Source organism: Pseudomonas moorei, from assembly GCF_008801475.1.
Taxonomy (GTDB): Bacteria; Pseudomonadota; Gammaproteobacteria; order Pseudomonadales; family Pseudomonadaceae; genus Aquipseudomonas; species Aquipseudomonas moorei.
In genome coordinates this window covers 173015-280699 of the sequence record NZ_VZPP01000001.1, presented here as the reverse complement: position 1 = coordinate 280699, position 107685 = coordinate 173015, and the positions used below count along the sequence as shown (strand labels likewise).

128 protein-coding genes, 2 tRNA genes, 4 pseudogenes and 1 riboswitch (1 of these 135 running past the window's edge) are annotated in these 107685 nt (G+C 59.3%); of the genes and pseudogenes, 52 read left to right on the top strand and 82 right to left on the bottom strand.

Annotation, left to right across the window (positions count from 1 at the left end):
• Positions 1 to 85: 85 nt before the first annotated feature.
• From modA to F7R06_RS01390, 8 genes are all read left to right on the top strand, one after another.
• The gene (gene modA / locus F7R06_RS01425) at positions 86 to 853 is read left to right on the top strand and encodes a molybdate ABC transporter substrate-binding protein (RefSeq protein WP_090322287.1); all 768 of its coding nucleotides are present in this window, start codon (positions 86 to 88) and stop codon (positions 851 to 853) included.
• Positions 854 to 1534 (top strand): molybdate ABC transporter permease subunit, encoded by a 681-nt coding sequence (gene modB, locus F7R06_RS01420; protein WP_090322290.1) that lies wholly within the window; start codon positions 854 to 856, stop codon positions 1532 to 1534.
• A 3-nt stretch (positions 1535 to 1537) separates the two neighbouring features.
• A complete protein-coding gene (gene modC, locus F7R06_RS01415; protein ID WP_090322292.1) occupies positions 1538 to 2617 on the top strand; it encodes a molybdenum ABC transporter ATP-binding protein in 1080 nt (359 codons plus the stop codon).
• Positions 2618 to 2693: 76 nt separating this feature from the next.
• Entirely contained in the window at positions 2694 to 3713 is a 1020-nt protein-coding gene (locus tag F7R06_RS01410; protein WP_425415203.1) for a DNA topoisomerase IB, read from the top strand.
• A 72-nt stretch (positions 3714 to 3785) separates the two neighbouring features.
• Positions 3786 to 4007 carry a hypothetical protein gene (locus F7R06_RS01405; RefSeq protein WP_090322297.1) on the top strand — a complete coding sequence of 74 codons (222 nt, stop codon included), beginning with the start codon at positions 3786 to 3788 and terminating at the stop codon, positions 4005 to 4007.
• Between the two features lie 131 nt (positions 4008 to 4138).
• Positions 4139 to 4369: a hypothetical protein gene (locus tag F7R06_RS01400; RefSeq protein ID WP_008055683.1), complete on the top strand. Its 231-nt coding sequence runs from the start codon at positions 4139 to 4141 to the stop codon at positions 4367 to 4369.
• 208 nt (positions 4370 to 4577) lie between these two features.
• Entirely contained in the window at positions 4578 to 4862 is a 285-nt protein-coding gene (locus F7R06_RS01395; protein ID WP_090322299.1) for a hypothetical protein, read from the top strand.
• Between the two features lie 233 nt (positions 4863 to 5095).
• The gene (locus F7R06_RS01390) at positions 5096 to 5302 is read left to right on the top strand and encodes a hypothetical protein (protein WP_090322301.1); all 207 of its coding nucleotides are present in this window, start codon (positions 5096 to 5098) and stop codon (positions 5300 to 5302) included.
• 139 nt (positions 5303 to 5441) lie between these two features.
• Here the strand turns inward: F7R06_RS01390 and F7R06_RS01385 are convergent, their stop codons facing one another.
• The 3 genes from F7R06_RS01385 to crcB form a co-directional block, all read right to left on the bottom strand.
• Positions 5442 to 5837 (bottom strand): styrene oxide isomerase, encoded by a 396-nt coding sequence (locus F7R06_RS01385; protein WP_245706697.1) that lies wholly within the window; start codon positions 5835 to 5837, stop codon positions 5442 to 5444.
• A 195-nt stretch (positions 5838 to 6032) separates the two neighbouring features.
• On the bottom strand, positions 6033 to 6380 hold the full coding sequence (locus F7R06_RS01380) for a DUF190 domain-containing protein (RefSeq protein WP_090322304.1): 348 nt from the start codon (positions 6378 to 6380) through the stop codon (positions 6033 to 6035).
• 10 nt (positions 6381 to 6390) lie between these two features.
• Positions 6391 to 6774, bottom strand: coding sequence for a fluoride efflux transporter CrcB (crcB, locus tag F7R06_RS01375; protein WP_090322306.1), 384 nt, complete (start codon positions 6772 to 6774; stop codon positions 6391 to 6393).
• 140 nt (positions 6775 to 6914) lie between these two features.
• Positions 6915 to 6975, bottom strand: a riboswitch (Fluoride riboswitch).
• 397 nt (positions 6976 to 7372) lie between these two features.
• Here crcB and F7R06_RS01370 point away from each other — a divergent pair.
• A complete protein-coding gene (locus F7R06_RS01370; RefSeq protein WP_139204792.1) occupies positions 7373 to 7663 on the top strand; it encodes a hypothetical protein in 291 nt (96 codons plus the stop codon).
• 88 nt (positions 7664 to 7751) lie between these two features.
• Here F7R06_RS01370 and F7R06_RS01365 read toward each other — a convergent pair whose 3' ends face one another.
• The 29 genes from F7R06_RS01365 to F7R06_RS01220 all read right to left on the bottom strand — a co-directional run bounded on the left by F7R06_RS01365 (position 7752) and on the right by F7R06_RS01220 (position 31935).
• Positions 7752 to 8249, bottom strand: a complete 498-nt coding sequence (locus F7R06_RS01365) for a lysis system i-spanin subunit Rz (protein ID WP_139204793.1) — start codon at positions 8247 to 8249, stop codon at positions 7752 to 7754.
• The gene (locus F7R06_RS01360; protein ID WP_090322311.1) at positions 8246 to 8797 is read right to left on the bottom strand and encodes a glycoside hydrolase family 19 protein; all 552 of its coding nucleotides are present in this window, start codon (positions 8795 to 8797) and stop codon (positions 8246 to 8248) included. The genes F7R06_RS01365 and F7R06_RS01360 overlap by 4 nt, the downstream gene beginning before the upstream one ends.
• A 59-nt stretch (positions 8798 to 8856) precedes the next feature.
• Entirely contained in the window at positions 8857 to 9303 is a 447-nt protein-coding gene (locus tag F7R06_RS01355) for a tail fiber assembly protein (protein WP_090322315.1), read from the bottom strand.
• Positions 9304 to 9313: 10 nt separating this feature from the next.
• Entirely contained in the window at positions 9314 to 10306 is a 993-nt protein-coding gene (locus F7R06_RS01350; protein ID WP_212613233.1) for a hypothetical protein, read from the bottom strand.
• Positions 10307 to 10309: 3 nt separating this feature from the next.
• Positions 10310 to 13519, bottom strand: a complete 3210-nt coding sequence (locus tag F7R06_RS01345) for a TipJ family phage tail tip protein (RefSeq protein WP_090322317.1) — start codon at positions 13517 to 13519, stop codon at positions 10310 to 10312.
• Positions 13516 to 14139, bottom strand: a complete 624-nt coding sequence (locus tag F7R06_RS01340) for a tail assembly protein (RefSeq protein WP_090322320.1) — start codon at positions 14137 to 14139, stop codon at positions 13516 to 13518. The genes F7R06_RS01345 and F7R06_RS01340 overlap by 4 nt, the downstream gene beginning before the upstream one ends.
• Before the next feature lie 54 nt (positions 14140 to 14193).
• Positions 14194 to 14529, bottom strand: coding sequence for a hypothetical protein (locus F7R06_RS01335; RefSeq protein WP_090322323.1), 336 nt, complete (start codon positions 14527 to 14529; stop codon positions 14194 to 14196).
• A gap of 74 nt (positions 14530 to 14603) precedes the next feature.
• Complete coding sequence (locus F7R06_RS01330; RefSeq protein ID WP_090322325.1) at positions 14604 to 15353, bottom strand: C40 family peptidase; 750 nt, start codon at positions 15351 to 15353, stop codon at positions 14604 to 14606.
• A gap of 2 nt (positions 15354 to 15355) precedes the next feature.
• Positions 15356 to 16579: a phage minor tail protein L gene (locus F7R06_RS30945; protein WP_245706698.1), complete on the bottom strand. Its 1224-nt coding sequence runs from the start codon at positions 16577 to 16579 to the stop codon at positions 15356 to 15358.
• On the bottom strand, positions 16576 to 16905 hold the full coding sequence (locus tag F7R06_RS01315; RefSeq protein WP_090322327.1) for a phage tail protein: 330 nt from the start codon (positions 16903 to 16905) through the stop codon (positions 16576 to 16578). The genes F7R06_RS30945 and F7R06_RS01315 overlap by 4 nt, the downstream gene beginning before the upstream one ends.
• Positions 16906 to 16914: 9 nt before the next feature.
• Positions 16915 to 19683 (bottom strand): phage tail tape measure protein, encoded by a 2769-nt coding sequence (locus F7R06_RS01310; RefSeq protein WP_090322330.1) that lies wholly within the window; start codon positions 19681 to 19683, stop codon positions 16915 to 16917.
• Positions 19684 to 19707: 24 nt separating this feature from the next.
• Positions 19708 to 19998, bottom strand: a complete 291-nt coding sequence (locus F7R06_RS01305; RefSeq protein WP_090322332.1) for a DUF1799 domain-containing protein — start codon at positions 19996 to 19998, stop codon at positions 19708 to 19710.
• A 17-nt stretch (positions 19999 to 20015) separates the two neighbouring features.
• On the bottom strand, positions 20016 to 20399 hold the full coding sequence (locus tag F7R06_RS01300) for a phage tail assembly chaperone (protein ID WP_090322336.1): 384 nt from the start codon (positions 20397 to 20399) through the stop codon (positions 20016 to 20018).
• A gap of 9 nt (positions 20400 to 20408) precedes the next feature.
• Positions 20409 to 21056, bottom strand: a complete 648-nt coding sequence (locus F7R06_RS01295) for a phage tail protein (RefSeq protein WP_090322338.1) — start codon at positions 21054 to 21056, stop codon at positions 20409 to 20411.
• Between the two features lie 70 nt (positions 21057 to 21126).
• On the bottom strand, positions 21127 to 21546 hold the full coding sequence (locus tag F7R06_RS01290; protein ID WP_090322341.1) for a phage tail terminator-like protein: 420 nt from the start codon (positions 21544 to 21546) through the stop codon (positions 21127 to 21129).
• Positions 21546 to 22118, bottom strand: a complete 573-nt coding sequence (locus tag F7R06_RS01285) for a hypothetical protein (protein WP_090322344.1) — start codon at positions 22116 to 22118, stop codon at positions 21546 to 21548. Before F7R06_RS01285 ends, F7R06_RS01290 begins: the two co-directional genes overlap by 1 nt.
• Positions 22115 to 22504, bottom strand: a complete 390-nt coding sequence (locus F7R06_RS01280) for a hypothetical protein (protein WP_090322346.1) — start codon at positions 22502 to 22504, stop codon at positions 22115 to 22117. Before F7R06_RS01280 ends, F7R06_RS01285 begins: the two co-directional genes overlap by 4 nt.
• A complete protein-coding gene (locus F7R06_RS01275; protein WP_090322349.1) occupies positions 22501 to 23004 on the bottom strand; it encodes a DnaT-like ssDNA-binding protein in 504 nt (167 codons plus the stop codon). Before F7R06_RS01275 ends, F7R06_RS01280 begins: the two co-directional genes overlap by 4 nt.
• Before the next feature lie 17 nt (positions 23005 to 23021).
• Positions 23022 to 24401, bottom strand: a complete 1380-nt coding sequence (locus tag F7R06_RS01270) for an SGNH/GDSL hydrolase family protein (protein ID WP_090322352.1) — start codon at positions 24399 to 24401, stop codon at positions 23022 to 23024.
• Positions 24401 to 24649 (bottom strand): spike base protein, RCAP_Rcc01079 family, encoded by a 249-nt coding sequence (locus F7R06_RS01265; protein ID WP_090322354.1) that lies wholly within the window; start codon positions 24647 to 24649, stop codon positions 24401 to 24403. Before F7R06_RS01265 ends, F7R06_RS01270 begins: the two co-directional genes overlap by 1 nt.
• Before the next feature lie 3 nt (positions 24650 to 24652).
• Positions 24653 to 24832, bottom strand: a complete 180-nt coding sequence (locus tag F7R06_RS01260) for a hypothetical protein (RefSeq protein WP_090322357.1) — start codon at positions 24830 to 24832, stop codon at positions 24653 to 24655.
• A gap of 46 nt (positions 24833 to 24878) precedes the next feature.
• Positions 24879 to 26051: a major capsid protein gene (locus tag F7R06_RS01255; protein ID WP_090322359.1), complete on the bottom strand. Its 1173-nt coding sequence runs from the start codon at positions 26049 to 26051 to the stop codon at positions 24879 to 24881.
• A 13-nt stretch (positions 26052 to 26064) separates the two neighbouring features.
• Positions 26065 to 26820, bottom strand: coding sequence for a hypothetical protein (locus F7R06_RS01250; RefSeq protein WP_090322362.1), 756 nt, complete (start codon positions 26818 to 26820; stop codon positions 26065 to 26067).
• 128 nt (positions 26821 to 26948) lie between these two features.
• Positions 26949 to 27176, bottom strand: a complete 228-nt coding sequence (locus F7R06_RS01245) for a hypothetical protein (protein WP_090322364.1) — start codon at positions 27174 to 27176, stop codon at positions 26949 to 26951.
• Positions 27173 to 27421 (bottom strand): hypothetical protein, encoded by a 249-nt coding sequence (locus tag F7R06_RS01240; RefSeq protein WP_090322366.1) that lies wholly within the window; start codon positions 27419 to 27421, stop codon positions 27173 to 27175. The genes F7R06_RS01245 and F7R06_RS01240 overlap by 4 nt, the downstream gene beginning before the upstream one ends.
• The gene (locus F7R06_RS01235) at positions 27418 to 28533 is read right to left on the bottom strand and encodes a structural protein (protein ID WP_090322369.1); all 1116 of its coding nucleotides are present in this window, start codon (positions 28531 to 28533) and stop codon (positions 27418 to 27420) included. Before F7R06_RS01235 ends, F7R06_RS01240 begins: the two co-directional genes overlap by 4 nt.
• Positions 28534 to 29928 (bottom strand): DUF4055 domain-containing protein, encoded by a 1395-nt coding sequence (locus F7R06_RS01230; RefSeq protein ID WP_090322371.1) that lies wholly within the window; start codon positions 29926 to 29928, stop codon positions 28534 to 28536. It abuts the gene before it with no gap.
• 2 nt (positions 29929 to 29930) lie between these two features.
• Positions 29931 to 31211: a terminase large subunit domain-containing protein gene (locus tag F7R06_RS01225; RefSeq protein WP_090322374.1), complete on the bottom strand. Its 1281-nt coding sequence runs from the start codon at positions 31209 to 31211 to the stop codon at positions 29931 to 29933.
• Positions 31186 to 31935, bottom strand: coding sequence for a terminase small subunit (locus F7R06_RS01220; protein ID WP_090322376.1), 750 nt, complete (start codon positions 31933 to 31935; stop codon positions 31186 to 31188). Before F7R06_RS01220 ends, F7R06_RS01225 begins: the two co-directional genes overlap by 26 nt.
• Positions 31936 to 32032: 97 nt before the next feature.
• On the opposite strand from F7R06_RS01220, the gene F7R06_RS01215 reads away from it, so the two are divergent.
• The gene (locus F7R06_RS01215; protein ID WP_090322378.1) at positions 32033 to 32251 is read left to right on the top strand and encodes a hypothetical protein; all 219 of its coding nucleotides are present in this window, start codon (positions 32033 to 32035) and stop codon (positions 32249 to 32251) included.
• Between the two features lie 31 nt (positions 32252 to 32282).
• Here the strand turns inward: F7R06_RS01215 and F7R06_RS01210 are convergent, their stop codons facing one another.
• The 17 genes from F7R06_RS01210 to F7R06_RS01120 all read right to left on the bottom strand — a co-directional run bounded on the left by F7R06_RS01210 (position 32283) and on the right by F7R06_RS01120 (position 41463).
• Positions 32283 to 32684, bottom strand: a complete 402-nt coding sequence (locus F7R06_RS01210) for a hypothetical protein (RefSeq protein WP_090322381.1) — start codon at positions 32682 to 32684, stop codon at positions 32283 to 32285.
• Positions 32681 to 32860, bottom strand: coding sequence for a hypothetical protein (locus tag F7R06_RS01205; protein WP_090322384.1), 180 nt, complete (start codon positions 32858 to 32860; stop codon positions 32681 to 32683). The genes F7R06_RS01210 and F7R06_RS01205 overlap by 4 nt, the downstream gene beginning before the upstream one ends.
• Before the next feature lie 114 nt (positions 32861 to 32974).
• Positions 32975 to 33226, bottom strand: coding sequence for a hypothetical protein (locus F7R06_RS01200; RefSeq protein WP_090322388.1), 252 nt, complete (start codon positions 33224 to 33226; stop codon positions 32975 to 32977).
• Positions 33223 to 33444: a DUF7940 domain-containing protein gene (locus tag F7R06_RS01195; RefSeq protein ID WP_090322390.1), complete on the bottom strand. Its 222-nt coding sequence runs from the start codon at positions 33442 to 33444 to the stop codon at positions 33223 to 33225. Before F7R06_RS01195 ends, F7R06_RS01200 begins: the two co-directional genes overlap by 4 nt.
• A complete protein-coding gene (locus F7R06_RS01190) occupies positions 33441 to 33719 on the bottom strand; it encodes a hypothetical protein (RefSeq protein WP_090322393.1) in 279 nt (92 codons plus the stop codon). Before F7R06_RS01190 ends, F7R06_RS01195 begins: the two co-directional genes overlap by 4 nt.
• Positions 33719 to 34033, bottom strand: coding sequence for a peptidase M48, Ste24p (locus F7R06_RS01185; RefSeq protein WP_090322396.1), 315 nt, complete (start codon positions 34031 to 34033; stop codon positions 33719 to 33721). The genes F7R06_RS01190 and F7R06_RS01185 overlap by 1 nt, the downstream gene beginning before the upstream one ends.
• Before the next feature lie 170 nt (positions 34034 to 34203).
• Positions 34204 to 34749 (bottom strand): hypothetical protein, encoded by a 546-nt coding sequence (locus F7R06_RS01180; RefSeq protein WP_090322397.1) that lies wholly within the window; start codon positions 34747 to 34749, stop codon positions 34204 to 34206.
• Positions 34750 to 34761: 12 nt separating this feature from the next.
• Complete coding sequence (locus F7R06_RS01175) at positions 34762 to 35955, bottom strand: hypothetical protein (protein ID WP_090322401.1); 1194 nt, start codon at positions 35953 to 35955, stop codon at positions 34762 to 34764.
• Positions 35952 to 36200, bottom strand: coding sequence for a DUF3310 domain-containing protein (locus F7R06_RS01170; protein ID WP_090322404.1), 249 nt, complete (start codon positions 36198 to 36200; stop codon positions 35952 to 35954). Before F7R06_RS01170 ends, F7R06_RS01175 begins: the two co-directional genes overlap by 4 nt.
• The gene (locus F7R06_RS01165; protein WP_090322407.1) at positions 36197 to 36394 is read right to left on the bottom strand and encodes a hypothetical protein; all 198 of its coding nucleotides are present in this window, start codon (positions 36392 to 36394) and stop codon (positions 36197 to 36199) included. Before F7R06_RS01165 ends, F7R06_RS01170 begins: the two co-directional genes overlap by 4 nt.
• A 97-nt stretch (positions 36395 to 36491) precedes the next feature.
• The gene (locus F7R06_RS01160; protein WP_090322410.1) at positions 36492 to 37163 is read right to left on the bottom strand and encodes a recombination protein NinG; all 672 of its coding nucleotides are present in this window, start codon (positions 37161 to 37163) and stop codon (positions 36492 to 36494) included.
• Entirely contained in the window at positions 37160 to 37630 is a 471-nt protein-coding gene (locus tag F7R06_RS01155) for a hypothetical protein (protein ID WP_090322413.1), read from the bottom strand. The genes F7R06_RS01160 and F7R06_RS01155 overlap by 4 nt, the downstream gene beginning before the upstream one ends.
• A 242-nt stretch (positions 37631 to 37872) precedes the next feature.
• On the bottom strand, positions 37873 to 38091 hold the full coding sequence (locus F7R06_RS01145; RefSeq protein WP_090322418.1) for a TraR/DksA C4-type zinc finger protein: 219 nt from the start codon (positions 38089 to 38091) through the stop codon (positions 37873 to 37875).
• Positions 38091 to 39491: a DnaB-like helicase C-terminal domain-containing protein gene (locus F7R06_RS01140; RefSeq protein WP_090322419.1), complete on the bottom strand. Its 1401-nt coding sequence runs from the start codon at positions 39489 to 39491 to the stop codon at positions 38091 to 38093. Before F7R06_RS01140 ends, F7R06_RS01145 begins: the two co-directional genes overlap by 1 nt.
• On the bottom strand, positions 39488 to 40312 hold the full coding sequence (locus F7R06_RS01135) for a replication protein (RefSeq protein WP_090322422.1): 825 nt from the start codon (positions 40310 to 40312) through the stop codon (positions 39488 to 39490). Before F7R06_RS01135 ends, F7R06_RS01140 begins: the two co-directional genes overlap by 4 nt.
• Positions 40313 to 40574: 262 nt before the next feature.
• Positions 40575 to 40997 (bottom strand): phage regulatory CII family protein, encoded by a 423-nt coding sequence (locus F7R06_RS01125; protein WP_090322428.1) that lies wholly within the window; start codon positions 40995 to 40997, stop codon positions 40575 to 40577.
• Positions 40998 to 41283: 286 nt separating this feature from the next.
• Positions 41284 to 41463, bottom strand: a complete 180-nt coding sequence (locus F7R06_RS01120) for a Cro/CI family transcriptional regulator (RefSeq protein ID WP_090322430.1) — start codon at positions 41461 to 41463, stop codon at positions 41284 to 41286.
• Positions 41464 to 41572: 109 nt separating this feature from the next.
• On the opposite strand from F7R06_RS01120, the gene F7R06_RS01115 reads away from it, so the two are divergent.
• From F7R06_RS01115 to F7R06_RS01040, 18 genes are all read left to right on the top strand, one after another.
• Complete coding sequence (locus F7R06_RS01115) at positions 41573 to 42223, top strand: LexA family protein (RefSeq protein ID WP_090322433.1); 651 nt, start codon at positions 41573 to 41575, stop codon at positions 42221 to 42223.
• A gap of 75 nt (positions 42224 to 42298) precedes the next feature.
• On the top strand, positions 42299 to 42574 hold the full coding sequence (locus F7R06_RS01110; RefSeq protein WP_090322435.1) for a hypothetical protein: 276 nt from the start codon (positions 42299 to 42301) through the stop codon (positions 42572 to 42574).
• The gene (locus tag F7R06_RS01105) at positions 42571 to 43065 is read left to right on the top strand and encodes a hypothetical protein (RefSeq protein WP_090322438.1); all 495 of its coding nucleotides are present in this window, start codon (positions 42571 to 42573) and stop codon (positions 43063 to 43065) included. The genes F7R06_RS01110 and F7R06_RS01105 overlap by 4 nt, the downstream gene beginning before the upstream one ends.
• A 273-nt stretch (positions 43066 to 43338) precedes the next feature.
• A complete protein-coding gene (locus F7R06_RS01100) occupies positions 43339 to 43854 on the top strand; it encodes a hypothetical protein (protein ID WP_151149640.1) in 516 nt (171 codons plus the stop codon).
• A gap of 164 nt (positions 43855 to 44018) precedes the next feature.
• Positions 44019 to 44270 (top strand): DUF1654 domain-containing protein, encoded by a 252-nt coding sequence (locus F7R06_RS01095; RefSeq protein WP_090322443.1) that lies wholly within the window; start codon positions 44019 to 44021, stop codon positions 44268 to 44270.
• 725 nt (positions 44271 to 44995) lie between these two features.
• On the top strand, positions 44996 to 45172 hold the full coding sequence (locus tag F7R06_RS30690; RefSeq protein ID WP_159437805.1) for a hypothetical protein: 177 nt from the start codon (positions 44996 to 44998) through the stop codon (positions 45170 to 45172).
• A gap of 107 nt (positions 45173 to 45279) precedes the next feature.
• On the top strand, positions 45280 to 46104 hold the full coding sequence (locus F7R06_RS01090; protein WP_090322446.1) for a hypothetical protein: 825 nt from the start codon (positions 45280 to 45282) through the stop codon (positions 46102 to 46104).
• Between the two features lie 490 nt (positions 46105 to 46594).
• Entirely contained in the window at positions 46595 to 46816 is a 222-nt protein-coding gene (locus F7R06_RS01085) for a DUF551 domain-containing protein (RefSeq protein ID WP_090322448.1), read from the top strand.
• 22 nt (positions 46817 to 46838) lie between these two features.
• Entirely contained in the window at positions 46839 to 47237 is a 399-nt protein-coding gene (locus F7R06_RS01080) for a hypothetical protein (protein ID WP_090322451.1), read from the top strand.
• Complete coding sequence (locus F7R06_RS01075; protein WP_090322453.1) at positions 47234 to 47449, top strand: hypothetical protein; 216 nt, start codon at positions 47234 to 47236, stop codon at positions 47447 to 47449. The genes F7R06_RS01080 and F7R06_RS01075 overlap by 4 nt, the downstream gene beginning before the upstream one ends.
• Positions 47446 to 47637 carry a hypothetical protein gene (locus tag F7R06_RS01070; protein WP_090322456.1) on the top strand — a complete coding sequence of 64 codons (192 nt, stop codon included), beginning with the start codon at positions 47446 to 47448 and terminating at the stop codon, positions 47635 to 47637. Before F7R06_RS01075 ends, F7R06_RS01070 begins: the two co-directional genes overlap by 4 nt.
• 136 nt (positions 47638 to 47773) lie before the next feature.
• The gene (locus tag F7R06_RS31200) at positions 47774 to 47896 is read left to right on the top strand and encodes a hypothetical protein (protein ID WP_281198268.1); all 123 of its coding nucleotides are present in this window, start codon (positions 47774 to 47776) and stop codon (positions 47894 to 47896) included.
• Positions 47897 to 48123: 227 nt separating this feature from the next.
• On the top strand, positions 48124 to 48879 hold the full coding sequence (locus F7R06_RS01065; protein WP_090322460.1) for a recombinase RecT: 756 nt from the start codon (positions 48124 to 48126) through the stop codon (positions 48877 to 48879).
• Positions 48876 to 50528, top strand: coding sequence for a YqaJ viral recombinase family protein (locus tag F7R06_RS01060; RefSeq protein WP_090322463.1), 1653 nt, complete (start codon positions 48876 to 48878; stop codon positions 50526 to 50528). Before F7R06_RS01065 ends, F7R06_RS01060 begins: the two co-directional genes overlap by 4 nt.
• Positions 50525 to 51217, top strand: a complete 693-nt coding sequence (locus F7R06_RS01055; protein ID WP_090322465.1) for a hypothetical protein — start codon at positions 50525 to 50527, stop codon at positions 51215 to 51217. The genes F7R06_RS01060 and F7R06_RS01055 overlap by 4 nt, the downstream gene beginning before the upstream one ends.
• On the top strand, positions 51214 to 51678 hold the full coding sequence (locus F7R06_RS01050) for a hypothetical protein (RefSeq protein ID WP_090322468.1): 465 nt from the start codon (positions 51214 to 51216) through the stop codon (positions 51676 to 51678). Before F7R06_RS01055 ends, F7R06_RS01050 begins: the two co-directional genes overlap by 4 nt.
• Positions 51679 to 51759: 81 nt before the next feature.
• Positions 51760 to 52011 (top strand): hypothetical protein, encoded by a 252-nt coding sequence (locus tag F7R06_RS01045; RefSeq protein WP_090322471.1) that lies wholly within the window; start codon positions 51760 to 51762, stop codon positions 52009 to 52011.
• A gap of 81 nt (positions 52012 to 52092) precedes the next feature.
• Entirely contained in the window at positions 52093 to 52947 is an 855-nt protein-coding gene (locus F7R06_RS01040) for a DNA adenine methylase (RefSeq protein ID WP_090322473.1), read from the top strand.
• Between the two features lie 40 nt (positions 52948 to 52987).
• Here F7R06_RS01040 and F7R06_RS30685 read toward each other — a convergent pair whose 3' ends face one another.
• Positions 52988 to 53131: a hypothetical protein gene (locus F7R06_RS30685; protein WP_159437806.1), complete on the bottom strand. Its 144-nt coding sequence runs from the start codon at positions 53129 to 53131 to the stop codon at positions 52988 to 52990.
• On the opposite strand from F7R06_RS30685, the gene F7R06_RS30680 reads away from it, so the two are divergent.
• The 9 genes from F7R06_RS30680 (at position 53124) to F7R06_RS31195 (ending at position 56935) form a co-directional block, all read left to right on the top strand.
• Positions 53124 to 53546 carry a helix-turn-helix domain-containing protein gene (locus F7R06_RS30680; protein ID WP_159437808.1) on the top strand — a complete coding sequence of 141 codons (423 nt, stop codon included), beginning with the start codon at positions 53124 to 53126 and terminating at the stop codon, positions 53544 to 53546. The two genes, F7R06_RS30685 and F7R06_RS30680, sit on opposite strands and share 8 nt — an antisense overlap.
• A 91-nt stretch (positions 53547 to 53637) precedes the next feature.
• On the top strand, positions 53638 to 54102 hold the full coding sequence (locus tag F7R06_RS01030) for a hypothetical protein (protein WP_090322475.1): 465 nt from the start codon (positions 53638 to 53640) through the stop codon (positions 54100 to 54102).
• Positions 54099 to 54296 carry a hypothetical protein gene (locus F7R06_RS01025; protein WP_090322478.1) on the top strand — a complete coding sequence of 66 codons (198 nt, stop codon included), beginning with the start codon at positions 54099 to 54101 and terminating at the stop codon, positions 54294 to 54296. Before F7R06_RS01030 ends, F7R06_RS01025 begins: the two co-directional genes overlap by 4 nt.
• Positions 54297 to 54300: 4 nt before the next feature.
• A complete protein-coding gene (locus tag F7R06_RS01020; RefSeq protein WP_090322481.1) occupies positions 54301 to 54654 on the top strand; it encodes a hypothetical protein in 354 nt (117 codons plus the stop codon).
• Between the two features lie 325 nt (positions 54655 to 54979).
• On the top strand, positions 54980 to 55171 hold the full coding sequence (locus F7R06_RS01010) for a hypothetical protein (protein ID WP_090322483.1): 192 nt from the start codon (positions 54980 to 54982) through the stop codon (positions 55169 to 55171).
• Complete coding sequence (locus F7R06_RS01005) at positions 55161 to 55370, top strand: hypothetical protein (protein WP_090322486.1); 210 nt, start codon at positions 55161 to 55163, stop codon at positions 55368 to 55370. The genes F7R06_RS01010 and F7R06_RS01005 overlap by 11 nt, the downstream gene beginning before the upstream one ends.
• Positions 55367 to 56113, top strand: coding sequence for a hypothetical protein (locus F7R06_RS01000; protein ID WP_090322490.1), 747 nt, complete (start codon positions 55367 to 55369; stop codon positions 56111 to 56113). Before F7R06_RS01005 ends, F7R06_RS01000 begins: the two co-directional genes overlap by 4 nt.
• A 10-nt stretch (positions 56114 to 56123) precedes the next feature.
• Complete coding sequence (locus F7R06_RS00995; protein WP_090322492.1) at positions 56124 to 56708, top strand: hypothetical protein; 585 nt, start codon at positions 56124 to 56126, stop codon at positions 56706 to 56708.
• Entirely contained in the window at positions 56705 to 56935 is a 231-nt protein-coding gene (locus tag F7R06_RS31195) for a helix-turn-helix transcriptional regulator (protein WP_090322495.1), read from the top strand. Before F7R06_RS00995 ends, F7R06_RS31195 begins: the two co-directional genes overlap by 4 nt.
• On the opposite strand, the gene F7R06_RS00985 is transcribed toward F7R06_RS31195, so the two are convergent.
• Together F7R06_RS00985 and F7R06_RS00980 are read right to left on the bottom strand one after the other, a co-directional pair.
• Complete coding sequence (locus F7R06_RS00985) at positions 56905 to 58134, bottom strand: tyrosine-type recombinase/integrase (protein ID WP_090322500.1); 1230 nt, start codon at positions 58132 to 58134, stop codon at positions 56905 to 56907. The genes F7R06_RS31195 and F7R06_RS00985 overlap by 31 nt on opposite strands.
• 163 nt (positions 58135 to 58297) lie before the next feature.
• Positions 58298 to 58384: transfer RNA gene (locus tag F7R06_RS00980), tRNA-Leu, on the bottom strand.
• Positions 58385 to 59001: 617 nt separating this feature from the next.
• Between F7R06_RS00980 and F7R06_RS00975 the strand changes: the two genes are divergently transcribed.
• Positions 59002 to 59544 carry an Hsp20/alpha crystallin family protein gene (locus F7R06_RS00975; protein WP_090322503.1) on the top strand — a complete coding sequence of 181 codons (543 nt, stop codon included), beginning with the start codon at positions 59002 to 59004 and terminating at the stop codon, positions 59542 to 59544.
• A gap of 103 nt (positions 59545 to 59647) precedes the next feature.
• Here the strand turns inward: F7R06_RS00975 and F7R06_RS00970 are convergent, their stop codons facing one another.
• The 7 genes from F7R06_RS00970 to F7R06_RS00940 form a co-directional block, all read right to left on the bottom strand.
• Positions 59648 to 60790, bottom strand: coding sequence for an ABC transporter permease (locus F7R06_RS00970; protein WP_090322506.1), 1143 nt, complete (start codon positions 60788 to 60790; stop codon positions 59648 to 59650).
• Positions 60787 to 62274 carry an efflux transporter outer membrane subunit gene (locus F7R06_RS00965; protein ID WP_281198269.1) on the bottom strand — a complete coding sequence of 496 codons (1488 nt, stop codon included), beginning with the start codon at positions 62272 to 62274 and terminating at the stop codon, positions 60787 to 60789. The genes F7R06_RS00970 and F7R06_RS00965 overlap by 4 nt, the downstream gene beginning before the upstream one ends.
• Entirely contained in the window at positions 62274 to 63161 is an 888-nt protein-coding gene (locus F7R06_RS00960; protein ID WP_090322512.1) for an efflux RND transporter periplasmic adaptor subunit, read from the bottom strand. The genes F7R06_RS00965 and F7R06_RS00960 overlap by 1 nt, the downstream gene beginning before the upstream one ends.
• Positions 63158 to 63877: an ABC transporter ATP-binding protein gene (locus F7R06_RS00955; RefSeq protein WP_090322515.1), complete on the bottom strand. Its 720-nt coding sequence runs from the start codon at positions 63875 to 63877 to the stop codon at positions 63158 to 63160. The genes F7R06_RS00960 and F7R06_RS00955 overlap by 4 nt, the downstream gene beginning before the upstream one ends.
• A gap of 25 nt (positions 63878 to 63902) precedes the next feature.
• On the bottom strand, positions 63903 to 65276 hold the full coding sequence (locus F7R06_RS00950) for an MBL fold metallo-hydrolase RNA specificity domain-containing protein (RefSeq protein ID WP_090322516.1): 1374 nt from the start codon (positions 65274 to 65276) through the stop codon (positions 63903 to 63905).
• Positions 65277 to 65373: 97 nt separating this feature from the next.
• Positions 65374 to 66294: a universal stress protein gene (locus F7R06_RS00945; protein WP_090322519.1), complete on the bottom strand. Its 921-nt coding sequence runs from the start codon at positions 66292 to 66294 to the stop codon at positions 65374 to 65376.
• Between the two features lie 66 nt (positions 66295 to 66360).
• Entirely contained in the window at positions 66361 to 66615 is a 255-nt protein-coding gene (locus F7R06_RS00940) for an Lpp/OprI family alanine-zipper lipoprotein (protein ID WP_090322521.1), read from the bottom strand.
• Positions 66616 to 66852: 237 nt separating this feature from the next.
• On the opposite strand from F7R06_RS00940, the gene F7R06_RS00935 reads away from it, so the two are divergent.
• Together F7R06_RS00935 and ftsH are read left to right on the top strand one after the other, a co-directional pair.
• On the top strand, positions 66853 to 67500 hold the full coding sequence (locus F7R06_RS00935) for a BON domain-containing protein (protein WP_090322524.1): 648 nt from the start codon (positions 66853 to 66855) through the stop codon (positions 67498 to 67500).
• 64 nt (positions 67501 to 67564) lie between these two features.
• On the top strand, positions 67565 to 69406 hold the full coding sequence (gene ftsH, locus F7R06_RS00930) for an ATP-dependent zinc metalloprotease FtsH (protein ID WP_090322527.1): 1842 nt from the start codon (positions 67565 to 67567) through the stop codon (positions 69404 to 69406).
• Positions 69407 to 69429: 23 nt separating this feature from the next.
• Here ftsH and F7R06_RS00925 read toward each other — a convergent pair whose 3' ends face one another.
• Positions 69430 to 70314 (bottom strand): universal stress protein, encoded by an 885-nt coding sequence (locus F7R06_RS00925; RefSeq protein ID WP_090322529.1) that lies wholly within the window; start codon positions 70312 to 70314, stop codon positions 69430 to 69432.
• Between the two features lie 9 nt (positions 70315 to 70323).
• Entirely contained in the window at positions 70324 to 72720 is a 2397-nt protein-coding gene (locus tag F7R06_RS00920) for a phosphoketolase family protein (protein WP_090322532.1), read from the bottom strand.
• A 221-nt stretch (positions 72721 to 72941) separates the two neighbouring features.
• Between F7R06_RS00920 and fnr the strand changes: the two genes are divergently transcribed.
• Positions 72942 to 73688, top strand: a complete 747-nt coding sequence (gene fnr / locus F7R06_RS00915; protein WP_090322536.1) for a fumarate/nitrate reduction transcriptional regulator Fnr — start codon at positions 72942 to 72944, stop codon at positions 73686 to 73688.
• Positions 73689 to 73736: 48 nt separating this feature from the next.
• On the opposite strand, the gene F7R06_RS00910 is transcribed toward fnr, so the two are convergent.
• A complete protein-coding gene (locus F7R06_RS00910) occupies positions 73737 to 74660 on the bottom strand; it encodes a universal stress protein (RefSeq protein WP_090322539.1) in 924 nt (307 codons plus the stop codon).
• A 300-nt stretch (positions 74661 to 74960) separates the two neighbouring features.
• On the opposite strand from F7R06_RS00910, the gene F7R06_RS00905 reads away from it, so the two are divergent.
• Together F7R06_RS00905 and F7R06_RS00900 are read left to right on the top strand one after the other, a co-directional pair.
• On the top strand, positions 74961 to 75887 hold the full coding sequence (locus tag F7R06_RS00905; RefSeq protein ID WP_090322542.1) for a universal stress protein: 927 nt from the start codon (positions 74961 to 74963) through the stop codon (positions 75885 to 75887).
• A 115-nt stretch (positions 75888 to 76002) separates the two neighbouring features.
• Positions 76003 to 76566, top strand: a pseudogene (locus tag F7R06_RS00900) (GNAT family N-acetyltransferase).
• 47 nt (positions 76567 to 76613) lie between these two features.
• Here F7R06_RS00900 and polX read toward each other — a convergent pair.
• On the bottom strand, positions 76614 to 78404 hold the full coding sequence (gene polX, locus F7R06_RS00895) for a DNA polymerase/3'-5' exonuclease PolX (protein WP_090322544.1): 1791 nt from the start codon (positions 78402 to 78404) through the stop codon (positions 76614 to 76616).
• A complete protein-coding gene (locus F7R06_RS00890) occupies positions 78404 to 79048 on the bottom strand; it encodes a c-type cytochrome (RefSeq protein ID WP_090322547.1) in 645 nt (214 codons plus the stop codon). Before F7R06_RS00890 ends, polX begins: the two co-directional genes overlap by 1 nt.
• Positions 79049 to 79322: 274 nt before the next feature.
• On the opposite strand from F7R06_RS00890, the gene F7R06_RS00885 reads away from it, so the two are divergent.
• Positions 79323 to 80690, top strand: coding sequence for an erythromycin esterase family protein (locus tag F7R06_RS00885; protein ID WP_090322548.1), 1368 nt, complete (start codon positions 79323 to 79325; stop codon positions 80688 to 80690).
• A 14-nt stretch (positions 80691 to 80704) separates the two neighbouring features.
• Here F7R06_RS00885 and F7R06_RS00880 read toward each other — a convergent pair whose 3' ends face one another.
• Genes F7R06_RS00880 through F7R06_RS00870 form a run of 3 tightly spaced genes read right to left on the bottom strand, consistent with a single transcriptional unit; the run spans position 80705 to position 83011 of the window.
• Positions 80705 to 81370, bottom strand: coding sequence for a dienelactone hydrolase family protein (locus F7R06_RS00880; protein ID WP_090322552.1), 666 nt, complete (start codon positions 81368 to 81370; stop codon positions 80705 to 80707).
• Positions 81363 to 82070 (bottom strand): phosphoribosyltransferase, encoded by a 708-nt coding sequence (locus F7R06_RS00875; protein WP_090322554.1) that lies wholly within the window; start codon positions 82068 to 82070, stop codon positions 81363 to 81365. The genes F7R06_RS00880 and F7R06_RS00875 overlap by 8 nt, the downstream gene beginning before the upstream one ends.
• 35 nt (positions 82071 to 82105) lie before the next feature.
• On the bottom strand, positions 82106 to 83011 hold the full coding sequence (locus F7R06_RS00870) for a universal stress protein (protein WP_090322556.1): 906 nt from the start codon (positions 83009 to 83011) through the stop codon (positions 82106 to 82108).
• Between the two features lie 268 nt (positions 83012 to 83279).
• On the opposite strand from F7R06_RS00870, the gene F7R06_RS00865 reads away from it, so the two are divergent.
• Together F7R06_RS00865 and F7R06_RS00860 are read left to right on the top strand one after the other, a co-directional pair.
• On the top strand, positions 83280 to 83846 hold the full coding sequence (locus F7R06_RS00865; protein WP_090322559.1) for a phosphoribosyltransferase family protein: 567 nt from the start codon (positions 83280 to 83282) through the stop codon (positions 83844 to 83846).
• A gap of 42 nt (positions 83847 to 83888) precedes the next feature.
• Positions 83889 to 84854, top strand: a complete 966-nt coding sequence (locus F7R06_RS00860; RefSeq protein ID WP_090322562.1) for a ribose-phosphate diphosphokinase — start codon at positions 83889 to 83891, stop codon at positions 84852 to 84854.
• A gap of 28 nt (positions 84855 to 84882) precedes the next feature.
• Here F7R06_RS00860 and F7R06_RS00855 read toward each other — a convergent pair whose 3' ends face one another.
• Positions 84883 to 85443, bottom strand: a complete 561-nt coding sequence (locus F7R06_RS00855; protein WP_090322564.1) for a nitroreductase family protein — start codon at positions 85441 to 85443, stop codon at positions 84883 to 84885.
• 254 nt (positions 85444 to 85697) lie between these two features.
• Here F7R06_RS00855 and F7R06_RS00850 point away from each other — a divergent pair, with 254 nt between their 5' ends.
• The 3 genes from F7R06_RS00850 to F7R06_RS00840 are packed head-to-tail and all read left to right on the top strand — an operon-like array spanning position 85698 to position 90153.
• Positions 85698 to 86546: a polysaccharide deacetylase family protein gene (locus F7R06_RS00850; protein WP_090322566.1), complete on the top strand. Its 849-nt coding sequence runs from the start codon at positions 85698 to 85700 to the stop codon at positions 86544 to 86546.
• On the top strand, positions 86543 to 87811 hold the full coding sequence (locus F7R06_RS00845) for a putative glycoside hydrolase (protein WP_090322569.1): 1269 nt from the start codon (positions 86543 to 86545) through the stop codon (positions 87809 to 87811). Before F7R06_RS00850 ends, F7R06_RS00845 begins: the two co-directional genes overlap by 4 nt.
• Positions 87763 to 90153, top strand: coding sequence for an exo-beta-N-acetylmuramidase NamZ domain-containing protein (locus F7R06_RS00840; protein WP_245706700.1), 2391 nt, complete (start codon positions 87763 to 87765; stop codon positions 90151 to 90153). The genes F7R06_RS00845 and F7R06_RS00840 overlap by 49 nt, the downstream gene beginning before the upstream one ends.
• A gap of 39 nt (positions 90154 to 90192) precedes the next feature.
• Here F7R06_RS00840 and F7R06_RS00835 read toward each other — a convergent pair whose 3' ends face one another.
• The 6 genes from F7R06_RS00835 to groL all read right to left on the bottom strand — a co-directional run bounded on the left by F7R06_RS00835 (position 90193) and on the right by groL (position 97009).
• Entirely contained in the window at positions 90193 to 90456 is a 264-nt protein-coding gene (locus F7R06_RS00835) for an acyl carrier protein (RefSeq protein ID WP_090322574.1), read from the bottom strand.
• An 11-nt stretch (positions 90457 to 90467) separates the two neighbouring features.
• Positions 90468 to 91586: a dihydrolipoamide acetyltransferase family protein gene (locus tag F7R06_RS00830; RefSeq protein ID WP_090322577.1), complete on the bottom strand. Its 1119-nt coding sequence runs from the start codon at positions 91584 to 91586 to the stop codon at positions 90468 to 90470.
• Complete coding sequence (locus tag F7R06_RS00825; protein ID WP_090322579.1) at positions 91583 to 92584, bottom strand: alpha-ketoacid dehydrogenase subunit beta; 1002 nt, start codon at positions 92582 to 92584, stop codon at positions 91583 to 91585. The genes F7R06_RS00830 and F7R06_RS00825 overlap by 4 nt, the downstream gene beginning before the upstream one ends.
• Positions 92581 to 93564 (bottom strand): pyruvate dehydrogenase (acetyl-transferring) E1 component subunit alpha, encoded by a 984-nt coding sequence (gene pdhA, locus F7R06_RS00820; protein WP_090322582.1) that lies wholly within the window; start codon positions 93562 to 93564, stop codon positions 92581 to 92583. Before pdhA ends, F7R06_RS00825 begins: the two co-directional genes overlap by 4 nt.
• Positions 93561 to 95324, bottom strand: a complete 1764-nt coding sequence (acsA, locus tag F7R06_RS00815; protein ID WP_090322585.1) for an acetate--CoA ligase — start codon at positions 95322 to 95324, stop codon at positions 93561 to 93563. The genes pdhA and acsA overlap by 4 nt, the downstream gene beginning before the upstream one ends.
• A gap of 68 nt (positions 95325 to 95392) precedes the next feature.
• The gene (gene groL, locus F7R06_RS00810) at positions 95393 to 97009 is read right to left on the bottom strand and encodes a chaperonin GroEL (RefSeq protein ID WP_090322588.1); all 1617 of its coding nucleotides are present in this window, start codon (positions 97007 to 97009) and stop codon (positions 95393 to 95395) included.
• Between the two features lie 271 nt (positions 97010 to 97280).
• Here groL and F7R06_RS00805 point away from each other — a divergent pair, with 271 nt between their 5' ends.
• On the top strand, positions 97281 to 97778 hold the full coding sequence (locus tag F7R06_RS00805; protein ID WP_090327354.1) for a BCAM0308 family protein: 498 nt from the start codon (positions 97281 to 97283) through the stop codon (positions 97776 to 97778).
• Between the two features lie 109 nt (positions 97779 to 97887).
• Here the strand turns inward: F7R06_RS00805 and F7R06_RS00800 are convergent, their stop codons facing one another.
• The 4 genes and pseudogenes from F7R06_RS00800 to F7R06_RS00780 all read right to left on the bottom strand — a co-directional run bounded on the left by F7R06_RS00800 (position 97888) and on the right by F7R06_RS00780 (position 101164).
• Positions 97888 to 98802: a universal stress protein gene (locus F7R06_RS00800; RefSeq protein WP_170288739.1), complete on the bottom strand. Its 915-nt coding sequence runs from the start codon at positions 98800 to 98802 to the stop codon at positions 97888 to 97890.
• A 139-nt stretch (positions 98803 to 98941) separates the two neighbouring features.
• A complete protein-coding gene (locus tag F7R06_RS00795; protein ID WP_090322594.1) occupies positions 98942 to 99397 on the bottom strand; it encodes a hypothetical protein in 456 nt (151 codons plus the stop codon).
• Positions 99398 to 100158: 761 nt separating this feature from the next.
• Positions 100159 to 100522, bottom strand: a pseudogene (locus F7R06_RS00790) (lysis protein); the annotation flags it as partial.
• A gap of 104 nt (positions 100523 to 100626) precedes the next feature.
• Positions 100627 to 101164: pseudogene (locus F7R06_RS00780) on the bottom strand (glycoside hydrolase family 19 protein).
• Between the two features lie 106 nt (positions 101165 to 101270).
• Between F7R06_RS00780 and F7R06_RS00775 the strand changes: the two are divergent.
• The gene (locus tag F7R06_RS00775) at positions 101271 to 102338 is read left to right on the top strand and encodes an SGNH/GDSL hydrolase family protein (RefSeq protein ID WP_090322597.1); all 1068 of its coding nucleotides are present in this window, start codon (positions 101271 to 101273) and stop codon (positions 102336 to 102338) included.
• 221 nt (positions 102339 to 102559) lie between these two features.
• On the opposite strand, the gene F7R06_RS00770 is transcribed toward F7R06_RS00775, so the two are convergent.
• Positions 102560 to 103111, bottom strand: a complete 552-nt coding sequence (locus F7R06_RS00770; protein ID WP_139204795.1) for a phage tail protein — start codon at positions 103109 to 103111, stop codon at positions 102560 to 102562.
• A gap of 778 nt (positions 103112 to 103889) precedes the next feature.
• Between F7R06_RS00770 and F7R06_RS00765 the strand changes: the two are divergent.
• A pseudogene (locus F7R06_RS00765) lies at positions 103890 to 104363 on the top strand (integrase); the annotation flags it as partial.
• Positions 104364 to 104446: 83 nt separating this feature from the next.
• Here the strand turns inward: F7R06_RS00765 and F7R06_RS00760 are convergent.
• The 3 genes from F7R06_RS00760 to F7R06_RS00750 form a co-directional block, all read right to left on the bottom strand.
• Positions 104447 to 104520, bottom strand: a tRNA-Cys gene (locus tag F7R06_RS00760).
• Positions 104521 to 104834: 314 nt separating this feature from the next.
• Positions 104835 to 105371, bottom strand: coding sequence for a dihydrofolate reductase family protein (locus F7R06_RS00755; protein ID WP_090322603.1), 537 nt, complete (start codon positions 105369 to 105371; stop codon positions 104835 to 104837).
• Between the two features lie 94 nt (positions 105372 to 105465).
• On the bottom strand, positions 105466 to 107685 hold the 3' portion of the coding sequence (locus F7R06_RS00750) for a sensor domain-containing phosphodiesterase (protein ID WP_090322606.1). Its footprint extends 675 nt past the window's final position; 2220 of the gene's 2895 nt are visible here — the last part of the coding sequence; the start codon falls outside the window, past its right edge; it ends in the stop codon at positions 105466 to 105468.

Genomic DNA, 107685 nt, shown 5'->3' with positions numbered 1-107685 from the left:
CATTCCGTTGGCAGGCATTTCGCTATATATTCTCGTATATAGCGTTACCACCCCCTCTCTGTAATGCCTGTCACGGAGCCGTTTCATGTCCCTTAGCGCCTCACGTTTTGCCCCCACTTGTCTGGCCAGCGTTCTCGCTGTATTCGCCTTTGGCTCTGCCCACGCGGACGAAGTCCAGGTGGCGGTTGCAGCCAACTTCACCGCGCCGATCCAGGCAATCGCGGCAGACTTCGAAAAGGACACCGGTCACAAGCTGGTGACCGCCTTCGGCGCGACGGGTCAGTTCTACACCCAGATCAAGAACGGCGCGCCGTTCGAAGTGTTCCTCTCGGCGGACGACACCACTCCGAAAAAACTCGAAGACGAAGGCGACACGGTCAAGGGCTCGCGCTTTACCTACGCTGTCGGCACCCTGGCGTTGTGGTCGGCCAAGGAAGGCTATGTCGATGCCCTGGGCAAGGTCCTGAGCGACAACCAGTACCAGCATCTGTCCATTGCCAATCCGAAAGCCGCGCCGTACGGCCTGGCGGCCACCCAGGTACTGGCCAGGGAAGGTCTGACCGACAAGGTCAAGGACAAGATCGTTGAAGGCCAGAACATCACCCAGGCCTATCAGTTTGTCTCCACCGGCAATGCGGAATTGGGCTTTGTCGCGCTGTCGCAGATTTACAAGGACGGTAAAATCACCAGCGGTTCGGCCTGGATCGTGCCGGCCAACCTGCACGACCCGATCAAACAAGACGCGGTGATCCTAAACAAAGGCAAGGACAATCCGGCTGCCAAGGCACTGGTTGACTACCTTAAAGGGCCAAAAGCCGCCGCCATCATCAAGTCCTACGGTTACCAACTCTAAATGACGCTATCGAGTGCCGACTTTTCCGCCATCTGGCTGACCCTGAAACTGGCGTCCCTGACGACCGTCATCCTGTTGGTGATCGGCACTCCGCTTGCGTTGTGGCTCTCGCGCACCCAATCCTGGCTGCGCGGCCCGGTCGGGGCGATCGTCGCCCTGCCCCTGGTGCTGCCGCCCACGGTGATCGGCTTTTATCTGTTGCTGGCGCTGGGTCCAAACGGCTTTGTCGGCCAGCTCACCCAATCACTGGGGCTGGGTACCCTGACCTTCAGTTTTGCAGGGTTGGTCATCGGTTCGGTCCTGTACTCGATGCCGTTTGTGGTCCAGCCTCTGCAAAACGCTTTTTCCGCCATCGGCACGCGCCCGTTGGAAGTGGCCGCGACCCTGCGCGCCAATCCCTGGGACAGCTTCTTCAGCGTGACTCTGCCCCTGGCCCGCCCCGGCTTCATCACCGCAGCCATTCTCGGCTTCGCCCACACGGTCGGCGAATTCGGCGTCGTGCTGATGATCGGCGGCAACATTCCCGATAAAACCCGGGTGGTCTCGGTGCAGATCTACGATCACGTCGAAGCCATGGAATACGCCCAGGCCCATTGGCTGGCCGGGGCCATGCTGGTGTTCTCCTTCGCGGTGTTGCTGGCGCTGTACTCCAGCCGTAAAACCAAAGCAGGCTGGAGCTGAGTGATGATTCAAACGCGCCTGAAATTGACTTACCCGGGGTTCCACCTCGATGTCGACCTGCAACTGCCCGGCCGTGGTGTCACGGCACTGTATGGGCATTCCGGCTCGGGCAAGACCACCTGCCTGCGCTGCATCGCCGGTCTGGAAAAGGCCGATCAAGGCTTTATCCAGGTCAACGATGAAGTCTGGCAGGACAGCGACAGGAAGATTTTCGTGGCGCCGCACAAGCGGGCCCTGGGTTACGTGTTTCAGGAGGCCAGCCTGTTTGCGCATCTATCGGTGCTGGGCAATCTGGCGTTCGGTCTCAAGCGTATCCCGAAACCGCAGCGTCGGGTCGACATGGCCCACGCAACCGAACTGTTAGGCATCGGCCACCTGCTGGATCGCCATCCACAACACCTGTCGGGAGGGGAGCGCCAGCGAGTCGGCATCGCCCGCGCCCTGCTCACCAGCCCGAAACTGTTGCTGATGGATGAACCGCTGGCGGCGCTGGATGCCCAGCGCAAAAGCGAAATCCTCCCCTACCTGCAACGGCTGCACAACGAACTGGACATCCCGGTGTTGTATGTCAGCCACTCCCAGGATGAAGTGGCGCGCCTGACCGACCACCTCGTCCTGCTCAGCAACGGCAAGGCGCTGGCCAGCGGCCCGATCGGCCAAACCCTGGCGCGCCTGGACTTGCCTCTGGCGCTGGGCGACGACGCCGGCGTGGTGATCGAAGGCAGCGTCAGTGCCTACGACAGTGACTATCAATTGCTCACCCTGCAACTGCCCGACACGGACTTGAACATTCGCGTGGCGCACACGCCGATGGCCACGGGTCAGGCGTTGCGTTGCAAGGTTCAGGCGCGGGATGTCAGCCTGAGCCTGCACAGTGCCGAGCAAAGCAGCATCCTCAATCGCCTGCCGGTCACCGTGGTCAGCGAGTTGGGCGCCGACAATGCCGCCCATGTGCTGATCCGTGTCGATGCGGCGGGGACCCCGCTACTGGCGCGTATCACCCGCTTCTCCCGCGACCAGTTGAACGTCCATCCCGGCCAGCAACTCTGGGCACAGATCAAAGCCGTGGCGGTGCTCGCGTAAAGGCATTGGCACGACTGCAGCGGCGTGGGGTCAATGCCTGTAACGGCCCCCTGACTTCTTGCCAAGGACTATCGCCATGCCCGATGCGCTGCCTTCCGACTTGCACTATGTCGATGACACCCAACCGGGAATCAGCCGCAGGAAACTGCGCGGCAAGTTCTGCTATTTCGATCCGACGGGACAACGCATCACCGAGCCGGACGAGATCCAGCGCCTCAACGCCCTCGCAGTGCCGCCGGCCTACACCGATGTGTGGATCTGCGCCGATCCGCGCGGGCACCTGCAGGCCACCGGCCGCGACGCTCGGGGTCGCAAGCAGTACCGCTATCACCCGCGCTGGCGTGAGGTTCGCGATCTGGACAAGTATTCGCGCCTGCGGGATTTCGGCCTGGCCTTGCCGAAACTGCGCAGACAGCTGGAAGCCTTGTTGGCCGCTCCGGGCTTCAGCCGCGACAAGGTCATGGCCACGGTCATCACCTTGCTCGATGCCACGCTGATCCGCGTCGGCAACACTCAATATGCCCGGGACAACCGCTCCTACGGCCTGACCACGCTGCGCAACCGGCATGTCGAGATCAACGGCAGCGCAATCCTGTTCCAGTTCCGTGGCAAAAGTGGCGTCGAACATCAGATCACCGTGAAAGACCGGCGACTGGCACGCATCATCAAGCGCTGCCAGGAGATCCCCGGACAAAACCTGTTTCAGTACCTCGATGAAAACGGCGAGCGACACACCGTCACGTCCTCCGACGTCAACGCCTACCTGCAAACCCTGACCGGTGCCGACTTCACTGCCAAGGACTACCGCACCTGGGCCGGCAGCGCGCTCGCCCTGGCGGTGTTGCGAGAGTTGCAATGGCGACCGGAATCGGAGGCGAAACGACATGTGGTGGAGATGGTGAAAAACGTCGCACGACAGTTAGGCAATACGCCGGCAGTGTGCCGCAAGTGCTATATCCATCCAGCGGTGCTCGAAGGATTTCTATTGGGTGCGTTGGCTGAGTTGCCGAAGCCACGAATGCGTAAAGGCCTGCGCGCCGAGGAAGTCGGATTGGCCATGTTGCTGGAGAAATGGGTGTCTGAACCGACGAATTGACTTGTCTATTTTTTGCACGATTGCAAATGACTTCTATAGTTGATCTGTACACGAATCAGCTGCGGTGACGCCATGGAAGACATTTTCGTCGTGAAGCGATGCAACAAGATCATCATTCACGGCCGCCGGGCCGGAGAAACCGCTCACCTACCCCCTGACGCCGCCGTCTGGTATCGCATCGCCGATACCCGAACCCACGGTTTCATCGGTGACGGTTACGATCTCGAGGAAGACGCCCGGCACGTTTGCCGACAGCTCAATGCCAGGTCAAACGTCATGGCCCGTCAAGGCTGACGCGCTCTAGCGTGCCCCATACGGGTCTATACTCAAAGGAGCTGAAGGATCAGCGCCCCGTCGGTAGAAAGCTCGCCTCCCGCGGGCTTTTTACTGCTAACTACCAGGTTTCTTAAGCGGAGGTGTTTCCCATGTCCGAAAAAGAGTCCATCACCACCCTGCTCACCTTGCTTGATTCGCGCCAGGTTCGCCTGGCTGCGGCGTGCAAGGAAATCGCCGACTGGGTCGATCATCAAGGCGGACATCCGACAGCCCTCAGAATTCGTGATCGTCTGAACGACATCGAAAAGGATACGCCGCTGATTCGTAACACCCTGTCGTCGCTCAAACCTGTCGACCCGCCGCTACCCCGGTTCAGATGATTCGATCTGGACGCTCGATGCGAAAACACGGCCCGACGCGGCACGCATGATCGGCGACGCCATCGTCACCGGTCGCGTGCCTGCCTGATCGCCTTCCGCCTTTTCCCCGACCCAGCCACGCGCCGGGATTTTTTTGTGCTCCGGCAAATACCGAACGTCCCTGGTTGTGAGTGGTCCAACGCTTACACGTCACCAAGGAGACGTTCTAATGGTCACTCACTTCAAAGTCAGCGGGCATTTGGCCTGCGGTCACAAGGGAAGCAATCTCACCTCCACGCGTGAACTCAACCGGGTGAAATGCCGAAGCTGCCGCAACACCGACGTTTTCAAGGAAGCACGCCGGAACGAGCGTAACGCGGCACGTCGCGCCGCACGCAAGGCCAAAGTCGCGCATATCGTCACTGACTGGCGCCAGGCCTGGACCGAACGGTTGGCGGCCATGGCCGGACGGCAAAGACTGCCCCGGGGATTTGGCAGTCAGGCTTTCGTCTAGACGCACACATCGGGCCTATAAAATCGGCCCGATTTTCATCGGATCGGACAACACCCGCACCCTCACGGTCGCCTCCCGCAAACGGCCAGATCAGAAAAGCACCGTCAACGTTTAGACCTCCGGAGCTGATGTCCGACGCGCTGCATTGGCGATAATCGGCTTCCTCGACTAGGGTCTCAGACGTATCGAACTGCGACACCTTTTTTGACAGGAGCCTGATCAAGGAGGAACCGATGTCACCCACTCGTAGTGCCGAACAAACCTATCGTCAATGGTCCAGCCCCATCCTGCTGGAACTCAAAGCACGAGAGCACCAGTTGACCCCGTCAGACCGCGAAGCGTTGCAAAATATTCTGCTGGAAAGAAGGTTGATAAACAGCGGCAATCCCGCAGGCCCGGATCGGCGCATGTCAGCGCCGCCCGGTGACGCAAAGAGTTAAAACTGCTTGTATTGGAGAGCCCGGCCCCGATGTCGGGCTTTTTCATTTTTGCCGCTTGTCAGGCTCCCGGCACCTTCCCCGCCGATGCGGATAACTGAACGTCGCCGGCCAGGGCATGCATTCCACGGAAGGCGTGGATTCATTTATTGACGGGTGGTAGCTGGCGTAACCCCCAGAGCAGCAACAGCGCCGCCATGATGATTGCGATCCCCACACTCGCAAAACCGACGGTCACCAGCCCCTCCTGCCACACGTTGGCAGCCTGCCTTGCCCCGGTGAACGGCGACATGGCGGTCGTGCCGAAAATGGCCGCCAGTGTCGTGACCGCCCAGTTCGCATAGGCCCCGTAAAGCAGCGTCCAGTAAGCAATCGCCTTGTTGCGCGAAGAAAGATTCACCTCCATCCAGACCGCGCCGACTGCCAAGAGCAGGATTCCGTTCATCACCCCCTCTAGGTGCGCCGTAAGCCCCATGCGCGGATTGCTGAATTGCTGTTCGACGAGGCCGGTACACAGGCCCAGGAAGAACAGAAACATGCCATGCCACATCAATCTGCGTCGGGTGTGAACCATGAGCTTGTGCCTCTCGAGACTGACCGGAAGCTGATCCTCCAATCCATCTGAGATCAACTCTAGAGGGTTCTGCGACAGAGCGTGGGCCTAAGGCGGGCTGCACGTGGCTTGCGGATCGCCCTCACCGGTCGAGTTTGAACGACGTCAAGCAATGAGCATTCAGGGTGCCTGGAAACTCTGGAGCGATTCAGCCTTTCTTCCTGCGAAACCCATTTCGATGGGCGTTTTCAAGAAGAACACGGAAATGTCCTCAACCTCCAACCTCCTGAACAACCTTTCAGATTCATCCTCGGTGATAGCCATGCGAATCTCCGTAGGTTGATCCGCAAGCTCAAAAAAGTGCGAGGAATGCATTCGACCTGTGTGTCCAAAACCTTCAATGCCCGTGGACAACGTTGCGCCACGCAGCCCCATTTCTTTCGCCAGATCAACGATCCAGTCGCCGAGCATTTTCCCCTGATACCGGCGGTTCTGTTGAGTAAAGAAAATCACCAGGAACCCGTTCATTTTCATCTCCTCACCGCATGCCAATCATTTGATAGGTCAAGAGCCCGGCAGCGGTCATCACCAGTGAGCCCACGACGTGCAATGAAACCGAGCCGAGTGCCCACAGGAGCCTGCCTTCCTGAATCAGGGCAACTGTTTCGGCTGAAAACGTGGAAAAGGTAGTCAGTCCCCCACAGAAACCCGTGATAACCAGCAGACGCCACTCGGGGCTCAGGGAGGGGGATGCGGCCAGGAACGCGATAGCGAAGCCGATGATGTAGCCCCCGACCATGTTGGCCGCCACAGTGCCGGGAGGAATCGTCGGGAACAGCGCATTGAGCTTTATACCCAGCAGCCAGCGAAGCCAGGCGCCAAGTGATGCGCCGACAGCAATAACCAGGAGTGATTTCAGCATGGTTGCAGGTCTCCTCCTGGCTGATCTGGCCGAGGGGATGCGAATAACCGCGTGGCACGAGAGCAAGCTGGCTGAAGAATGGGTGTCATGATTCTGTCCTGAGTTGAAGGACAGGTGCACGCCTACGCTCCCTGTCCAGGGTTGACGCAGGCATCATCAGCACAAGGCGGTTAAAGGAGGAATGCCATCTCCTGTATTGAACCTATAGTACGCCGCCGCGCGGGCTCAAGCGTCACTAAACAGAGCCAGGCCGGGCATGCCAAGGAAAGTTTCAGGTGCACGACTGACAGGCAAAGGCGGCTACAGGGCGCGAATGCGGAAAAGACTTTTTGATGGCGAAAAAAGAAAGAAGGGCTTGCATGAGGTATGTCATGCAAGCCCTTGATATTCATGGTGCCCGAAGCCGGAACCTAACTCAAGCCTGTTTTCCCAATGTTTATTGGGAATCTAGGCGGAACAATGATTTTGATGTGCTAAATGATGTACTTTTATCGAGCTGCTGCTACTATCAATTCGCGGCTAGGGTAGCTCCCGAACGATCGGCGCCTAACCGATCTGCCGCACCCTCAATTAGGCTCGTACTTTAGGGGTACCGACGATGGAATATCATTCAGCGCATCTGCCATGGATGTGGGCTCCAGAAAGTGATGGGGCTGGCGGCAAGGCAGTTGAATCTCCGGATACGATCATTATCACTTGCGATGAAAATTGCGAGAACGAAGTGCTTCGCTTCGACCTTGGTGATCTTGTCGTTCGGTGGATTGAGAATTTCGAGTATCAAGGCTCAAAAAAGATTGAGGACGCCGCAGATATAGCTCTCACCGAAGCACTCGCCAAGCGCTTCCGCGAACTTGCCAACAAACTTGATGCGTCAGTTTTGCGTCAGTAACACTGTATCACGAGCGTGGCCGTGGTAATCCAGCCCGGCCCGCTTCATCAACGCTCATCTGCGGCGTTCTGCCGACTGAACACAATCCCTATCGACACACATTCATCACATACGTCTGAAGCGCCTTCAGGGCTGCTTGATCGGCAATGATCCCGGCGCGGATATCGAAAACAGTTGATCCAGAAGCTGCAGAGAGTTCGACGGTTCCTGCATCGCCCAGGCTGGTGGCGCCGGCGGTACTGGACACGTCCCCACCACTGGCACGACAACTTCCCGCGATGCGCAGCCGGCGAGCAGAATCAGCAGCAGCGCGGCGCCACTTTTCATTTTCAGCGAGGTCATGTGTTTTCTCCTGCGTGGCTTTGGCGTCGATATCGTCACGGGCCTTCTCGGCAATTTGCTGCTTCTCCACTGCCTGTCTGGCCTGCGCTGCGCCGGCATTGGCGATAGATGTCAGATCGGTCTGAAAACTTGCCTTGTTATCGGAGATGATCTTGCCGTAGCTGTTGGCCTGCCACATCCACGAACCAGCTGCGCCAATCAGCAGCGCACCTATATAAGGAAGGAGTCGCAGCCAGATCGTCATGCCAGCACCTTAAGCGCGGTGGCGTAGAAGGCTTGGCGCTCGGCCAGGCCGTTCACCCCGCCGTTGATACGTTTGGTCACCCCAATAAAGTCGCCGGTATCAGCCAGGGCGTTCAGGTTGCGCGAATTCCAGAACCAGGCCGCCGACTTCGCGGCCCACTCGGCCTGCTCGATCAATTCTGGCGTACGCAGCAGGCGGTCATCACCGAACAGTGCCTTGCTGCACGCCAGGTAGTTGTCGTGACCCGTCACCTGAATCAGGCCACGACCGCGGTACTTCTGACCGTCACCGTCAGCCTCTGGTGTGTTGCCCAGCCGTTTGGCCAGCGGGCCCGTGTCGTACTTGCTCAGGTACTGGTCGCCGCCGAGTTCCTTTACATACCGGAACTGGCCGCTCTCATGCCCGACCTGGGCAATGAAGGCCGCCATGCGCAGCCGGGTGTTGATCTGGAACCGATCCATGGCCAAGTTAAGCGCCGACGCAAAAACGCCGGCTTGTGTGCCGGCGTTCGGGAGGATCTGCAGCAACTGCTGCGCAGTGATGGGCATGCTTTTCTCCAGGCAAAAAAATACCCGCTCGATGGCGGGATGCTTGCGTTCTGTTGCGACTATGCCGCGTCGGGTGCTACCGCTGAGACAGTAAGGTCCATGCCGGCCGCCGGCTGAGCAGGCCATACCACTTCAGGCGGCCACCCGATCTGGCTGGTAACTCGGCCAAGCAGCACTGCATAGGTTTTCCATTGCTTGAGCTGAGCCGTGCGAATCGGCAATTCCGCCTCTTCCTCTGGAGTGGCCATCTCCAGATCAATGGCGTCGTTGAGGGTGCTGATTCGGTTGGCCAATGCCTGCTTCTGCGCCACGGTGAGCTGCGTCAGCGCCTGAAGCTTTGCGCTTTGCAGCGCCAGCATGTCTGGAGGCGGATTGATGAACGCAAGATATCGCGGGTCGTCATCCTGGACCTCACCCTGATTCGGATATTCTCCGGGGTCTTGCGGGTTTCCAAAGACGGAGACAACCGAAACTTCGGACGAATCAGAAAACTGAACGTATTGCATATGGGCCGCCTTAAAAAGTGTATGAGGAAATAACGATACTGGCGTTCATCGTTCCAACCGTAACAGTCGCTGCGTACCAAATATTTTGCGCGGTAATTAGCGCCAGATTGAAGTAGCCCGAGGCGTTGGTGTATCCACCGCCAATTAGAACCGTTCCGAGGGCTGAAGCGCTCGATGAGAGTTGCCCAAGGTAGTCGCCCGCGCTATTTGAGCCGATACGCATGTACCCAGCTGCAAATTTTGCATTTGGCGGTACTGCTGCCGAAATACTCAGTGAGGTGAAAGATGCTTGCTGTGTCGACGTGCTGAGAACTGACACCCCGGGGGTTGAAACCACCCTGTCGAACTGAGACCCAACAGCAAGCTGGCCGGCCCCGGTGGTCGGCCACACGCTAACCAGTGCCGAGGCTGTGTAGCCCGACGGCATGTTCGCCCCGGAATACACTTCAGTCTGCACGCCGGCCGTGGCGTTTTTAGCCAAGAGCGCGCTGGTGCCGGTAGTGGGGTTATAAATCGCGTAAAGAGCTACCCACCCACTGGCCGGCGACGACCCGATATCCATGCCGCCGGCGCCTGTCGCCCCCAGGTTAATTGTCTTGCTGAAGCTCGGAAGTCGATACGAATTCCCGCCGAGCGCGGATTTAACGATCACTTCATCGGCAGTTAAGGTCCCGGTAGCACTGGCTGCCGTGATGGACATTTTCGCATTTCTGACCTGTCCAACCACGCACGGCAGCGGCCCCGCTGGCTGACCGGTAAAAAGCGGCGAGTCAAGCGGAGCCATAGCCCCATCGATTGGCCCCTTGTCTACCCAGTTTGCGTTTGCAGCATCCCGCTGTTTAAGCCTTCCTGTCCCGGTGTCAGCCCACACTTGCGCTGGGAAGGTAGGGCTTGGGGCCGATGCCCCGCTGCTCTGCGAGGCCAGCGCCTTGAGCGCCAAGTTGATATCGGCGCGGACAGCAACGCCCGCACCGTTGTCCACGGTCATATCGTGCTGCGACATAGGTCAGTATCCCTTTGAGATGTAGTCAATCGAGCGGCCCGACTGGGCGACCCCACTGGAATTGCGGATGAAGACCGTGAAGCCTGTTGCGGTCTTTGCAGAAACGTCGAGGTAGTCGCCAGGCGATAGGCCTTGCGCGGTCAGGCTGACTGCAGGATTGGCTTTGAATGGTGGTGCGTAGGTGATCGTCAGGCCAAGCGCAGGCACCGCCAGATCATTCCCGCTCTCGATGCGATCTGGCATATCGATCGTCACCTCAAGGGTCGAGACGTCGATCCAGTTTGTCGCAAGCTGAACCTCGCCACGGAGCTGAAAGTCGAACAGCCGAGCGCGGTAGTCGCCGACAACAAACGGTTTCCATGCTGACCAAACGGCCGGGAACACATCGGACGTTCGAACCCACAACGACAGCGAGGCGCCAACCGGAGGGTCGCCGTCGATACTGGTCATCGAATCGAAATCAGTGATCGTGTCGATGTAGCTGCCATCATCGTAAAGCGCGGCCTCTACATTGGCCGTCAGGCGGCAGTCGTAGACGTATCCGAGATCGGAAGGCGCAGCGAAGCTGTAGGTCATCGTCAGCCGCGAACCGCCGTACTTATCGATTTCCCCGAGCCATGTATCGAGGCTGGGAATATCATCGAACAGACCGAGCGCAGCCATTTTCAACACGCCATCAGACGCCGCAGCATTCACTGCCACCCCTGAGAATGCGGGTGATTCAGTGACTGTCAGCACAACGTTGTCAGGCAGAGGAACTTGAGCATCGGACCAGACTTCCGTGATCGGGCCGCCGACGCCAGAGGAGTCAACTGCGCGAGCCAGGTACTTGCCAGGGAGCAGCGATACCACTGCGGATGTTGATCGCCCGGCCGCCTCAGTGAGCGGCAATGCCGAATCCCAGTTGGCCAATGTGCTACGCGATTGGCGGATGTTGATGCTACCGCCGAGCTTCACATCGAGCTCTGGAACAGGGTCCCACGCCAGAGTGGCAACGCTATTGATGACGTCCAGGCGCAAACCACTAAGCGCCGATGGCGGAGCCAACAAGGCCTGTGCGTTATAGGTTTGCAACGCAGCTTGACCGGAAAGCCCGAGCACTGACTTCGGAGTGACCCGAACCGACCATAGGCCAGAAGATGCCGAGTCAAATTCGATGCTCGGCGTCGACACCTCCGTGACGTACTCCCAGTTTCCGCCAGGCTTCATGACCTCCACCTGGTAGCGCATTGCGCGGGCGGGTTGCGTCCAGCTCACCGTCAATCTCGCAGCAGCGACTCCCGTCCCGGTGTCGTACAGCGATTCAAGGAAGGTGAGTTGCCCCATCGCCGCCGGTGCGCCGAGGTTGACGTTGCTGATCGGGTTATCCGTGTCTGGCGTGCCAAACTCGACCTGGTTGAATTTGTCGGGATCAAACGCCACGGCGCTTATTGCGTAAGTGCCGTCGTCGCCCTCGCTGATGCCGATAACACGGAATTTTTGGGTATCCAGCGTCGTGGCGGAAAATGCCCACGGCGCAGAAGCCAGCGGCGCTGCCGGCAGCGGAGGCGAAACGACCAGCGCTGTTGCGCCTGTCAGGACGTTCATGGTCCGCGATGCGTAGGTGCCGTCAGGAAGGATGACGGCGACCAGGCCGGAACCGCCAGACCCGATTGGGGCATCAAGAAGCAACGTGGTGGTGGTGCTACCGGCAAGCAGCCGGCCACCATTACGCGCCCCGGCGCGATTGGCATCGGCGATATCAATGATGTCGCCAGGCAGCGGAATGGCTCCGTCAGCCCCAACAGCAAACGTGACCGCCTCACTCTCTGCGTAGAGCAGCCAGCGCCCCAAACGGCGGGCCTGGCCTCGCGACGTACAGCCGATAGCGACAACATCACTCTGCTGGACTCGCCCCCACTTCGCGATCAGGTCCGGGCGCTCAACAATCTCAACCGATTGCTTGTATTGCTGCAGCGGGTCGTTCCAGGTCACGCCTGCGACGTTGTAGCGTTGATCGGAGGCGACCGACTGGTAGCTGAAATCGCCGCCGACCACATTCGAGTTGTTGAACAGGTATCGGCTGGAGCGAGGCGCATCCTGCACCGCGGTCAGCGTGCCTCCCGCCCAAAAGCTGATGGCACGAAACACGGAAACCATATCGTTGACCAGCTTCCAAGCGTCTTGCTGGGTAGTAAGCGCCAGGTTGCAGGTAAAGCGCGGTTCCAAGCCGCCATACCCGTCAGGGACCAGCGCATCGCAATATTGCGCGATGCTGTACAGCGCGAACTTATCGATCAGCGCTGAGTCAAGCAGGCCACCCAACCCATAGCGGGTATTGGTCAGCATGTCGTACCAGATCCAGGCCGGGTTATCGGTCCAGACCCTCTGGAACGTTCCATTCCATGAGCCGGTGTAGACGCGGGTGAACGGGTTGTAGTTGCTCGGCACCAAAACCTTGATACCGCGCACCAGGAAAGACATGCGTGGAATGCTGGAGAACTGTTGGGCATCAATCGATACCCCGCAAAGCGCGGTGTTCGGGTAACGCAGCTTCTCATCCCACAGCAGCGTGAAGCTGTCGAAGAAGGTGCGGTTCTGAATGGCCGCACTGCCAGAGTCAGCAGAAAGACGTGTCACCCGGATATAGCGGGGCAGCCCCACCGAAACGGACAGCCGCAGGTAATACGAGAACTGCGTACGGCTCATCGTCTTGCCGGTGATCGTCAGATCAGAGCAAAGCGGATACCAGGCGTTGTTATTGAGGCGACCCTCGATACGAAAGGTGACTGACGAGCCGGTCGTGTCCCCATTTTGCATGTTCTGCTCAGAGAGCTGCGGGACGCTGATGGTCACCCGTACCGCGTCGGCATCGGTGTCGGTGATTGCGCGCTCAATGGCTACGCCTGATTTCAGCTCGACGCCAACAGACTGCTCGGCCTCAAGGCCGGTGACCGGCAGATAAGTCTGCCATTGCGTGCCCGGGCGCGTTTCGAGCAGCACATTCGAGAAGTTGAGGCTTCCATCGAAGTTCTGCAGCGGCACATCATCAAAGAAAACGCCCTGATAGCCGCCGACGATCCCTTCGATCTCGCCCTCGCCAATCGCGTGGAGTACCTGAACGTGTTGGCGTGAGCGCAGGCTATCTGGCGCCTCCACTACGGCACGCGTGGATCCGCTGCTGCTTCCGCCCCCCTTCCCACCACCCTTTCTGCCGACAATGACTTCACTCATACCGGGATAGCCTCTGACCAGGCGCCCACGGAGATCACGCTGGATCCGACCAGCATCTGGCCGTAAATCACAGGCACGGGGAGACCTTGCTGCGTGGAGTTGAACGCGCCATTGAAGAGGTAGCTGGGTTTGTTTTCGGTGCTGGCCTGGTCTTCTTGGCTGGATGTTTTCGGTACGGGTGTGAGCATTTGCACCACACCGCCAATTACCATGGCGATACCTACTTTCACCAAGAGCCCACCCAGAGGCGCGGCCCCACCAAAGCTAGCTGTCGAGATAAATGCGCCTGCAACTATGAGTGCTGCTCCTGCGACGACCTGGAAAAGACCTCCGTTTTTACTGCCAGAAATGACTGGCACAATGCGGATTTCCGTTGTCCCGCTCAGGGTGAAGTGTTCTTCTCCAACGTTCTCCCGATTGCGGAAGATGGCGTAACGCAGGCCCTTGCGCGATGAATCACGAATAAAGTCCTCGAATCCTGGGATGGTGTGCTTCAGCGCGCTGAAGGCCTCGCCAGTAGTGCCGGTTTCAAGGAGGCGAAAATGCTCGCGGCCGAATGCCTGAGCCAAGCTGCCAGAGAGCAAAATCCTGGTCATGGCATTTTGGTGGACGGCGCTCATACTTTTCTCCAGGCAATAAAAAACCGCCCGGAGGCGGCTTGGTGTTTTCGATGGTCAGATGCAGGCTTTGGCGGCGTCCTTCCATGCGCTGGTCGCTGCCCAATCCATGGGAAGGAATACCCGAACAGTTGATCCGGACTGTGCTTTATCGATAACCGCCAGCGCTACGACACCAGTTAAGTCGGCGGACGCTGCAATCCTGTAGCCTGATTCGGTTTCAATCGAACTGGTAGATGAGTTGTATGCTTGCCACTTAGGCCCGATACATTGAGCCAGCTGCTTCGGCGTCTTCTGGGACTGACCTGCAAAGGCTGGCTGGTCTTTCTCCAGGCCTGAAGTGGTACACCCCGCCAGCATGATCAGTGCCAGGGCTGTTATAGCTTTCCGCATTGCTGAGCCTCCTTGTGTTTTGCCGACTCTAACAGGGAGGTTGCGCGTAAATACAGGGCCTCGATTCACGAGACTCATGTGAACGGTGACATTTGACGGCACTCATCAGGGGCTTTCACACCCTTGTAGCGCATGATGTGCGTCGTGCACTCGCGGTAGGCGCGACCGTAGACCTCGCGGCAGCTCAGCCGGCCGTAGAGGTGATGCAGCAGCACATCGCCTTCCAGCCAGATCGCACCGTGGCACGGCGTTGGGCTACCGATGGCCATGACGATCAAGTCGCCAGGCTCTGGGGTGTCTACCGGGACAAATCCGGCCCGCTCGAAGTTATCGACGTACAAGTTCTCGCCGTTGTGCCACCAGTCGTCCTTGCGGTAGAAGTCCATCAACTCAATGCCCAGTACCTGCCGGTAGTAGTCGCGGACCAGGGTGTAACAGTCAATCACGCCGTGGACGAAGACCCGGCCTTCCAATGGCATTTCCCCAGCGGCCGGCATCTCATGCCACGTTGCCACACCCTCCTGCAACCCGACGATCCACCACGCCAAGCGACTGGCCGCGTGACTGGCAACATCGTGCAGGCTCGGTTCGGGGCCGGTATCCGGATGTGAGTGCACGACGACGATAATGTCGCCCAAGTCTTCAGCCGCAGCATAGTCTTCCGGATGCAGGATGAAGTGGTCAGGCTCTTCTGATTGGTTGCGGCAAGGCACATACGACGGCTTGCCGCGAGCGCTGACGACCAGGCCCACAGCTTCGCGTGGATACTCGGCGCGGGCATGCGCTTCAGCGTCCGCTCGGCATTTGTTGAACAGTTCGCTCATGGTCAAAGTCTCGGAACGCGGGCGATACCTGGGAAGCCGCCAAAGGGCAGCTCGCCAAACTCACCAAAGCGCAGCTTGCAGCCAGTTACGGAGCGACTGCATTGGTCTAGGGCCGGATCGCTGGTCGGACGATTCGCGTAGTCCGCCACCGGGCCTCCGGCATAACCGCACTCGCCAGATCGGTATGCCCATAGGCAGGTTCCTGCAATCACCTGGCGCCGCGGTAGCTTCACGCCCTGCAGGTCGAGCGGCGAGCCAAGTTCGAACTCAATTGCGGCCGGCGTCTCGCTGGCCTTGCGCGTGATGATCCACGTTTCGACCGGGTACTCTTCGGTCGGGTTGGCCGTAGGGTTCCAACTAGCGCCGGTCTTCTGGTAGGCCAGCAAGCCTCTGGAGCGGGTCAGCTGCATGCTGGAAACATAGAACCCGCTGGTCCCGTTCCCCGTGTAGGTTTCACTCCCGGAGGCGTCGCGCGACAGCACACGAAAATCGAACGAAGTGGCCGCTGGGTCTAAAAGGCCTGAACACCAAATCAGGTATGAGCCGCCGCCGAGGTTCACGACACCTCTATCCGGGCTAACAGTGCTAAGCAGTTGCCCTGTGGATAGATCCATAAAAGCATCGGAACGGAAACCCACGCTGTCAGCCAAGCGAATACGCACTTGCGGTCTGTCCGCATCACACAATTTGACTACCGCAGATGCCGTGTACCACTCAGCTGGGAAGGCGGTTCCGACCTGCCGAATGTAGTGAGAGGTTGTTAATCCTTCCACCAGTTGACTGACTTGCGATCCATAAGGATCAAATAGTGCAGGCAGAGAGGCCGTGACGCCGGCCTTCGTCCAGACCGTTTGAGTCGCCTCTTCCGACCACAGCAGATAGTTGCTCTGAACGAAGTTCACCGCATCCATGTACTTAACCAGCGTGCGCCGGCGCTTGAGTTTGGCGACGAGCAGGTCGTCGTACTGTCTGCACAGCGCGGAAATGGTGCCGCCGAAGTTGCCGACTTGAAGTTTGGGGCGAGCCGGAGAACCTTGGCTGGGTGTGGCGAACTCCTGCGCCTGAATCGGCCAGGGTGTGTAAACGTTGCCCTGCCAGATGACAGATCCCCGGTTTTCATTGGTCCCGGCGTGGAAGCGAATCGTCTGGTCAGGCAACACCAACTCGAAGCCTTCCCAGATCGACAGACCGGTTGATAGTGAAAGCTGACCTTGAAGTGCACTCACTCGAACACCTCCTCAAAGGTCGCGGAAATACTGTCGATGCCGCGCGCCACATCGGTACGCGTCCACTCACGACAAACAAAAACCCCGATCGGGTGACCGGGATGGGTGTAGTTGAACGCCTCGACGGCGCCACGGGCGGCCAGGAAGGCGTCGATGGCGTCAATCTCGGAGTTGATCCGCTTGAACACCAGCGAGTACTTGCGCGGCTGGCGGTTGATGCCGGTTCCCTGCCGCTGCTCGTACCCATCGCCGAACTTGATCACCTTGACCGTCGGGGTGATCACTCTGGAGGCGTCATAAGTCGCCCGCCATGTGAATGCCAGCATGCTGCCTCCTTAAGCGAGTTGCCCGCCGTTACGGCGCGCGAGTGCAATTTCCTGACGCGTCACAACCTTGATGGCCTCGGCCAGGCGCGCTGGGTCTGGCATGGTGCCCCCGCCATCAGAGGCGTCTACCGTCACGCTGACGTTGACCGTGCTGGAATTGGCACCACCACGAACACCAAGGCGACCTTGCGAGTCGCGAGCCAGAGGCACAATGGCCTCAGGACCAGCCTCACCCATCACGCCGGTTTTGCCGTTGGCCATGCCGAAAGCCGTGGGCGAACTGACCACGCTGTCGGAGAACGCACCGCCCTTGGCGAACATCTGCACGCCGCCAGACCAGGCACCGCCCTTCGCTTGCTGGGTCTTAATCCAGTTCGCGTAGTCTGACCCGGTGTAGCCGGCCTGCGTTGAGCCTGACGATCCGCCGAAGTAGGACTGCGCTGCGGTTGTGGCCAAGCCGAACAGCCCGCTAAGCGCAGACGATCCAGCCTGCCGTGCCGCGATACGCGCCATATCCGCCAGAACAGACTTGGCGAAGTCCGAGAACGACAGTTTCCCGGTCAGCGCGAACTGCGCGACGGCGTCTTCCATGGAGCTGAAGGCGTTGGTGAACAGGCTTTTCGTCTGCCCGGACACGTCGCGCGTCGACTCGAGGTAATTCTGCCACGCCGACGATGCGCCAGAGGTCCAATCGCCCTGAGCCACCGTCATCTTGTCGTAGCTTTCGACCGTGATGTCGCGCAGCTCCTGCTGACTCTGTGCGACGGCCTTCAGCTTGGCGTTGTACTCATCGAGGCTCATGCCCCGCGAGCCGTCGCCGTACTGGTTGGCCAGATCGATACGCTGGGCGTTGGCCTTGTCGTCGATGCCATTGAGCTGGTTATTCAGTCCGCGCTGCCTGTCGCCCATCCCAAGGCTGGCGGCTTCCCTATCGCCCTGCTGGCGAAGCGTAACGGCCTGCTGTTGCAGCGCATCGGTGTAGGTCTTGATCGCCAAGGCCTGCTTCTTGACCCGCCCTTCCTCGTTGGTCGCGAGGACTTCGAGCTGGCTGTCGGCATCCTTTTGCGCCTTGACCATGTTGGTGCGCGCATCGGCGATCTTCTGGTCCAGCTGAATGCGCTGCTCACCAGTGGTGCTGGACTTGTCTTTTACGGCTTCCAGTGCCGATATCTCGGTCTCGTAGGCCTGGGTTACCTCTTCACGCTCAGCCCGGATCAGCGCGGTACGCTGGTCGAGGTAGTTCTGCTGCGTGATCAGGCCGGCCTTCTGCTGCGCCTCCAGCTCTTTCTCGGAGTTCGAGTAGGTGGCCTGCAGATCCTTGATTGCGTTCTGGGCATCGTTGTAGCCGGTCAGATTGACCGCTTTGCTGCCGCCTGGCTTATCGGCGAACTGCTTTTTCGCCGCATCACGTAGCTGGTTGAGTTCTGCCGGGGTATAAACCCTTCCGCCATCTCCGGCAGCGGAATCCTTGGCGAGAGCATCGATCTCCTTAAGCCTATCCCTGAGCTTCTCCTGGTTACTCGCGGTAGCCGTAAGCCCTGCATTCAGCTTGTCCTGAGCATTTACCGAGGCCTTCTGACGCTCTACGTACAAGCCTTTAGCTGCGGCGAGTGCTGCCTGGGTATCGCGCTGCTGGGTCAGGAATTTCAGCTCAAGCTGAGAGTTCTCCAGCTTCTTCTTGGCGTCGGTATCGCTTGGATCTGCCGCAACAGCACTTTTCGCATAGGCGACCTGCTGGCTGAGGTCAGCAATTTTCTTGGCCGCATCCTCGGCGCGGCCAATGTCATTGAACGCATCCAGTGTCTTCCTGGTTTCGGAGGCGACCCCTTTCCATGCTCGCTCCCAAATGCTCAGGTTGGCAGTGATGTCAGCCGTACGGGTTTTGATGGTGTCGGCATAGGTGTCGGTCAGAAGCTTCGCCGCACCAATGGTATCGCCTTGCTCTTTCAGGGCGACGATCTGTGAGTAGACGGAAGCCGTCAGGAATCCATACTGTTCGTTCAGCGTTTTGGCGGCGGCAACCGGGTCTTTGCCGATCGAGGCAAACTCGGCGACCGTCTCTTCGATAGCCTTACCGGTGGCCGACTGCATCTCAAGCGCGGCCGTGGCCACGACGCCGAAGCTTTCGCCCGCGATCTTGCTGCTGCCGGCGAGCTGAGCCAGCACTTCTGCCGCCGCACCGGTGGTGCCGATGGTGGAGCTGATCTGAGTGGCCAGCGAACCAAGTTGGTCTGCGCTGGTACCAGCCGCATTACCAGTCAGGATCAGTGCAGCGTTGTAGGCCGTCGCCTCTTGGGAGCCCTTGTAATAGGCAAGGCCAAGGCCTGCAGCTGCTGCGGCCGCCAGGGTGAACGGGTTGATCAAGCCGGCGACATACCCGCCCAGCGCCTTGGCGGCCGGGCCTACACCACCGAACATGTCTTTGAGCTGCCCGCCTTGTTGCAGGAGGACGGTCAACGGTGCCTGACCACCTTGAAGGCTGGTCACGATGTCAGTGAGTTGCGCCGGCACACCACGCAGTGCGGCGGCAGTCTGCGCAGCAGATACACCCACAGCAGCGGTCTGCTTGCCGAGCTTGGCCGTGGCCGCCTCAGCCGCCTTGGTTTCCGCCGCCATCGCCTTGATGGATGCGCCAGCTTGCTTGCTTTGTCCGGTCAGGCCTTCCGTGGCTTTCTCGGCCTTCGCGCCAGCCTGCGCCAGGCCATCCAGCTCAGTGGACGCCTTGGCTACCTCACCGGTCTCTACCTTGATCCCAAGGCTGGCGATGTCTTGTGTCATGCCACTCTCCTGACAATAAATTCACTACGCCTCAGCCATGACAGCGAGCGCTTCGGCCTCCATTACTTGAAGGTCAGGAAATAGTTCGGGGATTTGCCGCTTTTTGATGCCGATGTAGCTGGCCACGTCGCGAATGGACGTGTAGTCGAGCCCGGTCGCGCCGCCGGCGCCGGTGCGCCACTGAGTGCCGAGCGCGTTGAACAAACGGAAGACTGGCCAATTGTCTGGCCAGATCTCCACGTCGTCCCCTTCGAAGTCATCAGCGTCCAGGCCGAACAGCGACAACGTTTCTTCAGGCGCACGCGACCCGTACATCGCTTGCGCCGCGGCGATCAGTTTCCCCGGCGAGCTACCGCGTAGGCAGCCTGATAGGCATCGAGGACTGCGGCTGGGGCGCCCGCGCACGTCCCGACCAGCTCAGTCAGGGATTCGTCGGATAGCTCTTCCGGGAAACTCCAGCCGACAATGATCTCCTTCAGCTGGGCCGCTTCCAAAGCAATCTGCCGATCAGTTGCCTGCTCCCACGTCGCGCCATCCTTCATGGCCTCCTTGGCAGCCGCATCACGCTCCGCGTTCCACTTGTCGTAGTACTTCGCAAGCTCCTTGCGATCGCGGTATTTGAATTCGATATCGACCTTGATCGGATCGAATCCGACGCGCGGAATCTCGACTTCAGCCTTGAACGTGGCGTTCTGGGCAATCTTGAAGCTGGCCATGTGGTTTCCTTACGACAGGTAGCGAACAGGAGCGGCCTGCAGGGCCAGGGAGACGGTGCGCGTCAGGATGTTGCTGCGCGATACCGCCGGTTGCAGCGAGAACGAGGTGTAGGCGCCGTAGTACAACTTGTCGGTGCCTGGCAGGTTCAGGCGAGCGGCCTGTACGGTCTGCGCGATGTCTGCGGCTTGGACAATTGGCACATAAGCCAGAGTAGGGTCATCGGCAACAGTCAGCACCATGCTCGCGGCGGCCTTGTCAGTCGGCAGCTGACGGCCTTGGGCGTCTTCGAGGAACACGACGTCCTGGTAGTTCTGGTCGCCGCCGGAGAACGCCACGTCAGTGATCTGCGGGATCTGCACCCAGGTCATGACCTTTTTCAGGCTGCCCGCGCCGGAGCCGGCCGGGAAGATTGTGGTGCTGGTGGTGTCGATCGTTTCCAGGGTGATCGCGGTAGCGGTAGCGGTCTTGACGCGGACAACCTTGTTGTTCAGCGCGGTCCAGCCGGAAGTGACCAGCAGGATGTCGCCGGCCACCAAAGTCGCGCCGACTACGGTGCAGACCGCTTCAGAGGCGTTGGTGATGGCCGAGAAAGCAAGTGGAGCGGCGTAAGTAGCGGCATGCTCGAACGTCGCGCCGTTGGGAAGTTTGTAGCCCATGGGGGTTTCCTCTATGCAGAAATGACAAAACCCGCTCAATAGCGGGTTCTGGGTTTGCCCAATGGGCGGATTAGGTGGTGTCGGCTCGGTATGTGAACGACAGCGGCAGCGTTGTAGTCGTGTCGCCCTGCTGGGCCGGGGCGGTTGCCATCGGCGAGCGGACGTAGACAGTGAAGGCTGTCTTTGTCAGGTCAAGGTTGTTCGGGAACAGCGCGGCGATCTCATCGGCGATCGATTCAGCCGTGCCTCGGCCAATTCCGGCCTTGGTCACAACGCTGACCTGGAAAACGCCACGGTAGGCCGTGTGCTTGCCTTCGAGGTCTTCGCTGGTCGCGTTGGCCGGCAGCAGAAAGGCGCGCAGGTAAGGTGAGCCGTCGGCCGGCGGCGTGAAGGCGACGTCTTCATAGGCAATCGGCAGTGCCGGCACCCTGGCAGTCGCCCACGTCTTCAAGCGGCCTTCAAGCAGGCTGCGGATGATCTTGTCTGACATCAGGGAAGCTCCGAAACGGCTTTATCGATAAAGGTCTGGAACTCGACCACGGAAATTCTGACCATCCCGGCCGGCGCTTGAGTCGACCAACTTTCGTATTCAAGACGGGGCCCGTACGGGAGATTGTTCATCATCCAGATCGTGCCGACTTCACTGGTGAAGCCCTCGATGATTGCAGCAGCATCGCCTTTCGAGGCCTGGCCGGTCGGGTCGATGCGCTCCAGCGTCCCGGTCTTGGCCGTATCGAACGACACCTGCCAGTTGCCACGGAAGCGACCGCCGACGTAATCACCGCCCGCAACCAGGTCCATGCCGTCCTTGATCAGGCGGCCGGGCTTCATCCGTCCGCTCTTGGACAGGTTCGCCGGATCGTTGCGCAGTTCGGCATTCAGCCGGGCGACTTCGTTGTTGTACTGGGTCGCCACTGAATTCGCCGCCCATAACTCAGGGTTGCCGACCGGGGATCTATCCACCACGGCGGCCAGCAGGTCGATGGCGACCTTCTTGATAACGGTCTCGGCATTGATATTGGCCTTCTCGGCGAACGCCTTCAGATCCAATGCGAAGCTCATTTGCGGGCCTGCACACTAAAGCCGACCGCGAGGCCGGCGTAATCCCAAGGGTCGACGTTCTGGACGGTGTAGGTGTCGCCGTCGAACTGGATCTTGTCCTGGCTGATCGGCTGCGGTGTATCGGTGCCATCCAGCAGTAGCGGCGAGATCAGAATCTTCACATCACCCTGCTTGATGCGTGATCCATCGATATCCCGCTGGTTGTAGTTCTCGCGGAAGCCCGAGCCGTCGAATTGGGCGGTGGTCACTGGGGTTGTGCCGCTTTCCGGGTCATATTCACCCGTCGTGACGCGGAGCAGTGACAGTTCCAGTCCTTTGCCGCCCTTGCTGCGAGGCGCCAGCATCCGGGCTGCGGTCGCCTTGGCTCGATCATAGATATCGGTCATGAGCGCACCATGGAAATACTGCTCGATCCTTCGATGAACTGAGCCATGATCTTGTCGATCTGCCGATAGCGGACAACGCCATTGCTGTCGAGGTATTCAGTTTTCAGCGGGCCAACGGTTTCGGACTTGATAATCCGGTCGATATCCTTATCCAGATCGTCTTGTCCAGCCTTGAAAGCCATCTCGGCACAGGCCTGAGCAATCGGGTTAGGGACTGCGTCACTGGCCCAGTACTCCAGCCGAGCACCGCCTTGGCGTTTGACCATGTAGCGCGGCCAGGCCAGTGCTTGGGTCGTCTTTGCCCGGTAACCGCATGTGCGCGCGCTGTAGGTGTGCTCCAGATAATCCGTGCTACGGCGCAGCGCCTGCTCTTTCTGGATCTCGGTCAAAGCCAGCCACGCCGCATTGCCACGCGCATCGTGGTACGAGTCGGCATAGGCGACTGAGCACAGTGATTCGGCGTCAGCGCGCCCGGTGCCGTCTTCGGTAATCAAAGTCATGGGTTATCTCGCTGATGTCAGAGGCCGAGTGCTGCGGTGTAGGCAGGAATGGCAAAGCCGGCGATGGTCACATAGCCCGCTGCGTCTGGGTGGGTTCCGTCTTGGGTGCTGAATCCCGTCCAGGTGGTCGGATCAATCCACACAAGCTTGGGATCGGCCTTGGCATCCATCACCCCTTTCAGGATGACGTTGGCTGCATCGACCAGCGATTGAGCCAAGGCGTTTGGCAGGATGCCGCGGCACAAGACCTTGCCATAACCCTTGGCCAGCAGCTTATCAATGCACAGCCCGTAGTCCGCCTGTTCGGTGGAGTCGATGCCGTCTGAGGCATTGTTTCCGCCCAACGCCAGAATAGCTACGTCGTTGCTCGTTACGGTTCGCAGCGGCAGAACGTTGTCGAGCATGGTCTTGCCGCCGGCCACAGTCTGCCCGCTGATGCCGTTGGTGCTGCCGACAAACCCAAGGGCCGCGGCCACGCGCATGGTCTCGGTGTCCGACGACGTAGCGCCAGGCCCGGAGCCGAACGTGATTGAGTCACCGTACTGATCCAGGCGCCGGCGAGTGCCGATGTCCAGGAAAGCAGAGTCAGCCGAAACACAGAAGGTGCCGCCGGTATCTACGAAGTTACCATCGTCCCAAATGTTGTAGGTCGAGGTCGATCCGTCGCAAGGGATGACCAGTGCGCGGGGCGGGAACGCTGCCTCATCGGAAGCCGAGTAGTAAACAGCCGGTCCACCGTTCTTGCTGACGCCCACCTTTCGGGTGCCATTGAGCGTGACTGCCAGCTTGGTGAATGCGCCCTTGATCTTGACCGAGTTGATGCAGGAGCCGTAAACCGTGCCCTTTGGTGTTGCGAGTGACGGCGTGTAGTTGGCCGTGTTGGCGATGATTGCGCCGCTGTACAGACCGAGGGCCGAATCGGCACCTGGCTCGATCTTGCCGACAAAGGTTTGCAGCGCCGGGGGCTGGCCAGTGACCGCGAGTACGTTGCCTGAAGATGCGATGTACGGGGCGCTCGCCATGGCTGCAACCCAGCGCACTTCGACGAACCTGGTCGCATGCGGCAACCCGGTGAACAGCGTATAGACCGATGCAGTGTTCGGCGCGGCGGCAAATGCCCCGCCATCGATGGCCACTTCCATGGATCCAGCGTTATCGCCGAAGTCCGTGGGGTTGGTCAGCTTCGCTTCCGTGCCGGTGATGTACCCGCACCACAGCGTCAGTGCGCCCCGGGCATAAACCCGGGCCGCGTTCTTGGTGGTGCTGACCGAGCCGGTAAAGCCCGGAGAGACCTGCGCCGAGGTGAAGTTGACCGTCGTTGGAGCCGGCAATGAAACACTGCCATTGGCCCCGACGCCCTTGACGCCGCGCCAGATGCTCGCGCCCAGGCCGATCATCAGTACATCGCCACGATGCTAGTTGCGGTGGTCGAAGTCGACATAACTTTCTTGACGCAAGCTGGCAGGATCTGGCCGGCAGACAGGCCTGTGAAAGTCACGGCAACCGAGTCATCCACCAGAACTACCGAGACGTTGCCAGCGCCACCGATGTAAAGCGCCTTGGTAGGCGGGTCGAGCACGGTCACATCGCTTGGAGTGACGGCAGCGGCTTTGATCGCTGGGCTGGAAGCGTCTTTGTAGGCCATGGCTTACTCCGGCTTGTCGAGTTGTTCTTCGGCCAGGGATGCTGCTTCCTGCGCCTTCAATTCTTTCGCGCTCAATTTCTTGGGCACGTACAGTTCGTGGGAGCCTTCGATGAAGTCGAAATCGTTGATCTCGACGAAATCGCCCTGGCCTTCGCCCCACGGTTTCACTTGAATAACTGGCATGTCTTTCTCCACTGAAGGCCCGGAGCCGAAGCCCCGGGCTTCCCGATTAGCCCAGCAGAATGCCCGAGTGACGCGGAGCGATCATTTTCACGCCCCAGGCCAGGTTGACCTCGTAGCGCACTTGGCGTTTCTGCTTGTAGATGGCGAACTCGTAGGTCAGGCCCGACACAGGGTCGGTCACCATCATCACGTCGTCCGCATCATCACCGCCTTCTGGCATAGCAGGGGCGCGGGTTGCCAGCTGGATAGCCGAGCGGTGGAAGAACATGTTGCGAGCAGCGGCAGCGATCACAGTGATGGCCTTGGCAGCAGCGCTCATTGCAACGCGCAGGCCAGGTTCGGCAATGGTGATGGTGCCGCCGTTGGAGGTATCGGCATCGCCCGAGACAACCACGTACTTGTTGGTGTCACCCGCGAAAGTGACGATGTCACCCGCGAGGATGGTGCCGGTACCGGCAGAGGCCAGGGTGATGACGGTTGCGCCCACAGCGTAACCAGCAGCGTTGGTGGTAGCAGCGGCGCCAGTACCTACGACAACACCCTCTTTCACCTGAGCCGAGTTGTGCAGCAGCAGGCCCTGGTATTCACCCAGCGCGCCTTGGCGCAACAGCGCGTCGGCTTGCGGGCCACCGGTGTTGGACTGGAACAGGGTGGACATCTTGCCGCGGATGTTCGCAACAGCTGCGCCACCGAGGACCATGTGCATGTCGCTTTGTGGAGCGCCGTTATCGTCCAGGATCTTGCGAGCCTGAGCGAAGTCGGACAGGTCGCCAGCAGTGCCGAACGGCGTGGTGCCGGCGGTGCCGTAGGCGCGCGACGTGTTGATGTGCAGAGCGGCGAGGTCAGCTTCGATCTCGTTGGTCAGGGTCCGCATGGCTTGGGCGATACGCTGGGTGTTGATGCTGCCCAGGGTACCAGCGTTACGCAGGCCCAGAGTCTCCTCGCCAGTGATGCCGAACGGAACCGAGCGCGCCTTGCTGATGGTCATCTGCACGTTGCCGATGGTCTGGTTCGGGGTGTCAGCAGCGTAAGCCGCAGGAACCAGGTCTTCGGCAGCCATTGCGCCAACCACTGGCGAGACAACAGCCTGGCCGACAGCGGCACGTTCTGCGTTCGAGTCACGGGATACGGCCGGGATGAAACCGACCAGCTCGCGGGATACAACGTCCATCGCTTCCTGAATGGAAGGGATCAGACTGGTAAGGGTCAAAGTGCCCATGCGGTGTTACCTCTTAATCGACAATCTTGATTTTTGCCTGGATCGCCGCTCGCTGATCGAGGGGGCTCAAGGCTTCGTATTGGGTTCGTTTCATGGTCTTGGCACCAAGGTTCACATTGCTTGGTTGTGCGCCGCCGCCATTGGCAGAGGCTGGGAACCAGTGCGGCGCCTTTTCTTTCATGTCGCTGAACCACTCCTTGAGCGTCAGCGGCTTGCCGTCCTTGCCGAATGCGTCTTCTACGGCGACAGGGTTGCCCTCGTCGTCGAGCTTGAAGGTCGCACTGGCGCGGAGCAGCGCGTCATCGATTGCGTACTGGTGGAGGCCAGCAGCGGTGGCTTCTGCGCGGATGCCGTTTTCAAGGACGCGGCGACTGAACTTGTCAGCCCGGGCCTCGGCAGCTTCGCGAGCGGTACGTTCTTTGGCGGTTTCCTGTTCGAAGCCTGCTTTCATGCGCGTGGTGCGCTTGTCGAGCACTTCGTCGATCTTGCCGGCAGCAATCAGGCCGGCTTCTTCGTCGCTGGCGAACTTCGAGAGGATGTTTCGAACTGCATCAGGGTCGATGCCTTCGAAACGAGCAGCGTCTTGTTTGGCCGCCTTGAGCGAGCCCAGCAATTCGCTGTTCTTGGTCTTGAGACCAGCTACAGCCGCTTCAACAGCCGCTGCAACCTTGGTGTCGAAATCTTGGGTGTCGTTGCCGCCGCCGTTGTTGTTGACGTCACCACCAGTCTCTTCCGCCATCAGCGGATACCACTTGCCGAAAATAAACATCTGCTAACCCCTTGGGTCTGTTGGCCGCCTGGCGGCAATAAAAAGCCCCGTCATTGACGAGGCTTGTGTGAATCGCGGGTATAAAAAAGCCCCGGCGGATGCCAGGGCTGTTTGAATTCGTTTGAGGGCTAGAGCTTCTGGAGCTCTTCCACCCAGTAGGATCTGAAGTAGTTCTCGCTGTGCGGGATTGGCTCGCCATCGTAGCCGGCCTGCCGCGATGCGCGGATTCGGTCATGCCAAGCGGTAGTCATGGATTCGGCGGTGCTCTTGGCAAGCACAGGGTCATCGAACCATCCAAGCATCAGCTCAATGCCCGGGTCGAGTATGTCGTAGCACAGCACGTAGATCGTATTCATAGCACCACCCTTTCACCCTTCATGAAGCACTGAGCGCAAAGCAGCGCCTTGGTCCCGCCAGTTGGCTTGCCGTTCTTCATCAGGACGCCGATCTTCGTCTCGATCACTTCCCTGCCCCCGCAGCGATGGCACTGAACCATCGTCGCAGGCTTGGGCATAGCGCGCACACGCTTGCGCACCTCTTCCGCCGGGGTATCCGGAGGCTTGGAGCCGTCGATTACGTGAAAGCGGGGTTTGTCGGTCATGCTGCGATCTTAGCAAATGCCGCCGCATCACGCGCACGCATCTGGTCGAGCGTCATCCACTCCCCTGTCGGCGTATAGAAGTCCTCCAGCTCAAGCTTGCCATCCTTTAGCAGCTGGTAGCGCGCTGGGCCGAGCACCTCGATCTTGCGGGCGTCGGACTGGCGGTTGAGCCATTCACTGTAGGTGGTGTTCGCCGGGACTTGGCCATCCATGCTGGCGCGTTGGGCCGGGGTCATCTCATCGATGTTCATGCCCAACTCTTTCCAGCTCTTGGTCACCGGTGCCGACGTTGACCGGCAGCACCAGTGGATCTTGCCCGGGCCTTGCAGCCAAGGCACCTTGTGACCTATGGGCTTGTGCGTGTTGACGGTGTACTGAAGCTGGTCGCGGATGCGGCACATCGGCGAGGTCTTGTTGTCGAGCGTGGACACCCAGCGCTCGGCCTTGAGGATCTCGTCGTTGGCCTTGTTGAATTCGTCCCGTGCAGTCGCCGCAGTGTGGCTGACTGCCGTTCTGACCACAGCCGCAAGGTCTTTGCGAGGCCGCTCAAGGAAGCCGTCAGCGTATCCAGACGCCCTGGTGCCGCGAATGCTGCGAATGATCTGGTCAGTCGTCTTGCCTTCGAGGTAACCGGTGCGGATGGCGTTGCGGACCTTGACCATGCGGTCGGCGGCGATCTCTGTAGCCCAGTTGCGCAGCAAGCGACCCTGGAACGGTCGAGACATCGCCGCCGCATAGGCCTGCTCGGCGCTGACGCTGGCCATCGGGAAACGAACCAACACCGGATCGGGTAGCACCGTCTCGAACAGCGCCTGCTGCCAGCTCACCTCGTAGCCCGCCAGTTCCTTCAGGTCTTTCTGTAGCTCGGTGGCGACCTGAGCATAGGCCTGAGTGTTGATCAGCCTCACCTGATCCAGCAGCAGCTCCAGGCGCTCAACCGTGAAGGATTCAGCCGGTAGCCGCTCCAGTGCAGCAGCCAGGGCCGCCGAAAGATCAGCATCCGACCGGTTCAGCAGCGCAATGATCCGCCGGACCACGCCAACCTTGTACTTTTCGAGCGAGACGCTGTGCGCGATCTGCTCGTCTTCGAGGACTTGGTTGACGGTTGGCATTTAGAGCGCTCCGAGTGCTGGGCCTTGTGTGGCGATTTTGGCGGCCTCCTCTTCCCACTTGATGTCGCTCGACACCACGTTACGGCGCTGCATCTCAGAGAACAGCGTCTCGTCGGACAGTCGGCCCTGTGATGCCATGTTGAGCAGCAGTGGCAAGGTCGTCTCAGGCGCGAAGTCGATGTCGAAGTTACCCTGCACCTGGACGTGACCGCCTTCCGGCAGCCCGCTCAACTCGGCGAAGTGCTGAAGGATCTGATCAAGCGCGTCCTCGAGGCCGCTCGCCATGGTCTGAAGCGGGCTCATCTCCTGAGCCGCCTCTTCCTCGGCCTGCGTGGCAGTCTTGACGGACTTCGTCTCCTTCTGGAGCAGCTTGGCCCCAGCGACACGCATCTGGTCTTCAATGTCGATCAGCGACGTGCGGCCGGCCTCGATCGAGGCGCCGGTGTGCTCTACCCACTTCATGTCGCCATCTTTCGGCAGCTTGGTAGCGGACGCAGTGCCGACCTTCAGTTCCCAGGTGTCGTCGTCGATGCCAGAGATAGCCAGCATCGGCACCCGGGCAACGTGGAGGATGTTGTCCTGATCGCTCTGCGACTGCCAATGCTTGGCGTTGAGGTAGGCAAGCTCCAGCAGTGGCGGTTTAGCGGTCATGAAGCCGGTGCGGTCGGTGTAGAGCGTGGTCAGTGGGATGTGATCGAGAGAGGTAGGACCCTCATCGTACAGAGCCCACGTCTTCATGCCCTTGGCATCAGTCTGCTCGCGGTAGGTCATCCACGCGCCCGGGATCAGCACACGAATCTGGTTGATGCACTTGATGCCGAATGCGCCCTCTTCTTCCTCGACCGACTCCATGTAGCGGAACTGGGTCAGGACATGCTCGCCGCCGTCGTTGCTGACGCGCCAGCCGACCACCTGTTGGGGGCGAATCATGATGGCGTAGGGGCGAGCCTTGACGGCCCGAGCGTCGGCCAGTGTGACCAGCTGCTCGGTGTCGCCGCTTGGCTTGATGTTCGGGTATTCAGCCAGGGCGTGGCACAGGCCGTGCGACAGCGCCTGAGTGAAGAACGACTTCGCCCAGACTTGCAGGTTGTTGCCTTGACGGTCGAAGTCATCGGTGAAATCGACAACCGCCGGCGGAACGTCCTCGCCCAACACGATCGGCTCAGCGAAGACACGCCCAGTGTTGTTCTTGACCGTCTCGCGGTATGCGGGGAACAAGGTAGAGAGGCCGAGACGCTTACGGTAGTCGCAGTCTTCTTCCTTTGGCCATTTCGGCAACAGCAGTTCACCTGCCTCGCGCATCGCCCGGGTGCCACCCATCAAAGGATCGACGATGGCCCAGTCTTCGCGCATGGCGTCCACTGCCGGCAGCGTTTTGCTTGGGTCGTCAGACATAGTCAGATTCTCAGAGGTGCGGTGGATGCGGTGCGTTTGACGATCGGGAAGCGCTTGATGATGAAGTAACCCAATGCATCGTTCGGGTCTTCCGTGCCGTCTTTGTTGGGTTCGCCCTGGTCGTTGTAGGTCTGCTGTTCAAGCACCCCTGTTGCGACTGGGCAGAGTTCGGTGTTGACCTTGTAGCGGCGCTCACCATCGCCATTCAGGAACATGGCGTTGACGGACAGCACACGGTCACGCACGGCTGGGTTGGCTGGGTTGACGACAAGAGTGAATCCCGCCGTTTTCAATAGGCTGTGGTCTGTCTCGCTCCCGTTGACGCTCTTGCGGTTCTTGCCGCTGGCGTCGGGGTAGATCGAGATGTGATGGTCTGGGTACTTTTCCTTCAGCGCCACGATCATCGCCGGCGTATCGAACACATGGGTGATCTCGCCCAGCAGTAACGGCAGGCCGTCACGGATGACGTGAACCATTGCGGCCATACGACTGATGTTGAAGTCCATGCCGACATGCAGCGCTTCACCGGGCCTGATCGTCTCGCTGGTGTGATTGAGCACCCGGTCGAAGCTTGGGTACACACTGCCCGACACCAGGTTGACGAACTTGCCGTCGATGTAGGCATCGACCAGGTTCGCTGGGTACGACTCTTTGAGCGACCCGATGTAGTCCTTCGGCAGGTTCTTGGCGTTGTCCCGGGTGCTGGCATGCACGATGCCATACAGCGGCCGCTGGCTTGGGTTGGCGGCCAGCTCACGCACGAACTTGCGATAGACCCAGTTGAAGCCTTCAGGTGTCGTCGTGACGTCAATCGTGTTCTGGTCTCGGCCAGGCCACACGGTCGACATCCGCGCAATGATCTTCTTCCACGCGCTGTCGGCCTTCTTGATCGGCATGCAGTCGATCTCATCGACCAAGGCGTGCGCAATGTTGAATCCGACGATGCGGTGCGGGTGCTCCATGCTCTTGCACACAATGGTGCTCAGGCAGCGCCCAAGGTTGTCGCGGAGGTAAACACGCTTCTTGCTGGCCACGATGTCGGCAAACAATCCGAACGCCTGCGCTACCTCTGGCATCGTCTCGTAGAAGATGTCCGCGATCTGCGGATAGGTCGGAGCGAAGTAGCCCTGCGGAATGCCAGGGTGCTCAAGTGCGTTGATGCACATCCGCACGCAGCCCACGAACGTCTTGCCGCTACGGTAGCCGCCGACGAACGCTGAGAACTTCTTGGGGTGACTGATGAACTCGAACTGCGGCTTATTCAGCTTCAGGGTCGCTTGCATCTTCCACCCCGATGATTACTTGCTTGGGCTCGGGCAGGCCCTTGTTCGGGTCTTCCAGTTCGCGGCGGAGCTTCTCGATGTTCAGTCGCTTCATCTCGTCATCGAGGGGCGAGCTGGATTTGTCGGAGAACATGCCCAGGTGCTTGGCGACCTTATCGAGCGCGGCCAGTTGGTCATGCATCTTGATCTCGAACCCTTCCTTGGTCTGCTTCACCCCAGCGTATAGGGCGAGCGCAGCCGGGCTTACGTTGCGCGAGTCATGCGCATGAACAGAGCCAAATCCTTCACCATGGCACTTCGGGCATTTCGGATGCGGGCGGATCGTTGGATCGAACCCAAACCCGCCCTCTTCAGTCACGCTCTCAGGGTCAGATGCGTCAGCGACCGCCTTGAGCATCTCGGCCTCGTCCTTCCACTGATACTCATGGTCAACGCCGAAGCAATGCCGGCAACACCCTCGCCGATACTCGATCAGCTCATTAGGGTTTGCGGTGGCAATCATCCATAGGCGCTCAAGCACCATTTCCTGGGTGATTGCCGCTTTCTGGCCTCGCGCTTCAATGCGAGCGGTGATAATCGACTGAATGTTGGGTTTTGTTAGGTTCTCTGCACCAATGAATCTTGCGGTGGCTTTGCTGTACCCGGCACGGATAGCCGCTTGCGTGGCATTCAGGTCTTTCAGGTACTCATCGACGAAGCGCTGCTGTTTCGCTGTCAGCGCCATAGGGATTCCTTGAGACTTTGGTGCCTCGCTGGGGCAGGACTTGAAAAGGTGGCTGGTTGCCGGTATTGATGGGAATCAACTAAAGGAGATTTGTGTCATGTCGGAAGCTATCAAGCAGATTGGAAACGTTGCCAGCAACACCTATGGCTTTCAAAAAGACGGTGTTAAGCGCGCAATGGCTGTTGCGGCCGCGCTTGAGCTCGTAGCCTTAAACGTTCAGGGCGCTAACAGCAGCAATTTGCTGGATGCTGAACTTGAAAGACTGAGCTCCTACGCCGACAAGATCCAGGAAGCGCTGAAGGTCAACGCCGAGTGATCCACCCGTGCCGCACTCACCTGCGGCACACCTACCGCTTACTGAACAGGTTGAATCGCGTATCGCAGAATGCCGTCGTCACCTGCTGAGTGATCGCCTGCATCGAGTAGGCCTCGAACTCGCTGCTCGGCAAGTCCTCGCCAATGCTGTTCAGGATGAAGCGCCAGGCGTGGGTGCACTCATGAACGATCAACCCGATGATCCCATGACGGCAACTGTCATCCTTCAAGCGCTCATGGATGCAGACGATGATGCAATCCTTGCCATCACCAGTCTCGAAGCGTGTGGTGCACCCGGCTGAACTAGGGTACGGCTCGGATACGTTCATCCGCTTCATTTCGCGGTGCCAGGCCTTCTCGCTTGGGCAGAACCCGATAAAGACCGGCTGCCAGCCCCTGTCGAGCCACACAACTTTGTGCTTTGGCTTCTTCATGGTCTCGCCTCATCAGCTGGTTCGATCTCGCGGTACCGGGTCGCCTTCTTGGCCTGAGCCTTCAGCTTGTCCTCGTCGACGTCCATGCCAATCAGGTAGGCGAAGGTGTTCACGGCTACCACGTAGAAGCGGAACCACCATGGGTGATAGGCCTTCAGCACAAGTTGTCTGGCCATATCGTCACCATAGGTAGCGCAATATATTGCCCTTATTCCGAGCTTTCTCGGCCTATTAGCGCAATATATTGCGTTTAGAGAGTGGCGCCCGCACGAAGCCAGGCACCCTTTGGTTTAACAGGTGATCACAGGGGCTCCGCCATTTGGCCAGAGCTTCGTGTGCTTATCCATGTACTCGCGCAGGCGATCCACAACTGGAGCGCTCGGCAGAATTGGATTGATCTGAAACTTCACTTCAGGCGTGACCTTCACGAACACCGTCTTCAGGTGCTCGGTGATCGACTTCCACTGCTCGGGTGTTGGCTGCTGGCCTGCCGTCAGTTCGGTGTAGCCCTGGAGCCAGTAGGCGAACTGTTCGGGAGTCATTTGGGCGTATCCACTGGAGCTATGTTCGTCTGCGGAATCGCACGCACTACGGCGATGGCGGCAGCCAGGATCCCGTTCACGGCTGAAAAGATCTCTGGGCTGAACAGTGCCTGGAACGATGGCCACACGTAGGCAGCGGTATTGAGCGCTACCAGCACAGCGGCCAGTTGAACGCTGTACATCTTCCAGAGCTGTTGCCATTGGGGAATCAGGTTCATGTGCGCTCCGTGGAACTTGGCGGGATGTTGCAGATATGTCCGCGCTTGGCGATCGCGTAGAGGATCACGGCAAGGTGCATCGTCATTGCGAACGGGCTGATCGGGTGACCCTTGATGTTGAAGATGAAGCTGCCGAATGCGGCGATGGCGACCAGGTAGAACGAGATGCTCAGCAGTGGCTCGTCCATCGGGCGCACGCGGCGCAGGTACTCAGCGGCTGCAATGACCACCAGCACGCACAGGAAGGCGTCGACGACTTGAAGGATGACGTGCATTACGCACCTCCCGTAGCGCCAAACTTTCCTGCCAGTGCTCTCAGGCCCGGGATGATGTTCATCGCCAGCAAGCCAATCAGGAAGGCAACGCCGTATTGAGTTTCACTGCCCGGGGCAATCTTGAAGAACTCGATCGCCAGAGGCGTGCAGAAGATCGCAGAACTGAACCCAGTGAAGAACGCCCAGGCCGCCTGCTTACGGGTCAGGCCTTGCAGGAACGTCAGTGAAAGGATCGCCCCAGCAAACCCGGCGATGATGATGCCGTACTTGGCGAGCAGTACGCCGGCGGCAGTGGTGCTCGCGGGTTCGGCCATGGTGTGACTCCAAGGAATAAAAAAGACCGTCAGGTGGCGGTCAAACCGCTGGGGAGCGGTAAATTCTGGGCAATAAAAAACCCGACGCAGTGGCCGGGTTTTGTACTGTCATTCTTTAACACGCAAGAAGGACAAGATAGTGATTAATCTATGCCACTCTGCCACTACCGTCAAGCGGCAATATCAGAAATCAATTCTTCTGCATCGAGGATGGCCTGGGCCTCCGCCAGCGCACCATCGACCATCGCCTTCAGCTCCTTGCAAATGGCCGACTTCCAGCGGTATTGGGTGCGCTCTGCCGTCGGCTCATCCACCCAGTTATCCATGCAGTACCAGCCGGACGGCAGGACGTTGGTTGAGCGCTTCCCTTCTTGCCCGGGCAACTTCGGCATGGCCCACGTGACGACTGCAGCGTGACGGAACCGCTCCGGGGCCGGCGACTTGATACCTTTTGCGATGGTGACGATGGCGTCGTGCTTGCGCTGGGTGTGCGTTGAGTACTGGGCCAGCAGCGCGAGCCAGTGCGCCGGTGCCAGGCCTTTGCGCAGCCGGCTGAACACCATGCAGTCGACGAGAAACGCAGCCTCCTTCCCGACGATCTCCCCTTTCTGCTTGGCGCACTGTACCTTCGGCTCAAAATCGCACCCGCCGGCCGAGTTGATGGTTTCGGCGGCCAGAGCGCGCACTACTGCGGATACGACGTTTCTGTAGGTCATGCTGAATCCCCCTTAAACCGAATACACAGCGCGACGTTTCGAAGCTTCAGCACCTGGCACAGCATTCGAGATGATGTCCTTCACCTCTTCGGCGCTGATGGTGATGCGGCCCTTCTCGCCGTAGGTCTTGGATCGCAGCACCGCGGTGAGGCATGCACGGGACCGCCAACCACCGTCGTGAGCGTACTTGTCGCCTGGCGCGAGCTGGTTCCATGACTCGACCGTGACGCCGGCGGATTCCTTCGACTGCATGCGGTGGTGGATGTGGCCGATGTCGATGTAGCGGTAGGTCGCCTCGCCCCAATCCACGGAGAAGTCGGTGGCCATCACGTCGATCAGGCGGTCCGGCTTGCACTTGTCGCTGTGGTGGCACATCACGAAGGTGTTGCCCATGCGGTACGGGATGAACACGCTGGAGTTGTCGAGGACGTGAAGGCGCGGGTTTTCCTGATAGACGTGATTCAGGAAGATCCGCATCCAGACGTCGTTCGAGCGGGAGTGGTTGCCCTGGTTGACGATCACATCGACGAACTGGAATTTGGCCAGGGCCTTGTCGACGATCGAGCGCATGATCCGCGCACAGACCTCAATCATCTTCGGGTACCGGCTGTCGAAGTCGAAGTCGTGGCCGGATTCACTCTTGGCGGTGAAGTCCTGGTAGTGCGACATGTCCCCCAGGTCCTGAATAACGCAACGTTCGCAGCTCGGCGCCCGGTCGATCAGCTTGTGCATGGCGACGATCAGCTCACGCTCAGCAATCTTCAAGTCGAAGTTGTGGCCGACCTCATGGGAGTGGGCGAGCATTCCGACGTGGGCGTCCCCGATTTGAAACCACGGGATGATGTCGGTATCCAGCGCCTCAATAGGCCCTGCGATCTCCGGCAGCGGGTTGACGTCTTCCAGGAAGGCTTTGGCGAACGCTTCGTTCATCGCCCGCTGACGCTCCAGGTCGGCACTGGTCTTTACCCACTGCAATACCGGAGCCTTGACGCCTTCCTTGTAGAGGCTGGATGTACCGCTTAGGCGGAAGCCGTCCGGCACGATGTGCGTCATGTCGTGCTCAGGGCTCCAGCCCTTCAACGCCATCTTCGCCTTGCGCTTGTACAACGTCCGCTCGTTCAGGCCGAAGTGCGCGGCAGCGTCAGCCATGGACATCGTCTTGAGCGCTTCGATGATCTGCTCATCGGTGGCTTTGCGTTCAGTCATTGGGCGGCTCCGGGTTTACCAGGGTTACCGCATGGAATGGCTTTCGACTCCAGCTCAATCAGCAGCTCCAGGAAGTGCTTGGCCTTCTCCAGATCCTTGATCCCGCCCTTAGACCGCCACCGGCTGACGTACTTGATGACGCTGCCCTCGGCGAAGGGAATGCCGTTCGCATGGATGTACTCGATGGGCTGAATCTTCAGGTCTTTGTAGTGGTTACCGGAAACTTGAATGTCGAGTGCGCTCACGCTGCTTTCCCCTGTGTCGATTCAAAATGGTCGATGCATGCCGCCTTTGCCTTGTCCAGATCCTTGCCCGAGTGCAGGATTTTCCCGGCTGGCGTCCGGGCGACGTAGGCATGGCCGTGCTCGAGCTTGTACTTGCTCAGCAGATAGCCTTCTTCGCTGGACAGGCAGTGCTTGCTGATGGCTTTCCAGTTCATGGCCGAATCCCCCGACGAATCAAAGCAGCCAATACGCAATACCCCGGCATGATCAGGAGCAACCACAGGTGAGGCAGGATGTCGCTTGGAATGGTGGTCATGCTGCTGATCTCCTTAGTTCACGGGTCTTGGCGCGGTATTCGGCGGTGATGGCTTTCAGTTCATCCGTGGTGTATTTGCGCGGCTTATGGTCGGCTTCGAGCGCTTCCACGGCTTCCAGGCCGATGCGGGCGATCAGGCCGGTGCGGAATGCCTGCGAAACCGTCTCGCCTTTTCGGGCGTACTTGGACGAACCGGCGTTACAGCTTTTGCACTGAAGCCAGATATTGTTAGGAATCAGTCGCAACTCTGGCCGGGCGCCCTTGCCGAGGAAATGACCTGCATCGAACGCGCCGCCGGTCTTCCAGCCCTGCGAAGCCAGAATCGATTCCTGCGACTCGCCACAACTGATGCAGCCGCTGCCGATGCTCAGCTCGTAAGTGCGGCGGTAGTCGCGGACGGCCTTCTCTGCATCCTTGAGGTGGTCTGCGCGCTTTTTCAGGGCCTCTTTTCTGACCTTGATGTCGCGGCGACCGACATCCGCCAGGGCCTTCTTGGCGCTCGCCTGGCCTTTCTCCGATTTCCCGTGAGCGATGGCGCACTCGATCTCTCCGCACACCGCCTGCGCGGCACGGGAAGGCGTGAACATCACACGGCAGGACGGGCAGCGCTTGCGACGTTGGCCGCCGGATGTGAGCGGGGTCTTGCGCTGCAGTGGGGTGCGCTTCATGCAGCCACCTCGCCCAGCAGATCGCCGAAGTAGACGCCCTTCTCCGTGAAGTCGGCCACGATGCGGTCGGTGTAGGCGATGCCCTGGACGCGATTGAACAGGCTAGTCACCGGGAAGCCGTCCGGGCCGAACAGCTTGCAGTCGCCCATCATCGCCAGCTTCTCTTCGTACGGCAGATGGCGCATTACCCGATACCAGGCCTCTTGGAACTCCGGATCATCGTTCAGCAGGATCTGCACGCCGAAGTGGAGCTTGCAGTGCTTGCGCGCATCAGAGGCGTCGCCGATTTGCGTCATCTCGGCGATGCGTTTGTAGAAGGCGAACCACAGGGCGTTCTGGTCGAGGGTGCGGTCCTTGCCAGGGCGTAGCGACACAACCACGAACTTCTTCTCGCGGAACATGGCGGTGAGCATGCCGATGGCTTCGGTGAGTTTGCTGGAGCTGTTCACGCTGATTTTGTCAGTCATGGCGCTTATCCCCATCCTTGACCCAGCGGCGAATTTTCATCTCGCAGCCACTGCAGAGGCCCACGCCTTTAGTCATGCCGAGATGTGTTGCACGGCGCTTACATCCACAGGAGCAGCGGCGACGCGAGGTCGACGACATTGGCTCCATGTAACGGACATGATCCTCGGAACCAACTTGTCCCCAACCAGCGGTGCCCCCACGCATCGCCGCCGAGCGAGCGGCGCGGGATAGATCGTTCAGATCAACCACGGCGTACCCCCTTCGCTTTCAGCTCTGCCAGGTCACCGCACAGCTTGCAGAGCTTCACGCCATCCACTGCCTTGCGGCGATCCTCCGGGATGTCTTCGCCACAGTCTTCGCACTCTTTTGCGCTGATGCCGGTGTACACCGTGCGTGAGGCGATGCGCGCGGCGAGATCCGCCTCAATGCGCTCTTGCGCAATATCGATTTCGTCGGCCATCAGAAGCCTCCTTGCGGATTGAAGTTGTTGAGGAAAGACTTGCTGGTGCGCTCTGGCTGGCGAGGCGCCTCTGCCTGTTGCTGTTCGCGCTGGCCGGCGTAGTTGACGAAGCGTGCGTACTCACCCTGGTGCTGAAGCAAGCAATGGCCAACGGAGGCGTGGCGGTGTTTTACGACATCGATCTCGGTAACGCCGCTGCGCCCGAGGTCGCTGTCTGCGTCACGGTGGGCAATCATGATGATGTCGGCGTCCTGCTCGATCTCGCCGGAGTCGCGGAGATCGGACATTTGCGGCTTTTTGCTGGAGCGCGTTTCGATGCTGCGGTTGAGCTGCGCGAGCACGATGACCGGGACGTTCAACTCCTTGGCCATGCCCTTGATCCCGCGGCTGATCGCGCCGAGTTCGAGGTTGCGGTTTTGCTGGCGAGATCCAGCCTCAGGAGCGATCAGGCCGATGTAGTCGATGATGATCAGATCCAGCGGCTTGGCTTTGTGCTGGAAGCGGGCAATGTTGCGGATGCGGCTGAGTGGCAGGCCGCCCTTCTGGCAAATGCGCAGATCCGCCTGGCTCATTTTCCCGACAGCGCCTGTGATGCGGGCGATCTGCTCGTCGCTACCCATCGCCTGCCCGGTATCGATATTGCCTAGCGTCACCGCAGAGGACGATGCCAGGCTGCGTTTCGAAAGCTCCTTGGCCGACATTTCCAGCGAGAAGACCAGAGCCGACTTGCCATCCTTGATCGTCAGCTTTTCGGCGATCCCCAGGCCCAGCGTGGTTTTGCCAGTGCCAGGCCGCCCCGCGATGATGATGACGTGCGAACCCCGCAGCCCCTGCAGGATCTCGTCGAGGTCATTCAAGCCTGTGGCATGGCCATTGATGCCCAAACCGTTGAAGCGGTCGTCCATTTCATCGACGACTGGGCCGAGCGCTTCACGCAGAGTGATCACGTCCGGCTCGTCGTCTTCGCTGTTCAGCGACAGGACGGCTTCCTGAGCATCAGCAATAATCCCGGCCAATGGTCGCGCATGGCTGGCCATGTTGATAATGGACTGGCCGATATCAGCGATCTTGCGTGCCTTCGAGCGCTCCACAACGATGCGGGCGTATTCGGGGCCGTTGGAGGCGCTGGGCACGTTGCGCATGATCTCGGAAGCAAAAACTATAGTGAGTTCGCCGCTTGAGAGCTCGTTGCGAATGTCTGCCAGTGAAACCGAGTCAACCGGACGGCCTGACGACCTCGCGGCCAGAATCATGGCGTACAGCTCGGAGCAGTCGGTGTTGAAGAAGTCTGCCGGGGATACGACGGCGCCGATTGATTCGACAAGCTCAGGCTTGTGCATCAGCGCGCCGATGACGCCGAATTCAGCTTCGGGTGAAACCAGTGGGCGATCAGCGATCATAGGGCCTCCAACACTTTCAGGACCTTGTCCTGGCGGGTAAGAAACTCAATGTCAGCGGTCCAGCCGCGTTCGTTGTCGCCAGTCCAGTGTTTGTTCTTCAGGCAGTCGTTGAAGTACAGCGTCCAGAATTCACCTTTGCGGAACGGGTGAACGCCGTTGATCTCCAGGTTCCAGCAACCCTTGATCAGGTTCTTGCGCTTCGTGGAGAGCTTCAGGCACTTGGGCAGCTTCTCGCCGCACACGGTGTTGTAGATCTCGGCGATGCGGCTGTAGGGGATGCGGTCGACTTTGGCTGGTTCTGGTTGATCAGGTCCTGGGGTGACTTGCTGTTCCGGTTCAGATTCCAAAACCTCACCGGTCGAAGCGACAGCGGCGACAACTGCGTCAGCAGTAAGATTTGTATTTATGTCTTTTATGTGTGTAATTTTCGACACAGTGGCAGGTGTCTTTTCTACACAGTGTGTAGATTTCAACACAGTGGATTTAGGGTCGATTTTCCATTCGTTTATCGGCAAGAAAGTGATCGGATCACGACTTCCACCATCACGGAAAAGAACTCGCTGACGGATGAGTGAGTTGATTGCCCGAGATACGTTTGCACGTTCCGATACGGCCTTCGCTTCATCGCTGTACATCATCTTGGCGATGTACAGGGCCGCGACCTTCACTGCCTCCTTGTTGTACCCACTGGTGAGTCTGTGGACCGCCAAAGCGACACGCAGCTCACGGCCTGACAGATCAGCGCCTATCAGGGCTTCGTAAAGATCGTTATCCATCCGGGTAAATCCCCCGGTATTGCGAAGTGGGATGACATTGCTCATACTGGTTGCGTCCTGATATTTGAATTGCTCGCTTCGGTTGCAGCCGAACGAGACAAAGAAGCCCGCAAATGACTCATGCAGTCGTTGCGGGCTTTTTTCTTGGCTGGTTCGCTGTACGAAAGCCGAACCAGAACCGCAGCCTTCTCTGCTGCGAATTGGTGGAACTCACGATCCCCCGCCTCTACCGGAACTGAATCGGCGAGCGTAGCCAGGGCCTCATCGAGAACCTGGTTGATATGGAGTGCCGGATGAGGGCGGCGCATTACGCGGCCTTCACCGAGGCTTCCATCACATCCAGGCTCTGCCGAACGTGATTGATCTCTTGGCGAATCATGTTTTTCTCGAAGGCGTTGACGTGGTTGTCAGCCAGCGCGTCGTGAACGGCGATGGTCAGGTCGGCAACTTCTTTGCTGACGTTGATCAGGGACGTGGTGAGGACTTGAGGCTTCGGTGAGTCCTTCGCTACCAGGTCAAAGCCGAACTGCTCAGCCAGGGCACGCAGGGGGCGCATGTCGCCGGTGTGCAGCAACACGCCGAACAGATGCTCTACCGTCAGGTGGTGTGCGTCGTTGTCCGGGTTGGCGCGCTGCAGCAGGCTCACATGGGCGACACCCATCTTTGCCGCGAGCACTTTCGCTTCGTTATCGAGAACAGCGTTCTGGCAAGCCCGCAGGAAGTCGTCCATTCGTAAAACCTCGTTACAGTTTCCGTGGTGGCGCAATGCCAACAAGGCGATGATCTGTTCATCAACTGATCGGGGACGCACCCATGACCAATCAATCCGAATTGCAAGGCGAGATAGCCGCCCTTTGTTGCCTGGTGGTTGCCTTGGCTTCCACCCTTCCCTTGTCGTCTCAGCTCAGGCTGTGGCCTGCGTTTGAGCGGATCGCTAACCCTTTGCGTGATCGTCTTGGCGGTGATGAGTTGCGTGGTTTTGAGCGCGCAACTGTCTCGCTAAGCTCGAGGCGCAGTTAGGCGGCCTGCTCTTTTTTGGTCGCTTTGAATTTGCCCTTGGAGAGGACCTGAATCTGGTACTGCCGGGATTCGGGGATGGTTTCTCCCCACATTGTCACGGCGCTTGGACGGATGCCCAGCGCCAGTGCCAGCTTTGTCTTGCTGCCGAAGAATTCGGCGACTTCATGCGTATTCATTGCGCATCCTCGTTCGAGCCTTGCGCAATTTCAGCATGCTTAAGTTATCGCGTCAATGACGATTTGAAGCTACTGCATGCTTAAATTCAGTTAACTTAATATTGAGTCCATGGAAAGACACGAACGTATTGCCCGAGCCATCGAGCTCAGCGGAAAAAAGAAAGGCGAAATCGCCGCCCTTTGTGGTGTGGCAAATTCGGCCGTCACTCAATGGATTTCAGGGGAGAGCAAAAGCCTTCGCCCTGAAAACCTTTACGCGCTCGCAAAGGCGACCGGTTATCGAGCCGAGTGGCTTGCCATTGGCGAAGGGAGTGAGCGCGAGACCGAATCGAACGTCGGCGAGGCCCGTCATCAGGTTGAGTCCTACCGCTATCCGGTTATCAGCTGGGTTGCCGCCGGCGCCTGGGCCGAAGCGGTCGAGCCCTACCCTGCCGGTTTTTCTGATCGCTACGAATTCTCCGAATACGACTCGAAAGGCCCGGCCTTCTGGCTTGAGGTCAAAGGCGACTCGATGACCTCGCCTGTCGGGCACAGCGTCACCGAAGGCACGCTGATCCTGGTGGACACCGAAGCCGAAGCAGCACCCGGCAAGCTGGTGATCGCCAAGCTGCCGGAGAGCAACGAGGCCACCTTTAAGAAGCTGGTGAATGACGGCGGCAGGCTTTACCTCAAACCGCTGAACCCCAGCTACCCGATTGAAGTCTTCGACGAGCGCTGCCGAATCGTGGGCGTTGTCGTGCGGGCGTTGCAGAAGTTTTAGGCGACAGGCATGGCGGGGAAATGTACGGGTGTCCACGCATCTGAAAAATAATGAGCTGCCTACTAACGGAGTAGCATGGCCAGTCCAGATAAAGCACCATCAGCTTCTTGGGTTGATGGCATAGCCAAAATAATCGACGCCGTTACAAATCTTTATAACGCCGTAGCTGCTAAATCGCCCTTGGTAGCTGATACTGTTGTGATATTGGTATTTCTTTTGCCTTTCTTCTGGCTTATCTGTCGGCACATGGGCATCAGTGTCAGGGAGAAACAGTCGACTTTGCGTGTCAAAGACGCCAGGAAGGCCGCAAAGAAAGGCGCAAAGAAAATTGGAGGAGGAACGAAAACATGACGCACACTCTCATAGCATTCGCATCTGCATTGCTGATAGTGATGTATTGGTTCGTTTGCCGTCGGCGCTCTCTTGTCCATAGGGAGAAAGCTGCAGACCTATTGGTCGCCTTTTTTGATAAGAAAGGGGTCAGTGAAAGCGACAAGGACACTGCGTACTTTTTTTTCAGTTTTGCGACAAGCTGGTTCTTTCTGCCATTCATGACCGTTTTGGCAATCCCAGTGATCCTGGGCAGGACGCTCTCCAATCGTCCGCTCAATTCAGAAAGCGGAAAGGAAAAAGATCTCGTCACAGATGAGATCATGAAAATGTACATGTTCCGCAATCCGATTACTGGAGCTGTGTGCTTCTTAGCCTTCTTTGTGATGGCTTCTGTGGCAATGCTGCTCGGCCTTTTTGCAAATAGGTTGCGGTCGATTCCTTCGCCCTCTGCGGTTTATATGACGACCGCGACGAAGGTTTATCACCCACAACGTAGGCACGCACATTAATTAAAAGCCCGGCCTAGCGCCGGGCTTTTCGTTTCCGCCCTGTCACACATTCGTCACGCAGGGCGGGCACAATCCGCGCCACTGATGGATCAGTATCCCGTCTGCAGAGAGCCCGCCCCGTGCGGGCTTTTTGTTGTCTGCCCTTCCCTGCTCGACAATGATGGCTGTGGGCCATGGTAGAGTTACGACTCAACTATGGAGGGATGCGCCTTGCGGAAATTTGGGATAGTCGTACTGATCATCGGAGTTCTTGTAGTAATTAGCGCAATGGGTATGGATGTCTCGGTATCAAGCGGTCTGGGGCGCGTGAACAATCTTGGCCTGATGGCCGAGCGTCAGAACTTCACAATCATTGGTGGACTGCTTGCTCTCGGCGGCTTGTTAATGATGCTGTTTGGCGGGAAAAAAGAGAGATCCACCGTTGCCGCCTCGCATGTGCAAGATACCAGGGCGTGCCCTTTATGCGCTGAAATGATCAAGCCCGCTGCTATCAAATGCCGCTTCTGTGGCGCCGATATAGATCCAGTCCAAGGCCCTAGGTTGGTGAATGGCTGGGCTGCAACTGTGCCATGCAGGGCTGGAGATGAGCGAGATCATGCTATCGGAGCGATAACCGCTCTCGGATTCTCGGTTGTCCCGATGATGGGTGAAACCGTTGGTGCGGGACTTTTCGCCACGAAGGAAGAGGCAAAACATGCTTCTACGCTGCTGAGTAAAGAGCACAAGGTTTTCAGTGAGGTGGCCTATCGAGACACGGTAAGCGGCAAATTCCCGCCTCTCGATGACTAACAGCGAGAACCGTACCAAAGCCCGCCAAGCGCGGGCTTTTTTACGCCCACAGAAAAGACATGTGCGATTTGTTTACATATTTCTCACACCGCCCTTTCGACCTCTTGCGGAAACCTAAAAGTCGAAATACTGTATATGCATACAGCTATGGCAAGGAGCACCGCATGCCTCAACCCACCCCGCAAACAACAAAAAAACCATCGTCCTATGAGCTGGCCGGACGCCGAATTCAGAAACTCATTGCCGCGCCTGGCGTGCAAAAGGTCCAGGCAATCACGGTATCAAGGCTTGAGCATGAATCCGCCGAGGATTGGCAGCGCCTCATTGATGAGATCAGCGAAACGGCAGGCGTGATGGTTGAGGCCTTAGAGGACGGCGCCATCAGGATCGGGTGGCGACAGTACTGCGAAGCGTGAGACGAGCCCGCCACTGAGCGGGCTTTTTAACGACCTACGCTTTCAGCATTCTGAAATTATTTATTCAGCATGCTTGACAGGATAATTTCAGCTTGCTTAAATTCGACTCAAGCCAAACAGAAACACCGGCCCAGCAGCGAAAGCCGCGTCGCTCTTTAACAGCTCAGGATCCTCGCCATCGACTACCCCGGGTTTCAGCCGGTAAGTGCGAGCAACAAATAGTCGATGCCATGCCAGCTCTGGAACTGGCCGTGCTCACCAGATGTGAGTACGCGAAACCACGCAAGCCACTCGATGTGACGCCAGACGCGGCATCGGGCAGCGAGAGGACTCCGGCGATGCGCGTGGTGGAGAGACGAAACACAGAATTGAATTAGCGGTCCCGATAGCCTCGGCTGGGAACGCCGGACCTCATGCACCCTGCCCCACTCAATCAGGGCATTCAGAGCTGTAGCGTGCATGTTGTAAGGACCTGTGATCCATGGCGAACAAAGGCTGTTTGACGCCATGAGTAGGAAGCTCGAAGCCCACACCGAAGACGACCGGCCAGCCCTGCAATCAGCAGCGGGTAACTGGCCAACACCGCTGACGCAACAAGCCCGGTCTGACGCCAGTAGCGGGACCGGGCTCAGATGGCTTCCTGCTGTTTCAGGATCGCCATCTGTTCATTTCACAAATGCGGCTTAAAACCCCTAAGCTGCATTTGGAAGCGAACAGAGGATTCCATGATGGACAAGAAAGAGTTGCAGAAGATGGCGCCGGAGCTGCTGGCGGCTCTTGAGGCGCTGTACAAGCAGTACGAAGGATGGATGGTTGCCGAGTACAACACTTGGCAGCCTACCGAGCACGGCAGCCCCGCAGCGCTCGAAGCCAAACGCCTGATCGAACTCGCCAAACAGTAACCGGCGAAGATTCACAAGAGCCCGCACATCGCGGGCTTTTTCATGCGCTTTACAAATGCCTCTCACACCCCGGGAGGCATTCGAAAGCCCAACGAAAGGATCGACTCATGACCGATATCAAATACACCAACGACGGAAAGAAAGTCCTAATCGTTGGCAAGCTGAACTCCCAAGAAACCATCGTCCAAGAGATCTTCGTAAGCGCCGGGCAAGAGATTCCGAGCGGCGAGAACTTCGTCGTGAAGAGCCTGCACGATGCGCCGGCTGAATCGTGGAAGGAAAAGAACCTGCGCGAGCTTGAGGCGCGTTATGAAAAAGACCGGGCAACGCTCAACCGGAATATTGAGGAACAAAGCAAACGGCTCGGAATTGTGAGGGAGAAAGCAAAAGTTCAGGCCGACACCCTGCTCCGCTTCGTTAACGCCTCTGACGAAAGCCAGCTCGAAACCTTGCGGCTGTTTATGGCCGGCCAGATAACGCACCTGTTCGTATCTGGTTATTCGCCGGAGATCCTTAGCTGGAACGACAGCAACGAAGCCTACGACGTTGATTCTTGGAAAGGCAGATTCAACATTGAGGGCATGAAGCTGGTTTCGCTGTACGGCAAGACTGATGGGAGCTTGAGTTTTCATCTCAATCAATACCGGGATGGCAGCGGCAGTAGCAAACAGATTTATCCGGCGACCAGCTATGAAGGCGCATTGCTCATGGCTCAGGCCCAGCTGGACAAAGACGGTGCTGCGTACATTGCAAGTGATCGCCAACATTTCGATCTGGACGGATGGTCAAAGATCGAAGGGATCGTAATTCCGGCAGCGGTCATAGAAAAATACGAAATAGCGGCAGACGCCCAGCGAGTAAACCGGATCGAAAAGATCAAGAAGGAGCTTGCTGATCTTGAGGCAAAAGCCCCGAAGAAGTCGAAGCAATAACACCCCTCTCCGTACACGTCAGCCAGACGCAAATTGGCCCGATCTCTCCATGGTGATGGAGAGGCTGCATCGGAGTGTGATCTGAATGCGCAGGCTGATGCGCAAGCCGAGGCTCGCTGATGAGCTACTGAGTCCTAGATGAGTTAGGCCATCAAGCCGGAGATCAGCACCGGCCAGATCACACCCCAATGCAGGTACAGCTGCAAGCGCAAATGGTTGCGCACGACCCTGTACGACCAAGCGGAGGATTTGCAGTCATGTAACAGACAGTCAACGACCCGACCCCTCATGGGCCCGGCCGTTTCGTAGGGAAGGTAAAGGCCTGCTTTCGAGCAGGCCTTTTTATTACTCAAACGAGTGAGCCAGCCATGAAACGCACAACCCCGCCCCTCCCCCGCAAGCCCCGCCCCGACGTCCACGACTGCGCCAAAGGTCGGATGCATGACGCACCGAGGAAGGTCATCACCACTATGCCGGGCGGGTATATCGCATGAGCAACTGGATCAAGTGCAGCGATGAGCTGCCAGATCTGCCACGTGGTGGCGGAAAACACCACGTCATTGCCTACACGCCAGCCAGGGAGGCGCAAAGATTCGCGAACGGCTCCCGCTTCCTTTACTGGAACGGCATCGACTGGCGCTACCCAGACGGCTCGCGATTCGAGCATCGCGTAACGCATTGGCAACCCTTCCTCTCCAAGCCAACCGAATAACCACGCCGATCTGGAGGCGATCATGAACGCACTCGCAGCAGCACAGTCACGCTGGGACAACATAACTCCGGTCGACACGTCATCTCGCGACGAGGCCGCAGATGAGTGGGCCTACAACGCCGCCGAGCAACTGGTGCTGGGCTGTGACGTTGTGATTCGCACTCGCCGCCAGACGAAGATGATCAGTTACGCCGACTTCCTCGGCAACGTCCAGGCGCAGCTGAATCAGCGCCAGATCGAAGGAGAGGATGACGAGGACAACTTTGCGCAGTTGGTCATTGCCGCACTCAAAGGCGGCACCGGCAAAAGCTTCGCGGAAAAGTTGCTTGGTCCGCATGGCCTTCAGGAAATCGCTCTCGAGCTGGTCTCGCCATGGTTTGACCTGGCCATGGAGCAAGTTGCGGAGGACGACGACTCATGAGCGACCAGAAAGCAGCCCTCGCCATCGAGTACGAGGTCGCCAAGATCGGCGTGACGCACTCACCGGTGCCGGATCACACCTTCGTGATGGGCATGATCGAGCTTGCCGAGTTCTGCGAGCTGATCGACCCGGCCAAGGCTAACCAGTACCGCAACGAACTGGACGACAAGCGCTCCAAGCGCATCAACGATCTGAAGGGAGTCGCAGCATGAGCAGCCCACCAGTCAAATCCCTGATCGACGAACTGGTCGATGAGCTCGTACTTGAGCACTTGTCGCCCTCCCGCATGCCGCTGAATGAAGCGCTCGGCCTGCCCCGTGACACGCTGGTGATCAACTGCCCGATCCGCTCGGCAGTGACCATCAAGAATGGTCGCCGGGTTATGCAGGTGGCGCAATGAGGAACAAGTACGCAGGTATCTGCTATCGGTGCCACGGCAATGTCCCGGCGGGCGCAGGGCACTTTGAACGCCATCAAGGTAAGTGGCGCACACAGCACGCCGACTGCGCGATCAAAGCCAAGCAGGAGAAAGAATCATGAAACAACTCTTCTGGGTCCTCACCTTCGTAACCGTCCTCATCTGGGGCGCCTACGACGAAATGCGTGAAGTGCACCGGGCGGCTCAGTTGCCTGTGGCGGTGGTACAAACCGCTAAATAATTCACCCTCGCTGGGAGGGCCTTAACTGGATGGCCCAGACGCGCAAGGCGGCAAGAGCGCGATAGCACATCACCGCCAATCAGGGCGAATAGGAGCTGGTCCTTCACCTGCAAAGCCAGTTTGGCGACCACGGCAGCGCGGGCTAACCCAGACCGTTCGTGACCTGATATCCCCTCCTCACTCAATAACTCAAACTCATAGCCGCCTGCATGGCGGAAGGAATCGTCATGTCTGATTTAACCGTCAAGCAAAGCTTCAGCCTCACCCCTTCGTCGCTGAGCGAGGCCATGCAGTTCGCCGAGATCCTGGCAAAGTCGACCATCGTGCCGAAGGAGTTCCTTGGCAATCCGGGCAACATCCTTGTCGCCATTCAGTGGGGCCTGGAGCTTGGCCTGCAACCGCTGCAAGCGATGCAAAACATCGCGGTCATCAACGGCCGGCCCGCACTCTGGGGTGACGCAGTGATCGCCCTGGTGCGCGGCTCGCCTCTTTGCGAATACGTGTACGAAGACGACGACGGCCACACCGCAACTTGCCGAGTGAAGCGACGCGGCGAGAACGAGCAGGTGCGGATCTACACCATGGATGACGCAAAGACGGCCGGCCTCGTCGGCAAGGCCGGGCCATGGACGCAGCACCCAAAGCGTATGCGTCAAATGCGTGCCAGGGCATTCGCCCTGCGTGACGTGTTCCCTGACGTGCTGCGCGGCATGCCGGTCGCGGAAGAGCTGCAGGATATGCCGAAGGAGCGCGAGAACGGTCAGCCGCTCGCCAGCGTAGCCAAGATCGCGGCGCCGGTAGAACTCGAAGCCTATCCGGACGAGAAGCTGGCAGAGAACCTGCCGAAATGGCGAAAGGCGATCGAGGACGGCAAGTCATCGCCTGAGCATCTGATAGCCACCGTCAGCAGCAAATACACGCTGACCGCCGAGCAAATCGACGCCATCAATCAGCTGAAACCACTCGAAGGAGAAGCAGCATGATCATCCATACCGTAGCCCAAGGCTCCGCCGAGTGGCATGCACTGCGCGCCCAGCACTTCACCGCCTCCGAAGCGCCAGCGATGATGGGCGCATCGAAATACCAAACCCGCACCGAACTGTTGACCCTGAAGAAGACCGGCATCGCGCCGGACGTAACCCAGTCGCAGCAGTACATCTTCGACAAAGGCCACACCACTGAAGCGGCGGCACGCCCGCTGGCTGAAGCGCAGATCGGCGAAGAGCTGTATCCAGTTGTTGGCACGCTGGGCAACCTGCTGGCCTCGATGGACGGCGCGACGATGCTCGGCGAGACACTGTTCGAGCACAAGCTCTGGAATGAATCGCTGGTCGCCCAGGTTAAGGCCGAAGACCTCGCCCCCCACTACTACTGGCAACTTGAGCAACAGTTGCTGGTGAGCGGTGCCGAGCGCGTGATCTTCGTTTGCTCGGACGGCACCGCCGAGAACTTCGTTAGCATGGAATACCGGCCAGTCGCCGGCCGCGCCGAACAGTTGATTGAAGGCTGGAAGCAATTCGAGGCTGACCTGGCGAACTTCGAAATGGCCGATGCCCCGTCGATTGTCGTCGGTAAAGCCCCTGATGAGCTGCCAGCGCTGCGCATCGAACTGACTGGCATGGTTACCGCAAGCAACCTCAAAGCGTTCGAACAGTCGGCGCTGGCGGTCATCGACTCAGTGAAAACCGAACTGACCACCGATCAGGACTTCGCCGATGCGAAAAAGGCCGTGAAGTGGTGCGGCGACGTCGAGGACGCTGTCGCCGCGGCGAAGAAGCAGGCTCTGTCGCAAACCCAGACCATCGATGAGCTGTTTTCGTCCCTGGATCGAATCAGCGCCCATGCCCGCGAAACCCGCCTGAAGGTCGACAAGCTGGTGAAAGCGCAAGAGCAGTTGGTGAAGTCGAACATCAAGCAAAAGGCCGAGAAGGCGCTTGCCGATCACATCGCGGCGATCAACAAGACCCTGGGCAACGTGGTTCTGCCGCCAGTCGCCTCGGACTTCCTTGGCGCCATGAAGAACAAGCGCACCATCGCCAGCCTGCAGGATGCGGTTGCTACCGAGCTGGCCCGGGCGAAGATCGATGCCAGCCAGGCAGCTGATGGCATTCGCCTCAACCTTTCGAGCCTGGCCGAGCTTGCTGCTGACTATGCCTTCTTGTTTAGCGACATTCAGCAATTGGTGGTGAAAGCCAATGATGACCTGGTGACGCTGATCAAGTTTCGGATCTCGGAACATGAGAAGGCCGAGGAACAGAAAGCCGAATCCACTCGCAAGCGCATTCGCGAGGAAGAGTTGCAGAAGATCGCTGAAGAGGAAAAGGCAAAGCTTACGGTTGCACCTGTAGTTGCTGAACCGGCACCGGCGGCAGCCCAGGCTCCGGCCGTGTCGGCTTCACCAGTTCGCTCGGCTCCTTCTGTCGTGGCGCCCGCCGCTACCCAGGTCCAGCAGAAACCCGAAGCGCTTCAGGCTGAGGTCTACGACCTTGAAGCATTGGTTAAGGCCGTTGCGTATGGACAGGCTCCGCTATCGGTTTTGGCGGTCAATTGGGAAGCACTCGACGCCATGGTCGCAGACCAAGGCTCCAACTTCAGCATGGCCGGCGTGAGGCTGGCAAAGGCGGCAGCATGAACGCATACGTCAGCCCAGAACTCAGCACGATCCGCGAGAAAGATGCCGATCGTGCTCGGCTCGCCCAGGCCATGGAAGGCTTCGTCGCTCAGGGGAAGGTGATTAAGAAGATCGCCATCGGGCGGGGCCTATTCAGTCCCCAGTCGTTCAACGGTACGGCGACTGATCAGGAACCGAAAGACCTGTCGGTCAAGCTGCCGAAGTCAGCCAAGGCCGCAGCTTATGAGGCGGAACTCGCCGAGAAGATGAAGGCCTATTACGACCGAGGTATGGTTGCTGCGGCCAAAGACCTTCATATCGGTACCCGGCGCGCTAGCCACATCGCAGCCCTGTACGGCATCAAGTTCGCCAGTCATTCCTCGCTCGCGGCCCGCAAAGAGGATCTGGCCCTGGTGCCGAAGATCCGCGCCATGATTCTTGAGGGCCTAACGCAGGACCAAATGTGCGCCGAGTTGAAGATCGGACGCACGACGCTCAAACGAGTCGCCGGCCAGAACGGTTTGACTTTCCGCAGCCCTGCCCAGCACGCCAAGGAAAAGGTTCTGGTCGAGCGCATCAAGGCCATCCGGGATATCGGCTGCACCCGGGCGGCCTGCGCAAGGCAGCTGGAGATCAACCCAAAGGTTCTGCTTCGGCTGATTGCTGAGCATGAAATCGACTTCCCAGTGAGCACGCCGGGGGCCGCATGAGCAAGATCAGGAAGAAAAACAACATGCAGGCCCGGATCGAACGTTCTTGCCGGGCACTCCTCAGCACCAATCACGTCGCCGTCGTGAACATCGACCCCAGCGGCCGGCAGGGAATGATCAACTACAAGTCGTTCAAGAACATCGCCCCGGGCAAGATCGGCCAAGCAGTCTGCGGCCTTCCCCATCGATGGACAATCTACCTGAGCGTCATGTGCCTCGATGCCCGCGGCGACCGCTACAGCAAGTCGGTCGAAGTGGCGCCGGATGGCGTCTACCTCTCCGACCACCTAGCAGACGTGATCGAGCATTGCTACAAGGAGCTGCGCGCCTCTGCCAACCAGAACCAAATGGTGGCTTCTGGCTGGATAGCAATTCCAGAATCCGTATCGCTCGACGAGGCTCACGCGGCCAGGATCTTCGAAGCCGTCGGCGCCTGGAATCAGCAGAAGGTGGCGGCATGAAGCGCATCAGCAACCAGGTGCGCCAGCGCCGAAGACTGACATGGCTGGATCTGCCGGCCCACGGAATTGAAGAGGTGGAACATGGCAAAAACCGCTGCACAGCGCCAGCAGGACAAGCGGGACCGGGACAAGCAGTCCGAAACCGAACGCCTTGCCCGCCTCCTCTCCCGCCGCATATCGCTGGACCTGTATCACAACGATGACGCCCGCCTGAAAAGCCTTATGTCACGACTCGACATCACGGAGGAGCAAGACGTCGTATCGCGGCTCATCTGGGCGGCGGATCGAATGTCTGACGAATCACTTCAAGAGCACATTTGTACTCTTCGCTGATTTGCGTCACGGCCACCTGTCACGAAACCTTAAATTTGTCGCATCCGGTCACGGAGGGCGGCGCCTGACTGGAAATAAAGAATGACTATTACAGCGCCGGTCATCCGCTACCACGGAGCCAAGTTCCGACTAGCACCATGGGTGCTTCAGCACTTCCCGCCACATACCTGCTACGTAGAGTCATTCGGAGGCGCCGCAGGCGTCTTGATGCAGAAACCTCGAGCATATGCCGAGGTATACAACGACTTGGATGGCGATATCGTGAACCTGTTCCGCGTCCTGCAGGATCAGATTGCGCGATCGGGATTAGTCGAGCGGCTTGTATTCACGCCCTACTCACGCGAAGAGTTCGAATTATCATGGGAGCCGAGCGCAGAGCCGATCGAACGTGCAAGAAGAACGATCATCCGCGCCCAGATGGGTTTCGGGTCCGCCGGAGCAACCAAGGGTGTCACAGGGTTTCGCATCGATACGAAGAGGCAGTACGGCACAGCCCAATCACTTTGGGCTGCGTATCCGGAACAACTTGCCGAAGTTGGCCAGCGTCTGAGTGGCGTGCTGATCGAGAACCGCCCAGCGATCGAGGTCATCACCGCTCACGACGGCCCCCAGACTCTGCACTACGTGGACCCGCCCTACGTGCACGACACCAGATACAAAGGTGCATCGAGCGGACGGTATTACAAGCACGAGATGGATGATGCCGCCCACCGGGAATTACTCAGCACTTTGCTCGAGCTAGAAGGAATGGTCGTGCTTTCGGGATACCCGAGTGACCTGTATTCGGAGCTTCTCCCAGGCTGGGCCAGCTACAGCACATCGGCGCGTATCAGTGCCGGGCGCGGCACCGCCAATCGAACGGAATGCATCTGGCTGAATCCAGCCTGTGTCGATCGCGTCAGCCAAATCGGTCTGGATCTCGGCGAGCGCGCTTAACCCATTCCCCCATCACCTCACCCTTCCGGGAGGCCCTATGTCATCCAAAGGAAAACTCGCTGCGGGCCACATGGAGCTTCACTTTTTCTGCGACCAGTGCCGGAAGCCCCGCAGCACCGGAAACCACGATAAATGCAGCAAGGCCCGGCAACGGGAACACGCGCGGAGGAATGAAGATGTCCAATCATGAAACCCTGAACGGCGGCCCCTGCTCTGAGGAAGACTGCGGGAAAAAAGCCAAGACAGGCGGCCTGTGCTCGATGCACTACGCCAGAAAGGTGCGCGGCGGATTGAGACAGCCAACTTTGTCGCCTCAGTCGATCGGCCAGATTTTTACGATGAATGCAGCTGGTCACCCGGCATCCAGCATCGCCAAGGCTGTCGGTTGCTCATACCCAACTGTCGTGCGCTATCTCAACAATGCCGGGATCGTGCTTGGTAATAAGGGTCGAAAGCGCGAACTCACCGACGAGTACCTAAACATGGCGTTGGATATGCGCGCCCAGGGCAAGAAGTGGGACGACATCGAGGCGCACATTGGCTTCTGTAGGCAGACCTTCCAAACATGGATCAGGGCAACGAGGGCTCAATCATGCTGACGAATTTCTTCACCGGCTGGGCCTTGCTGTCGATCATCGCAGTCGCCCTCGCCTGCTGCCTATTTCATAACGGACTATCGGAGGATTTGGAATGATCTGTCGTAAATCTATGGATGCCTGCAAAACGCCTGGCATGTGTTCTCCGCACGGTGGCTGCCAAGACCCTATTCAATCCGAACTGGCTGCTTTGCGGGAAGAGCTGGCGACTCTGAAGTCTCCGGGACCGTTGTGCTTCTGCGGCCTGAAGCAAACAAAGAACCCGCACCCTGAAGCTGGCGTACCTCCCGGCTATCTTGAGGTCGGTACTGTTTACGACTGCATCCCATGCCTGAATAAGAGCCGTCGCGCATGGTCGAAAAAGGCCAATGCACTGACCTCGGAACTAGCTGAAGCAAAGCAGCGCCTTGCGGACGCCGAGCGGCGTAATGTGGAGCTGATCTCGTTGCTACGTGATGCTGCTGAGTACGTCCGGCACCCTGATTACGATTGGCACATTGGCTTCATTCAAGAAGTTGACGCTGCCATCAAACCCACCGAATCGGGAGCAAGCGAATGAAAAAGTTCATCTGGATACTTCGTGCAGCACTGCACATGCGGAAAATCTTCGGGTATTGGTCGCCGCGCAATCTGCAATTCTGCTGGGAGACTGGCGCCACGATATACGACAACTATGAATACGAAGGCAGTGTCAGCGAGATTGGCGAACCTGCTGAAGAAATCGCCGAAGAACTTAGCTGCTGGGGAGACTGAAGCCATGACCAACGATAAAACCGTAACCATGTCGCGAGAGCTGGCGAAAATGCTTGAGCGCAATCTTGTGTGGGGCGACGAAGCATTTAAAGCTCAGCAAGAAATCCGCGCCCTGCTCGCCGCCCCAGTCGTCGAGAGTCAACCCGATGCCTATATGACCGTGCACCCAAATGGAATGAAGGGGCTTTTCTTTCCTTCAGAAAACATAGAACCAAGTCCATATGACAAGCCTCTCTACGTCTCGCCGCCCGCGCCGGTAGTGGTGGTGCTGCCTGAGCGAATTGAGCCGCCATCGGATTACGCATATCGCAAAGGCTGGAACGCCTGCCTCGACAAGGTCAAGGAGCTGAATCAATGATCGCCCTCGCCTGGTTCGCCTATGTGTATTGCTACGAGGGGCCGCGGTGATGACATGCATTCGGATCGAATATGGCTTCATCTGCGTTTCACCATTCTTTCGCCTGCCTCTGTCTGACGGGACTCGAGTGTTCATGAGCTGGCATAACTAACTCGGCCCGATTTTCTTCCGCGATCGCAACGAGCGCCGGGAAATAGAAGACTGGTACGAAAACCCTCGCATCATCGAAGCACTTGACTGGTTCTGCAGTCGCGGCCACCGCGCCTGATTCCACTCCCGCCAAATAACTCCCCTGCTTGCCGCCCCGCGCGGCCGGAGCATCCCCATGTCTCGCATTGAAGAAAGAGAAGGCTGGAACCTGGCTGATCAGTTGATCGAGGCCGGGCGAAAGCTGGACGAACGATTCGGCGGTATTGAGCGGGTCATCGCCAACATTGAACGCACTGCCGCGATGAGGCCGGAAGGCTATCGGGTTGGCATCCAGAAACGCATCGAGGTGGAACGCCATGCAGTATGACATCCATGAGCAAAACCCCGCAGGCGGCCCGGGCAAGCTGCTCGACACCATCGACCGCGTACCAGACATCCGCAAGACCGACTCATTCGTCGAGTTCGACGGCGAGATGCACAAGGTCCTGACCGGTATCCGCAATTTCATCATCGTCACCCAAGAGCGCTGGGCGATGGTGTCGGCTGCTGCATGGAGGAAAATATGAGCGAGCAAATGCGCGAAGAGTTTTCCGCCTGGTATCTGGCGGAGGTAACTCAATCCTACGGCGAGAGCGTCAGGACTCAGGCAGGGAAGAATCTGGCTTGGGTGCGTCAGGATGGCAGCTTTGCAGACCCGATGCTCAGACTGGCCTGCTTGGCGTGGCAAGCGTCCCGCGAACAGCAAAACCTTCACCCGCTCCAGCAGACCCTGCGCGACAACGGCGACCTGATCGCAGCCCATGCCACCATCGCCCAGCAGGCGCAGATGATCGAGCACCTTCGCGGCGGCCCTACTCCTGGCTACACCGCCGTCGACATGACCACCGCTGCGGCGCAAGGGTTCAGGGATGGGGTGGCGAGCGTAGCGATGTTCCGGCCCAGAAAGGATTTAGTGGTCAGGGTTTGGAATGCAGGCGATGACGATGACGCTTTCATCTGCGCTGTAAACGGCGAGGTAACGGTAGACGCCCTGGCCGAGATTGAAGAGGAATTGAAGGGCGAGCACGAATTCAGCAAGGGCCCTGGCGAGTACGTCTATTACGCCTGCCACGATCAAGGTGAAAGTGATGAATACGGCAATGTCCTTTTCCGGCCGGGATGGGAGCTGACAGAGATCAGTTTCGAGAAACCCGACTGGATGAGCATGACGCATGAGCCCGAAAAGCACGTCTCGCCATCCGATGAGCCATGCGACGACTGCGGCGAGGCTGGCTGCATATTCAAACACCACTGCCAAATACCATTTTGAGGGGGCAGTCATGACCGACTACAGCGAACTCAAGAAGGCCGCCGAGGCCTGTGAAGACCTGCTACCGCTTCGGTACATGGAGTGCCCTGGCGCGCTCTACATCCGCAACGACAACGGCATTGTCTTCGACGTGCATCAGAACCGGTCATTCCCCGAATTCATGGCGCAGAACAAGGATTATGCAGATCTGGTGCTCGCCGCCAATCCTGCGACGGTCCTGGCTCTGCTCGCCGAGATTGATCGACTGCGCGGAATTCAGCCCGCATTTCCCCCGCGGCCGCCTGAAGGTGAGGGTCTGCCCCGCTATGGACTTCGCTGGAATGGCCCTCAGCAACCTTTGGCGGTGCTGATGACTGACGGCTACTGGACGCCATGGCATCTAGCCGACCAACTCAAGGCCGAAGTCGCCCGCTCAACCGAGCGAGAGATCCACCAGCTGGCCGAGATAGAGGCGCTACGCAAGAATTCGGCGCGTTACCTGCACCTTAAGGCAACTTGGGACGATGGCCTGTTGCTGGAGCGGTTGGGCGGCAGCGTGCTTCCTGAAGACTGGGATGCCGAGATCGACAAAGATATGAGCAAGGAGTCCCCATGAATACAGCAACTGAAGAAATCGAATTCATCCGACTGCCGGAGGTGAAGCGAATCTGCGGGCTCAGCACCGCAACCATTTACCGAATGGCTGTGAATGGGAAATTCCCTAAGCAAGTGAAGATTGGGGATTCCGCCGTGGCTTGGATCAGGTCAGAGGTTGACCAGTGGGCTGGCCGCAAATCAGCAGCCCGGGTAGATCAGGCCTCCGCCTCCAGCGCATCCAGGTAGTCAGCCCAGTCCTGCATCATTCCTCGCCGCTGCTCCACGTACTCTGCGTGGTTGTACACCTTCCTGATCTTGCTGGAGCCAGCGTGAGAAAGCTGCGCCTCGATCCAGTCCTCGTTGTACCCCATCTCGTTCAGGGCCGTTGAGATCGTGGCGCGGATACCGTGCCCGGTCAGCCTGCCTTCATATCCCATGCGCCTCAGTGCCATGTTGACTGTGCCGTCGCTGATTGGAATTGTCGGCTCATGCCGGCCTGCGATCAGCAGCTTGTAGCGGCCAGTCATCTGGTGCACTTTGCGCGCTTCCTCTACCGCCTGCCGCGACAGTGGCACCAGATATGGCGGAACAACCCCCTCCCCCTTTACCCTGATCATCTTCTTCAACTGCTTCACGGTGCCGGCCGGAACGGTCCACAGCGCTGCTTCAAAGTCGAACTGATCGATGGTCGCACTGCGTAATTCGATTGTGCGCACACCAGTCAGCAGTAGAAGCCTGATAGCACTGCGGGTGTACTCTTTCAGGTCGGCATCGCGCAGCGCAGCCAGGAACTCTTTCAGCTCATGCTGGCGCAGCATTGGGTTATGTTTCTCAGGGGGCTCCTTGGCCGCCACGATATCTAGATCCGCCGCCGGGTTGACATCCAGGTACTCCGAGGCCATCCCGAACCGGAAAATCTCATTCAACCATGTTCGGCATTTGCGGGCGACATTCAGCGCGCCGCGCTTCTCGATGATCCGCAGGGTGGCTAGTACATCCTTGCGAGTGACCTCGGCGATAGGAATCCTGCCCAGCGACGGCAGCAGGTCTTTGTCCAGATAGAGCTGGGCCTGCTTGGCCGCGCCCTTCTTGGCCTCAGCCCAACGCGGAAGTTTGAAGGCATACCACTCGCCGGCCACTACTTCGAAGGTCTTGATCGACGAATCAGCAGCGGCCTGCTTCTCTTTTCTGCGCTCTGAGCGAGGGTCAATACCCTTTGCGACAAGCGAACGGGCTTGATCACGTTTCTCGCGAGCTTCTTTCAGGGAAATTTCAGGATAGGTGCCCAGCGACATGCGCGGCTGCTTGCCGTGCCATGAGAACCGGAAATGCCAAGACTTCGTGCCATTGGGGGCCACGAACAGGGAGAGGCCGCCGCCGTCGGTTATGGAGAACTCTTTGTCGGCCGGCTTGGCCTGGCGCACAGCGGTATCTGTGAGGGGCATTAGTACATCACCGAATCAGTCGAACTGGGAAAGGACTGAATGATGTACTAAAAAATATGAGATGTGGTGATAATTGGTGAGAATCGCTGATAACAGAAAAGCCCGACTCCATCGCGGGAGCCGGGCCTTTTGAGAAGCAGTGATAAAAGCTGAGAAGCGAAGATGGTGCCCGAAGCCGGAATCGAACCGGCACGCCCTTACGAGCGGGGGATTTTAAGTCCCATGCGTCTACCAGTTTCGCCATTCGGGCGGTAGCGCGGTGAAGCGGTCTGAAGTCTGGCCAATACGATCTGGCAGCCCTGACCTTGTGCAGCAGAGGGGGAATATATACATCCCGTCCTGGTGAAGCAAGTTCGCATATGCCCTTTTGCAGACTAAATCTTACAAGCCGGCGCGAATAAAAAAGCTCCGTAAATCATGGATCTACGGAACTTGTTTAACAGTGGACACCAAAGTCGGAACGGCACCGCCCCAGGCAAGTGGCTCATCCACTGACAAAGCCAAGCAGATCAATAGGTTAGCACGACACCCGAAACGCAAGCCACTGATTTTCAAGGGATGAACCTGTTCGAAACCGCCGTCTGGACTGATTACCGACGGCCTTGGCCAAAGGAAGTGATGACGGTCACAGGCCACCAAAAGCGTTCGCCCTCTTCCTGATCTAAATCAAACACGCCTTGGGCGTTTACGCCGACATTAGAACTAGCACTCGCCCCTCGAATTCGGCGTCTGCGCAAACGCTCGTCTCGTGAAGGCTTTCCATCAATGCGCGTCCGCAAGGCCCGAGACAGCCACATCGTTGACTACCCGTTTGAACTGGGCGGACTGGCATTCGCAGCCTGCCCTTCACCATAGGAGTCATGAAAAATGAGCAATTCCGTGAAAAAAATGCCCGAGCATCCCGACGAAAAGGCCGGTCAACACCCCGTGACGACAGACCTTTGGCGGCCGCTGGAAAAGCTTCGGCAGCAGGTCGATCACCTGTTCGACGACTTCAATCGCGGTTCGAGCCTGTCACCCTTCGGTCGCGGGCTGTTTGATGTCGAACCCTTCTGGAAGCGTGAGCTGACAGGGCATGGCATGCCGGCCGTGGACATCAGCGAAAAAGACGCAAGCTTCGAAATCACTGCCGAATTGCCCGGCATGGATCAAAAGAACATTGAGATCAAAGTGTCGAACGGCAACCTGATCATCAAAGGCGAAAAGAAAGAGGACAAGGAAGAGAAAAGGAAGGGCTACTACCTTAGCGAGCGTCACTATGGCTCCTTCGAGCGGGTGTTCAACCTGCCCAAAGGGGTCGACGCCGACAAGATCGAAGCGAGTTTCAGCAAAGGAGTGCTGAGCATCTCGTTGCCGAAAAAGCCCGAGGCCATGAAAGCGGATAAAGTCGTGCCAGTCAAAGGCGAGTAAATCCCAGGCGGCTGCGCCCCTTGCCGGGAAACCGGCAAGGGTTTTTTTTGCCTCGCGGATCCGAGTGAAGACCGATGGTTTTAACCTTTGGCCCCGCCCCGCCTCACCCCCTGAAAATATCGAACGGCTCGATCCTCAGGACTTTGCGGATCCCCAGGTAACTGGAAAAACCGGCAATCAACAGCACCAGCCCAAACGCCAGGCCAAGATTCCAGAACGTGATGATGGCGGCATAGTTGGGCAGGTAGCTCCGTGCGATAGCAATCATCAGGGTCACCAGCCCGATGCCCAGCCCGTAACCGGTCATGGCCGTAAACGTTGCCATGAACAGGATCATGTAGACCAACTCCCGACTCTTGGCCCCAATGGCCTTGAGGGCGGCGAACTTGTCCAGGTTTTCCAGAATGAAGGTGTAAAACGTCTGGCCGGAAATCGACAGGCCGACCAGAAAACTGATGATCGTCATCATCAGGATATTGGTGCCCACCCCGGTTTGATAGATGTAGTAATTGGCGATGCGCTGGTTGAACTCCTGCCTGGTAAGGGCGACATAACCCAACTGCGCTACTTGTTGCTTGATCGCGGCCTGAGCCTGTTTGCTCCTGGATTTGAGCAAGATGTAGGACACCTTGAAACGGGTGGTCGGAATGTACTCGGTGGCGCGCCGGTAGGTGGTGTACAGCGTCGGTACGCCGGTCAAGCCGCCGACCAGGACCTTGGCGATGCCAACAATGGTGCCGCGGTGGTCGTTGAGTTCAAAGGAGGTGCCGATCGTCGGGTTGCCCAGTTTCGAAAACTCCGCATCGTGGACCATGATGAAGGCGTTCTCGGCGTAGATATCCTCGATAACGCCCTGCTCCAGCGCCGGACGACCAAACAGGCTGGTGTCGTCCAGGCCGATCACGCTGACCCCCTGGTAATTGCCATTGGCCAGGCGCACCTGCGCACTGCCGATGAAAATCGGCACGGCGTATTCCACCTGCTTCATGCTGCGCACGGCATCGAGCAGGTAGTCAGGCAAAGGGATGACACTGGTCGGGGTGTTCACCGCCGGATCAATGATCCACATCGGTGCGCCGATGTTGGTCACCGTCGAGTAGGCCCTGTTGAGGATGCCGGCAAACATCGCCGTCATCTGCATCATCAGGAACACCGAAAACGTGATACCCACCAGCAACGCGGAGAATTTGGCCCGGTCATTGACCAGGAGTTTGTAGCCGATGCGCAGGATGCCGTTGTACTTCATGGCGCGGGCCCGCCAGCACCGGCATCGGGCCGGTTCCACCACCCGCCTCCCAACGCCACGAACAGCGCGACGGTGTCCTGATGCCGCTGGGCCAGTGCCTGCAAGTAAGCGATGTTGACCTGATGCAACTGCACATCGGCCACCAACAGCTCCAGATAGGTCACCAGGCCCGAGCGATAGTTGGCTTGCAACAGCCTCAGGGCCTCTTGGGCAGTGGCTTGCGCCTCGGCCTGTTTTTGCAGGACCTGCGCATCGTACTCCAGCGCCTTGAGGACATCGGCCACCTGGGCGAAAGACTCCAGCACCACCTGCCGGTAGTTCGCCGACGCTTGCTGATAAGCATCGATCGCGGCCTGGCGGCCGTACCACAGGCGACCGCCCTCGAACAGCGGGATATCGACCGATGGCCCGACACTCCAGAATCGTCCGGCACTGCTGAACAATGAACCGGTGGAAGACCCTGCGGTTCCGTAAGTGCCCGTAAGGCTGAAACTGGGAAACATCGCCGCCGTTGCCACTCCGATATCGGCGCTGGCCTGGTGCAACAGCGCTTCAGCGGAAAGGATATCCGGCCGCTGGCGGACCAGCACCGAGGGCAGGCTGACGGGCAGATTTTCGGGCAGCGACAGGCCCGTCAAGCGGATGTCGGGGAGCCTGGCGTCCGCCGGCATCACCCCTTCGAGCGTGGCCAGCAGATGCTCGGCCTGGCTGACTTTCTGCTGCAGCGCCGGCAACAACGCCTCGTTGCTGGCAATCAGGCTTTGCAGACTCAAGGTCGCCGAATACGGCGAGGTTCCGCTGCGCACCTGTACCTCGGTGGATTGCAGCTGCTGGCGTTGCAGCTCAATCAGCTGTTGCGTGGCCTCGATCTGCGCGGCGTAGGCGGCACGGGCGATCGCGGTGTTGACGACGTTGGCCGTCAAGGTCAGGTAAGCCGCCTGGGTCAGCCAGGTTTGATTCTCCACCTGGGCTTGCAGGCCCTCGATCGCTCGCCGTTCGCCTCCGAAGACATCGAAGGTGTAGCTGATCGTGCCGCTGAGGGTCAGGACATTGAAGATTGAGCCGGTATTGGTCAGTCCTTGCTGAGCAAGGGTGCTGCGCTGGCGACTCGCACCGAAGCGGGCATCCAGCTGCGGGTAGAACACCCCATAACCGGCCATGAGCGTGTCCTGGCTTTGGCGCAAGCGCGCTTGTGCCGCCTGCAAGGTCATGTTGTCAGAGATCGCCTGCCGCACCAGCGCATCCAGCGGCGCGGATTGGAAGAACCGCCACCAGTCCGGTGTCACCTCGCCTCCGGGCACGAAGCGCTGGACCTGCCCCTCAGCTTCCACCGCAGCCGGCGTGGACTCGCGCAGGTAAGCCTCCTGCCTGGGAGCTGCCGGGCGCGTAAAATCGGGCCCGACCATGCAGGCGCTGCTCAGCACCAGCAGACTCAGGACGAGACAACCGCTCCCTACACGACCCAACCGGCCTGGCCTGTCCATCATTTCTGACCTATGAAGACATCCACCAACTGCCCGGGGTAAACCCTCGGCAGATCTTTTTTCTCGAAACGGAAAACCACCGCCAGCACCCTCAGGTCGACCTTCTCCTGGCGCTGATTGGACAACTCGATCTTCGGCGACACATAGGGCTGAACCCGGACGAACTCCAGCGGCACCTTGATATCCGTGCCATGGATCAGCATCTGCGCCTGAATGTGCTCGGGGGCAGGCAAACGGGCAATCAGGATCTCGTCGACATAACAGCGCACCGCCAGATGATTCTGGTCGCCACTCATGACGATGAGCGGGCTGAATCCCTGGGTGTATGCGTCGTACGCACCTTGGGGCGACACATAGCTGCCGACGGTGCTGTTGATCGCCAGCACCACGCCGTCGGTGGGTGCGCGGATGACGTATTGCGCCAACGCCACCGCCGAGGCCTTGAGTGCGGCTTGGGCCTGGCTGGCCAGGTCCCTGGCCGTGTCCAGGGTGTCCTTGCTGATGGACTTCGGATCGATGCCATAGGAAACCAGCCGTTTGTTGTACTGATCCCGAGCGGTGGTCAACGTGGCTTGTGCCAGCTCGAAATTGGCCTTGGGCAAGGCATCGTCCAGGGTCACCAACGGCATGCCGCGGGTCACCTCTTGCCCCTCGTGCACCAGCACTTGGGTCACGGGCCCGGCCACCTGCGGGTAAATCACGATGTTGCTGCCACTGGACTGCTCACTTTCGATAATGCCGTTGGCATAGATGGCGGTTTCGTAGCTACTGCTCGCGGGGGCGAACGCTGGCGGCAGTGTCTGCGGCGTACGTCCGAACAGATAGGCCGCGATCAATCCGCCCAGGACACCCAAGATCGCCAGTGCGAACAGCATGGGCTTGTTCACGGCGAAGTTCCCTTGGGCTCGGTGATCCGGCCGTCTTCCATGTAAATGATCCGATCGGCGTACTCGTTGATCCGCGCATCGTGGGTAACGATCAAGATGCAGCGCTGCTCATTGAGGACCCGCTCCTTGACGAAGGCGATGATCATTTTGCCGGTATCACCGTCGAGGGATGCCGTGGGCTCATCCAGAATCAGGATCTGCGGCCTGCTCACGATCGCACGGGCAATGGCCACCCGTTGTTGCTCACCGCCGGAAAGCTTGACCGGCAGAATGTCCCCCCGATCCTTGAGCCCCACCACTTCCAGGCTTTGCCTGGCCTGTGCGATGGCATCGTTCCAGTCGTGGTGCTGGAGAATCAGGGGAATGGCGACATTCTCGGCGGCGGTCAGCCGTGCGAAGAGGTGGTAGTCCTGGAACACGAACCCGATGTTGTTGAGGCGCAGCTCTGCCAGTTGATCGCTGCTCAGGCTCCAGATGTCCTGACCATTGATCGTGACCGTCCCGGCGTCGGGCCGCAATATGCCGGAAATCATGCTCAACAGCGTGGTCTTGCCACTGCCCGAAGGCCCGACAATGAACACCATTTCGCCAAACTGCGCGACTAGCGCCACCTCATCGACCGCCTTCATCCGCGCATCCCCTTCGCCAAACCACTTGCACAGCCCGCTGGAAACGATTGCCGGATGATGGTCCGTGGCGACGGCGGTGGTGCTCATGCGTTTTCCTGCCCTGTGCTGAATGTCAAGACGGGTCGACGTGGGTCAGTTCGACGCTGTCGCGATACTCCGGCACCGACACCGACCAGCCCAGTTCCAGACTGATCCGTCGACGCAGCACATCCGAAGCGTTGGGCTCTCCGTGCACGACATAGGTGTGTTTCGGTGGCCGCTTGAATCCGCGCAGCCATTGCATGATTTCGTCGGCGTCCGCATGGGCGGACAAGGTTTGCATCGGGACCACCTCGGCGCGTATCGGTACTTCCTTGCCGTGGATCCGCACCGAAGGCGCGCCCGCGACAATCTGCGCGCCACGGGTACCACCGGCCTGGAAACCCGGGACCAGCAAAGTGTTGACCGGGTTGGGGGCCAGGGTCTTGAGGTGGTGAATCACCCGTCCTCCCGTGGCCATGCCACTGGCGGCGATAATCACGGCCGGGGTGTTGCGCTGATCCAGTTCAATGGAGTCCTTGGTGGTGCGTACGAACTGCGCCACATGGCACATGCCCTCGCATTCCTCCAGGGACAACCGATGCTCGTTGCGAAACCGTTGGTACAGCAGCGTGACATCCGTCGCCATGGGGCTGTTCAGGTAGATCGGCAAGTCCGGGATCGCCCGTTTCTGCATCAACCGATACAGGTGATACATCAACAACTGCGCACGCCCGACGGCAAACGACGGCACCAGGGTGATGCCATGGCGCAACGCGGTACGGGTGATGACGTCCGCCAACTGCGCTTCAGGGTCCTCGGCCGGGTGCTGGCGATCGCCGTAGGTCGACTCCACCAGCAAGTAGTCGGTCTGTTCGATGAGCTCCGGGGCGTACATCAAGGGATCGTTCGGCCGCCCCAGGTCACCGGAGCACACCAGCGTGGTGCCGTCGGCGACAACCTCCACCGTGGCGGCCCCGAGGATATGCCCGGCGCAGCGCATCAGAATGCTCATGCCGGGAACAATGTCCATCCGGTGATGCAGCTCTATGGGTCGCAGCAGTTTCAAGGCCCGTTGCGCATCGTCTTCGGTGTAGAGCGGCAACGCGGGCGTGTGTTTGGAGAACCCGTGCCGATTGGCAAACTCGGCTTCTTCTTCCTGCAAGCGGCCACTGTCGAGCAGCAGGATCTTCACCAGTTCGCAGGTCGCGGGCGTGGCGTAGACCGGCCCGCGATAGCCATTGCGCACCAGCACCGGCAGGTAGCCGCTGTGATCCAGATGAGCGTGGGTCAGGACGATGGCATCGAGGTCCTGGACGGGCAAGCGGAACGGTTCCCAGTTGTGCAAGCGCAGTTGCTTGTAGCCCTGGAACAACCCGCAATCGATCAGTACATGCTGGTCACGATGCTCGAGCAAGTACTTGCTGCCAGTGACCGTGCCCGCTGCGCCCAGAAATGTCATGCGCATGGCCGTCTCCTTGAAGGTTCATGGGAGCGCTATTGATCGCTCTTTGCGGCCTCTGTGCTGTTGATTTTTATCAACGATGAGCGCGACGACTGCCCTGTCAGTCGAGCCATGGCAACGGTTTGACGATCACCAGACTGCACGGTGCCTTGTTCAACACGCTTTCGGCGGTGCTGCCGATGAACCGGTCGATCCCATGGGCGTAGGTCGTGCCCAGCACTACGATGTCGAAGGCGTGCTGTCGGGCGAACCGTGTAATCACCCGATGCGGGATACCCGTCTCCAGATGCCGGCGCTTCTGTTCAATCCCGTAGCGATCGGCCAGTTCATCAAACGCCTCTTGCTGCGCATCGTTGATCGCGTCTCGCAAACTGTCATCCAGCGCGGGGGTCGGCAGACTCGTTGGCGAGTCGCCCATCACCGACCAGCTGTTGACGTTGAGCAGGTGCAAGGCGGCGCCACAGGAGGCCGACAGGGTCGCTGCCAAATCGAGAATCCGGTCATTGAGGCCCTGGGTCAGTTGCTCCAGATGCGACAGATCGACCGCGGCGAGAATCTTCAACGGTTTCGGGTTTTTCGCTCCGGTCACCAGGTGCAAGTGCGCCGGACAATCGCGCAGCAACAGCCAGTCCAGGGGACGGTGGAACGCGCGGTCGAGGGCCGGGACATGGTGGGTGTCCTTGATCACCAGGTCCGGATGGAAGTCATTCACATACTCGAGCACGTGCGCCAGGCTGGTCCTGGCCCAGACCACCTCGGTGGTCACCGGCCGCCCGACGCAGCGGTGAAACCTGGCTTGCTGCTCCAGCCACTGGCGATGCACCTGCAAGTAGCCTTCCCGAGCCTGGGCCATGGCGTCGTGGTCAAACAGCCCGGCCACCGCCAGTGACTGCACATAATCGAACGCAACGATGTGCAACAACGCCCCGGTGGCACTGGCCAGGGCATGGGCCCGGTCAAACGCCGGGGTGCGAACCATTTCGTTGGGGGCAATCAACAGGATACGTTTGAGTTTCACCATCACAGACCTCGCCCTGCCTACCGGCGTACAGCCCACCCGACGTCCAGTCGTGCGGGCTATCACTCATTACTTGCGCGTGGCCTTTTCCAGCATCCGGCTGGCGCGGGTATTGGCTTCATCGGCCGTGCGTTGCGCCTGGGCGGCTGCTTGCGCCGCCTGTTCGGCCTTGTTGTAGGCTTCATCGGCCCTGAGCCGTGCCGAAGCGGCGTTGTTTTCCGCGGACTCCAGCCGGGCATCGATTTCCTGGGCGTGCTTGTTGCTGCACCCGGCCGTCGCGGCCAGCAGAACACTCAGCAATGCAACGGACACACACTTGTTCATGGTTATTCCCTCGGTTGAATGCGGCTGAAAAGCCTCGGACCACTGAACCGAGTATCGGGTGCCCGCGCCTGCGCACTCTGATTTTTGTCAACAGATCGCTGGCTGGCGGGTTGCACGGGCGCTCACTGGAGGCTTATTGATTTAACTCAAGGTCTTCGCGTCGATCAGGCGTACAAAAAAACAAACCGGGTTCATGTGACCCTCTGCCATTCCGTACATCCGCCACAGGACACGATCATGAGCGACTTGAGCCTACGTAAAACCATTCTGGAAGAACTGGAATTCCAGCCGCACATCGACGCCGCCAACATTGGCGTGAGCGTGGAGAACGGTATTGTCACCCTCTCCGGCCACGTCAATACCTATGCCCAGAAGGTCAACGCCGAACGCGCGGTCAAAGCCATAAAAGGCGTACGCGCCGTGGCCGAGGAAATCCAGGTCAGGCTGGAAAAGGGCGCTGGCACGGCGGATGACACCATCGCCAACCGCGCCTTGAACATCATCACCTGGAGCTCCGACATTCCCGAGGGCGACATCAAGCTCACCGTGCAGAAGGGCTGGATTACCCTCGAAGGCCAGGTGGACTGGCAATACCAGAAAGAAACCGCAGAGCGTGCGGTGCGCAAATTGTCCGGCGTGGTGGGCGTGGACAACCGCCTCACCCTTCGTCCGCGGGTGGATGTCGTCGATATCCAGCACAGCATCGAAGAAGCCCTCAAACGCAATGCCGAAGTCGACGCCAAGGCGATACGCGTCAAGGTCGAAGGCGGCGTGGTGAAACTCGAAGGCCGGGTGCATTTCTGGCGTGAGCGTCAGATCGCGGAACGGGCCGCCTGGGCGGTGCCGGGGGTCAGCCAGGTGGACGATCAGTTGCTGATTGCCTGAGCCCGCCCTGGGTGATTCAAGCGCCGCCTGTCCGGCTCCCTGCGCCCATTACCGAGCCAAGGTCATGAAAAAAACTCACCAGTGGAACCTGTCTTACTTCTTGGTCGCGTTCGTCATGCTCAGCATGGTGCAAATGCTGTTTATCGAACGGCGGGTGGTGCAGAGCATTCCCTACAGCCAGTTTCTGCAATTGCTTAGCGAGCAAAAGGTCAGCGATTTGCAGATCGAGAAGGACCAGATCAGCGGCAAACTCCAGGAGCCGATTGACGGGCACACCCAGTTCTCGACCGTACGGGTCGACCCGACACTGGCGACCGATCTCGCCCACTCCGGTGTCGGGTTTACCGGGGTCAACGAAAACACCTTCCTCGCCAGCCTGCTGGGCTGGATTCTGCCCTTTGTCCTGATCATGGTGCTGTGGCATTTCCTGTTTCGCGGGCTGGCGGAAAAGCAAGGCATGGGCGGGCTGATGAGCATCGGCAAGTCCCGGGCCAAGGTGTTCGTGCAGCGCGACACCGGGATCACCTTTGCCGATGTGGCAGGCATCGATGAAGCCAAGGCCGAACTGGTGGAGATTGTTTCGTTCCTCAAGGACAAGGAGAAATATGGGCGCCTGGGTGCCCATATTCCCAAGGGCACATTGCTGGTCGGCCCACCGGGCACCGGCAAAACCCTGGTCGCCAAGGCCATCGCCGGCGAAGCCGGCGTACCGTTTTTCTCGATTTCCGGTTCTGAGTTTGTCGAGATGTTCGTCGGGGTCGGTGCCGCCCGTGTCCACGACTTGTTCGAACAAGCGCGGCAGGCAGCACCCTGCATCATTTTCATCGACGAACTGGACGCCCTAGGCAAAATGCGCGGCGTCGGCGCGTTCGGCGGCAATGACGAAAAAGAGCAGACCCTCAATCAGTTGCTGGCCGAACTGGACGGCTTCGACCCGCGCGAAGGCGTGGTGCTGCTGGCCGCGACCAACCGTCCGGAAGTGCTGGACCCTGCCCTGCTCAGGGCCGGTCGCATCGACCGGCAGATTCTGGTCGATCGTCCTGACCGCAAGGGCCGCCAGGCGATCCTCAAGGTCCACCTGCAAAAGATCACCGTGGAACCGGGCCTCAATGAAGAGCGCGTCGCCGACATCACCACGGGCTTCACCGGCGCCGACCTGGCCAACCTGGTCAACGAAGCGGCCATCGTGGCCACCCGCCGCGGCGCCGACGCGGTCAGCCTGAACGATTTCACCGCCGCCGTGGAGCGCATTGTCGCCGGGGTTGAACGCAAGAGCAGCGTGCTGCGCCCCGAAGAGCGCCAGGTGGTGGCCTATCACGAGATGGGGCATGCCCTGGCCGCCAGCAGCCTGCCGGCCATGGACCCGGTGCACAAGGTGTCGATCGTGCCGCGCGCCATCGGCTCGCTGGGCTATACCCTGCAGCGGCCGACCGAAGATCACTTCCTCATCAGTTGCCAGATGCTCAAGGACCGGATCGTCGTGCTGATGGCTGGGCGTGCGGCCGAATTCCTTGCCTACGGCCAGATTTCCACCGGCGCGGCCGATGACCTGGCCCGCGCGACGGATATCGCCCGGCAATTCATCACCCGCTTTGGCATGAGCCCAGAACTCGGTCAATCGGTATTGGAGCGGCAAAGCGCAACGTACCTGGGTGAGCGCATGCAGGGCGTCGGCGAGAAGGACTACTCGGAACAAACGGCCAGGGAAGTCGACATCGGAATTCGTGCCTTGCTCGACGAGGCCTACGGACGGGCCAAGGTTTTGCTTGAAAGCCGACGCGCCGACCTGGATGCCGGTGCGCGGTTGCTGCTGGAACGGGAAACCCTGACGCCTGAAGAGTTTCCCGCGCTTCTGCCGCTAAAACCCGTTGCAGTGGCTGGCCGGGTGACAGAGACCTCACCCTGAGGGTCTGCCACCCCTCGACGCCTCTAGACCGCCATGACGCAGCAAGGGACCTGATACAGGATGTGTTCGGTCGTACTGCCCAACAGCTTGTCCACTCCACCGGACTGGACTTTGCCCATCACGATCACATCGACGTTCTGCTCATTGGCAAACTCGCTCAACGCAGAGACGGGGTGCCCGATCACGAAATGTCGATGGTCGGCGGACACTCCGTATTGGCTCGCCAACTTGAGGAAGTTCTTTTCCAGGTCCTTGCGCAACGCCTTGGTCAATTCCGCAAGCGTCAGACCGTCCATGTCCGCCAGGTAACCCGCCGAAATGTTGCAGGCGTAGAGCAAATGCAGATCAGCACCGCATTGCATGGCCAGGGCGGTGGCTTGCTGAATGATCCGCTCATTGAGTTCGTTGTCGGGCGACTCCTTGTCGGACACCTCCACCGCGGCAACAATCTTGCGCGGCAATACGAAACTGCTCGCACCCACCAGGTACACCGGTATCGGGCAGTGACGCAGCAAGTACCAGTCCAGGGGCGTGAAAAAGGCCCGCTTGAGCAAGGATTCATGCTGAACTTCCTTGATCAGCAGGTCGGGCTGCATTTCCGCGACATGCGCCAGGATGTCTTCGCGCAGGTCATCGGCCCATGCCACCTCGATCGTCACCTCGAGTCCCCGGGTACGCAAATTGTCGGTCTGCGCCTTGAGCCAGTCGCGGTGATCCTGCAGGTAGGCCTCCCGCGCCGTTTCCCGGTCACCCTGTTCAAGAAAGGACAAAAGGTCCAGCGGCCCTATCAACCCTGCGATGTGCAAACTGGCGCCGCTGGCCTTGGCCAGCGCGGCCGCATGATTGACCGCCGGGGAATGGCGCAAGGCTGGGTTGATGATCAATAACAGCTTTTGGTACTGGCTCATGATCTGCCTCTACTCGGGTGAGTGTTCGATTGCGCCGGCGGCCACGGGCGTCCATTGCCAGTTCAGGACTTCAGGCATGTCCTGCCCGTGTTCAATGAGATAGAGCTTGTGCTTCTCCATGGTCGACCAGTAGCGCGACCGCGCACCTTGCACCTGATCGTGCAGCCGGGGCACACGCTCGATGACGTCCAGGGCCAACTGATAACGATCCAGGTTGTTGAGTACTGCCATGTCGAACGGCGTGGTGGTCGCGCCCTCCTCCTTGTACCCGCGCACGTGGAAATTCTCATGATTGGTGCGCTTGTAGATCAGTCGATGGATCAGCGCCGGGTAGCCGTGGAAGGCAAAAATCACCGGTTTGTCGAGGGTAAAGAACTCATCGAAACGACTGTCCGGCAGACCGTGGGGGTGCTGGAACGACGATTGCAAAACCATCAAGTCCACGACATTGACCACCCGCACCCGCAAGTCCGGCACGTACTCGCGCAACAGGGTCACGGCGGCCAGGGTTTCCAGGGTCGGCACGTCACCGGCGCAGGCCATCACCACGTCCGGGTCGCCATCATCACGACACGCCCAGGCCCAGCGACCGATACCTGCCTGGCAATGGCGGATGGCGGCATCGATATCCAGCCACTGCCATTCCGGCTGCTTGCCGGCGACGATGACGTTGATGTAGTTGCGGCTTCGCAGGCAGTGGTCGGTCACGGACAGCAGGCAATTGGCATCCGGTGGCAGATAGATGCGCACCACGTCCGACTTTTTATTGGCCACCAGATCGATGAACCCCGGGTCCTGGTGGGAGAAACCGTTATGGTCCTGACGCCAGACATGGGAGGTCAGCAGGTAGTTGAGCGAAGCGACCGGTTTGCGCCATGGCACCTCGGCGGCGATCTTCAGCCATTTGGCATGCTGGTTGACCATCGAATCGACGATGTGGATGAAGGCCTCGTAACAGGACAGCAGGCCATGGCGCCCGGTCAGCAAATAGCCCTCCAGCCAGCCCTCGCACACCTGTTCACTGAGGATTTCCATCACCCGGCCATCGGCCGCCAGATTGAGGTCGTCCGGCTCCAGCGGCTCCATCCAGGCCTTGGCGCTGACCTCATAGACGGCATCCAGCCGGTTCGAGGCGGTTTCATCCGGGCCGAACAGGCGAAAGTTACTGGCGCTCAAGTTGTTTTTCATCACGTCGCGCAAATACGTACCCATGACCCGTGTGGCCTCAGCACGCAGGCCGCCCGGCACTTCGAGCGGCACGGCATAGTCGGCAAAGCACGGCAGATCCAACGCTCGCAACAGTGCGCCACCGTTGGCATGGGGGTTAGCGCTCATGCGTCGATGACCGGTTGGTGCCAGCGCCGCCAGTTCGGGCAACAACGCACCATTGGCATCGAACAGTTCGTCGGGGCGATAGCTGTTGAGCCACTCTTCCAGCTGGCACAAATGCGCCGGTTGCCGGAAATCGGCCAGCGGCACCTGGTGCGCGCGCCAGGTGCCCTCGACACGATGGCCATCGACGAATTTCGGGCCGGTCCAGCCTTTGGGGGTCCGTAACACCAGCATTGGCCACAACGGCCGTTCCGGCGGTGCGGATCGCCAGGAGCGGCGCGCGTCGAGCTGAATGCCCTGGATCTTCAGCACCATGGTGTCCAGCGTCCGGGCCAGGGCCTGATGCACTTGCATCGGGTCGTCGCCTTCAACGAAATAAGGATCGTAGCCATAGCCATACAGCAGCGCCGACAGCTCGTCCTCACTGATTCTGGACAGCACGGTGGGGTTGGCGATTTTGTAGCCGTTAAGGTGCAGGATCGGCAACACCGCGCCGTCACGCACCGGATTGAGGAACTTGTTGGAATGCCAACTGGCGGCCAGCGTGCCTGTTTCCGCCTCGCCGTCACCGATCACGCAAGCGACGATCAGTTCAGGATTGTCGAACGCAGCACCGTAGGCATGGGCCAGGCTATAGCCCAGTTCGCCGCCTTCGTGGATCGATCCGGGAATCTGTGCCGAGACATGGCTGGAAATGCCATAAGGCCACGAAAACTGCCGAAACAGGCGAACCAGGCCGTTGCCATTGCACTCCACCGACGGACAGAACTCGGTGTACGTGCCTTCGAGATAGGTCTGGGCGACCACCGCCGGGCCGCCATGACCGGGACCGGCGATGAAAATCATGTTCAGATCGTACTGCTTGATCAAGCGATTGAGGTGGGTATAGATCAGGTTCAATCCGGGTGTCGTGCCCCAATGACCGAGCAGGCGCGGTTTGATGTGCTCCAGGGACAACGGCAGCTTCAACAGCGGGTTGTCCTTGAGGTAAATCTGCCCAACGGCCAGATAGTTGGAGGCCCGCCAATAGGCATCCAGTCCCTCCAGTTGCTCAGCATTTAGAAAATCGCTCATGCCCTTCTCCGCCACAGCCCGGCCCATTGATAGGCCTTTATCGATTCTGCGAGCCTGGATCGCTTGAGACTTGATTTACATCAGATACCCAGGCCACTGCTCCGGTAGAAATGCGCAAGGACGTTTCCCGTTGGTCGATAACATCGGCCGACGTACGATTGAGGCGCGCGCCCGAAGTCCTGGGGCCTATGCTTAGTAGATCCACTGAGGCGTCATCTCTCATGCCGGAAGCCCGCCCCCTGCACAATCACTACCTCAAGGCTGCATGCTCCAGCTGCAGCGTGCATGAGTTGTGCCTGCCGATTGGCATGACCGGCGAGGAAATTGAACGCCTGGACACCTTGATCGTGCAACGTTTCAAGGTCAAAAAAGGCGTCGCGCTGTACCGCACCGGCGACCCGTTGCGCTCGCTGTATGCCGTGCGAATCGGCTCGTTCAAGACCAGCGTGCTGTCGGTCGATGGCCGCGAGCAAGTCACCGGCTTCCAGATTCCCGGTGAAATGCTCGGTCTGGATGCCATCAGCACCGACCTGCATGCGTGCAATGCGGTTGCCCTGGAGGACAGTGAGGTCTGCCCCATCCACTTTGCGCATCTGGAAGAGCTCGCCCATGAGCTGCCCTCACTGCAACACAACCTGAACAAAATCCTCAGCCGGGAAATCGTGCGTGATCACGACATGCTGATGATGCTGGGCAACATGAATTCGGACGAGCGGCTGGCCGCTTTCCTGCTCAACCTGTCGCAACGTTTGTACACCCGTGGTTATTCGTCCACCGACTTTGTCCTGAAAATGCGCCGCGAGGAAATCGGCTCCTACCTGGGGCTGCGTCTGGAAACCGTTTGTCGCGGCATCGCCCATCTGCGCGATCAGGGCCTGGTGGCAATCACTGGCCGCAACGTCAAGATCCAGAATATGGAAGGACTCAAGCAACTGGTCGTGGGCTGCCATCGACCGGCTCCTTGCTGATTCCCGCTCGCCCATAGCATCACCACACGACTCATCGCACCCCATTGCTCAGGATTGCAACATCCGGCCAGGCTTGATCGCCAACACACTGCACGGCGCCCGATGCAACAACTGCTCGGCCGTGGTCCCCAGTAGCTTGTCCAGTCCCTTGTTCTGAACCGTGCCCATGACGATGACATCCGAGTCGTGCTCGGCGGCGAACTCACAAATGCTCGGCACTGGCATGCCCTCCATGAAATGGCGACATTCGGGTGGTACGCCATGGCGTTCGGCGATCGCCGCAAACGCATCCTGCTGAGCGGCGCCCAACGCTTCATAAATGCCGGTGGCCAGCGGCAGTGCGCCAAAGCCCATGTCCTGGGTGTACAAAGACGTCCAGTCAAACACATGCAGCAGTTCCAGCCGGGCATTACAGACTTCGGCCAGTTTCACGGCGGCGTCGATGATCTGATCGTTGAATTCATGATCCTGCTCTTCACTGCGCAGCACATCGATGATCGCCAACACATTGCGAGGGCGCGGATTCAGCGAATGGGTCACCAGATGCACCGGTACCGGGCAGTCGCGCAACAGTTGCCAATCCAGCGGCGTGAAGAACACCCGTTTCAAGGCCGGTTCTTCCTGCGCATCCTTGACGATCATCACCAGCGACATCTCATTGACGAATTGCACAATCTCTTCGTAGGGGTGCTGGACCCACACCACTTCGCAGGTGACCTCGATGCCGAGCTTGCTCATCGACCCGGTTTGCTCCGTCAACCATTGCCGATGGGTTTGCAGATAGCCTTCAACGGCCTGGCTGATCTGCTCAGGGGCAAAAAAGCCGGCCACCGCCAGGGCCTGGACATAATCAAACGCCACAATGTGCAAGGGCAATTGCATGGCATGGGCCAAGGCGGCAGCCCGGTCGAATGCCGGTGTACGGGTCATGGCGGCGGGAGCAATCAACAGTAAGCGCTGGAGTTGCGACATGGAACACCTCGGCACGCGGGCAATGATATGGAACAGGCCTCCAGAATGAGCGCGCCACGTTCAACCGACTTGATATTTGTCAGTTAGCCGCGATCAACCGGGCACGAGGCGACTGGACAGGCTGCGTGTCACCGCAGGTCGGGCGCCATTGGCATTGCCATCTCTGTTTGACAAAGATCAAGCCCCGCTCCAGAGCCTGCCGCAGGATAAAGACGGGTTCCACTGCGCTGACGCACCGTTGCCATTGCCATTGCCATTGCGCACAACAGCGTCCACGCCATTATCGACGGGAGATGTGCCATGCCTGATCAACCACGTTTCATGCTGGTCGTTTCGCACCAGATGGAAATCACACCGGCTTTCGACCGGGCCGCTGCGCTGGCCAAGGCTTCGGGTGCGGCACTGCACATCGTGGCGTTCGATTACCTGGAAGGTCTGGCGAGCGCCGGCATGACCAATGACGAGTCGCGCGAGCAGATGCGCATTGACTACGTCGAACGTCATCGCCAATGGCTGGAGAACCAGGCCCGTCCGTTGCGCAAAATCGGCATCCCCGTCACCACCGAAGTGGTCTGGGTGGAAAGACCCTTGCAGGAAATCCTCATTCATATCAAAGAGCAGCCGATGGCCTTGCTGATCAAGGCCCTGGAGCACGAGTCGCTGCTGTCACGCCTGATGTTCACCCCCCTGGACATCCACCTGCTGCGCGAATGCCCGGTGCCGTTGCATTATGTCAGCCATGTACATCACGACTTGCCGCGCCGGATCGTCGCCGCCGTCGACCCGTTTCACCGCGACGGTCAGTACAAGAATTTCAATGACCGGATCCTGCACGAGGCGGCGAAACTGGCGAGTACCTGCAACGCCGAGCTCGATGTGATCTACGCCCATGACCTTTCCTCCATCAGCGCCGACGAATTCGGCTTCGATAATGCTTCGGCGTTTTTTTCTTCGAATAAAGCCAAGACCCTGTTCGATGCGCAGGCCGATGCCTTCCACGAACTGGCCGAACGCAACGGCATTCCCCCTGAGCACCAGCACATGATCATGGGCGATCCGGCCAAGGTTCTTGCCAGCTACGCCGATGCCTATGACATCGACGTGATCGTCATGGGCCGTGTCGGCCATCGCGGCATGGGCCGCCTGGTGGGCAGTACGGTGGAACATTTGCTGTACAAGCTGCCGTGCAGCATCTGGGTGGTTTCGCCGCAGGTATTGGCTGATTGACAGTGTTCAGTTCTGATCCAGATCATGTTCGCCAGCGGCCAACGGTGTAGAAAGAAGTGAACAGCGTCGTTCATCACGACGCGCCCACCTTTGCTACCGGACGGAGGATCGCCCGATGTTCACTGCCAAAAATCATCCGTATCGGGCCGCTGATGCCTATGCCAAAGTCACTGGCCAATACTGGATCGAAACCCTGCGCGATGGTCGTCACGTGTTGATCCGGCAATTGACGGATAAAGACCGCGAACGTGAATACGCCTTCATCAAACGCCTGGCGCCCGAGTCCCGGCACATGCGTTTTCTCGCGCGGGGCAACGAACCGCAAAAAGCCATGCCGGGACGCTGGGTGGACAACGAAAATAAACAGCGCATGGCGTACATCGCCCTGGTCCACGAGGATGGCCAACTGATCGAGATCGGCGTCAGCCGCTATGGCGCAACGGGCGTGCACAAATGCGAATGCACCGTGACAGTCGCCGAACAATGGAAGCAACTGGGGTAGGGTACGCTACTGATGGAGCATTTGATCACCGCCGCGCGCAAGAATGCCTTCCACCACATTTACGCGGTCGACGAGTCGAGCAACGCACCCATGCGCGCCCTGGCCAGATCCCTGGGTTTCGAGACGCGCGACGATCCTTTCGAGACCCGCAAGGTCGTTCATCTCCTGTACCTGTAATCATCCCGGGCTCCGTTTGGCCCGGGTTGCTGATCAGCCTTGATCGTTCAGATCACCCCGTTGCCGCCATTGCGTAAAAACGTCTTGAGCTCACTCAGCGAGCGGGTATTGAGTACGTCTTGTTTTTCGAGCCAGGCACGACGGGCCTGGGCGACGCCGTAGCGCAAACAGGAAAAATCAGCGCTGCGGTGGGCATCCGAATTGATACTGATGAGCACGCCCTGCTCTTTGGCGGACTGGCAATGGATGTCGAACAGGTCCATGCGCTGCGGCTGCGCGTTGAGCTCCAGGCAGCAGCCACGGGCGGAAGCGGCCTTGATGATAGCCGGCAGGTCCATGTTCAGCGGCGCGCGCTCATTGATCAGCCGACACAGCGGGTGAGCCAGAATGCTGAAGTAGCGATGCTCCATGGCTTTTAGCAGGCGTCGGGTTTGTTGCCGCGATGACAGGCTGAAATGACTGTGGACGGCGCCCACCACCAGGTCCAGGCGGCCGAGAACGTCGTCCGGCAAATCCAGGCTGCCGTCCTCGAGAATGTCGACCTCGATACCCTTGAGCAAGGTCATGCCCTGCAAGCGGGCGTTGAGCGCGTCGATCTGGTCGATTTGCTGCAACAACCGGTCAGTGTCCAGACCATGGGCCACCCTCAGGGAACGGGAATGGTCGGTAATCGCCAGGTAGTGCAGCCCGGCCGCCTGGGCCGCACACGCCATCTCTTCCAGGCTGTTGCGGCCATCCGAAGCACGGGTATGGGCATGCAAGTCACCCTTGAGGTCGTTCAACTCGATCAGCCCGGGTAAACGACCTGCCAGCGCCGCTTCGACCTCGCCTCGACCTTCGCGCAGTTCCGGTACGATCCACACCAGACCCAATGCCCGATAAACCGAATCCTCGGTGGCGCTGGCCACGCATTCCCTGGCCTTGAACACGCCATATTCATTGAGTTTCAGGCCCTGCTTCTGGGCCCGCTGCCGAATCGCAATGTTATGCGCCTTGCTGCCGGTGAAATACACCAGTGCCGCACCATAGGCCCCCGGCTTGACCACCCGGATGTCCACTTGCAGGCCAGAACCCAGGAGGACGCTGGCACGCGTGCGCCCTTTGGCCAGCACACGGGTCACGTCCGGATGGCGGATGAAATGCCCACTGACGTCCACAGACGGCCCGGCAGCCACGAGGATATCGATGTCTCCGATGGTGTCGCGCAGGCGTCTCAGGCTTCCGGCGACCGTTGCAATCTCGACACCGGGCATCTGCCGCAGGTACTCGGTCATCCTTTGAGCCACCGGTTCGACGAACGCCAAGGGCCAACGACGTTCCTTTGCGAGGCCCTCTTGCACGGCTTTCAACAACCGGGCTTCCAGCTTTTCGCCGAAGCCGGGCAGATGGCGAATACGCCCCTGCTCAGCGGCCTGGCACAACTGCTGCGCGGTTGCGATTCCCAGGTCGTGGTAGAGGTGCTTGACCCGTTTGGGTCCCAGACCGGCAATGGACAGCAGTTCGACCAGTCCGGGCGGCACTGCCGACTGTAACCGCTGGCGCAGGGCGCAATCGCCGGTGACGACAATTTCATTGATCTTGCCGGCCAGATCGACGCCGACACCCGTCAGCTTGGGCAGCGATTCACCGCGGGTGATGAGCGGCGCCAGGCCAAAGGACAACGCTCTTAAGGTCCGCGCCGCATTACGGTAAGCGCGGATCCGGAAGGGGTTGGCGTCCTCGATGTCCAACAGATCGGCGATGTCGTCAAAAATCGCGGCAATCTCGTCATTGCCCATCAGACGCCTGGCCTGCGGCGACGAAGGCTGCAAGGCGGGCACCGGTGGTGCAAAAGGCATTATTTCTTCGTCCCCAGCGACGCCAGGTAATGAGCGACCGATTCGGCGTCCTCATCCGCCAGCGCATGAGCAACCTGCTGGGTCAGGTCGCCCCGGGGATGCTGTTCGGTGCGTTGAAAAAGCCTGATCTGCCCCATCAGGTAGGCGGCATGCTGACCGGCCAGGCGCGGCACCTGGCCACCGCCCTGACCTTGAGCACCATGACAGGCACTGCATTGAGCAATGCCCGCCCCAGGCACACCCTGGCGAAAGATCAATTCACCCCGCGCATCCGGCGTATCGGCATCAGCCTTCATCGGGCTCTGGGTCGAAAAATAGTCCGCCAGTTCGGCGATCTGGGTCGGCGTCAAATGGGTAAAACCCCACATGTACTGAGTGCCGGTCTTATCGCTGCGTCCATGGTTCTTGAAGTCAGCCAGTTGCAATTTCAGGTACTCCTTTTGCTGGCCGGCCAACTTGGGAAACGTCGGTGAGATGGACTCGCCCGTCAGTCCATGGCACTGGGCGCACACCTGGTCCGCCATGGCGATGCCGGACATGGGCGAAGTGCCTTGCCCGGCCTCCTCGTTCGAATGGGTACAACCCGTGAGCATCGCTACGCAGAGGGCAAGAACCCAGTGTGCCTGGTGCAAAGTACGCTTCATGGCGGTGGCTCCCATGGTCTATGCCCTGCGTCCAACTGTCCGGAAGCCATTCGGAACACCACCTGTCGCTCAGGGCCTATCGGGCGGTCTGCGAATGCTTGATCCAGACACCTTCTCCCAAGCCGTTGCAGCCTTTATTGACGAATCTCAATTTTCCCTCCGAATCAGGGTGTAGGAATAAACAATCAGCTGTTGAAACGCCTCGCTGGGCCGAGCCTGGACGCCCGGCATGATTCTGCCGGCAGGCTAACCCACTCTTAAGGGGATGACGGTCATGAACACAGCCTCGCAAGACCTGCTGGACTCATTGGATGGCTCGCTGCGGCGCATCGACGATGCCGCCATCACGCCGCTTCTGCGCCAATACGCCGAGCCGCTGCCGGAACTGGACGCTCCGGCCTTTGGTGAAATGTTCGATCGCTACGCCGATGCCCGTGTGGTGATGATCGGTGAAGCCAGTCATGGCACCCGCGACTTTTATCGAACCCGCGCAGCCATCACCCAACGGCTGATTGAGCAGCACGGGTTCAACATCGTGGCCGTAGAGGCCGACTGGCCGGATGCAGGCCATGTCGATCGTTATGTCCGGGGGCTGGCCCCCACGGCCTGGAAGCGCCACATCTTCAGCCGATTCCCGACCTGGATGTGGCGCAACGCCGAGGTGAAGGAATTCGCCCACTGGTTGCATCACTACAACCATCAGCAGGCCCCGGAACGTCGCGTCGAATTCCGCGGTCTGGACGTCTACAGCTTGCGCAACTCGATTCATGAAGTGCTGGCTTATCTCGACGGTGTCGACCCGCAACTGGCCCACGAAGCCCGGCGCCGCTATGGCTGCCTGACCCCTTGGCAGGATGACCCGGCGCTGTACGGTCACTTCGTCGAACGCGGCGGCCTGATGCCCTGTGAACAGTCGGTCATCGACCAGCTCAACGCCATGCTTGCCGAACAGTTGGCCGGGGACATCAAGGACGACGAGGCGTTTTTCAACGCGGCGCAAAACGCCCGGGTGGTGCAGGCGGCCGAACAGTATTACCGGGCGATCTATCGAGGCTCGACCGCCTCCTGGAACCTGCGTGACCGGCATATGTTTGACACCTTGCAGGCATTGCTCGAGCATCGCGGCCCGCAGTCCAAAGCCGTGGTCTGGGCCCACAACTCCCATATCGGCAATGCGGCAGCCACGGAAATGGGCTGGAAGGGTCAGTTCAACATCGGCCAGCTATGCCGCAGCGCCTTTGGCCGAAACGTGGTGCTGATCGGCATGAGCACCGATCGCGGCCAGGTCGCCGCGGCCGACGACTGGGACGGCGAGATGCTCATCAAGGACATTCGGCCGTCTCGCCCGGACAGTTGGGAGCATCAGTTCCTCAAGGCCGGCGTGCCGGCGTCGTTGACGGACTGGCGCGACCCTCAGCGCACGGCGCTGCGCCGGGTGCTGTCCAAACCATTGCTGGAGCGCGCCATCGGAGTGATTTACCGCCCCGAAACCGAACGCGCCAGTCACTATTTCGAAGCGATGCTGGTCGAACAGTTTGACGCGATGATCTGGATTGAACAGACCCAACCGGTCACGGCGCTGCCACTGCCAAGGCGCCAGACCCTCGAACCCGAAGACGAAACCTTTCCGTTTGGCGTGTGAAGGATCAAGGTTCATCAGGCCTTTGGATGGCGACGCTGCAGATGCGTTCCAAACCAGTCGCGAGCCAGCCTGGCGACTTCCTCAAGGGTTCCGGGCTCTTCGAAAAGATGCGTAGCGCCCGCCACCACTTCCAGACGCTGCTCGCAGCGCAAGACATGACTGATTCGCTGGTTCAACTCGAGCACCATCGGGTCCCATGCGCCGACGATCTGCAAGGTCGGCGCCCTGACTTGCAACAATGCCGCCTCCGCCAGGTCGGTTCGCCCTCCCCGGCTGACCACTGCATGCACCACGTCGGCGCGCGCGGCGGCAGCCAACAGCGCCGCCGCCGCACCGGTGCTGGCACCGAACAGACCGATGCGCAGCGAGCGCAACTCCGGGTCCCGGCCTACCCAGTCGATCACCTCCACCAGCCGCCCGGTAAGCAAATCGATATCGAAACGCAGCTGGCCAGTGAGGTTATCCAGGCGTTGCTCCGCCTCCGTCAGCAGGTCGAACAACAGCGAACCCAGTCCCCGCCTGGCCAGCGACTCTGCGACAAACTGATTACGCGGGCTCAAACGGCCGCTGCCGCTGCCATGAACGAAGATCACCAGACCCTCAGCATGCGGCGGCAGTCGCAAATCGGCGGATAACTCAACATCTTGCAATTCCAGCTGTCGAGATTGAGGCTCAGTCATCGATAGGCTCCCGTGAGGAAGAGCCGCTGGCAGCTTCTCGCTGCCAGGCCCGCTGCAACAGATCAATGACTTCCTCATCCGAGGTCTGGGGGAAGCTCAAGTACCAATATCCGATCGACATCATCCATTCCGGCATGAGCGGGCAGATCACCTCGTCGACTTCGAAGCTCAGCGTCTCCACTGTTTCCAGTGGCGCAACCGGCACGGCGACGACGATGCGAGCCGGTGCCTGCAGGCGCACCGCGCGGATCGCCGCCATCATCGAGGCGCCCGTCGCCAGGCCGTCATCAATCAGGATCACCACCTGCCCCTTGAGCTGCAAGGGTGGCCGGGCGCCCCGGTACAGTTGCTCGCGCCGATGCAATTCGCGTGTTTCACGCGCCACCACCGCCTCGAATGCGGCCGGGGAAACCGGGTGTGCCCGCAGCGCTTCTTCATTGCGGATCTGGATACCGCCACTGGCAATGGCGCCCATGGCGAACTCAGGGTTGGACGGCACGCCCAGCTTGCGCACCAGCATCAGGTCCAGGCGCACATCCAGGGCCTTGACCACTTGATAGGCGACCGGCACGCCGCCACGGGGCAAGGCCAGGACGATGACATCGGGTCGATGCGCGTATTTGAACAGCGGTTCCACCAGACGACGACCGGCTTCGCTGCGGTCCTGCAAAGTGGTTTGCAATGAGGGACTTTGAGTCATGGAATACCTCCACCGGCGATGACGCCTGGGGTGGGTTACACAGGGTCTGGACCGTTCCAGATCGCCAGAACACTGCAGGGCACCTGATACAGGATATGTTCGGTCGTGCTGCCCAGAAGCTTCTCCAGGCCATGGTGCTGAACCCTGCCCATCACGATCACATCCACGTGCTGCTTGTTGACGAACTCACTCAGCCCAGCGACGGGATGCTCAAGGATGAAATGGTGACGATCGGAGGGTACGCCATAGCGAGCGGCCAGATTGAGGAACGCTTTTTCCTCGGTCGAACGCAGCTCTTCGGTGATGTCCGACGCCGACAGGCTGCCCATGTCCGCCAGATAGCCCGGGGTCAGATCGCAGGCATACAACAGGTGCAACTCGGCATCGCACTGCAGCGCCAGTTGGTTGGCTTGTTGAATGATCCGGTCATTCAGCTCGCCGTTTGCGGGTGCTGTATTGGACACGTCAACCGCGGCCACGACCTTGCGCGGCAACGCATGGGTCGCGCCGCCCACCAGATAGACCGGTATCGGGCAGTGGCGTAACAAGTGCCAGTCCAGGGGCGTGAAGAATGCGCGTTTGAGCACGGATTCGTGCTGCACTTCCTTGATCAACAGGTCGGGTCGCATTTCCCTGACGTGGTCGAGGATGTCTTGCTGCACATCGTCGGCCCAAGTCACCTCCGTCGTCACCTCGACGCCGAGTGCCTGGAGCTTCGCGACCTGGTTCTTCAGCCAGTCACGATGGTCCTGGAGGTAACTTTCCCGGGCTTTTTCCCGCACGCCTTCTTCGAGCAGTAACAGAATGTCCAACGGCTTTGCGAACGCCGCGATATGCAGGCTCGCGCCGCTGGCCCTGGCCAGGGCGGCAGCATGCTTTATTGCTGGGGAATGGCGCAGGGCCGGGTTGATGATCAGCAACAGGCGTTGATATTGACTCATGGTTTGACTCCAGCCAGGTGGGACTCGACGTCCACCACTGCCCCGTTGCCCGGGCCGACGGTGACGCCTGCGCCGGATCAGCCACCAGCGTGGATTCAGGTTCCTCCGTTGAAGTCTTCATGGCGTTGATTAATGTCAAATCCCCGCGCAAGACCGAGCATTGGAGGAATGGTGGCGAGTGTCATTTCAGCGTACTTGATCAATATCAATAGGGCCGGATCGAAGGGTACTAAGTTGAAAACGAATCGGTTCCCGTCAGGAGATGGTCATGTCGCCTCACATTGCCAGTCAGCGCTTGCGCTTGTACGACAGCGAAGAACTCGAGGGCGTACTGCAGGCGATGGCCCGCCAGGCCGCGGCCTTGTTGCCGCCCACTCAAGCGGCACTGATTGGTATCCAGCGCCGTGGCGAGCCTCTGGCACAGCGTTTACAGCAGCATTTATCGCGCCTGACCGGACAACCGGAGCTGCCGGTCTACCCGTTGAAGGTCAAGCGCTATGCCGACGATCTCAAGGTGCTGCACGCACACACCGAATTGACCGAGAACCCGATGCTGGGTGAACTGGACCTCGCCAACACCACCTTGCTGGTGGTCGATGATGTGCTGTTCGAAGGCCATTCGCTGCTGCGTACCTGCGCGTACCTGGCGCAACTCGGGGCCCGTCGGGTCTACACTGCAATTCTGGTCGACCGGCATGTCTGCCAGCAGCCAATCCGTGCCGACATTGTCGGCGTGCATCTGCAAGTTGCCGCCCGGGACATCGTCGAATGCCATGTCCCACCCTATGAAACGGAGTTCTGCATTGAGGTCTGGCGTCATGGTGCCGCCCGATGACGGCGCGACTGTTCGTTCGATGAGCCTCAAAGGAGCCAAACCATGCTCAGCCATCGCCCGCTTCTTTTCGCTCTGCAAGGCAGTGAGGACTACGCAACCGCTGTCGCGCAGCGACTGGGCTGCGCGCTGGCGCTCCATGAGGAGCGCGACTACGAAGATGGCGAGCATAAATGCCGGCCGCTCGATTCGGTTAACGGCCGCGAGGTTGTGGTGTTCCATTCCCTGTATGGGGATGACCGGCAGAGCGCCAACGACAAGCTGTGCCGCCTGTTGTTTTTTTGCGGTGCGCTCAAGGATGCCGGCGCTCGCCATGTGCAAGTCGTTACGCCTTACCTTTGCTACGGACGCAAGGATCGCCGCAGCCAACCACAGGACCCTACGATCACGCGTTACGTGGCGACCCTGATTGAAGCCTGCGGCATCGATCGTCTGATGGCGCTGGAAGTGCATAACCCGGCGGCGTTCGACAATGCCTTTCGTATTCCCGCGCGGAACGTGCAGTGTGCAGAATTGTTCGCCCGTCACTTCGCCAGGCATGTCGGTGATGCCGATGTGGTGGCGGTATCCCCGGACTCCGGCGGCGCCAAGCGCGCCGAGCAGTTTCGCCAGGCCCTCGAACGACAACTGGGGCGTCCGGTGGGCAGTGCGTTGATGGAAAAACACCGTGTTCACATGACGTTGACGGGCACCCTGCTGGTCGGCGACGTCGCGGGCAAGACCGCCATTGTGTTCGACGACCTGATCAGCACCGGTGAAACGCTCAAACGTGCCGGCCTTGCCTGCCAAAGAGATGGGGCGGCGCGGATATTCGCCGCCGCCACCCATGGTTTGTTCACCAATGGCGAGCAGCTGTTTGACCCGCCGTTGTTCGAGCACATTGCGATTGCTGACGGCATACCGCCATTTCGCCTGTCTACCGATTGTGTGAAGCAGCACGTGCACGTCATCGACAGCACCGCCCTGATCGCCACTTTGCTCGCGGAAAATGGCGCATTTGAATGCGATTAGGCAGGTGCATCGGGCTTGGCCGTGAAGATCAACCCATCCAGCGAATCACCGGCTCCCTGTGCGCAACAGGCACCGGGCTGGTCTCCGGATAGCCGACGATGATGGGCGCCACTGGCGTCCACTCGGCAGGCAGACCGAGGGTCTTCTTGCCCTGCGGCGTATTGAGAAAGCCTTGAGCGAAACCGATCCAACAGCTACCCAGCCCTTCGGCATACGCGGCAAGCATCAGGTTCTCGGCGGCCAGCGAGCAGTCTTCGACGATCCACTGGCCCGGCATATTTCCAGAAATGAGGATGAGCACTGGCGCGTGGTAGAAAATCTGGAAGTCTTCGTCCGTCAGCAACCCATGGAAGTGCCCGGAGTGCGGGCCGGCCGACATTGTTGCGAGCATGTAGGCCTTTGCTTCACGGGAGATCCGGTCCAGCAGTTCCTGGTCACGAATCACCGTGAACGTCCAGGGTTGCTGGTTTACCGCACTGGGCGCCAGGACGGCGGCATTGATCAAACGACGAATGATTTTTTCATCAACCGCTTCAGTCGTGTATTCGCGCGTCGAGCGCCGTCCGGAAATGGCCTGGTCAATGTTCATGAATGCGTACCACAAAATGGGGTCGTTCCATAAAGTCGGCCAGGCATGGGCACCTGCTGTTGATTTAGATCAATTCAACGCTGAACCGGCCTTTCGTTTCGTCCGAAGTCTCGCCCACGGCAGTGCGAGACGACCTCGTACGAATTTGATCTGCATCAGAAGGACGCTGTGCGCGCGCTGCACACTGAATACGCCAGGCACGCTTTCGCGAGAGGGGCAATGCGGGTGGAAATGACTCGCGCAGGAGCACTGACATGTGCGTAAAACTCAGGCTGCATCGCCACGGCAGGGCTACGCTGCGGTGGCTGATGGGCGTCGCGCTGCTGTGCATCGGCGCACTGGCCTGGGGAGCCGACAGCGCCGTGCAGCGCGTCGAGCCGCGTGTGACGATACTGGTTTACCACCGTTTTTCGGACTCGGCGGATGACTCGATGACCGTGCGCATGAGCACCTTCGAAGCCCAATTGCGTGTCCTGCGCGAGCATGGCTACCAGATCGTGCAGTTGCGCGAGGTCGTCGACTGGCTGCGCACCCCGGATGCAACGCTACCGCCCAAGCCAGTGGTGATCACCGTCGACGACGGGCACCGTTCGGTCTACGAAAAACTGCTGCCGGTGCTGCTGCGCGATCGGTTCATGGTCACGCTGTTTATCTACCCGTCGGCGATATCCAATTCGTCCTATGCCATGACCTGGGGGCAATTGCGTGCCCTCAAACAGACCGGGCTGGTGGACATCCAGTCGCACACCTTCTGGCATCCCAATTTCAAGGTCGAGCGTCGACAGCGCACGCCGGCGGATTTCCAGCAATTTGTCCGCATGCAACTGAGCAAATCGCGGCAACGTCTCGAAGCGCAAACCGGTGCGCAGGTCGACATGCTCGCCTGGCCGTTCGGTATCTACGATGACGAGTTGATCAGCCTCGCCACAGCCGAAGGCTATACCGTCGGCTTGACACTGGACGCCCGCAAGGCCGACCGGCACGCACGGCTGCTGGCACTGCCGCGCTTTCTGATGACCGACGCCTACGGCGCAAAAGCGTTCGCCCGCCTGCTCGGTGAACCCGACACCCCGCCCGTGTCCGCAACGGGGAACTCACCATGAGCTTGCCGCGCCTGTTGAAGCCTCGGGTGATCCCGGCGTTGTTTGTCTTCACCGCCCTGCTGGCGGGTCAGGCCCTGGCCATCAGCGGCGTCGTACTCGACGCCAGTACCCGGGATCCATTGGCCGGCGCGATCGTCACGACCTCGGCGGGTGTAACGCGAACCGACGAGCAGGGGCGATTCGACATCGATGGCGCGAGCGAAAGCGTCGCGGCCCGCGCTCCGGGTTATCTGCGCAGTGAAGCCAAGGTGTCCGACGAAACGTCCGTGACACTGGCGTTAACCCCCTTTCGCCCGAAAGCCGTTTACCTGTCGGTGTTCGGCGTGACCAGCGCGACCCTCCGCAACAGGGCCGTCAGCCTGGCCGACCATACCGTGATCAATGCCCTGGTCATTGACGTCAAGGGCGACCGCGGCCTCACCCCTTACCGCAGTGCAGCGCGCGAGGCAATTGGCGCGGCGGCTCGCGCAACCACGCGCGTACCCCATGTGCGTGACTTTCCTGCGCTGGTTGCCAGGTTGCACGCACAACACCTGTACCTGATCGCACGGATCGTGGTGTTCAAGGACGATCCGCTCGCCGACGCCCATCCGCAGTGGAGCGTGCACACCGCCGACGGCACACCCTGGCGCGATGGCGAAAATTTGCAATGGATGGACCCGTTTTCGCAGGACGTCTGGCAGCACAATCTTGATGTCGCCGAGGAAGCGGCGCGGATGGGCTTCGATGAAGTCCAGTTCGACTATGTGCGCTTTCCAGACAAGACTGGCCTGCACTTTGCCCGGGCCAATACCCGGGCCAATCGGACCGAGGCGATCGTCGGCTTCCTTGAGGCTGCACGCACCCGGCTTGCGCCCTATAACGTCTTCGTCTCCGCGGACATCTTCGGCTACGTCTGCTGGAACTTCGACGACACCGCGATCGGCCAGCAGATCGAATTGCTCGGCGCACCGCTCGACTATATTTCGCCGATGCTGTACCCGTCGGGCTTCACATGGGGGCTGCCGGGCTTGACCGATCCGGTGAGCGATCCCGGCCAGATAGTCAGGCGTTCCCTGGCCGAGGCGATGCATCGCACCCGTCTGCCGGGGGTGCGTTTTCGTCCGTGGCTCCAGGCCTTTCGTGACTATGCGTTCGATCATCGCCTGTTTGACGCGACGGCGATCGGGACGCAGATCAACGCTGCCGATGCCGCTGACTCCGATGGATGGATGCTATGGAACCCACACAATCACTACGACGCCGCCGATCTGCCCCAACGTTGATCGGAACGCTGATACGCCGGGCCGTGCTGGTTGGCCTGTTGACGGCCGCGACAATCGCCGGCGCCGTCGAATTCGATGCGCCCGCGCGTCTGCAAGTCGCACGGATCGTCGAGGGGCAGATCGCCGCCGGACGCCTGCCAGGGGCCGTCGTGCTGATCGGCGATCCCACCCATGTGCTCTATCGCCAGGCGTTCGGGCAACGCGCGACCCTTCCTTTTCCCGAGCCGATGACACTGGATACCGAGTTCGACCTTGCGTCGCTGACCAAGGCCATCGCCACCACTACCGCAGTGATGCAGCTGGCCGAAGCGGGCCGTATCGATCTGGATAAACCCGTTGCTCACTATTGGCCTGCCTTTGCCCTGCATCGCAAGAACGCGGTCACCGTGCGTGAGTTGCTCGCGCATACGTCGGGGCTGCCGGCGGATCTGCCTGCGCGGCCCGCAAAAGCCGGACGGGAAGCGGTGTTGAGCGCCATTGCGGCACAGAGCCTGCGTAGCGAACCCGGCGAGCGGGTCATTTACAGCGACCTGAATTTCGTGGTGCTTGGCGAGTTGGTCGAACGCATCACCCACCTGCCACTCAACGCTTACTGCCGGATTCACATTTTCAGCCCATTGGGCATGCGCGATACCGTTTTCCTTCCGGACCCAGCGCGAGCGGCACGCAGCGCCCCTACCCTTGCCAATGACACCGGCACCCTGCGCGGGCACGTACACGACCCGACGGCGCGCTGGATGGGCGGCGTTTCCGGCAATGCCGGGCTGTTTTCCACCGCCGACGACCTGGCCCGCTTCGCGCAGATGATCCTCAACCAGGGGCGCGCGGGAAGTACCCGGATTCTGCGGCCCGAGAGCATCGCTGCCCTTGCCGCCCCTGCCTCTGCGCTCGCGTCCACGCCATGGCGCGGCCTCGGCTGGGAACTGAGCGCACCGCTCGTGCAGAATCATGACCGTCTGCCGCCGATCGGTGTCATCGGCCACACCGGCTACACAGGTACCGGCCTGTGGATCGATCAGGTCACACGGCAGTTCATTGTCATCCTCACCAACCGCGTGTACCCGGACGACCACGGTGACGCTCGCCCCCTTCGCGCGCAGTTGCTCGCGCTGCTAGCAAGCCGCGCCGCGCCGGCAAGCGTCGCGCAAATCGGCCAAGTGTTGCCGTCAGCATTGCCGGCGCTGCAGGCCGCCGCTCGACTGCCGACTTCCACGGGCCCGGTCCAGGTCGGTATCGACGTACTGCAAGCCCAACAATTTGCTCCGCTCGCCGGCCTGCGGGTGGGTTTGGTCACCAATCGCAGCGGCTTCGACGCCCGGGGCAGGCGCACCATCGACGTACTTGCCCATGCACCAGGGGTCAGGTTGGCAGCGCTGTTCTCGCCGGAACACGGGCTTGATATCGATGTCGACGAGCGCGTCGGTGACACCCGTGACACCGCCACCGGCCTCACCGTACACAGCCTCTACGGCGCCACGCAGCGCTTCCCGGCGCAATCGCTGCAGGCTCTGGATGCGTTAGTGTTCGACATCCAGGATGCCGGCGTGCGCTTCTTCACTTATGAGACGACGCTCGGCTATGCGCTCGAGGCCGCTGCGGCCCGGGGCATTGCGCTGTTCGTGCTCGACCGGCCCGACCCGCTGGGTGCGCAGCGATTCGGCGGCCCGGTGCTGGACAGCCGCCACCCATCGTTCACCGGCTACTTCCCGGCGCCGCTGCAACCCGGCATGACGGTCGGTGAGCTGGCGAGCCTGTTCAATCGCAACAAGCACATTGGCGCGGACCTGCGCGTCGTGCCGATGCAGGGCTACCGACGCGCCATGACGTTTGCCGACACCGGCCTGGGTTGGGTACCGCTTTCACCGAACCTGCGCACGCTGAGCCAACTCGACTTGTACCCGGATGTCGCATTGCTCGAAGGCGCGAATGTGAGTGTGGGACGCGGCACACCGCATCCGTTTGAATGGATCGGCGCGCCATGGATCGATGCGAAGCGGCTGGCATCCGCGCTGAATGCGCTTGGGGCTGGCGCGCATTTCGAGCCGGTCGATTTCGTCCCCACCGAGGCCACGTGGCGCGGTCAGCTCTGTCACGGGGTGAGCATCACCCGCGATCCGGCGGCCGATGCCGTGCCGGTGGCAAGCCTGGGATTATCGTTGCTTGCCACCCTGCACGCGCTCTATCGCGACACCTTCGACTTTGCGGCAACCCGCGATTCGGTCGGCTCGCCCACCGTGTGGCAAGCCATTCGCGACGGCGCTACACCGCAGGCAGCACAAGCACTCGACGCCGCGTCGCTCGCACGCTTCGCGCGACTTCGGCAGCAGAACCTGCGTTATTGAGCCCGCGAAGAAACCACTCGGTCAGTTCGCCAGCACCGCTCAAATGCGCGCTGGCGCGGGGTTGGACTTTTGCTCGAGGTAGCTGATGAGCTTCTCCAGAGTGTCCACGTGCTGGTAGTCGCTTTCAGCAATGGCAATTCCCAGGCGCCGGTTCAGCGCCTCGATGAAACGAAGCCAGTCCATGGAGTCCAGATCAACCTCTTCGCGCAGTGACCTGTCGGCACGCAACAGCTCGGTCTCCAGTTCCGGAGCAATGCCCTTCAAGGCACTCAATACTTCATTGCGGATCATTTGCCGGTCCATGTGTCCTCTCCTCAAAGAGCCTCCGGGGATTGCAACAAGCGGCGGACTTCGCTCAAGAATCGCGCGCCATAATGCCCGTCGCTGACTCGATGATCGGCGGACAGACTGCTGATGACCGTCGGCATGACACACAGCTGTCCATCTTTTACCCAGGGCCGTTCGCTGATCCGACCGAAGCCGACCAACGCCACTTGGGGTGGGTAGATCACGCCCAAAACGCTGTCCACGCCCTGATCGCCGAGTTGAGTGACCGTGATCCCCGCACCGCCCAACTCGGAGCTGCGCAGGGACCCGCTGCGGGCACGTTCTACCAGGCTGGCCAGTTCACCCATCAAATGAATCAGGGGGGTGTCGGCCACACGATGCAGGACCGGGGCAACCAGCCCGCCCTGGCGCAAGGTGATGGCCACCCCAAGGTCAGTATCGGGTGCTGGCGTGAACGCATTGTCGCGCCAGAAGCCGTTGAGCTGAGGATAGTTGCGCAGGGCCAGCGCCACCGCTTTGAGCAGCAATACACTGGGCAGCAGGCGCTCCTGAAGCGTGCTTTGCGCATTGTGGACCTGCAGCCAGGCCATGGCGTTATCCAGGGCGATCGTGTTGCTGAGGTAGTAATGGGGAATCTCGCGTTTTGAACGACTCATGGCCGCAGCGATCGTGCGACGCATGGCCTGCTCAGGGTCAGGCGTGGGCGCCACACGCGCCGCTGTTTCAATGTCTTCCAGGGTAATGACGCCCTGTGGACCATGGCCTTTCAATTCACCGGTACTGATTCCCAACTCGGCAGCACGCTTGCGCGCCGCGGGAGAAATCCGCAGGCGCCGCTCAGTGGACGGTTGCTCTTCGATCAGCAACGGCGCGGGCGACGCTGGTCGTTGCACACTTTGCGCACTTTCACCCGGTTCCAACAACCAGGCAATGGCGGTACCGACAGGGACCTTGGCCCCGATATCGATCAGCAGTTGCAAAACCGTGCCGTCATGCCAGCACTCCACGTCGATGGCCGCCTTGGCGGTATCGACGACGGCGATGACCTGCCCCGGTTTGACCACATCGCCCGGCTGGACTTTCCATTCCAGCAACTTGCCTTCATCCATATCCGCGCCCAGGGAAGGCAGTTTGAATTCGATCATGGTGCTCCCCCTGACAGGCCCTGGCACAGGGCATGCGCCGCCGCAACGATGCTCGACACTTGTGGCAGTGCCGCCTCTTCCAGATGCCGGGGATAAGGTATCGGCACCTCGGCGCTGCACACCCGTGCCGGCGGCGCATCCAGCTCGAAGAAGGCTTGTTCGATGATCCGCGTGATGATCTCGGCGGACAGGCTGCCACTGCGCCATCCCTCATCGACCACCAGGGCTCGACGGGTCTTGCAGACGGACGCCATCAGCGTCTTGTCATCCAGAGGGCGCAGTACCCGCAGGTCGATAACCTCGCAATCAATGCCCTCCCCGGCCAGTTGTTCGGCGGCCTCCAGGGTTTTGCCGAGCATGCCGCCATAAGTGATCAGGCTCAGGTCCTTGCCGGCGCGGCGTACCTTGGCGCAACGGATGTCCACGGCGCCCCACTCGCCTGTATCGCCCTCCAGATTGTAGAGCTGGGCATGTTCGAATATCAGCACCGGGTCCGGGTCCGGGTCCAGCAGCGCGGGCCAGAGCATGCCGCGCGCATCTTCGACGGTCGCCGGTGCAAGGATTTTCAGCCCGGGAATATGGGCGTACCAGCCTTCCAGGCTGTGGGAGTGTTGCGCTGCAAGCTGACGTCCGGCACCGGTCGCCATGCGCACGACCAAGGGCACGGAAAACTGCCCGCCGGACATGTGCCTCAAGGCGGCAGCGGTATTCATCAGCGGGTCCAGGGCGAGCAGGCTGAAGTTCACGGTCATGATTTCCACAATCGGCCGCATGCCGCCCAAAGCCGCGCCGATACCGGCCCCCACAAAACCCAACTCGGACAGCGGCGTGTCGCGAATGCGCTCAGGGCCGAACGCTTCAAGCAAACCCAGTGAGACGGCGTAGCTGCCACCGTAGCGACCGACGTCTTCACCCATCAGAAATACCCGCGGGTCCCGCTGCAACGCTTCACGCATAGCCTCGCGCAATGCTTCGCGATAGGTCATTCGGATGCTCATGGTGTCGCCCCCGGTGTGTACACATCACGGGACAGATCCTCTAGCGGTTCCAGAGTGCCGCTCTCGGCAAAGGCAACGGCGGCCTCCACTTCAGCGTCCACCTGAGCCAGGATCGCCAGAAATCCAGGTTCGTCCAAAAGGCCTTCTGCCTTGAGTTGGGCGCTGTATGTATGAATCGGTCCACGGAGCTTCCATTGCTCTACCTCTTCCTTGTCCCGGTAAAGCTGTGGATCGAACATCGAGTGAGCACGGAACCGATAAGTACGAAACTCCAGGAAAAAAGGCCCATGCCCGGCGCGGATGTGTTCAACCGCCTGACACGTTGCTTCATACACGGCCACCACGTCCATGCCATCCACAGACCGGTTGTCGACGTTGTACGCCGAGGCCTTAGCACACAGGTCGGTTTGCGATTGTGAACGCTCCAGGGCAGTCCCCATCGCATAGAGATTGTTTTCGCAGCAAAACAGCATCGGCAGTTGCCACAATGCGGCCAGGTTGATGGACTCATGAAAGGCCCCTTCGGCCATCGCGCCTTCGCCAAAGAAACAGGCACACAGGCGCGATCCACCCTGCATGCGCTCGGCGAGCGCCAGGCCGACCGTCAGGGGCAAGCCACCTGCCACGATGGCGTTTCCGCCGAAGAATCGTGTATCGGCATCGAACAGATGCATGGAACCACCACGCCCTCGCGAGCAGCCTTCCTGGCGACCATACATCTCGGCCATGATCGCGTTCATTGCAACCCCCTTGATCAGGGCGTGGCCATGCTCTCGATACGTCGCGACCACCGCATCGTTGTCGGCCAGTGCATGTAGAACGCCGACGGCGACCGCCTCCTCGCCGATGTACAGGTGCAGAAAACCACGTATCTTGCCCTCCCCATACAACTCACCCGCCCGCTCCTCGAGCCGGCGGATGCGTACCATGTCCCGTAACAGGTCGAGAGCGAACTCCGGGGCCAGCCGTGGCAGGCTCATGACGGACGCTCCATGCTGGACGTGTCGCCTTCAGGCAAACCCAGTTCCCGGGCCTTGAGCAGACGCCGCATCAGCTTTCCGCTGCGGGTGTGCGGCAGTGCCTCGACAAACTCCAGCTCCTTGGGCGCTACGACCGCTCCCAGGCGCTTGCGTCCATGACCAAGCAACTCGTCGTGCAGGGCCTGGCTGGCAGTGAAACCGGCCTTCAGTGAAACAAAGGCCTTCACGGTTTCACCCAGCAGCGGGTCGGGCTTGCCAATCACCGCGGCCTCCGCCACGGCCGGGTGCTCCATGAGGGCGCTTTCGACTTCGAACGGACCGATCAGGTGCCCGGCCGACTTGATGACATCGTCGCTGCGGCCAATAAACCAGTAGTAACCATCGGCATCGCGACGCACCAGGTCGCCGCTCAGATACCACTCTGCGACAAAGCAGCGACGATAGCGCTCCTCCTGCCCCAGGTAGGTTCGGAACATCGCAGGCCATGGCTGCTTCAAGGCAAGATCACCGACCTCGTTGTCCCCCAGAAACACCAATTGCCCTTCGTCGCCCCGGGCCACGATGGCTGCTTCTACGCCCGGCAGCGGCTTGCCCATGGAGCCTGGCTTGATGGGCATGGCGACCGTGTTGGCGATCATGATGCCGCCGGTTTCGGTCTGCCACCAATTGTCGTGGATTGGCAGCCCAAGCACCTCTTGGCCCCACCAGACGGCCTCGGGATTGAGCGGTTCGCCGACACTGGCAATGAACCGCAGGCTCGCAAAGCGATGGCTGCGCGCCAGCGCTGCACCGGCTTTCATCAACAGGCGAATAGCCGTAGGGGCTGTATACCAGACCGTTACCTGTTGTTTCTCAAGTATCCGGTACCAACGCTCGGCATCGAACTCACCGCCCTCCACCACACTGGTGACGCCAAGCAACAACGGCGCAAAAATCCCATAGGACGTCCCGGTCACCCAGCCCGGATCGGCCGTGCACCAATAGACATCGTCGGGGTGCAGGTCCAAGGCATATTTTCCGGTGACGCGGTGGGTCAGCACCGCACCATGAACATGCAACACGCCTTTCGGGGTGCCCGTCGTGCCGCTGGTGAAATGTAAGAGTGCGGGGCTGTCGCTTGTTGTCGATGCGATGGTGAACGCCTCTTCTGCCTGTGCCAGCAGTTGATGCACATTCAGCGTCCCTTCCAAAGGCGCTATCTCCCCACCCCGTTCGTCATACAGCAGAACATGCTTGAGTGCCGGCAAGCGCTCGCGAATAGCCGCGACTTTGCGGCGGTAAAGGCTTTCGCTGGTCAGCAACACACTGGCTTCGCCAAGACGCAGGCGGGTTTCTATGGGTTCCGGGCCGAATGCGCAAAATAATGGCGACACCACGCAACCCAGTTTCAGGCCCCCGAGCACACCGAGATAGAGCTCCAGCCCTCGGTCACAGAGCACAAACAATCGCTCGCCGGGCATTACACCCAGCGTGTTCAATACGTTGGCAAAACGGTTGGTCTGTTTGCTCAGTTGGGCGTAGCTGATGTCGCGACCGCTGCCATTGCGATCAAGAATGCGCAATGCCGTATGCAGTCGATTCTTGCCCTGCGCGTGCCGATCCACGGCTTCAAAGGCTAGGTTCAAACCGCCTCCCGGCAAACCAGCCAAAGCGCCAGCTTCGCTCTGCCATGAAAAGGCCTCTCGCGCTTGCACGCTATCGATCCAATTCGGCGTCAACGGCAAGTTCGCCAGGGTTTTCTCAATGAGCGGCGGATGCATGATTGCCCCCTTCAGTCGCGTACTGTTCAACCGAGTCAGCCACCCTGGCGGGTGCCCACTCATCGCCATCACTCAGGAAACGCCGGCTGGGCGGGTGATTCCTTTTCGGGAATGTCGGTGATGGTCGCCTCGGTCAACAGCAGGATGCTGGCGACTGAAACGGCATTTTCGAGGGCGATGCGCACCACTTTGGTCGGGTCGATAATGCCGGCTTCGTACATGTCCACGTAGCGATTGGCGGACGCATCGAAACCAATGTTGCCGGGTTCGGCCAGCATGCGCGCGACCACGACGCCAGCATCCACGGCCGAGTTCTCGGCAATGAGCCGGGCCGGCGTTTCCAGTGCCCGACGCAGAATCTGCAGGCCGGTCCTGGCATCTCCCTCATACCGCGCTTCCTCGGCGGCGATGATCGGCACGGCCTTGAGCAGTGCCAGCCCTCCTCCCGGAACAATGCCTTCCGAGATCGCTGCCCGCGTCGCGCTGATGGCATCATCGAGTGCATCTTTGCGGGCTTTCATTTCTGCTTCCGAAGGCGCACCGACACGAATCACCGCGACACCGCCGGACAACCTCGCCAAACGTTCCTGGAGTTTTTCACGGTCGTAATCGCTGGTGGTGCTGTCGATTTGCGCACGGATCTGCTGCAGGCGCGTTGCGATGGCCTCGGTGCTGCCTGCACCGCCAATCAACGCGGTACTGTCCTTTTGCACCACGACTCGATGCGCTCGCCCCAACTGGCTCAACTCCATCTGTTCAAGGGTGATGCCCAGGTCATTGGACGCCACCGTTGCCCCGGTGAGAATGGCGATGTCCTGGAGCATTTCCTTGCGTCGATCACCAAAGCCCGGTGCTTTGATCGCTACAGCCCGCAGGACACCGCGTATCTGGTTGACGACCATCGTCGTCAACGCTTCACCTTCGATGTCGTCGGCGATCAGCACCAGCGGCTGTCCGCTTTTGGCAATGAGTTCAAGCAACGGCAGCAAGTCTTTGAGGGCACCGATCTTGTGGTCACAGAGCAGCAGGTAGGCATCGTCGAGTTCGACCTGCATCTTTTCGGCGTCCGTGACGAAATAGGGAGAGACATAACCCCGGTCAAAACGCATCCCTTCCATGACCTCGACCACGGTTTCGGTTGTCTTGGACTCCTCGACGCTGACGACGCCTTCAACGCCGACCTTTTCCAGCGCGTCTGCCACCAGTTGACCGATCACGGCATCGTTATGCGCCGACAGCGTGGCGACCTGAGCTTTTTCCCTGGGTGTGCTGACCGGGCGCGACTGGGCTGCCAGTGATGCCACGACCAGCGACAGCCCCAGATCCAGGCCGCGCTTGAGGTCGATCGCACTGGCACCGGCAACGACGTTGCGTATGCCATCGGCCAGGATGGCATGGGCCAGTACCGTTGAGGTACTGGTGCCGTCCCCGACCGCTTCGCCTGTGCGTTCCGCCGCTTGTCGCAGCATTTGGGCGCCGAGGTTTTCCTCGGGATCGAGCAGGTCGATGCGCTTGGCGATGGTCACGCCGTCATTGCAAACCGTCGGATTGCCCCATTTATTCTGGATCAGCACCGATTTCGATTTCGGTCCCAGCGTCACGCGTACGGCGTCCGCCAACTGTGTGGCGCCGCTCAGGATTTTCTCGCGAGCAGTCGCGCGAAACACGATTTTGCTGTGGGCCATCAGGGTGTACTCCTGCCAGTTCGCTAACAAATGCCTTCCTGCAGCTTGTAGGAAATGCCCCCTGAGACCTTGACTTTTATCAACAATGTCGGCCCATCGCCGCGCCCTTTTCGGCACCTCCGCAGGTCAGTCTCCGCACGGTTAGACCGACTGTCAGCACTCGCCCCCGAGTTGATAAAAATCAAGCCGGGCGACCAGAAATCGAGTCCCAATGGATGGGCGAAATCCACAACGGTTGGATTTTTTCGATCTCACAGGCGAGGAAAAAACCATGGACAAGTATCAACAGAGCCAGAAAAACCAACTGTTCAAGACGGATACCCACGACCCTTATCGTTCGCAGCGCTTTGAAGGTTCCGCCATCTGCCCACAGTGCGACTCGGTTTACCATGCCGGCAACTGGACCTGGAAAAGCCCTGAAAACACGGTGATCCACGACGCGCAAACAGTGACGTGCCCGGCATGCCGACGCATCGATGACAACATGCCTGCGGGTACGCTGACGCTATCGGGCAGCTTCTTACTCAACCATCGCAATGAAATCATCAACCTGATCGAAAACACCGAGAAAAAGGAAAAGGCCGATCATGCCCTGGAGCGCATCATCAAAATGACCGACTCAGGGGATGACTTGATCGTCACCACCACCGGCATCCATCTTGCCAGTCGCCTGGGCCATGCACTGGAAGCCGCCTACAATGGCGACTCTGACTACCAGTACGGCGATGATGAGTATGTTTTGACCGTCAGTTGGAAGCGTGACGAATAGCACCAGGCATGGTTGTCGCTGACCCTGCCTGGATCAGCCCTGGCGCTGCGGTTTGCTTGAAACCGGGCGCCCTGGGCAATCAAGCCAAATGGCAATCGCCATTCACCTGCTAGCTCCTGATCAAGTCCGGTTCCAACTGCCGCGCCTCTTCGACGGCTTTGGGCGATTGGGCGCCCGCTGGCAGTTTGATTGCCAGGACGCTGCAACCGGCGCCTTCGAGAATCCCTTCAGCGGTCAAGCCAATATCGGACGCCAGCAGATGGTGATTGGCCGCGCCAATGACCAGCAGGTCGTAGGCACTGCGCTGCAGGTAAAAACGAATGGCATTGGCCGGAGCACCGGGAATGAAGTGCCGATGTTCACTGGCGATACCATGCTGACTGGCCAAGGCATCGAACGCCTGCTTGCGGGCATCGAACAAGGCCAGGTCGCCGTGACTGCTGGTACCGCTGTCGTAAACACTGATCAGGTGCAACGCAGCACCACAGGCGTTCGCCAGGTGCCGCGCAACCTCAATGATCGAGTGATTGCCGTTGTCCTCAGCCTTTGACTGAAACGCCATGTCGACCGCGACCAAAAACTTGCCGCAGGTCTGGATCGGCCCCGGCCGGACGAAAAGTACGGAAACCGGACTGGCACTCAATAACTCCCAATCCAGCGCTGACAATCCGGGCCGCGCCTGCATGTCCTTGATGATCAAGTCCGCTTCGACGCGTTGCGCGTAGGCAGCGCACTCCACCGCGCTGGAACAGATCACGTCTGGGTGGACCTCCACGCCCTTGGCCTGCAGGCGAATGCTTTCGCTCTTGAGCCATTGGTGACGCTGCGCCATCACCCGTTCGCGTGCCATGTCAGGGCTTTCTGCGCCCGTCTGGCTGGCGAGCTCAGCCCCGTGAGGATCGATGAACGCCGTGAGGTGCAAGGGAACACCCAGGGTCAATGCCAGATGACCGGCATATTCCAGGCCGGCGCTGTGGACCGCCTGGGGATAGGCGAGAAAAAGCAAACGCATTGGAAGGAACATTTCACACCTCAGCATCGGATGAAACAGTCGGCATCCCTGCGTAAATACAGCGTGCGCCACGCTCAACCGCACGCAGCAACTCTTTGGCGCGAGAACAGGGGCGGCCTGGCCGCTACCCGGAACATTTCGACAACTTGACTCACAGTGTGAGGCGCGTGGCCAATTCGGCATTGGGCACCCACAAGGTATTGATGCAGGCCGTCTCGTCCGCTTCCGTCACCGGTTCAAGGGACACCGGATCAAACCAGTGCCTGTTGACCATGGCCAGGCGAACAATACCGTTCTTGTCGAGAAGCGCCTGAGCCAGGCATTGGCACAAGGACCGAGGCAGCGCGCTTTCGAGGGGGGCCATGTCGGATCCTTCAAGCTCAATCTCCAAACGCGCAGTGCATGTCCCCACCAAGTCCTGCACCGTATAGGAGGCATAGCGAAACGCCGTGAGATATCCCACCGTCAGCGTCAGCAAAATTGACATCAGGATGGTGGCCTCGCGTTTCCAGGACCTTGTGCCTGGCCAGCGCAGCAGCCTGAGCACGGTACCCCGGCCCCAGTGCCCGACTGCGTGAACCCCGCTGATGAGTTTGTCGTAAGCCATGACCGGATCTCGCGCCCATGTTTATCAAAAGCATGGCGCTGATCGCCGTATGGCGTTTGATCTGGATCAACCTGCGCGCAGCCGGGGCATCGTTGAATGACGTCCGGTGCCATTTGGCTGTGATCCGGTTTGTGGGGGGGACCGCCAGGTTGAACGGCTGGCGCCGACAAGAATCCACTGGACCTAAGTCTTCAAGGTTTTGCAGACAAATGAATTTTTTGAAGGCAATAAAAAACCCCGTAGATCACTGATCTACGGGGTTTTAAAGAGTGGAGGCCGAGGTCGGAATCGAACCGGCGTAGGCGGATTTGCATTCCGATAGTCAAACGCATACAGGCTGCGGCCTGTAGCCTTTTTTAGTTCCGAAACTAAGGCGAAACAGATGCTCTACAGACCGCGTAGAATGCGGGCTCGTCTTTGAGTTTGGGAACTGATTTTACCCCCTCCTCCGGCGTTCTGCCGACCGAATGCCACTCCCCCTGAACACTCCATTTCCCAGATGCTACGCTCACCTATTCGGAGGATTCACGATGCCAAATTCTCACTCACTTTCCCTTAGCGGCCGCAAATCCACAGCAGGCTGACATGTGAAGCGCTGTTTTAGGGTCCCCTAATGGCACGCCAATGGTTTATTCCTTTCTCCGAGAGTATGAATATGCAACCGCATAAAAAACTGCTTGTTACGTGCGTCGCATTGTCAGTTACCGCCTGTGCTCCTCTTCAACCCGCTACACCACCTGCCGAACTAAAAGCTCGTGCCGATGAACCACGCCGCCGGTGCCGGTACCTGCCTGGCACTGCGCAGCCACTGGCGGAATCTGCCGCGTCGAGAAGGACTGACAGCCGCAAATCAGAAGTGGCAATGCGATCGCGCAAGCGAGCCTGGTCTTTTTGAGCGTTGGTCAATGCCTCATGATGGGTTTGGTCACTTGCCGACAAGCGTTGCTCGAGCGCCAACCGCTTGTCCTGATCGGCACGGACTTGGGCGGCAGCTGCGTTGCAGATAGCGGTCAGGTCTACCTGATGACTGCCGGCCTGTTCGGCCAGTTGCTTGCCGTAGCGCCAGTCCTGCAGCAACAGCGCCAGCACGCCGGCCAGCGCCAACTTCATTGACGCAGCTGTCATACCTCATCCTCCCAAGGCGGCAGGTCAACTGTCTGTCCAGCACTCGAACCACAGACTCCCTTCCTCAGTGGTGGCAAGCACGCGGGAAACCTTGGTGAAGGCAGTCATGCCAGCACATCCGAGGCCTTCTTCCACAGCGCCAACCGGTCGTCCTGACCATTGAGGCCGCCGTTGATACGCCGAGTGATCCGCTCGAAATTACCGGCATCTGCCAGGGTGTTCAGCCCCTTCGTCGCCCAGAACCAGGCGGCGGACATGCAGGCGTACTGCGGCTGCTCTAGCCGCTCAGGTTGGTTCACCAGGCCTACTCCCAGCGCCTCGCCGCATGCTGCATAGTTGGCCCGGCCGGTGATCTGGATCAGGCCACGGCCGCGGTACTTGGAGCCATCGCCCGCCACAGTGTTGCCCAGGTCTGCCCGCCCTTCATGTTTGACTTGGGTAGGCGTCGGCCCCCCAAATCTCGCGGACGTAAAGCAGTTGCCCGGACTCATGCCCGATCTGGGCGATGAACGCCGCTATACGCTTCGCACCGACTATCTGGTAGCGCTGCATGGCGGTGTTGAGAACAGCTGCAAAAACGCCGGCTTTGGCGCCGGCGTTCGGGATTCGCAGCAGCAGCTGCTGCTGCTGAGTGATGGGCATGTTTTTCACCAGTCGATAGAAAACAGCTAAAAGGCGGTAAATTCTTGCAGTGCTGTTAGAATGCTCGGCTCCAGCATTTCTTCTAAATAATTCGTCGGGATGCCGCATGGAAGCCAATAGCGTCGATTTTTTACATCGCGCATCTTACAAGGAAGTATTTAAATTGCTCACAAAGTCGGTTACTGCATTAACTTCTTTTTTTATTTCATGCACAGCACTTGCTGACCATGCTGAGCAGAACAATTTATTTGAATCGCCTCAGCAGTATTGCAAACTAAAGCCGGAAGCAGACTATGGAAAAATTCCAATGGGGAGTTTGGAAACCATAGCCTCACCACCAGGTTGGATTGGTTTTTCTCCGAAGGTCGGCAGAATCGTCGGAAAAAGAGGAATGTTCAACCTAGACTCGCTTTACGAAATGAGCAATGGCACGGAAAGCGCTCGTTTCAGAATCAACGAAACAAACTTTATCAATGGTTCTTCTTATATCGGAAACATGGCATGGGTAGACGGTAAATCCTTAACAGAGCCCGGTTTTTATAGATTCTACGAAGTCAAAACAAAGAAAAAAATACACGAGAAATCCATCACTATGGTGGGTGACTCCATAACATGGTGGAGCAGCGGTCGTTATTTCAGGTGCATGCTGGAAAAACAAATCCCAGACATTGGATTTACTGGTCCCCATACAGATATTTACGGGTTCGGCCATGCTGGAGAAGGCGGCAATAAAACCAAGCAGATAATTGCGAGGATTAACAAAATAAAACGCTCAGACTACTATTTTATTTTGGCCGGAACCAATGACTGGCAAATTAAGTCACCACAAAAAACCGTAAAAAACATTAAAATAATTGCCAACTACCTTAGTAAAAAAGGCGGATCAGTTATTATTTCTACTCTTTTACCGCGCATGGACAAGCACGACGCAACCAATGTAGAAGTAAACAAATTACTTCAAACCTGGAATGGCAAAGGTTGCAACTGTCAGATTGTAGATCTAGATCAAGACTTTAGAAAACTGGAGAATAAAGACCAGTATTACTGGGACGCTGGACTTCATCCCAATATAGAAGGATACAAAAAGATTGTTGAGATTCTTGCCCCAAAGATCGAGAGAGCAATAAATCAAGGATCGCCACAGTCTGTGCATCACAAAATCTCGCGCATGTAGTCCTATCGAAGCCGCCTTCGTCGAGGAACGCCTTAAGTTTCTCGATGGGGTCAGTTATGACCGGGCCCACTTTAGGAGTCATGAACTCCAGGTAACGCGGATCATCATCTTGGACTTCACCCTGATTCGGATATTCTCCGGGGTCTTGCGGATTTCCAAAGACGGAGACAACTGCAACTTCGGACGAATCAGAAAACTGAACGTATTGCATATGGGCCGCCTTAAAAAGTGTATGACGTAATAAAGAAGGACGCGCTCATAGTGCCAACTGTAACGGTAGCGGCATACCAGATATTTTGTGCCGTGATCAAGGCGAGATTGAATGCACCAGAAGCGTTCGTGTACCCTCCGCCGATCTGGGTCGACCCTATCCCTGTAGTATTCGATGAGAGCTGCCCGAGATAGTCGCCTGCACTGTTTGAGCCTATACGCATGTACCCAGCTGCAAACTTTGCAATTGGCGGTACTGCTGCCGAAATACTCAGGGAGGTGAAAGATGCTTGCTGTATCAACCTGCTGAGCACGGACACTTCGATGGTTGAAACGATACGCCCCTGCTGAGTTCCGACATCAAACAGTCCTGCACCGGTAGTCCTCCATACGCTAACCAACGCCGAGGCGGTGAAACCCGCAGGCATATTTGCGCCGCCGTAAACCGTTGGTGCCACAGCGCTGGTCGCGTTTACTGCCAACAACCTTGAGACGCCTGTTGTAGGATCATAAATCGCGTAGATCGCAACCCAGCCGTTAGCCGGGGATGAGCCGACGTCCATCCCCGCAGGGCCGGTAATCCCCAAATTTATAGCGTTGTTGAAAGCTGCCAGCCTGTAGGACTGCCCCCCGGACTGCCCCCCCAATGCCGTCCCCACGACAATCTCGTCATTGGTAATAGACGCTATCGCTGAGGCTGAAGCGACCGCCATTTTAACGTTGGACGCACTGCCAACCGGGGCGCTCTGCCCGCTCGTATGACGCAGTGACCCAATTGACCCCGCCGCTGCCGTTGCTAGTGAGCGTAGTCAGCTCGCCAGCACACAGCACACAGCACACAGCACACAGCACACAGCACACAGCACCATAGAATTTGGCGAGCTGGTGTTGTAGATATTCGTGATCAATTCGGTGCCGCTACCTTTGATGGTAGTAGCAGCAAATACAGCGAAAGTTACTGAAGCTCCCGCTGGCGAACTTGCCAAAGGTGGCAGTGTCTGCGTTGTTCCAACAGCAGTGACAAGGACCAACTGCCCGAGGTTTGTAGCGGTAAGCCCTGTGTTTGTCGAAACCGCAGTAATCCCGGTGTAACCGCCGAATGGAGCGCGAGCGGTATCAAGCCCTCCCCTGTCCAGCCATTGGGTGTTTGCACTGTCCCGCTGCTTAAGCCTTCCAGTCCCCGTGTTGGCCCACAGCTGACAAGGGAATGCAGGGCTTGGAGTCGTTGCCCCACTACTCTGTGACACTAGCGCTGATAACGCACCATTCAGGTCCACTCTGAATGTCGCGCCGGGGCCATTTGCAAGGTTCATGTCATGTTGCGACATAGGTCATTATCCCTTACGGGATGCGTTTGATGACGCGCCGATCGATGCCATCACCCCGTCCATGGTTGCGCAGTATCGGGATGCAAGGATGGCCAAGACCAGGGCGAATAGGGAAATCGCCCTTCTGTACTATGTGTTCAACATGGCGCGGGAATGGGGTTTCACCGACCGGGAGAACCCGTGCGCAGGCGTTCGAAAAAACAAGGAAAAGATTAGGGACTACTACGCAAACGACATGGCCTGGGCGGCAGTATATGAACAAGCTCCGCAGGAGCTGAGGGACGCGATGGACCTGGCCTATTTAACGGGGCAGCGCCCAGCCGACGTTATCGCAATGACGAGTGGCGACATCGAAGGGGATTACTTGACGGTGCAGCAAGGAAAAACCAGCAAGCACTTTCGAATCCAGATGCAGGCCGATGGCGTGAAAAATAGCCTGGGCCTTCTCATAGAGGAAATCATTGAGAGGAACAAAAAACAGAGCTCCACCCCCTAAAGTTTCGGAACTCCTGCACTTTCCTGCGCCCAATAAAAAACCCCGCAGACGTTAATCTGCGGGGCTTTTAATAGTGGAGGCCGAGGTCGGAATCGAACCGGCGTAGGCGGATTTGCAATCCGCTGCATAACCATTTTGCTACTCGGCCTCAAAACATTTGCTGTCAGTAGCACAACAACAAATGCGTACAAACCTGGGTGAGATACCACGCATTGATTAGCGTCTATCTCATTGAAAACATTGAGCTTTTTCAGCGGTCAGTGCTTTCGATGGCGTGAATTATGTACTCATTTCTTGAGGCTGGCAACCCCTTGATTTCAAAAAAAATTCTGGGGCCTGGTTTCATTACTCCAACGAGGTGCGATCCCCTTCCATTGCGGCGCAATCACCCCCATGGCCCCATACAAGGCTGGAAAATGACAGCCTATGACTCGATTAGCGGGTTTCGATCACTCGAGCAGATCATGGCGTCAGCCGGTAAGTGGACTGCACCAGACCCGAGGGAAAACAGCGGCTGGACACCAGCTTCAAATCTACATCTTGCTCAAGGCCACCGAACAATGGCCTTCCCGACCCGATCAGCACCGGCACGGTGGTGATTACCATATCAGCGACTAACCCATCGCGAAGGAATGATTGCACCAGTTGCCCGCCATCGACATAGACCCGGCGCATGCCTTGCCTCTCCAGCTCTGCCATTACCTCCTTCGGAGCGAGGTTGGAAAATCGCAGTTTGCCCTCCAGCGCCTCGGGCACCGGCGAATTGGCCAGTTGTTCGGACAGCACCACCACGGGCAGGTCGTAGAACCAGCTATCGAAGGTCCGCACCTTCTCATAGCTGCCCCGCCCCATCACGATCACATCCTTGTCGGCGATGAAAGCTGAGTAGCCATGATCCTCGGTCTGATCATCGCGTTGCAAAAGCCAGTCAATGTCGCCATCGGGGCGAGCGATGAAACCGTCCAGACTGGTGGCGATGAAAACATGTGCGGTGGTCATCTTCAGGGGCCTTTTTTGGGGGACAGGGGTAAATCTCGATCAGGTTGTTGGGGGGATGCACGCCGAACACCTGGAGCCGCCCGACATCGAAACATCAACGGATCAGCGAACTCGCCAGCAACGCCTCCAACCCCATCGGTTTGGCGAAATAATAACCCTGGGCCTGCCCTGCGCCCATTTCACGCAGCAAGTCCAGTGTCGCCTCGTCTTCGACACCTTCGGCCACCACACTCAGGTCCAGCGATTCGGCCATCCGCACAATCGCCCGGACGATCGCGCGACTGCGGGCACTGGTGGTCAGTTCGAGGATGAACGACTTGTCGATCTTCAAGCCGCTGAAACGGTATTGATGCACATAGCTCAGGGATGAGAACCCGGCACCGAAGTCATCGAGCACCACCGACATGCCGTTGTCGGCCAATTGCTGCATGGTCAGTCGGGCGATCGCCGGCTCCGCGACCAGCGCACCTTCGGTCAACTCCAGGCAGATCCGCGACGGCGAGACCTGATACCGCGCCAGCAACGCAAGTACATCATTGGCGAAGTCAGGCCGCGTCATGCTGTAGCTGGAGCAATTGACGTGCACTGGCGGCCAATTGGCGTGCCGTGGCTGTGCGAGGATCACTGCAACGCTGGTGAGCATGTAAAGATCCAGCCGCCCGATCAGTCGCAAGCCCTCGAAATCCGGCAAAAACTCGCCCGGCGCGATCACCCGGCCGCCGGGCTGATGCCAACGCACCAGCGCTTCAAGGGCCAACAGTTCGCCGCTTTCGACGCTGACAATCGGCTGGAAATACGGCAGCAGTTCGTCGGTACGCTTGAGCGCGTTGCGCAAGGCCCCTTCTCGCTCAACCTGGTCCGAGACTTCACGGCGCACTTCCTGGTTGAACACCGCGTAGCTGTCGCGCCCGGCACTCTTGACCCGGTACATCGCCGCGTCGGCATCGCGCAGCAAGTCGGCTGGCTCGTGATGGAACTGGCTGTCGGCGCTGACAATGCCGATGCTGCAGGACGAAAAAACTTCATGGCCATTGATGAAAAACGGCAGGTCGAACGCCACCAGGATCCGTTCGGCGATGTCGATCAACACATCCAGCGGTGCCTCGGGCGCAAGTACCGAAAACTCATCGCCGCCCAGGCGAGCCAGCATGTCGGTGTCGCGCAGGCAACCGCGCAAACGGTGGGCGGCCTGCATCAACAGCAGGTCGCCAAAATGGTGACCGAGGCTGTCGTTGACCAGTTTGAAACGGTCGAGGTCGATGAACATCACCGCCAGGTGCCCGCCTTCGCTGCCGAACCGCGTCCACGCCAGATTGAGACGCTGCTGAAGGTAGGTGCGATTGGGTAGCCCGGTCAGGGCATCGTGGGAGTTTTCGTGTTGCAACTTGGCATTGGCGTGATCGAGTTCGCGGGTGCGGCTCTGCACCCGGGCTTCCAGCTTGAGGTTGGCGGCATGGATTGCTTCGGCGGCCGTGCGTCGCGACAGTGCGGTGTCGATGTGGCGCGACACAAAGGTCAGCAGTTCCTGGTCACGCAGGGTATAGCGCACCTGGGAGGTATAGCTTTGCACCGCAAGCACGCCACGCACGACGTCGCCATCGAACAAGGGAATGCCCAGCCACGAGTAGGATCGGACAGACTCCTGGGCAATTTCAATTTCGCCGACTGCGGACAAGCGTTCAGCCTCGCCGACGTCAATCAGGCAAGGTCGACGCTGGCGAATGACGTACTCGGTCAAGCCGCGACGACCACGCCGCGCCGGCGGGCAGGTCGTCTGCCGCTCATCGACATAATAGGGAAAGGTCACTTCACTGGTCGCGTCGTCGAACAGCGCGATGTAAAAGTTCTGCGCGAACAGCAGATCACCGACGATGCCATGCAAGGATTGAAACAACTCAGCCATGTCGCCCGGTTGGCTGGACAATTCTGCAATCTGGAATAACGCGCTCTGCAGATGCTCGGCTCGCTCCCGGTCGGCCACTTCCTGCCTAAGTGCATCGTTGACTGCCGACAGCTCGAGGGTGCGACGTATCACCGTCTCTTCAAGGTCCTCGCGGTGCAGAATCCGGTCCAGGGCCATGGCGACGTGGCGCGCCACCACAAGGAACAGCGCGCGGTCTTCAGCGCTGTAGATACGAGAAACGTCGTAGACCTGCATCGCGAGCATGCCAAACACGTCATCCGATGCGTTTTTCAACGGGGCGCCCATCCAGAACTCGGGACGGTCACCCACGCAATAGAAACGGCCTTCGGCCTCAGCCGCGAGGATGCCGGCGGCATCGATCAGCAACGGCTGCTCGGTGGTCAACACCTG

Bases quoted from the DNA above. Each gene is read 5' to 3' on its own strand.
- F7R06_RS00985 (WP_090322500.1), bottom strand. From the start codon at position 58,134: ATGCCCCTCACAGATACCGCTGTGCGCCAGGCCAAGCCGGCCGACAAA.
- F7R06_RS00870 (WP_090322556.1), bottom strand. From the start codon at position 83,011: ATGAGTCAATATCAACGCCTGTTGCTGATCATCAACCCGGCCCTGCGC.
- F7R06_RS00995 (WP_090322492.1), top strand. From the start codon at position 56,124: ATGACCGACTACAGCGAACTCAAGAAGGCCGCCGAGGCCTGTGAAGAC.
- F7R06_RS01240 (WP_090322366.1), bottom strand. From the start codon at position 27,421: ATGACCGACAAACCCCGCTTTCACGTAATCGACGGCTCCAAGCCTCCG.
- F7R06_RS00835 (WP_090322574.1), bottom strand. From the start codon at position 90,456: ATGGACCGGCAAATGATCCGCAATGAAGTATTGAGTGCCTTGAAGGGC.
- F7R06_RS00955 (WP_090322515.1), bottom strand. From the start codon at position 63,877: ATGAGCACCACCGCCGTCGCCACGGACCATCATCCGGCAATCGTTTCC.
- F7R06_RS31200 (WP_281198268.1), top strand. From the start codon at position 47,774: ATGAAACAACTCTTCTGGGTCCTCACCTTCGTAACCGTCCTCATCTGG.
- F7R06_RS00920 (WP_090322532.1), bottom strand. From the start codon at position 72,720: ATGAGCGATTTTCTAAATGCTGAGCAACTGGAGGGACTGGATGCCTAT.
- F7R06_RS00800 (WP_170288739.1), bottom strand. From the start codon at position 98,802: ATGTTCCTTCCAATGCGTTTGCTTTTTCTCGCCTATCCCCAGGCGGTC.
- polX (WP_090322544.1), bottom strand. From the start codon at position 78,404: ATGCCTTTTGCACCACCGGTGCCCGCCTTGCAGCCTTCGTCGCCGCAG.
- F7R06_RS00880 (WP_090322552.1), bottom strand. From the start codon at position 81,370: ATGACTGAGCCTCAATCTCGACAGCTGGAATTGCAAGATGTTGAGTTA.
- F7R06_RS01025 (WP_090322478.1), top strand. From the start codon at position 54,099: ATGAAAAAGTTCATCTGGATACTTCGTGCAGCACTGCACATGCGGAAA.
- F7R06_RS00925 (WP_090322529.1), bottom strand. From the start codon at position 70,314: ATGAGCCAGTACCAAAAGCTGTTATTGATCATCAACCCAGCCTTGCGC.
- F7R06_RS01075 (WP_090322453.1), top strand. From the start codon at position 47,234: ATGAGCGACCAGAAAGCAGCCCTCGCCATCGAGTACGAGGTCGCCAAG.
- F7R06_RS01205 (WP_090322384.1), bottom strand. From the start codon at position 32,860: ATGGCCAGACAACTTGTGCTGAAGGCCTATCACCCATGGTGGTTCCGC.
- F7R06_RS01065 (WP_090322460.1), top strand. From the start codon at position 48,124: ATGTCTGATTTAACCGTCAAGCAAAGCTTCAGCCTCACCCCTTCGTCG.
- F7R06_RS01155 (WP_090322413.1), bottom strand. From the start codon at position 37,630: ATGACTGACAAAATCAGCGTGAACAGCTCCAGCAAACTCACCGAAGCC.
- F7R06_RS00965 (WP_281198269.1), bottom strand. From the start codon at position 62,274: ATGGACAGGCCAGGCCGGTTGGGTCGTGTAGGGAGCGGTTGTCTCGTC.
- F7R06_RS01120 (WP_090322430.1), bottom strand. From the start codon at position 41,463: ATGAATACGCATGAAGTCGCCGAATTCTTCGGCAGCAAGACAAAGCTG.
- fnr (WP_090322536.1), top strand. From the start codon at position 72,942: ATGCCGGAAGCCCGCCCCCTGCACAATCACTACCTCAAGGCTGCATGC.
- F7R06_RS01280 (WP_090322346.1), bottom strand. From the start codon at position 22,504: ATGACCGATATCTATGATCGAGCCAAGGCGACCGCAGCCCGGATGCTG.
- F7R06_RS00775 (WP_090322597.1), top strand. From the start codon at position 101,271: ATGGAAGCCAATAGCGTCGATTTTTTACATCGCGCATCTTACAAGGAA.
- F7R06_RS01355 (WP_090322315.1), bottom strand. From the start codon at position 9,303: ATGCAATACGTTCAGTTTTCTGATTCGTCCGAAGTTTCGGTTGTCTCC.
- modA (WP_090322287.1), top strand. From the start codon at position 86: ATGTCCCTTAGCGCCTCACGTTTTGCCCCCACTTGTCTGGCCAGCGTT.
- F7R06_RS01305 (WP_090322332.1), bottom strand. From the start codon at position 19,998: ATGTACGGGTCGCGTGCGCCTGAAGAAACGTTGTCGCTGTTCGGCCTG.
- F7R06_RS01010 (WP_090322483.1), top strand. From the start codon at position 54,980: ATGTCTCGCATTGAAGAAAGAGAAGGCTGGAACCTGGCTGATCAGTTG.
- F7R06_RS01185 (WP_090322396.1), bottom strand. From the start codon at position 34,033: ATGGCCGAACCCGCGAGCACCACTGCCGCCGGCGTACTGCTCGCCAAG.
- F7R06_RS01200 (WP_090322388.1), bottom strand. From the start codon at position 33,226: ATGACTCCCGAACAGTTCGCCTACTGGCTCCAGGGCTACACCGAACTG.
- F7R06_RS01255 (WP_090322359.1), bottom strand. From the start codon at position 26,051: ATGGGCACTTTGACCCTTACCAGTCTGATCCCTTCCATTCAGGAAGCG.
- F7R06_RS01100 (WP_151149640.1), top strand. From the start codon at position 43,339: ATGGATGTCTCGGTATCAAGCGGTCTGGGGCGCGTGAACAATCTTGGC.
- F7R06_RS30680 (WP_159437808.1), top strand. From the start codon at position 53,124: ATGTCCAATCATGAAACCCTGAACGGCGGCCCCTGCTCTGAGGAAGAC.
- F7R06_RS01175 (WP_090322401.1), bottom strand. From the start codon at position 35,955: ATGACTGAACGCAAAGCCACCGATGAGCAGATCATCGAAGCGCTCAAG.
- F7R06_RS00890 (WP_090322547.1), bottom strand. From the start codon at position 79,048: ATGAAGCGTACTTTGCACCAGGCACACTGGGTTCTTGCCCTCTGCGTA.
- pdhA (WP_090322582.1), bottom strand. From the start codon at position 93,564: ATGAGCCTGCCACGGCTGGCCCCGGAGTTCGCTCTCGACCTGTTACGG.
- F7R06_RS01235 (WP_090322369.1), bottom strand. From the start codon at position 28,533: ATGCCAACCGTCAACCAAGTCCTCGAAGACGAGCAGATCGCGCACAGC.
- F7R06_RS01270 (WP_090322352.1), bottom strand. From the start codon at position 24,401: ATGATCGGCCTGGGCGCGAGCATCTGGCGCGGCGTCAAGGGCGTCGGG.
- F7R06_RS00795 (WP_090322594.1), bottom strand. From the start codon at position 99,397: ATGGCTTACGACAAACTCATCAGCGGGGTTCACGCAGTCGGGCACTGG.
- F7R06_RS01260 (WP_090322357.1), bottom strand. From the start codon at position 24,832: ATGCCAGTTATTCAAGTGAAACCGTGGGGCGAAGGCCAGGGCGATTTC.
- F7R06_RS01140 (WP_090322419.1), bottom strand. From the start codon at position 39,491: ATGATCGCTGATCGCCCACTGGTTTCACCCGAAGCTGAATTCGGCGTC.
- F7R06_RS00855 (WP_090322564.1), bottom strand. From the start codon at position 85,443: ATGAACATTGACCAGGCCATTTCCGGACGGCGCTCGACGCGCGAATAC.
- F7R06_RS01385 (WP_245706697.1), bottom strand. From the start codon at position 5,837: ATGTTTCTGTTCTTCCTGGGCCTGTGTACCGGCCTCGTCGAACAGCAA.
- F7R06_RS01335 (WP_090322323.1), bottom strand. From the start codon at position 14,529: ATGCGGAAAGCTATAACAGCCCTGGCACTGATCATGCTGGCGGGGTGT.
- F7R06_RS00845 (WP_090322569.1), top strand. From the start codon at position 86,543: ATGAGCTTGCCGCGCCTGTTGAAGCCTCGGGTGATCCCGGCGTTGTTT.
- F7R06_RS01265 (WP_090322354.1), bottom strand. From the start codon at position 24,649: ATGGCCTACAAAGACGCTTCCAGCCCAGCGATCAAAGCCGCTGCCGTC.
- F7R06_RS01135 (WP_090322422.1), bottom strand. From the start codon at position 40,312: ATGAGCAATGTCATCCCACTTCGCAATACCGGGGGATTTACCCGGATG.
- modC (WP_090322292.1), top strand. From the start codon at position 1,538: ATGATTCAAACGCGCCTGAAATTGACTTACCCGGGGTTCCACCTCGAT.
- F7R06_RS01245 (WP_090322364.1), bottom strand. From the start codon at position 27,176: ATGAATACGATCTACGTGCTGTGCTACGACATACTCGACCCGGGCATT.
- F7R06_RS00905 (WP_090322542.1), top strand. From the start codon at position 74,961: ATGCCTGATCAACCACGTTTCATGCTGGTCGTTTCGCACCAGATGGAA.
- F7R06_RS01160 (WP_090322410.1), bottom strand. From the start codon at position 37,163: ATGAAGCGCACCCCACTGCAGCGCAAGACCCCGCTCACATCCGGCGGC.
- F7R06_RS01060 (WP_090322463.1), top strand. From the start codon at position 48,876: ATGATCATCCATACCGTAGCCCAAGGCTCCGCCGAGTGGCATGCACTG.
- F7R06_RS01125 (WP_090322428.1), bottom strand. From the start codon at position 40,997: ATGGACGACTTCCTGCGGGCTTGCCAGAACGCTGTTCTCGATAACGAA.
- F7R06_RS01315 (WP_090322327.1), bottom strand. From the start codon at position 16,905: ATGCTGGCATTCACATGGCGGGCGACTTATGACGCCTCCAGAGTGATC.
- F7R06_RS31195 (WP_090322495.1), top strand. From the start codon at position 56,705: ATGAATACAGCAACTGAAGAAATCGAATTCATCCGACTGCCGGAGGTG.
- F7R06_RS01395 (WP_090322299.1), top strand. From the start codon at position 4,578: ATGGTCACTCACTTCAAAGTCAGCGGGCATTTGGCCTGCGGTCACAAG.
- F7R06_RS00860 (WP_090322562.1), top strand. From the start codon at position 83,889: ATGCTCAGCCATCGCCCGCTTCTTTTCGCTCTGCAAGGCAGTGAGGAC.
- F7R06_RS01310 (WP_090322330.1), bottom strand. From the start codon at position 19,683: ATGACACAAGACATCGCCAGCCTTGGGATCAAGGTAGAGACCGGTGAG.
- F7R06_RS01400 (WP_008055683.1), top strand. From the start codon at position 4,139: ATGTCCGAAAAAGAGTCCATCACCACCCTGCTCACCTTGCTTGATTCG.
- F7R06_RS00910 (WP_090322539.1), bottom strand. From the start codon at position 74,660: ATGTCGCAACTCCAGCGCTTACTGTTGATTGCTCCCGCCGCCATGACC.
- F7R06_RS01095 (WP_090322443.1), top strand. From the start codon at position 44,019: ATGCCTCAACCCACCCCGCAAACAACAAAAAAACCATCGTCCTATGAG.
- modB (WP_090322290.1), top strand. From the start codon at position 854: ATGACGCTATCGAGTGCCGACTTTTCCGCCATCTGGCTGACCCTGAAA.
- F7R06_RS01105 (WP_090322438.1), top strand. From the start codon at position 42,571: ATGACGCACACTCTCATAGCATTCGCATCTGCATTGCTGATAGTGATG.
- F7R06_RS01110 (WP_090322435.1), top strand. From the start codon at position 42,299: ATGGCCAGTCCAGATAAAGCACCATCAGCTTCTTGGGTTGATGGCATA.
- F7R06_RS01365 (WP_139204793.1), bottom strand. From the start codon at position 8,249: ATGACGATCTGGCTGCGACTCCTTCCTTATATAGGTGCGCTGCTGATT.
- F7R06_RS01410 (WP_425415203.1), top strand. From the start codon at position 2,694: ATGCCCGATGCGCTGCCTTCCGACTTGCACTATGTCGATGACACCCAA.
- F7R06_RS01040 (WP_090322473.1), top strand. From the start codon at position 52,093: ATGACTATTACAGCGCCGGTCATCCGCTACCACGGAGCCAAGTTCCGA.
- F7R06_RS01020 (WP_090322481.1), top strand. From the start codon at position 54,301: ATGACCAACGATAAAACCGTAACCATGTCGCGAGAGCTGGCGAAAATG.
- F7R06_RS01005 (WP_090322486.1), top strand. From the start codon at position 55,161: ATGCAGTATGACATCCATGAGCAAAACCCCGCAGGCGGCCCGGGCAAG.
- F7R06_RS01215 (WP_090322378.1), top strand. From the start codon at position 32,033: ATGTCGGAAGCTATCAAGCAGATTGGAAACGTTGCCAGCAACACCTAT.
- F7R06_RS01190 (WP_090322393.1), bottom strand. From the start codon at position 33,719: ATGCACGTCATCCTTCAAGTCGTCGACGCCTTCCTGTGCGTGCTGGTG.
- F7R06_RS00865 (WP_090322559.1), top strand. From the start codon at position 83,280: ATGTCGCCTCACATTGCCAGTCAGCGCTTGCGCTTGTACGACAGCGAA.
- F7R06_RS01050 (WP_090322468.1), top strand. From the start codon at position 51,214: ATGAGCAAGATCAGGAAGAAAAACAACATGCAGGCCCGGATCGAACGT.
- F7R06_RS00840 (WP_245706700.1), top strand. From the start codon at position 87,763: ATGGAACCCACACAATCACTACGACGCCGCCGATCTGCCCCAACGTTG.
- acsA (WP_090322585.1), bottom strand. From the start codon at position 95,324: ATGCATCCGCCGCTCATTGAGAAAACCCTGGCGAACTTGCCGTTGACG.
- F7R06_RS01300 (WP_090322336.1), bottom strand. From the start codon at position 20,399: ATGGCCAGCTTCAAGATTGCCCAGAACGCCACGTTCAAGGCTGAAGTC.
- F7R06_RS00885 (WP_090322548.1), top strand. From the start codon at position 79,323: ATGAACACAGCCTCGCAAGACCTGCTGGACTCATTGGATGGCTCGCTG.
- F7R06_RS01180 (WP_090322397.1), bottom strand. From the start codon at position 34,749: ATGACCTACAGAAACGTCGTATCCGCAGTAGTGCGCGCTCTGGCCGCC.
- F7R06_RS01230 (WP_090322371.1), bottom strand. From the start codon at position 29,928: ATGTCTGACGACCCAAGCAAAACGCTGCCGGCAGTGGACGCCATGCGC.
- F7R06_RS01055 (WP_090322465.1), top strand. From the start codon at position 50,525: ATGAACGCATACGTCAGCCCAGAACTCAGCACGATCCGCGAGAAAGAT.
- F7R06_RS01345 (WP_090322317.1), bottom strand. From the start codon at position 13,519: ATGAGTGAAGTCATTGTCGGCAGAAAGGGTGGTGGGAAGGGGGGCGGA.
- F7R06_RS01275 (WP_090322349.1), bottom strand. From the start codon at position 23,004: ATGACTTTGATTACCGAAGACGGCACCGGGCGCGCTGACGCCGAATCA.
- F7R06_RS01165 (WP_090322407.1), bottom strand. From the start codon at position 36,394: ATGAACTGGAAAGCCATCAGCAAGCACTGCCTGTCCAGCGAAGAAGGC.
- F7R06_RS01225 (WP_090322374.1), bottom strand. From the start codon at position 31,211: ATGCAAGCGACCCTGAAGCTGAATAAGCCGCAGTTCGAGTTCATCAGT.
- F7R06_RS01080 (WP_090322451.1), top strand. From the start codon at position 46,839: ATGAACGCACTCGCAGCAGCACAGTCACGCTGGGACAACATAACTCCG.
- F7R06_RS01030 (WP_090322475.1), top strand. From the start codon at position 53,638: ATGATCTGTCGTAAATCTATGGATGCCTGCAAAACGCCTGGCATGTGT.
- F7R06_RS01210 (WP_090322381.1), bottom strand. From the start codon at position 32,684: ATGAAGAAGCCAAAGCACAAAGTTGTGTGGCTCGACAGGGGCTGGCAG.
- crcB (WP_090322306.1), bottom strand. From the start codon at position 6,774: ATGCTGAAATCACTCCTGGTTATTGCTGTCGGCGCATCACTTGGCGCC.
- F7R06_RS01045 (WP_090322471.1), top strand. From the start codon at position 51,760: ATGGCAAAAACCGCTGCACAGCGCCAGCAGGACAAGCGGGACCGGGAC.
- F7R06_RS00940 (WP_090322521.1), bottom strand. From the start codon at position 66,615: ATGAACAAGTGTGTGTCCGTTGCATTGCTGAGTGTTCTGCTGGCCGCG.
- F7R06_RS00830 (WP_090322577.1), bottom strand. From the start codon at position 91,586: ATGATCGAATTCAAACTGCCTTCCCTGGGCGCGGATATGGATGAAGGC.
- F7R06_RS01145 (WP_090322418.1), bottom strand. From the start codon at position 38,091: ATGGCCGACGAAATCGATATTGCGCAAGAGCGCATTGAGGCGGATCTC.
- F7R06_RS00935 (WP_090322524.1), top strand. From the start codon at position 66,853: ATGAGCGACTTGAGCCTACGTAAAACCATTCTGGAAGAACTGGAATTC.
- F7R06_RS01370 (WP_139204792.1), top strand. From the start codon at position 7,373: ATGGAATATCATTCAGCGCATCTGCCATGGATGTGGGCTCCAGAAAGT.
- F7R06_RS00770 (WP_139204795.1), bottom strand. From the start codon at position 103,111: ATGGACGTCGGCTCATCCCCGGCTAACGGCTGGGTTGCGATCTACGCG.
- F7R06_RS01195 (WP_090322390.1), bottom strand. From the start codon at position 33,444: ATGAACCTGATTCCCCAATGGCAACAGCTCTGGAAGATGTACAGCGTT.
- F7R06_RS00950 (WP_090322516.1), bottom strand. From the start codon at position 65,276: ATGCGCATGACATTTCTGGGCGCAGCGGGCACGGTCACTGGCAGCAAG.
- F7R06_RS01285 (WP_090322344.1), bottom strand. From the start codon at position 22,118: ATGAGCTTCGCATTGGATCTGAAGGCGTTCGCCGAGAAGGCCAATATC.
- F7R06_RS01250 (WP_090322362.1), bottom strand. From the start codon at position 26,820: ATGTTTATTTTCGGCAAGTGGTATCCGCTGATGGCGGAAGAGACTGGT.
- F7R06_RS01295 (WP_090322338.1), bottom strand. From the start codon at position 21,056: ATGGGCTACAAACTTCCCAACGGCGCGACGTTCGAGCATGCCGCTACT.
- F7R06_RS01330 (WP_090322325.1), bottom strand. From the start codon at position 15,353: ATGAGCGAACTGTTCAACAAATGCCGAGCGGACGCTGAAGCGCATGCC.
- F7R06_RS30690 (WP_159437805.1), top strand. From the start codon at position 44,996: ATGATGGACAAGAAAGAGTTGCAGAAGATGGCGCCGGAGCTGCTGGCG.
- F7R06_RS01390 (WP_090322301.1), top strand. From the start codon at position 5,096: ATGTCACCCACTCGTAGTGCCGAACAAACCTATCGTCAATGGTCCAGC.
- F7R06_RS00825 (WP_090322579.1), bottom strand. From the start codon at position 92,584: ATGAGCATCCGAATGACCTATCGCGAAGCATTGCGCGAGGCTATGCGT.
- F7R06_RS01360 (WP_090322311.1), bottom strand. From the start codon at position 8,797: ATGCCCATCACTGCGCAGCAGTTGCTGCAGATCCTCCCGAACGCCGGC.
- F7R06_RS00805 (WP_090327354.1), top strand. From the start codon at position 97,281: ATGGACAAGTATCAACAGAGCCAGAAAAACCAACTGTTCAAGACGGAT.
- F7R06_RS01070 (WP_090322456.1), top strand. From the start codon at position 47,446: ATGAGCAGCCCACCAGTCAAATCCCTGATCGACGAACTGGTCGATGAG.
- F7R06_RS01085 (WP_090322448.1), top strand. From the start codon at position 46,595: ATGAGCAACTGGATCAAGTGCAGCGATGAGCTGCCAGATCTGCCACGT.
- F7R06_RS01290 (WP_090322341.1), bottom strand. From the start codon at position 21,546: ATGTCAGACAAGATCATCCGCAGCCTGCTTGAAGGCCGCTTGAAGACG.
- F7R06_RS00945 (WP_090322519.1), bottom strand. From the start codon at position 66,294: ATGGTGAAACTCAAACGTATCCTGTTGATTGCCCCCAACGAAATGGTT.
- F7R06_RS00850 (WP_090322566.1), top strand. From the start codon at position 85,698: ATGTGCGTAAAACTCAGGCTGCATCGCCACGGCAGGGCTACGCTGCGG.
- F7R06_RS01090 (WP_090322446.1), top strand. From the start codon at position 45,280: ATGACCGATATCAAATACACCAACGACGGAAAGAAAGTCCTAATCGTT.
- ftsH (WP_090322527.1), top strand. From the start codon at position 67,565: ATGAAAAAAACTCACCAGTGGAACCTGTCTTACTTCTTGGTCGCGTTC.
- F7R06_RS01340 (WP_090322320.1), bottom strand. From the start codon at position 14,139: ATGAGCGCCGTCCACCAAAATGCCATGACCAGGATTTTGCTCTCTGGC.
- F7R06_RS00975 (WP_090322503.1), top strand. From the start codon at position 59,002: ATGAGCAATTCCGTGAAAAAAATGCCCGAGCATCCCGACGAAAAGGCC.
- F7R06_RS01350 (WP_212613233.1), bottom strand. From the start codon at position 10,306: ATGTCGCAGCACGATATGACCGTGGACAACGGTGCGGGCGTTGCTGTC.
- F7R06_RS00755 (WP_090322603.1), bottom strand. From the start codon at position 105,371: ATGACCACCGCACATGTTTTCATCGCCACCAGTCTGGACGGTTTCATC.
- F7R06_RS01000 (WP_090322490.1), top strand. From the start codon at position 55,367: ATGAGCGAGCAAATGCGCGAAGAGTTTTCCGCCTGGTATCTGGCGGAG.
- F7R06_RS01380 (WP_090322304.1), bottom strand. From the start codon at position 6,380: ATGAACGGGTTCCTGGTGATTTTCTTTACTCAACAGAACCGCCGGTAT.
- F7R06_RS01405 (WP_090322297.1), top strand. From the start codon at position 3,786: ATGGAAGACATTTTCGTCGTGAAGCGATGCAACAAGATCATCATTCAC.
- F7R06_RS01115 (WP_090322433.1), top strand. From the start codon at position 41,573: ATGGAAAGACACGAACGTATTGCCCGAGCCATCGAGCTCAGCGGAAAA.
- F7R06_RS00875 (WP_090322554.1), bottom strand. From the start codon at position 82,070: ATGACTCAAAGTCCCTCATTGCAAACCACTTTGCAGGACCGCAGCGAA.
- groL (WP_090322588.1), bottom strand. From the start codon at position 97,009: ATGGCCCACAGCAAAATCGTGTTTCGCGCGACTGCTCGCGAGAAAATC.
- F7R06_RS01220 (WP_090322376.1), bottom strand. From the start codon at position 31,935: ATGGCGCTGACAGCGAAACAGCAGCGCTTCGTCGATGAGTACCTGAAA.
- F7R06_RS00970 (WP_090322506.1), bottom strand. From the start codon at position 60,790: ATGAAGTACAACGGCATCCTGCGCATCGGCTACAAACTCCTGGTCAAT.